Annotated in this window: 73 protein-coding genes and 1 riboswitch; of the genes, 43 read left to right on the top strand and 30 right to left on the bottom strand. The window is 56.1% G+C overall.

Going from position 1 to position 88558, the window contains the following annotated elements; genetic code table 11:
* Positions 1 to 944 precede the first annotated feature (944 nt).
* Complete coding sequence (locus tag GSQ86_RS02145; protein ID WP_158748320.1) at positions 945 to 3410, bottom strand: serine/threonine-protein kinase; 2466 nt, start codon at positions 3408 to 3410, stop codon at positions 945 to 947.
* An 80-nt stretch (positions 3411 to 3490) separates the two neighbouring features.
* Positions 3491 to 5149, bottom strand: coding sequence for a DHA2 family efflux MFS transporter permease subunit (locus GSQ86_RS02150; RefSeq protein ID WP_158748321.1), 1659 nt, complete (start codon positions 5147 to 5149; stop codon positions 3491 to 3493).
* Positions 5150 to 5213: 64 nt separating this feature from the next.
* Between GSQ86_RS02150 and GSQ86_RS02155 the strand changes: the two genes are divergently transcribed.
* On the top strand, positions 5214 to 5813 hold the full coding sequence (locus GSQ86_RS02155) for a TetR/AcrR family transcriptional regulator (RefSeq protein ID WP_158748322.1): 600 nt from the start codon (positions 5214 to 5216) through the stop codon (positions 5811 to 5813).
* A gap of 7 nt (positions 5814 to 5820) precedes the next feature.
* Here the strand turns inward: GSQ86_RS02155 and GSQ86_RS02160 are convergent, their stop codons facing one another.
* Both GSQ86_RS02160 and GSQ86_RS02165 read right to left on the bottom strand, forming a co-directional pair.
* Positions 5821 to 6084, bottom strand: coding sequence for a hypothetical protein (locus tag GSQ86_RS02160; protein WP_158748323.1), 264 nt, complete (start codon positions 6082 to 6084; stop codon positions 5821 to 5823).
* Positions 6085 to 6101: 17 nt separating this feature from the next.
* Positions 6102 to 7934 (bottom strand): sodium:solute symporter family protein, encoded by a 1833-nt coding sequence (locus GSQ86_RS02165; RefSeq protein WP_216840977.1) that lies wholly within the window; start codon positions 7932 to 7934, stop codon positions 6102 to 6104.
* Positions 7935 to 8158: 224 nt separating this feature from the next.
* Between GSQ86_RS02165 and GSQ86_RS02170 the strand changes: the two genes are divergently transcribed.
* The 13 genes from GSQ86_RS02170 to GSQ86_RS02230 all read left to right on the top strand — a co-directional run bounded on the left by GSQ86_RS02170 (position 8159) and on the right by GSQ86_RS02230 (position 28549).
* Positions 8159 to 9079: an S-adenosyl-l-methionine hydroxide adenosyltransferase family protein gene (locus GSQ86_RS02170; protein ID WP_254062081.1), complete on the top strand. Its 921-nt coding sequence runs from the start codon at positions 8159 to 8161 to the stop codon at positions 9077 to 9079.
* A gap of 66 nt (positions 9080 to 9145) precedes the next feature.
* On the top strand, positions 9146 to 10807 hold the full coding sequence (locus GSQ86_RS02175) for a multiheme c-type cytochrome (protein WP_158748325.1): 1662 nt from the start codon (positions 9146 to 9148) through the stop codon (positions 10805 to 10807).
* Positions 10808 to 11104: 297 nt separating this feature from the next.
* A complete protein-coding gene (locus tag GSQ86_RS02180) occupies positions 11105 to 14803 on the top strand; it encodes a TonB-dependent receptor (RefSeq protein ID WP_158748326.1) in 3699 nt (1232 codons plus the stop codon).
* 77 nt (positions 14804 to 14880) lie between these two features.
* The gene (locus GSQ86_RS02185; RefSeq protein WP_158748327.1) at positions 14881 to 15900 is read left to right on the top strand and encodes a lipopolysaccharide assembly protein LapB; all 1020 of its coding nucleotides are present in this window, start codon (positions 14881 to 14883) and stop codon (positions 15898 to 15900) included.
* Complete coding sequence (locus GSQ86_RS02190; RefSeq protein WP_158748328.1) at positions 15901 to 17655, top strand: tetratricopeptide repeat protein; 1755 nt, start codon at positions 15901 to 15903, stop codon at positions 17653 to 17655.
* A 22-nt stretch (positions 17656 to 17677) separates the two neighbouring features.
* Positions 17678 to 19540: a CRTAC1 family protein gene (locus GSQ86_RS02195; protein WP_158748381.1), complete on the top strand. Its 1863-nt coding sequence runs from the start codon at positions 17678 to 17680 to the stop codon at positions 19538 to 19540.
* Positions 19541 to 19759: 219 nt separating this feature from the next.
* Positions 19760 to 21457 (top strand): nitrite/sulfite reductase, encoded by a 1698-nt coding sequence (locus tag GSQ86_RS02200; protein ID WP_158748329.1) that lies wholly within the window; start codon positions 19760 to 19762, stop codon positions 21455 to 21457.
* Positions 21454 to 22080 (top strand): bifunctional precorrin-2 dehydrogenase/sirohydrochlorin ferrochelatase, encoded by a 627-nt coding sequence (locus GSQ86_RS02205; protein ID WP_158748330.1) that lies wholly within the window; start codon positions 21454 to 21456, stop codon positions 22078 to 22080. The genes GSQ86_RS02200 and GSQ86_RS02205 overlap by 4 nt, the downstream gene beginning before the upstream one ends.
* Before the next feature lie 589 nt (positions 22081 to 22669).
* Positions 22670 to 23863, top strand: coding sequence for a molecular chaperone DnaJ (gene dnaJ, locus GSQ86_RS02210; protein WP_158748331.1), 1194 nt, complete (start codon positions 22670 to 22672; stop codon positions 23861 to 23863).
* Complete coding sequence (locus GSQ86_RS02215; RefSeq protein WP_158748332.1) at positions 23863 to 24321, top strand: hypothetical protein; 459 nt, start codon at positions 23863 to 23865, stop codon at positions 24319 to 24321. The genes dnaJ and GSQ86_RS02215 overlap by 1 nt, the downstream gene beginning before the upstream one ends.
* Before the next feature lie 6 nt (positions 24322 to 24327).
* Positions 24328 to 24744 carry a helix-turn-helix transcriptional regulator gene (locus tag GSQ86_RS02220; RefSeq protein ID WP_158748333.1) on the top strand — a complete coding sequence of 139 codons (417 nt, stop codon included), beginning with the start codon at positions 24328 to 24330 and terminating at the stop codon, positions 24742 to 24744.
* 245 nt (positions 24745 to 24989) lie between these two features.
* Entirely contained in the window at positions 24990 to 27392 is a 2403-nt protein-coding gene (locus tag GSQ86_RS02225) for a phosphoketolase (protein WP_158748334.1), read from the top strand.
* Complete coding sequence (locus GSQ86_RS02230) at positions 27389 to 28549, top strand: acetate/propionate family kinase (RefSeq protein ID WP_158748335.1); 1161 nt, start codon at positions 27389 to 27391, stop codon at positions 28547 to 28549. The genes GSQ86_RS02225 and GSQ86_RS02230 overlap by 4 nt, the downstream gene beginning before the upstream one ends.
* Positions 28550 to 28552: 3 nt before the next feature.
* Here GSQ86_RS02230 and GSQ86_RS02235 read toward each other — a convergent pair whose 3' ends face one another.
* The 5 genes from GSQ86_RS02235 to GSQ86_RS02255 form a co-directional block, all read right to left on the bottom strand.
* Positions 28553 to 29707, bottom strand: coding sequence for an acyltransferase family protein (locus GSQ86_RS02235; protein ID WP_158748336.1), 1155 nt, complete (start codon positions 29705 to 29707; stop codon positions 28553 to 28555).
* A 266-nt stretch (positions 29708 to 29973) separates the two neighbouring features.
* Entirely contained in the window at positions 29974 to 31002 is a 1029-nt protein-coding gene (locus GSQ86_RS02240; RefSeq protein ID WP_158748337.1) for a ribonucleotide-diphosphate reductase subunit beta, read from the bottom strand.
* A gap of 12 nt (positions 31003 to 31014) precedes the next feature.
* Entirely contained in the window at positions 31015 to 33384 is a 2370-nt protein-coding gene (locus tag GSQ86_RS02245) for a ribonucleoside-diphosphate reductase subunit alpha (protein WP_254062082.1), read from the bottom strand.
* 84 nt (positions 33385 to 33468) lie between these two features.
* A riboswitch (cobalamin riboswitch) is annotated at positions 33469 to 33672 on the bottom strand.
* Positions 33673 to 33739: 67 nt separating this feature from the next.
* Positions 33740 to 35350 carry a Na+/H+ antiporter gene (locus GSQ86_RS02250; protein WP_158748338.1) on the bottom strand — a complete coding sequence of 537 codons (1611 nt, stop codon included), beginning with the start codon at positions 35348 to 35350 and terminating at the stop codon, positions 33740 to 33742.
* 24 nt (positions 35351 to 35374) lie between these two features.
* Positions 35375 to 35827, bottom strand: coding sequence for a MarR family winged helix-turn-helix transcriptional regulator (locus tag GSQ86_RS02255; RefSeq protein WP_158748339.1), 453 nt, complete (start codon positions 35825 to 35827; stop codon positions 35375 to 35377).
* A gap of 96 nt (positions 35828 to 35923) precedes the next feature.
* Here GSQ86_RS02255 and GSQ86_RS02260 point away from each other — a divergent pair, with 96 nt between their 5' ends.
* Positions 35924 to 37729 (top strand): TonB-dependent siderophore receptor, encoded by a 1806-nt coding sequence (locus GSQ86_RS02260; protein WP_158748340.1) that lies wholly within the window; start codon positions 35924 to 35926, stop codon positions 37727 to 37729.
* Between the two features lie 148 nt (positions 37730 to 37877).
* Here the strand turns inward: GSQ86_RS02260 and GSQ86_RS02265 are convergent, their stop codons facing one another.
* Both GSQ86_RS02265 and GSQ86_RS02270 read right to left on the bottom strand, forming a co-directional pair.
* Entirely contained in the window at positions 37878 to 39419 is a 1542-nt protein-coding gene (locus GSQ86_RS02265; RefSeq protein ID WP_158748383.1) for a multicopper oxidase family protein, read from the bottom strand.
* A 105-nt stretch (positions 39420 to 39524) separates the two neighbouring features.
* Positions 39525 to 41171, bottom strand: coding sequence for a phospholipase C (locus tag GSQ86_RS02270; protein ID WP_158748341.1), 1647 nt, complete (start codon positions 41169 to 41171; stop codon positions 39525 to 39527).
* 287 nt (positions 41172 to 41458) lie between these two features.
* On the opposite strand from GSQ86_RS02270, the gene rpsP reads away from it, so the two are divergent.
* The 7 genes from rpsP to GSQ86_RS02305 all read left to right on the top strand — a co-directional run bounded on the left by rpsP (position 41459) and on the right by GSQ86_RS02305 (position 45251).
* Positions 41459 to 41701 carry a 30S ribosomal protein S16 gene (gene rpsP, locus GSQ86_RS02275; protein WP_158748384.1) on the top strand — a complete coding sequence of 81 codons (243 nt, stop codon included), beginning with the start codon at positions 41459 to 41461 and terminating at the stop codon, positions 41699 to 41701.
* Positions 41702 to 41888: 187 nt separating this feature from the next.
* The gene (locus tag GSQ86_RS02280) at positions 41889 to 42176 is read left to right on the top strand and encodes a KH domain-containing protein (protein ID WP_158748342.1); all 288 of its coding nucleotides are present in this window, start codon (positions 41889 to 41891) and stop codon (positions 42174 to 42176) included.
* A 128-nt stretch (positions 42177 to 42304) separates the two neighbouring features.
* Positions 42305 to 42883: a ribosome maturation factor RimM gene (gene rimM / locus GSQ86_RS02285; RefSeq protein ID WP_158748343.1), complete on the top strand. Its 579-nt coding sequence runs from the start codon at positions 42305 to 42307 to the stop codon at positions 42881 to 42883.
* 169 nt (positions 42884 to 43052) lie between these two features.
* Complete coding sequence (gene trmD, locus GSQ86_RS02290; RefSeq protein ID WP_158748344.1) at positions 43053 to 43853, top strand: tRNA (guanosine(37)-N1)-methyltransferase TrmD; 801 nt, start codon at positions 43053 to 43055, stop codon at positions 43851 to 43853.
* A 115-nt stretch (positions 43854 to 43968) separates the two neighbouring features.
* The gene (rplS, locus tag GSQ86_RS02295; protein ID WP_158748345.1) at positions 43969 to 44322 is read left to right on the top strand and encodes a 50S ribosomal protein L19; all 354 of its coding nucleotides are present in this window, start codon (positions 43969 to 43971) and stop codon (positions 44320 to 44322) included.
* 273 nt (positions 44323 to 44595) lie between these two features.
* The gene (locus tag GSQ86_RS02300; RefSeq protein WP_158748346.1) at positions 44596 to 44841 is read left to right on the top strand and encodes a type II toxin-antitoxin system Phd/YefM family antitoxin; all 246 of its coding nucleotides are present in this window, start codon (positions 44596 to 44598) and stop codon (positions 44839 to 44841) included.
* Positions 44841 to 45251, top strand: coding sequence for a type II toxin-antitoxin system VapC family toxin (locus GSQ86_RS02305; protein ID WP_158748347.1), 411 nt, complete (start codon positions 44841 to 44843; stop codon positions 45249 to 45251). Before GSQ86_RS02300 ends, GSQ86_RS02305 begins: the two co-directional genes overlap by 1 nt.
* 603 nt (positions 45252 to 45854) lie before the next feature.
* On the opposite strand, the gene GSQ86_RS02310 is transcribed toward GSQ86_RS02305, so the two are convergent.
* Positions 45855 to 46718, bottom strand: a complete 864-nt coding sequence (locus tag GSQ86_RS02310; protein WP_158748348.1) for an SDR family NAD(P)-dependent oxidoreductase — start codon at positions 46716 to 46718, stop codon at positions 45855 to 45857.
* A gap of 68 nt (positions 46719 to 46786) precedes the next feature.
* Positions 46787 to 47356: a TetR/AcrR family transcriptional regulator gene (locus GSQ86_RS02315; protein ID WP_216840978.1), complete on the bottom strand. Its 570-nt coding sequence runs from the start codon at positions 47354 to 47356 to the stop codon at positions 46787 to 46789.
* Between the two features lie 93 nt (positions 47357 to 47449).
* On the opposite strand from GSQ86_RS02315, the gene GSQ86_RS02320 reads away from it, so the two are divergent.
* The 3 genes from GSQ86_RS02320 (at position 47450) to GSQ86_RS02330 (ending at position 50096) form a co-directional block, all read left to right on the top strand.
* Positions 47450 to 48208, top strand: a complete 759-nt coding sequence (locus GSQ86_RS02320) for a ribonuclease HII (protein ID WP_254062083.1) — start codon at positions 47450 to 47452, stop codon at positions 48206 to 48208.
* 117 nt (positions 48209 to 48325) lie between these two features.
* Complete coding sequence (locus tag GSQ86_RS02325) at positions 48326 to 49072, top strand: PIG-L family deacetylase (RefSeq protein WP_158748349.1); 747 nt, start codon at positions 48326 to 48328, stop codon at positions 49070 to 49072.
* A 109-nt stretch (positions 49073 to 49181) separates the two neighbouring features.
* The gene (locus tag GSQ86_RS02330) at positions 49182 to 50096 is read left to right on the top strand and encodes a S9 family peptidase (RefSeq protein WP_158748350.1); all 915 of its coding nucleotides are present in this window, start codon (positions 49182 to 49184) and stop codon (positions 50094 to 50096) included.
* An 80-nt stretch (positions 50097 to 50176) separates the two neighbouring features.
* Here the strand turns inward: GSQ86_RS02330 and efp are convergent, their stop codons facing one another.
* The gene (gene efp, locus GSQ86_RS02335; protein ID WP_158748351.1) at positions 50177 to 50737 is read right to left on the bottom strand and encodes an elongation factor P; all 561 of its coding nucleotides are present in this window, start codon (positions 50735 to 50737) and stop codon (positions 50177 to 50179) included.
* Positions 50738 to 50977: 240 nt separating this feature from the next.
* Here efp and ald point away from each other — a divergent pair, with 240 nt between their 5' ends.
* Positions 50978 to 52093, top strand: a complete 1116-nt coding sequence (ald, locus tag GSQ86_RS02340; protein WP_158748352.1) for an alanine dehydrogenase — start codon at positions 50978 to 50980, stop codon at positions 52091 to 52093.
* A gap of 42 nt (positions 52094 to 52135) precedes the next feature.
* On the opposite strand, the gene GSQ86_RS02345 is transcribed toward ald, so the two are convergent.
* Positions 52136 to 52294: a hypothetical protein gene (locus GSQ86_RS02345; protein WP_158748353.1), complete on the bottom strand. Its 159-nt coding sequence runs from the start codon at positions 52292 to 52294 to the stop codon at positions 52136 to 52138.
* Between the two features lie 53 nt (positions 52295 to 52347).
* Here GSQ86_RS02345 and GSQ86_RS02350 point away from each other — a divergent pair, with 53 nt between their 5' ends.
* Positions 52348 to 54621 carry an ATP-binding protein gene (locus GSQ86_RS02350; protein ID WP_254062084.1) on the top strand — a complete coding sequence of 758 codons (2274 nt, stop codon included), beginning with the start codon at positions 52348 to 52350 and terminating at the stop codon, positions 54619 to 54621.
* Complete coding sequence (locus tag GSQ86_RS02355) at positions 54618 to 55973, top strand: sigma-54 dependent transcriptional regulator (protein ID WP_158748354.1); 1356 nt, start codon at positions 54618 to 54620, stop codon at positions 55971 to 55973. Before GSQ86_RS02350 ends, GSQ86_RS02355 begins: the two co-directional genes overlap by 4 nt.
* Positions 55974 to 56236: 263 nt before the next feature.
* Here GSQ86_RS02355 and era read toward each other — a convergent pair whose 3' ends face one another.
* Both era and GSQ86_RS02365 read right to left on the bottom strand, forming a co-directional pair.
* Positions 56237 to 57220, bottom strand: a complete 984-nt coding sequence (era, locus tag GSQ86_RS02360) for a GTPase Era (protein ID WP_158748355.1) — start codon at positions 57218 to 57220, stop codon at positions 56237 to 56239.
* A 3-nt stretch (positions 57221 to 57223) separates the two neighbouring features.
* Positions 57224 to 57835, bottom strand: coding sequence for a thioredoxin domain-containing protein (locus tag GSQ86_RS02365; protein ID WP_254062085.1), 612 nt, complete (start codon positions 57833 to 57835; stop codon positions 57224 to 57226).
* Positions 57836 to 57911: 76 nt separating this feature from the next.
* Here GSQ86_RS02365 and GSQ86_RS02370 point away from each other — a divergent pair, with 76 nt between their 5' ends.
* Positions 57912 to 58313, top strand: a complete 402-nt coding sequence (locus GSQ86_RS02370) for a vitamin K epoxide reductase family protein (protein WP_158748357.1) — start codon at positions 57912 to 57914, stop codon at positions 58311 to 58313.
* Here the strand turns inward: GSQ86_RS02370 and GSQ86_RS02375 are convergent.
* The 4 genes from GSQ86_RS02375 to GSQ86_RS02390 all read right to left on the bottom strand — a co-directional run bounded on the left by GSQ86_RS02375 (position 58303) and on the right by GSQ86_RS02390 (position 62044).
* Entirely contained in the window at positions 58303 to 59592 is a 1290-nt protein-coding gene (locus GSQ86_RS02375) for a hemolysin family protein (protein WP_158748358.1), read from the bottom strand. The genes GSQ86_RS02370 and GSQ86_RS02375 overlap by 11 nt on opposite strands.
* Positions 59589 to 60116 (bottom strand): rRNA maturation RNase YbeY, encoded by a 528-nt coding sequence (gene ybeY, locus GSQ86_RS02380; protein WP_254062086.1) that lies wholly within the window; start codon positions 60114 to 60116, stop codon positions 59589 to 59591. The genes GSQ86_RS02375 and ybeY overlap by 4 nt, the downstream gene beginning before the upstream one ends.
* A 35-nt stretch (positions 60117 to 60151) precedes the next feature.
* A complete protein-coding gene (locus GSQ86_RS02385) occupies positions 60152 to 61165 on the bottom strand; it encodes a PhoH family protein (RefSeq protein WP_158748359.1) in 1014 nt (337 codons plus the stop codon).
* A gap of 270 nt (positions 61166 to 61435) precedes the next feature.
* On the bottom strand, positions 61436 to 62044 hold the full coding sequence (locus tag GSQ86_RS02390; RefSeq protein WP_158748360.1) for a DJ-1/PfpI family protein: 609 nt from the start codon (positions 62042 to 62044) through the stop codon (positions 61436 to 61438).
* A 173-nt stretch (positions 62045 to 62217) separates the two neighbouring features.
* Here GSQ86_RS02390 and GSQ86_RS02395 point away from each other — a divergent pair, with 173 nt between their 5' ends.
* Complete coding sequence (locus GSQ86_RS02395) at positions 62218 to 63105, top strand: aldo/keto reductase (protein WP_158748361.1); 888 nt, start codon at positions 62218 to 62220, stop codon at positions 63103 to 63105.
* 345 nt (positions 63106 to 63450) lie between these two features.
* On the top strand, positions 63451 to 63723 hold the full coding sequence (locus GSQ86_RS02400) for a hypothetical protein (RefSeq protein WP_158748362.1): 273 nt from the start codon (positions 63451 to 63453) through the stop codon (positions 63721 to 63723).
* Positions 63724 to 63742: 19 nt separating this feature from the next.
* On the opposite strand, the gene GSQ86_RS02405 is transcribed toward GSQ86_RS02400, so the two are convergent.
* On the bottom strand, positions 63743 to 64036 hold the full coding sequence (locus GSQ86_RS02405; RefSeq protein ID WP_158748363.1) for a hypothetical protein: 294 nt from the start codon (positions 64034 to 64036) through the stop codon (positions 63743 to 63745).
* Between GSQ86_RS02405 and GSQ86_RS02410 the strand changes: the two genes are divergently transcribed.
* The 5 genes from GSQ86_RS02410 to GSQ86_RS02430 all read left to right on the top strand — a co-directional run bounded on the left by GSQ86_RS02410 (position 64031) and on the right by GSQ86_RS02430 (position 67475).
* A complete protein-coding gene (locus GSQ86_RS02410; protein WP_158748364.1) occupies positions 64031 to 64189 on the top strand; it encodes a hypothetical protein in 159 nt (52 codons plus the stop codon). The genes GSQ86_RS02405 and GSQ86_RS02410 overlap by 6 nt on opposite strands.
* A gap of 213 nt (positions 64190 to 64402) precedes the next feature.
* Complete coding sequence (locus GSQ86_RS02415; protein WP_158748365.1) at positions 64403 to 65143, top strand: carbohydrate-binding family 9-like protein; 741 nt, start codon at positions 64403 to 64405, stop codon at positions 65141 to 65143.
* A gap of 44 nt (positions 65144 to 65187) precedes the next feature.
* Complete coding sequence (locus GSQ86_RS02420) at positions 65188 to 65532, top strand: PadR family transcriptional regulator (RefSeq protein WP_158748366.1); 345 nt, start codon at positions 65188 to 65190, stop codon at positions 65530 to 65532.
* Positions 65529 to 66296: a hypothetical protein gene (locus tag GSQ86_RS02425; RefSeq protein ID WP_158748367.1), complete on the top strand. Its 768-nt coding sequence runs from the start codon at positions 65529 to 65531 to the stop codon at positions 66294 to 66296. Before GSQ86_RS02420 ends, GSQ86_RS02425 begins: the two co-directional genes overlap by 4 nt.
* A gap of 549 nt (positions 66297 to 66845) precedes the next feature.
* Complete coding sequence (locus tag GSQ86_RS02430) at positions 66846 to 67475, top strand: pyridoxamine 5'-phosphate oxidase family protein (RefSeq protein WP_158748368.1); 630 nt, start codon at positions 66846 to 66848, stop codon at positions 67473 to 67475.
* Between the two features lie 26 nt (positions 67476 to 67501).
* Here GSQ86_RS02430 and GSQ86_RS02435 read toward each other — a convergent pair whose 3' ends face one another.
* Positions 67502 to 67960: a hypothetical protein gene (locus tag GSQ86_RS02435; RefSeq protein ID WP_254062087.1), complete on the bottom strand. Its 459-nt coding sequence runs from the start codon at positions 67958 to 67960 to the stop codon at positions 67502 to 67504.
* 203 nt (positions 67961 to 68163) lie between these two features.
* On the opposite strand from GSQ86_RS02435, the gene GSQ86_RS02440 reads away from it, so the two are divergent.
* Positions 68164 to 68358 carry a hypothetical protein gene (locus GSQ86_RS02440; RefSeq protein WP_158748369.1) on the top strand — a complete coding sequence of 65 codons (195 nt, stop codon included), beginning with the start codon at positions 68164 to 68166 and terminating at the stop codon, positions 68356 to 68358.
* A 122-nt stretch (positions 68359 to 68480) separates the two neighbouring features.
* Positions 68481 to 68759, top strand: coding sequence for a 30S ribosomal protein S20 (gene rpsT, locus GSQ86_RS02445; RefSeq protein WP_158748370.1), 279 nt, complete (start codon positions 68481 to 68483; stop codon positions 68757 to 68759).
* Between the two features lie 84 nt (positions 68760 to 68843).
* On the opposite strand, the gene GSQ86_RS02450 is transcribed toward rpsT, so the two are convergent.
* Together GSQ86_RS02450 and GSQ86_RS02455 are read right to left on the bottom strand one after the other, a co-directional pair.
* Positions 68844 to 69029, bottom strand: coding sequence for a DUF5522 domain-containing protein (locus GSQ86_RS02450; RefSeq protein ID WP_158748371.1), 186 nt, complete (start codon positions 69027 to 69029; stop codon positions 68844 to 68846).
* Complete coding sequence (locus GSQ86_RS02455) at positions 69004 to 73431, bottom strand: DEAD/DEAH box helicase (RefSeq protein ID WP_158748372.1); 4428 nt, start codon at positions 73429 to 73431, stop codon at positions 69004 to 69006. The genes GSQ86_RS02450 and GSQ86_RS02455 overlap by 26 nt, the downstream gene beginning before the upstream one ends.
* Before the next feature lie 62 nt (positions 73432 to 73493).
* Between GSQ86_RS02455 and GSQ86_RS02460 the strand changes: the two genes are divergently transcribed.
* The gene (locus tag GSQ86_RS02460; protein WP_158748373.1) at positions 73494 to 74126 is read left to right on the top strand and encodes an HAD family hydrolase; all 633 of its coding nucleotides are present in this window, start codon (positions 73494 to 73496) and stop codon (positions 74124 to 74126) included.
* 103 nt (positions 74127 to 74229) lie between these two features.
* Here the strand turns inward: GSQ86_RS02460 and aceE are convergent, their stop codons facing one another.
* The 3 genes from aceE to GSQ86_RS02475 all read right to left on the bottom strand — a co-directional run bounded on the left by aceE (position 74230) and on the right by GSQ86_RS02475 (position 79383).
* Entirely contained in the window at positions 74230 to 76899 is a 2670-nt protein-coding gene (aceE, locus tag GSQ86_RS02465; protein ID WP_158748374.1) for a pyruvate dehydrogenase (acetyl-transferring), homodimeric type, read from the bottom strand.
* A gap of 232 nt (positions 76900 to 77131) precedes the next feature.
* Positions 77132 to 78292, bottom strand: a complete 1161-nt coding sequence (gene neuC / locus GSQ86_RS02470; RefSeq protein WP_158748375.1) for a UDP-N-acetylglucosamine 2-epimerase — start codon at positions 78290 to 78292, stop codon at positions 77132 to 77134.
* The gene (locus GSQ86_RS02475; protein ID WP_158748376.1) at positions 78289 to 79383 is read right to left on the bottom strand and encodes a polysaccharide biosynthesis protein; all 1095 of its coding nucleotides are present in this window, start codon (positions 79381 to 79383) and stop codon (positions 78289 to 78291) included. Before GSQ86_RS02475 ends, neuC begins: the two co-directional genes overlap by 4 nt.
* A 47-nt stretch (positions 79384 to 79430) precedes the next feature.
* Between GSQ86_RS02475 and GSQ86_RS02480 the strand changes: the two genes are divergently transcribed.
* Positions 79431 to 80816: an amidase gene (locus tag GSQ86_RS02480; RefSeq protein ID WP_158748377.1), complete on the top strand. Its 1386-nt coding sequence runs from the start codon at positions 79431 to 79433 to the stop codon at positions 80814 to 80816.
* 140 nt (positions 80817 to 80956) lie between these two features.
* Here GSQ86_RS02480 and GSQ86_RS02485 read toward each other — a convergent pair whose 3' ends face one another.
* Positions 80957 to 84352, bottom strand: a complete 3396-nt coding sequence (locus tag GSQ86_RS02485) for an FG-GAP-like repeat-containing protein (protein WP_254062088.1) — start codon at positions 84350 to 84352, stop codon at positions 80957 to 80959.
* 137 nt (positions 84353 to 84489) lie between these two features.
* On the opposite strand from GSQ86_RS02485, the gene GSQ86_RS02490 reads away from it, so the two are divergent.
* Genes GSQ86_RS02490 through GSQ86_RS02500 form a run of 3 tightly spaced genes read left to right on the top strand, consistent with a single transcriptional unit; the run spans position 84490 to position 88351 of the window.
* Complete coding sequence (locus GSQ86_RS02490) at positions 84490 to 85836, top strand: asparagine synthase-related protein (RefSeq protein ID WP_216840979.1); 1347 nt, start codon at positions 84490 to 84492, stop codon at positions 85834 to 85836.
* A complete protein-coding gene (locus GSQ86_RS02495; protein WP_158748378.1) occupies positions 85836 to 86804 on the top strand; it encodes a radical SAM protein in 969 nt (322 codons plus the stop codon). Before GSQ86_RS02490 ends, GSQ86_RS02495 begins: the two co-directional genes overlap by 1 nt.
* 5 nt (positions 86805 to 86809) lie before the next feature.
* On the top strand, positions 86810 to 88351 hold the full coding sequence (locus GSQ86_RS02500; RefSeq protein WP_254062090.1) for an NAD(P)/FAD-dependent oxidoreductase: 1542 nt from the start codon (positions 86810 to 86812) through the stop codon (positions 88349 to 88351).
* Here the strand turns inward: GSQ86_RS02500 and GSQ86_RS02505 are convergent.
* Positions 88348 to 88558 (bottom strand): ASPIC/UnbV domain-containing protein (locus GSQ86_RS02505; protein WP_174239932.1); only part of this gene is annotated, 211 nt, incomplete at its 5' end. The genes GSQ86_RS02500 and GSQ86_RS02505 overlap by 4 nt on opposite strands.

Here is an 88558-nt window from a genome sequence, read left to right on the forward strand (position 1 = left end):
ATAAATGTGGATGAGCAGGTCTTCCGGAACGGAGAGAGACTATTCCCATGAAGAAACCAGCGCAGCACCCCATCGCTGAAGGCCCACGCAGACAGGCCAGGGTTGAGATCACCGCCTCTGGACTACGCAAGAGCCGTACATAGCGTTCTACGAACAAGCGGCCTAAAGATGGCCCTGTTTACCCGTTGCGACGACACCGTGTTCCGATGACTGCGTGCGCGTTTTGGTCTTCCAAGGCCGACCGATAAATAGCAGCATCGACTCTCCTCTCGAACCCCAACCGGCACCGAGCTTGCATCAAGACAGCTTATCCAGAGTGCGAATAGAAACCCGGTGGAGAGCAACGAAACCAGAGCAACAACAAAAGCAAAAGCCCTGTGAAGGAAAAACAAAGAACTAACCCTTGACACCAGTGACCTGCTCATAGAAAACGCCCTTAGCGTCAGCGATCAGTCGGTAAAGACATTGCGGCGAGTTTCGCCTCTATGTAACCTCGCCGGGGTGCCCATGTCTCGCTTTTGAGACATGGCATTCTCAGGTAGAAGCACCGGGCTTTAAGCCCGGTGAAAAACAGCGAGCCTGAGGGGGCTTCAGCCCCGGTTTCCTTCGCCCGTAAAATCGCATGCCGTGCAACCGAGCCTGCCTGAAATGGCTGTCAAGAAAAATTTCATTGCGCTGTGGCTAAGGCATTGATAACGATTACTAATCGTTACAACGACAATTGGCAGAGAATTACACCCGAAAAAGCTACACTGAATAAGAAGGGGAAAATCCCAGTCCTCTCCACAATGCAAGTGGACCCCCGGCTAAGTGATTGAAAACACTAGAATCAACCTAACCGGAACAAAATCAATGGTTTAGCAGGGGATGATCCCCCGCTAAACTATTGAAAACAAAAGAAACCGAAGCGAAAGGTAGGGGGGAGGGGGGTAGCCCCCCGGGCGTCACCCCTGCGGAGCCTTGGGAACCTGCTGCAACAGCCGTTTCCAGGTCTTCAGGTTTCGGCGATGACTCCGCTTCAGGTCTTCGAGAATACGTTCAAAGTCGGTGTGTCCATGCAGGTGATTCCATGCCGGATTCTTGGCAAACCAGGGATAATTTTCGTTCCCCAGGTAGATCGCACGCCGCAGCCAATGCAGCGCTTCGCTCTCGTCGCCCTCGACGGCGAAGTAGGTAGCCAGCCGATAGGCCATCTCGCTGTCGGCCTCGGCCGCCGAAATCGAGTCCTCCGTAATCAGTGAAGCAGCCCGTTTGCGCTCGCCGATCTGGACGTAGCACATCGCAATCGTCGGATAGGCGATGCGCATACTGTCGTCATCGCGGATCACCGATTCCAGCATCTCAATCGCCTGCCGCAAATCACCCAGCCGCATGCGCTGATAGGCAAGCGACGTGCGCAGCAGCGGATGCTTCGGCTCCAGCGTCAGCCCCTTTTCCAGCTCGTCGGCAGCAAGCTCCAGCTGGTTCTGGTACTGGTACACGCGCGCGCGATGGTTGTAGATCACAGGCGCATTCGACGGATTCAGCTTGAGCGACTCGTTGAATTGATCGAGCGCCTCTTCATACACGCCGTCGAGCCGCAGCGTGATGCCTGCAACCATGTGTACATTCCAGTCGTTCGAAGAGGTGCGCAGCAGGTGTTCAATGCCGTGACGCGCGCTCTCCTTTTCGCCGCGCGAGAGCAGCATGTACACGCGGTAAAGATTCGCTTCCACCGAACCGGGATCGAGCTCGAGTGCCTGGTCGAAGGCGCGCCGCGCCGCCATCACGTGCATGTGGCCGCCAAATCCATGCCGCACATACTGCAGATGCGTGATACCAAGTCCGCTCCATGCCGCAGCGTAAGCCGGCGTCAGCTGCGTGACCCTGTCGAACAATTCGCGCGCCCGATCAAGATCGACTTTGCTGCCCGTGCGCTGCATGAACGACGAGAGCATCGCTCGAGCCTGCAGGTACTCTTCCGATATCTCTTCGGTAAGCGTAGTGCGCGGCGCTCCATTGCGAACATTGGTCTGCGCAATCTGGCCGCTTCCCTGCAGCGACGCAAAGACCTCGTTGCAGATCTCCGTCTGCACCGCAACCAGGTCGAACGAAGGAACGCTGATCGCGCCGCCACCGCTCACGCTCTGTCGCGAAACGTCGAGCAGCTGCCAGTTCAGATCGAAGCCCTTTTCCGAACGCATGAAGTTTCCCGCCAGCACCCAGCGCACCAGAAGCTTCTGGCCAATCTCCAGCGGATCGAGCTGCGCCAATGGAAGGTGCATCAGCGCGCTCGACGGCCTGACGACGAGCGACGACATGCGCGAGATGCGTGCGGCAATGGCATCGGCCAGAGCAAAGCCATAGAGCGGCGTCACTTCCGAAGGCCCGAAGTTCTGGAACGGCAGCACGACAATGGTGTTCTGCTTCTCCTGCGTATCCGCCGACTCGCGGAAGCGCTCCGCCAGCATCGAAAGTAGTCCCGTGGTCCGCTTCTCGTCGTTCGGACCGGAAACTGGCAGCTGCGCCGCAGCCTCACCCGGAATAATGCCGGTCTCGATCTGCAGTGCCTTCATGATCGTCTTCAGCGCTTCCCGTACCTCGGCAGCGCTGGCATAACGCTCCGCCGGATTCTTCTGCAGGCAGCACAGAATTACCGAGCTAAGCTCCGGCGGTACCTCCGGGCAGCACTGCTCGAGCGAAGGCGGATCGATAAACTGGATAGCGCGAATACTCTGGAACTCATCCGCATCGGGCCGTGCAAACGGATGACGTCCGCTGACCAGCTCATAAAGGATCACACCCAGCGCCCAGATGTCGCTCTGCACGCTGCTCTGCCCGGTCACAAACTGCTCCGGAGCCATGTAGCCGATGGTGCCGCCACGCGCCGTATAGGTTGCAGCCACCGGTCCCGTCTTTCGCCGCGAACCCTTCGAGGGATCGAACTCCGCTTCCTCAGGATTCAACCGTCGCGCCAGACCGAAGTCCAGAATCTTCACCAGGCCGCCGTCGGTCAGAATGGCATTCGCCGGCTTCAGGTCGCGGTGAAAGATGCCCAGCACGTGGGCCGCGCTTAAACCATCCGCAATCTGGATGCCGACCGAAAGTGTAAGCTGCATGCTGGCCGGGCCCTTGGCAATGATCTTGTCCAGCGACTGCCCCGGCACGTACTGCATCACGATGAAGGCCTCTTCGCCTTCTTCACCGACTTCATAAATGGCGCAGACATTGGGATGTTCGATCGCCGAGGCCATGCGAGCCTCCCGCAGAACCGTCGTCCTCATCTGTTCGAGCGTCAGCGCGCCGCGCTTCAGGATCTTGAGGACCACCGGCCGCATCAGCAGCGTGTCATTGGCAAGATAAACGACACCACTGCCACCCGCCCCAAGCCGCCGTACCAGCTCATAATGATGAATCGTGCGATGCTTCATCTATTGCTAGTGTAGTCGCTGAGGTATTGAGAAGGCGTTAAGATCCGGATCGTGTCGGCACTTATGTTCCACAACGGGATTTAGTGTGCATCCAGCTCGATCTTGCCCTTTGCGGCTGGCGGACGCTTCAAAAAGAAGACCATCGGAATCAGCAGCAGGATAACGCCGGACAGCATGCGAAACTGATCCATATATGCGAGCAGGCTCGATTGCTGCAAGAGTTGCCGATATACGAGTGCCATCCCCGCATAATGAGCGTTGGCAACATTTCCTCCCAGAGATTGCCCTGCTGCCGACGCTGCCTGCACCGCCGGCAGATCGGCCGGTGTCAGATGCGAGACCAGCATCGTCTGATGCAGCTGTGCCGTCCTTTGCAGCATGGTGCTGGAAAGCGCAATGCCAATGCTACCGCCTTCATTCCTTACCAGCGCATAAATGCCGGCGGCATTGCCGCTCTGTTCACGTGGCAGGAAGCGAAACATAATAGTGCTGAGCGGGACAGTCGTGAACCCGACGCCGAGCACCTGCAGCGTGCGCGGCCATATCAGGTCCGCCTCGCCGATCTGCAGGTTCATATGTGACATCCACCAGGAGCCGGTCATGATGGTCACAAGGCCGATGACAATCATCCGTCGCGCATCCAGGCCACGGCTCAGCATCCATCCCACAAACGGAACCTCGATGATGGTGGCGATTCCGGAAGGCGACATGGCAATGCCCGCAGTGGTGGCATCATAGCCCATCATCTCCTGCATAAACTGCGGCAGCAGAAACGTCGTGGCATAAAGCACCGTGTAAAGACCAAGCACGATCATGCAGCAGAAAAGGAAATTGCGCTCGCCGAGCAGGCGCAGATTGACGATGGGATTCTTCTGGCGCAGTTCCCAGAAGACAGCGAAGAGCAGCGCGCCTATCCCTAAAATGGTTAATGTCGCGATGAAGTGCGAGCCAAACCAATCCAGTTCCTGGCCGCGATCCAGAACAACCTCAACTGATGCGAGGCCGATACTCACCAGACTCAGGCCTACCAAGTCCACCGAGAGCGGCTTTCCCTTTCGTTCCTTGCGCTGCTTGAGCATGTAGGGGGGATCCTGCAGCACCATACGCGTCGCCAGCACGCACGCCACTCCAACAGGAATGTTGATATAGAAGATCCATCGCCACGAATAGTTATCGGTAATCCAGCCGCCAAGCGTAGGGCCGAGCACCGGTGCACAGAGAATCGCCACGGTGTACACCGCCATGGCCATGCCGCGGTTCTCGATAGAAAATGTATCCGCCAGAATGGCTTGTACCGAGGGCTGCAAACCGCCTCCGGCCAGTCCCTGCAGAACGCGAAAGACCACGAGAATACCCAGCGTAGGCGCCAGTCCGCAAACAGCGGAGAACAACGTGAACAGCATGACGCAGCCGAGGTAATAGCGCTTGCGACCGATAACGCTTGATATCCATCCGCTGATCGGCAGCACGATCGCATTCGCCACCAGGTAGCTGGTCAAAACCCATGTGCTCTCATCCTGAGAAGCCGACAAGCTGCCTGCGATATGCGGCAAAGCCACATTGGCAATCGATGTATCCAGCACTTCCATAAAAGTGCCGATCGTGACGACGAGCGCAACCGCCCACGGATTGAAAATCCGCACCGGCTTCGCAACCGGCGACGGCTCGTCCGGTTCGAAGAGCGGTACGGATTCGCTCAGCGGTTCTTCGGCTTCTTCAATCAATGACTCTACAGGCATAATTATGACTAATGGGTCATTTCATGAGATGTTTAAGATAGTCGCAGGGATTCAAGCAAAGCGAATGGCAAAAGCGACGACAAACCGGAAAAAGGTGCTGACGGATTTCAGGCGCGCAGAGATTCTCGCTGCGGCCATGACCGTATTCGGCAAAAAAGGCTTCGAGGCCGCGCGCATGGACGATGTGGCGCAGCAGGCTGGCATCGCCAAGGGAACACTGTATCTTTACTTTCAGTCGAAACGGGACATTTACACCTCCGCCGTGCAACATGCGGGCGCGCATCTTCAGACACTTTCAGCGCAATGCGTGCGAAAAGGCAGCAATCTTCAAGAAAAGCTGGAAGGATTTATCGCGGCCAGGCTGGAATTCTGGGGAGAAAACCGCGACCTGCACCGCATGCTTCTGACTGTCGGCCGCGAAGCCGCCCATCATAAACAGACTTTGGCGCTGCAGCGGGCTTCGATGGACGCGTTGTCGCAGATATTCAGCGAGGCAGCAGTGGCTGGCGAAATTCCAGAGCAGCCTTTCGAGCAGGTCGCCTGGGCAGCCCTCGATATCATCCGCGGCGCGAATGAGCGGCGATTTTTCGGCGTCACAAAAGCCGAGCCGCATGTAGAAATCGGAACGCTTGTGCAGTTGGTTCTGAAAACAGTCCGGGCGTGAGACTGCCTCAGTGACCGCCGTGCCCGCGGCCTCCGAGCGGCCGATTCGTACCCTCAATCGGTTTTGCGGCGATCCGCTTATCGTTGGCGCGACCCAGCAGAAACATCGCCACACCAAAGACAAACATCACCACACCCCAGATAAGGTTGATATTCATGCCAGCGGAGCGCTCATAGATGACGCTTCCACGCGTAAAGAGTCCGAACAGGCTCATGATTACGCCTACGATCAGAAACATCAGGCCCATTGGGACTCGCAGATCCAGATTCATATTTCATCGCTCCTTTCCTAGCGGAAGATCAGATTCAACGCAATCAGCAGTGCAATCAAGCCGACTGCGATAACTTTCGGTCGCGCATACCATGCCATGTGGTGTTCGACCGGCTTAGGTGTAAGCGAATAAACGAGTCCCACCAACTCCGGCTCAGGCCGCGGTTTGGTCAACAGGCTGATGATGACGGTGAGAATAAAGTTGATGGAAAACGCCCAGATCGCCGTCCAGAAATTCTGCGCCATCTCGCTCGGATACGAATGCACCACGGCAATCCATCCGCCGTGAATGCCGCGATTCGCGTCCGCAGGCAGCGTCAGGCCGTGATGAATAATCGCCGCGACCGTGCCACTCACCAGGCCGGTAAAGGCCGCATGACCCGTCGTCCGCTTCCAGAACATGCCTAACAGAAACGTAGCAAACAGCGGCGCATTCACAAAGGAGAAGACAAGCTGCAGCGTATCCATAATATTGTTGAAGGACGTCGCCGCATAAGCCGTCGCCATCGATAGCAATATCCCACCGACAGTGGCCCATCGCCCCATCTTCAGGTAATGCGAATCGCTTGCATTTTTGTGGATGTAGGACTGGTACAGATCGTAGGTCCAGACAGTATTGAAGGCCGTTACATTGCCCGCCATGCCGGACATAAAACTAGCCAGGAGGGCCGTCAAACCCAGGCCGAGAATGCCGGTCGGAAAATAGTAAAGCAGCATATTTGGAATGGCGAGATCGTAATCGAGCAGCGGATTGCCGTGCTCATCGGTCATCACCTTTCCTGTAACCGGATTCACCTTGGCGGGAATCAGTCCCTTGTTATATTTCGTCGGATCGGAAAGATCGTTTGCCGCCGGCTGCTTCGCGGTCGTATTCAGTGTCGGCGCGGCCTGCATCATCGCATGCTGTGTAACAGCGGGAGTGGCGATGGCAATCAATCCAGGCAGGATCACCAGGAACGGAAAGAACATCTTCGGAATAGCCGCAATGAGCGGAACGCGTCGCGCCGACTCTTCTGAATCGGAGGCCATTGCAGTCTGAATCACGAGAAAGTCGGTGCACCAGTAGCCAAAGGAAAGAACAAACGCCAGCCCCATCGAAAGGCCGAACCACTCCACACCTAACGGATTATTATGGGCATTCGTCATCCCCCGCCAGGAGTGCGTATAAGCAACCGGCAGTGCGGCCTTCAATCCATTCCATCCGCCAACATTCTTCAGGCCCACCCACACCAGCGGCAGAAATCCCGCAACGATCAGAAAGAACTGCAGAACCTCGTTGTAGATCGCGCTGGTGAGTCCGCCCAGAAAGATGTATCCAAGTACGATGATCGCCGAAAGAATAATCGCGAAATGGAAGATCCATCCCAGCGGCAAATTGAACTTCAAAAAGAGCGAATCGAAGACATGCAATGTCTGGATCAACCGCGCCATCGCATACATCGAGATTCCGGAAGAAAACACGGTCATCACGGCAAAAGAGCACGCGTTGTAGGCTCGCGTCTTTTCATCAAAACGCAGTCGCAGAAACTCCGGCACGGAACGGGCCTTCGAGCCGTAATAGAAAGGCATCATGAAGACGCCGACGAAAATCATCGCCGGGATAGCGCCAATCCAGTAAAAGTGACTGGTGGCGATGCCATACTTGGCTCCCGATGCGCCCATGCCGATTACTTCCTGCGCGCCCAGGTTCGCGGAGATGAACGCTAATCCGCAGATCCATGCGGGCAACGAACGCCCAGCCTGGAAAAAGTCTTTACTGGTGCGCATGTAACGCTTGAGTGCGAAGCCGATGCCAAGCACAAAAGCGAAATACAGCAGCATGATGAGCCAATCGATGAGTGTCAGGTTCACGTTGCTCTTTTAATTCCCTTCCCTGAAAAAAATACACCTTGCCAGCACACGTACATCTCACGATATCTTCTCAACAATGAAAATGGAGATGTGCAATCCAATTTGTCTTAGCGGAGAAGCCGCGCAGTCAAGCCTCTACCGCAATGTACGCGTTTTCATTAGGAACGTCCAGCACAACAAATAGAATCGCTCCATGCTGTAATTTTCGTTTCAGGAGATGCGGCTTGCTTTCATTTTTTCCTGGGTTTCGCTCAAACTTCTTTGCGGCCGTGGTCCTTATCGTCGCGACCACTGGCTGCAATACCGTTCAGACAACTATTCCTCCGGCTCCGTCGCACACTATCGGATTCATGACGGATTTCGATGTACGCGACGACGCCATCGGCATATGCAAGGCAGTCATGGATGGCATCGCACCCGGCGTGCGTGTCATCGATATCACGCATCAGGTCACGCCATACGACATTGCTGAAGGAGCGCGGTTTCTCGCCGGCTCTGCTCCTTATTTCCAGAAGGACGCAATTTTCGTTGTCGTAATCGACCCAACTGTGGGCAGTAGCCGCAAGGCAATCATCGCGAAATCCAAAGTCGGCCAGTATTTTGTGCTTCCGGACAACGGTTTACTGACGCTGGTTCAGGACCGGGACGGAATCGAAGCCGCGCGAGAAATCATAAATCCGCAATGGATGATTGGCGCAAAGCTCTCGTCTACCTTTCATGGCCGAGATATTTTTTCGCCTGCAGGCGCGCATCTGGCGCGTGGTGATGACTGGACGGAAGCTGGTCCAGCGCTCGACGTCTCGAAGCTCGTGCGGCTGGATATTCACTACGCAACCACCGATGATAAGGGACTGCACGGACAGGTCATCGGGACCGACGGGCCGTTCGGGAACCTGGTATTAAACGTGCCCGCTCCAACTTTCGACAAACTTGGCTATCAAATTGGCGACCTCGTGCCCGTCACTCTCGACGGCCATAAATATCAATTCCCATTCGTGAAAACATTTAGCGATGTTCCTGTAGGCAAGCCGCTCTTCTACATCGATTCGCGCGGCCGGCTGAGCCTGGGAATCAATCAACGAAATTTTTCCGAGACCTACAAGGTAAAACCGTCGGCTGATCTATCTATTCCAGCAAAGCATTGACGTTACTTGCGAGAGCGATGCCGGCCGCGCTCTCACAGTGATATATAAGGTTGAGTCATCACTCTCATGCGGCGAAGCATTTCCAGCTGGCGGCCATTGTTACTTACAGTTGCAATCCTGATTACCCTCATGGCTGTGATAGCCCGCGCCGAGCAGAACCCTGATGCCCCATGCGCCAAATGCCACCAACAAATTTATGACAGCTACGAGCGCACCCCGATGGCGCGCGCCAGTGGCCTTGCTGTTGATGGAGTAATCCCCGCCGACTTTGTTCACGCCCCATCCGGCATCCATTACCGGCTCTTTCTTAAAGACGATCGAGCGTGGCTCACCTATCAACGCATCAGCGATTCCTCCCTACGCTCTCTCGATGGAAAACAGGAATTGCTTTATTACCTGGGCTCAGGAAGGCGCGGGCGCACCTATCTCTTCCAGCAGGAAAGCTACTGGTTCGAAATTCCGGTGAACTGGTACGCGAAGAAAAAGACATGGGACATGGCTCCCAACTACCTTCAGGCAAAGGAAATGCCGTTCACGCTGCCGGTTGATCCCGGATGCCTGCGCTGTCACGCCAGTGGCGTACAGCCGTCTCTTCCCGGCGCGAGGAATCATTTCAGCGCAGCGCCGTTCGCGCATGGAGGCATTCAATGCGAATCCTGCCACGGAGATGCCTCTGCGCATTTGGCACAAAACGGAAGGGCGCCGATCCTCAATCCAGACAAGCTGGATGCCGTGCGCCGCGACTCCATTTGCCTGCAATGTCATCTTGAAGGCGAAGTCTCCATTCCCCGGGCTGGTCACACGCTCACAACATATCAGCCCGGCGATAATCTCTTCGATCACGTGGCATACTTTGTTCACAAGCAGCAAGGCGGCATGCCTGGCCGAGCCACAAGTCAATGGGAAGCACTTCTGCAAAGCCAGTGCAAACGGAAGAGCGGCGATCGGCTCACCTGTACCACCTGTCACGATCCGCACAACTCATCTGCACCCGCGGAGCGCGTCAGCTACTATCGCAGCAAGTGCCTCACTTGCCACAGCGGATCGGCCTTCGCCACACAGCATCATCCTGAAAATCCTGATTGCACTTCCTGTCACATGCCGCAGCAATCAACTGCAGACATCGCGCACGAGCAGGCCACAGATCATCGCATTCCACGAGTTCCTGATCTTACGGTGAAGGATGCCGCCGCAATCTCGAAAGAGTTGACCACGATCAACAATCAACCCGCCACTCCGCGCGAATTTGGGCTGGCCTATGCGCAAATTGCACAGCACGGTGACCAGTTTGCTCACTCTGAAGCACTCCGTTTCCTGAAAGCTGCGGAAACATCCATCGACAACGGATCGCCTGACCCCGAACTGCACACCCAGCTTGGATTTCTAGAGCAAACCTCGGGCGACAAAATACAGGCAGTGCGCGAGTATGAGGCAGCTCTCCGAGACGATCCGCCGAACAGCACGGCGGCAGGCGACCTCGCCGTTCTCAAAATCCAGTCAGGCGATACGGTCGGCGCCGTGCGTCTCTGGCAATCGGTCTTCAGCCACGATCCCTCACAGCTTGCGGCCGGATATGATCTCGCCGTAACCCAATGCTCGTTGGGCGATGCGGTTGCATCGCATCAGACACTTACCCGACTCCTGCAGTTTTCTCCTGACAATCTCCGCGTCCGCCAATTCTTGTCTGCTATTACCGATGGCTCAGCACGCTGCGGGAGCAACCGCTGATAATGCTCTTGATAATGAGCTAATTGATACTGTCCCTCCTACCGCTTTCTTGACAACAGCCGATACCGCTGACTATATTCTTGGGTCCAAGGCAACGCACCTCTGACCTGATCGGTAATTCAGCAGCGGCAAAAGACCGCTCCTGCTTGTTGTACTTAGCTGTTTACCGGCTTCATACGAAATAAAGAGACCTGCTCTCTTTCTATCGCCTTCCCTAAGTCCCTCGGTGAAGGGACCGAGACGATATGAGGAGCGCCGAGTAAGAAACAGTTGTACGGCTTTTCGGGAGACCACAAAATGATGAAACGCATATGCAAGGCCCTTGCCTGCGGCTTGGGTGCTGTGCTGTTCGCATCCATTCCTCACACATCTTTTGCACAGGCCATCTACGGTTCCATTTATGGAACCGTGACTGACAACACCGGTGCCGTCGTTCCAAATGCGACCATAACCGTGACCGATGAAGCCAAAGGCACTTCCGTCACAGTAACAGCGAACGAATCGGGTTTATACAGAGCCGAACACCTCATCCCCGACCTCTACGAAGTGAAGGTGGAAGCGTCAGGATTCGCAACTTTCGACGCCCAGCATATTCAGATCTATGCGGATACCTCTCCGAAAGTCGACGCGCAGTTGACAGTCGGTGGCTCGAGCCAGACCGTAACCGTCAACGCCGACTCTATTCCTGTGCTGAAGACAGACCGTGCCGACGTATCGACAGTTTTCAGCACACAGACTGTCTCAGACCTGCCGTTGGCAAATCGCAACTTCACCAGCCTTCAGCTGTTGCTGCCGGGCGCACAGGCACTCAGCTGGTCGCACGCCGCAGATGAAAACCCTCAGGGCAGCCAGCAGATCCAGATCGATGGACAAGCCTTTGGCGGCGTTGCATATGAGCTGGACGGCACAGACAATCAGGATCCGATCCTTGGCATCATCGTCGTCAATCCTGCACTCGATGCTGTAACAGAAGCGAAAATCGCCACGCAGAACTTCGACGCCGAGTTCGGCAAGGCTGTTTCGGCCGTAGTCACGGCGCAAACCAAATCAGGATCGAACAGCTTTCACGGAAGCGCCTTCGATTATCGCCAGAGCAACGCGAACCTGGCCCGCGATCCTTTTACGCAGTTCGCGCCAAATCCGGTCACAGGCGATTTTATCCCCGGCGGACTTTACAACCAGTTTGGCGGCTCCATTGGCGGACCTATCATCAAGGACCGTGTTTTCTTCTTCGGTGATTATCAAGGCGTTCGGCAGAAGCTCGGCAGTTCGGCAATCATGACCGTTCCGTCCGCACACCTGATCTCGACATGTCTCGGAGAAGCAGCTCCTTACGCCGGCGGTGTCCAAGGCTGCGATTTCAGCGAATATCAGGCGGCGCTCGCACCGGGATCTAATTCCACGCAACCGCTTATCTATGACGCAAGTGGCACGCCTTATCCCAATAGCGTGATTCCCGCCGGTCAGCTTTCACAGCCGGCCCTTAACTTGTTGAAGTTGCTGCAGCCATATACCCCAAATTCCTCCGGTAACTTCAATGGGCTGCAAGCTAACTATGCCGGCAGCGGCACCGGAATCTTTAACAACGATCAGTGGGACGAGCGTGCGGATTGGCAGGCAAGCGGCAAAGTTCACGTCTTTGAACGCTTCAGCCGTTTCACCGACACCCTAAGTGGTGGAACGCTGTTCGGCCCCGCTGGGGGCGCAGGTTTCGGACTCAATGGTTTCGGCGGCACATCCACGGGCGCAAATGACAGTCTGGCAACAGGCGCCGATGTTGCTATCAGCCCAAGCCTGCTCACTGATTTCCGTCTCGGCTACTACCGCTATAACATCGTTACCGGCAAGTACGACCAGGGCGAGCCATTCGCACAGAATCTCGGCATCCCGGGTTTGAACTTCGGCGACCGGTTCACCTCCGGAGCGTCCGGCTTCAATATCACCGACGTGGGATCGACAGCGGGCAACTTCAACCAGAATCCCAGCAACCCGCAGAGTCAGGGCGCGCAATATGGATCTGGTCTAAACATCACACGCTGCAACTGCCCCACGACCGAAAAAGAAGATCAGTTCCAGGGCGTGAATAACTGGACGAAACTCTTCGGCAACCACTCACTCAAAATGGGTGCAGACTTCCGTTATGCCCGCAATCTCCGTGTTCCGAGCGACACCGATCGCGCCGGACTTCTCGGCTTCGGCAACGGTCCTACTTCCAATAACGGCAGCGGCGGCCTGGGCTTTGCCACCTTCGTTCTTGGCGATGTAACAGCCTTCGGACGGTACATTCAAAACGGCGATATTCCGGGATCATTGAACGCTAAAGAATTCCAGAAACGTCTCTTCTTCTACGGTCAGGACACCTGGCGCGCGTCGAGCAAACTCACAATCAACTATGGATTGCGCTGGGAGCTATATTTCCCGGAAACGGTGAACGGTCCAGCTCACGGCGGTCTGATGCAGCTGAACGATGGCTTTCTTCGTGTCGGGGATGTGGGTGGCGTCGCGAGCAATATGAATTGGGACCCTTCCTGGAAGGCATTATCTCCGCGCATTGGACTCGCTTACCAGCTTGATCCTAAGACAGTCCTTCGCGCTGGATATGGCCGCAGCTTCGACCTTGGCGTCTTCGGCTCCATCTTTGGACATACCGTCACACAGAACCTCCCAGTTCTGGCAAACCAAAGCGTAAATGCGACTGGCGGACTAAAATCGGCAGCATTCACTCTTTCGCAGGGACCGCCAGCCTACGCCTTCCCGGCTATCCCCTCTTCTGGCCTGCTGCCGGCGCCAGGTTACCTGGTAAGCCCCAAGGCTCGGCCCAATCCGTTACGACTGCCGACCATCGACGCGTGGAATTTCAGTATCCAGCGCTCCATTACGCCCACTCTATCCGCCACGGTCGCCTACGTAGCGAATAAAGGCACGCACACTCTCAGTGCCGGAGACGGAAACAGCACCAACCCAAACGAAGCTGGTATTTTCCTGCCCGCTCAATACAGTCTGAATGGAAGCCCGCTGCACTATGATGGCAGCGCCTCCTCCGGCGTTTCGGCAGATGGCGCAACCAGCAACAGCACCTTATTAACCCGCTATTACGCGGGATCACTGGCAGCCTGCCAGGATGCCACTTATATAGCTCAACTGCAGGCTTATCAGGCTGCCAACCCTGGAGCATTTCCAACCGCCGTTCAACCTGGACAATGCGGATGGACAAACGGAATCCAATACAACGGAGACGACCAGGACACTCACTTCAATGCTCTGCAGGTGACGATCGATAAACAATTCGGCCGCGGCCTGCAGTTCAACGCCAATTACGCATGGCAGCGCGCTTACAACTGGAACTCCAGCTTCGTGACGTGGGATCGTTCGGCTGTGAAAGGCCGCGACGATACGCTCCGCGAGCAGCAGCTGGTCTTCTACGGTCTTTACCAGCTACCCTTTGGACGCAATCAACTCTTCGCTTCGCACGTAAGCGGATGGGCGGATGCGATCATCGGCGGCTGGCAACTCAGTCCTATCCTGACCCTGTCTACAGGTCTTCCGTATACGCTCACCTACTCTGAATGCGGAAGTAACGTCCCAGGCGACGCGCCATGCTATCCGAATGGTAAAGGTGAATACTTTCAGACTCACCTGCAGAGTTACGATCCTGTGGCTCACAATCGCAAGTTCTTTGACCCCATCGTTCTCGGCCAAAATGGAATTACCAATCCAGGCCTGGATACGATCGGCAACATGGGCCGGAACAGCAAATTCGGACCCGGCTACTTCGGCACAGATATGGCTCTTCAGAAGAACTTCCCGATTCATGAGAGCCTCTTCGCGCAATTCCGCATTGACGCTTATAACGTCTTCAACCACATCAACGCAGGCTACAACGCAGGTCAAACGGTTCCCGTGGACTCTGGAACGCAATACATCACCCAGGGCCAGGGCGTAGGCGGTTCTTCTACTCCGCGTAAGCTGCAACTCTCGGCTCGCATTCAGTTCTAGCGGGTTTGCAAGTACCGAAAGAAGGGGAGCAGATTGCTCCCCTTCTTTCTTGCGGTACACTTTCCGCATATCAGTCTATGGATAAGTTTTCTCTTCTGTGTTTTCTCATCCTCTGTGCTTCGCAGATGGGAGCACAGACTACGGTCACACCAGACAGCCTGAACCATGCGCAGGAGCTGCTTTCGCAGGGCAAATTGGATCAATCTCTGGCCGTATTGAATTCCCTTGCGAGCCATGACCCGGAACCGGCAGGAACGGAGCGCATGCGCGGTTTCATCTATTATCAGCAGAACAATTTTGCCGAGGCAGATACAGCTTTTGCCAAAGCCCTCACGCAAAATCCAAACGACACAGAAGCTATGCAGCTTCGCGGGGTAACCCTTTTCCGCATGGGCCGCGCCGCGCAGGCCATACCACTGCTTGAGCAGGCACACGCATCTGTAGCGACGGTCAACATTGATCCAAATTATGTGCTCGCAGTCTCCTACCTTCAGGTAAAGCGTTACGACGACGCCCGCCGCTCTTTCGCAGCGCAATATGATTTCAACCCTGATTCAGCGCCTGCCTATCTGCTCGCGGCGCGCATGTGTTTTCACCAGGAATATCTGCCGCCCGCTGAAGAATTCGCCAACAAAGCTCTGGCTTTGAACCACTCGCTTCCACTAGCCCATCTGCTCCTGGGAGAGATCATGCTGGCAAAAGGAGACTCAGCAAATTCCATCGCCGAATTCAAAAAAGAGCAGGAGATCGACCCTCTGAATGGTGAAATATACGATCGCCTCGGCGATGCGTATATCCGCAACGGGCAATATGATGAGGCACAGCACGCTCTCAATCGCGCCGTATTGCTGGAGCCCAATGCAACCGGCCCCTATATTCTGCTCGGCAAGGTTCTTCTTAATCAGCAGAATCCAGTCATGGCCGGCATGTACCTTGAACGCGCATTGCATATGGACCCTGCCAACTACATTCCGCATGCTCTTCTCGCTCAGGTCTATCGACTAGAGGGCCGCAAAGAAGATGCCGCGCATGAATTTCAGATCGCAGAAAAACTGCAGTCTGCCAGCCCTGCTACACCTGCCGCGCCAGATAAATAAATGCTGCGACGTGACCTCTCCATCCTCTACGCTCTTGTTTCTGTCTTCACCGGCAGCGTATTGGCGCAGCAGAATCCCAGTCGCATGCAGCAGGCCGATGCAGCCTTTCGCGCCGGATATGCCGCCGCAACCAGCGGCAATCTTGAGAAAGCGAGAGAGCAGTTTCAGCTTGTCGTACAGCTCGCACCGCAAATCGAAGAAGGACACAGCGCATTGGGTAGCGTGCTTTATCAACAACGTGATTACTCCGCATCCATACGTGAGCTCGAAAAAGCGTTAAGCATCAAGCCTTCAGATATACCCGCACAGGAAAATCTGGCCTTTGCCTACTGCCAGACGGGCGCGTATCAAAAAGCGCTGCTGCTCTTTGACAGTCTTGAAAAAAATAGCGCCAACCCGGCGTCTGCTGACGTACTGGCGGCTCACGCACGCGCTCTTGCCGCAACTGGCCAGCTGCCCCTCGCCATTACCAAAATGCAGGCCGCCATCGCTGCTTCACCGCAAAACGCCCCGCTCTACGATCAGCTTGGCTCACTCTATGCCCAGGCGCAGAACTCAACCTCTGCTCAAGATGCCTTTAGCCGCGCGCTTCAATTGGATCCTAGTCTTGCCTCAGCCCATCTTCACTTGGGAATCATTTTTTCCAGCGAGCAGCAAACATCCGAAGCACTGCGAGAGCTGACGACGGCCGCGCAACTGGCTCCCAAAGATGCCACTACGCAGCTTGAGCTAGGAAAAGCTCTGGCAGCAGCGAATCAGGACAATGAGGCAATGCCACATTTCAAAGAGGCGCTTGCCTTTGATCCGACTCTCATCGAAGCCACCGAGCAGCTGGCCATGGCTCTGCAACGCGAAGGCCAGGAACAAGAATCGATTCCGCTCTTCGAGAAAGTCGTCACCACGCAGCCACAAAATGCCTCTGCCCTTACCAATCTCGGATTGGCCCTCGTGCAGACTGGAAAATCGAAAGAAGCACTTCCCTACTACCAGCGCGCCCTCGCAGTGACCCCGAAAGATCCCACTGCACATCAGGATTTAGGTGTCGCTTACTTACAGGCAAGCGATATCGATGATGCCATCCGCGAATTTCAAACCGGTCTCACGCTGGCTCCCGACAGCCCGCAGCTTCATTACAATCTCGGCCTCGCCTACAAGCTTAAAGACGATCTGCCACATGCCATCAGCGAACTGGAAACAGCAGCGAAACTCGATCCCACATCACCCGATCCGCCCTATACCCTCGGCATCCTCTATATGCAGCAGGGAAGCTTTGATCAGTCTGCTGCTCAACTCCGTAAAGCTTTGGAACTGCGCCCTCAGAACGGCGATGGCTGGGCCACACTGGGCAGTGTCTACAAGCAACAGGCAAAGTACGATGACGCAGCCATAGCACTGCGCAAAGCCGTCGAACTATTACCAAATCAGCCCGGACCGCACATCACACTGGCCAGCGTATTGCAGGAACAAGGCAAGAAAGATGAAGCAGCAGCGGAGCGCAGGGCGGCAGCTGATCTGACCCGAGTCGCTGTCAATCGCCAGCGCGCAACCTTCGCCACCAATACCGGCAACTCTTTACTCCAAAAAGGTGATATCACTGGAGCCATCGCGCGCTACCAGGAAGCCATCAGCAGCGATGCAGCCTACGCCGACGCCCACCGTCAACTGGCCGCAGCCTACGAACGCCAGGGCCGCGCGGAAGACGCAAAAGCAGAAAACTCCAAGGCCGCAGCATTGGCTTCGCCTGCTCATCCCTAGCGGTGTATTCTCAATCTTTCCGATGAATCGTCGCCGCTTTCTTCAATCTCTCAGCCGCACCGCGCTCGTTTTGCCGTTCTCTGACGTGCTGCAGTTGGCGACGCCACCATGGAAGCGCACCCCTCTGATGCAGCAAGCCCAGAGCGGCATGGAGCGCTCCTACGAAGCCAAACAAGTTCCGCCACCACCCGGACCGCACTCCCCCATCGAAGCCACACCTCTCGGCGTGCAGTTCATCGATGTCGCAACCCAGTCCGGCCTCAACTCTAAAACCATCTACGGAGGAGAAGGCAAAAATAAATACCTCCTCGAAACCACTGGCTGCGGCGTCGCCTTTTACGACTACGACAACGACGGCTGGCTCGACATTTTCCTCGTCAATGGCTGGCGGCTGGAAGGCTTCGCCAAAGGACAGGAGCCAACCTGTCATCTCTTCAGAAACAATCGCGACGGAACCTTTACCGACGTTACCGCAAAAGCTGGCCTCGCCCGCAGCGGCTGGGGACAAGGCTGCTGCATCGGCGACTACAACAACGATGGCCACGACGATCTTTTCGTCACTTACTATGGCCAAAATGCCCTCTTTCATAACAACGGTGACGGTACCTTCACCGATGTCTCCGCAAAAGCCGGGCTGATGCAAAGTAAGCAACGCTGGAATTCAGGCTGTGCCTTCCTCGATTACGACCGCGACGGACATCTCGACCTCTTCGTCGCTAACTACATCGATCTCGATTTGAAGACTGCGCCCACGCCGGAATCCGGTCCATGCACTTACAAAGGCATTCTCGTCGCATGCGGCCCTCCCGGCCTTGCACCGGGAAAGAACATTCTCTATCACAACAACGGCAACGGAACCTTCACCGACGTCTCAGAGAAATCCGGCATTTGGACGACGACTGGCAATTACGCTCTCGGCGTCGCTGTCGCCGATCTCGACAACGACGGCTGGCCGGATATCTACGTCGCTAACGATTCCACCTCGGCGACTCTCTACCAGAACCAGAAGGACGGCACCTTCAGAGACATCGGCATCGAGGCGGGTGCCGCCCTCTCGCCCGACGGCAAGCCGCAGGCCGGCATGGGCGTCACTATCGGTGACTACAATCGCGACGGCAACCTTGACGTCGCCAAGACCAACTTTGCCGGTGATACCGATTCCCTCTACAAAAACCTCGGAGACGGCAACTTTGAAGACGAAACCTATCTTTCCGGACTCGGCCTTAACACCCGCTATCTCGGATGGGGCATCGGCTTCTTCGATATGGATAACGACGGCTGGCTCGACCTGCTCGTCGCCAATGGTCACGTCTATCCCGAAGTCAGCACTTCCAAAACCGAAGCTCCTTACGCCGAACATAAATATCTCTACCGTAATCTGCGCAACGGACGCTATGAAGACGTCACCAGCAAAGGCGGATCGGGTATCACGGCCACTGTTCCCGCCCGTGGCTGCGCCTTCGGAGATTACGACAATGACGGCGACGTGGATGTGGTCGTCAATTGCGTCAATGTCCTCCCGCAACTTCTACGCTGCGATTCAGAGTGGAAGCGCAACTGGATCAAGGTAAAGGTCATCGGCACCAAATCCAATCGCACCGGCATTGGCGCACGCGTAAAGGTAGTAGCAAAAACCGTCCCAGAGGCCCAGCAACCGCTGCTTCAGGTCGACGAAGTACGCAGCGGAGGCAGCTACTACTCGCAGAATGACTTGCGTCTCCACTTCGGCCTCGATCAGGCAAAGATTGTCGATCTTCTCGAGATCCGCTGGCCTTCCGGCCAGGTAGATACCTTCAAGAATTTAGAGGTAAATAGGCTCTATACGGTAGAAGAAGGCAGCAAAATGCCCAAATCTGAGGTGCTGCAGGGCATCATAAAGGCCTGAATCGATCAATTTCGAGGCCTTTCTTGACTCACTCAGACCGAACCGATACCCTTAAAGTGATGATTCATTCCTCAATTCCGGTAATCTGTTGCGGGTGTTGTCCCGCTTTCGCCGGACTCTGAGTGAATGATCCTTTAACGACCAGATTCACAAAGAGCCCGCGTATCAGCCCAGCCTGATGACGCGGGTTTTTTATTTCTCCCTATACAGGTAAACCGAATGGCCGAGATAACCGCCCCCAAAGAGACCAAAGCGCAGAAGATGGAGCGCCTCAAAATCGAGAAAAATCCCTGGGAAGCCTTCAACGAAGTGCGCGAATTCGCGCGCCAGGGACGCGCCAGCGTTGTTCCCGAGTGGGCTTCTGCCTACTTCAAGTGGTGGGGCGTCTACACTCAGGGCGACGGCATCGGCGCAGTCGGCGGCAAGGGCGGCGAAGGTCTCGCCACCGAATACTTCATGATGCGCATCGGCATTCCCAACGGCATCATCACTTCCAGCCAGTTGCGCGTCATCGCCGACATCACCCGCAAGCACGCTCGCAACCTGGCTGACATCACCGTTCGCCAGAACATCCAGCTTCACTGGCTCACGATCGAATCTCTGCCGGAAGTTGTCGATGCGCTCGACGCCATCGGCCTTTCTCCCAAGGGAGCTTGCGGCGATGTGGTCCGCAATGTGACGGGCTGCCCGCTCGCCGGTGTCGCACACGACGAAATCCTCGATTCCTCCGCGCTGGCAGTAGAGGTGGCGCATGATCTCACCGCCAATCCCGACTTCTACAACCTGCCACGTAAGTTCAAGATCTCCATCTCCGGCTGCTCCGTCTGGTGCAACTATCCGGAGATCAATGATGTGGCGCTCACCGGCGTCCGTCGCGGCGACGAGGTCGGCTACTCGCTGCGCGTCGGCGGCGGCCTCTCGAACGAGCCGCATCTCGCCGTTAAACTCGATGCATTCATCAAGCCGGAGCAGGCTTTTGACGTCGTCCGCCGCGTGGCTGAGATCTTCCGCGATCAGCAAGGTCTGCGGGAAAGCCGCGACCGCGCCCGGCTGAAGTACCTTTTCATGCGCGAAGGCTGGACTCCGGAAAGCTTCCTCAAAGAACTCGAGTCGCGCCTCGGTTACAAGCTCGATCCCGGCGTCGAAGAGAACGCTCCCGAAGATATTCTCCGCGATCACGCCGGCATTCACCGCCAGCGGCAGGATGGCCTGAGCTACGTCGGAGCCTCTGTCCTACGCGGACGCCTCAGCGGCGATCAGCTCGCGGCGGCAGCTGACCTTGCCGAGCGCTACGGAGCCGGTCAGTTGCGCGCCACCATCATGCAGAACCTGATCTTCATCGACGTTCCGACAGAAAAAGCGGGCGACCTTGCCAGCGAGATCGAGAAGATCGGTCTGCGCGTCGAAGGCTCGACTTTCTGGCGCGGCGCCATTGCCTGCACCGGCACCGAGTTCTGCAAACTTGCCATCACCGAGACCAAGGGCTTTGCCCGCTGGCTGGTCGAAGAGCTTGAAGAGCGCGTCCCGCAATTCAACGAGCAGCTGAAGCTGCACGTCACCGGGTGCCCCAATGGCTGCGGCCAGCACTGGATCGCGGACATCGGCCTCGAAGGCAAGAAGGTGAAGCAGGACGGCAAGATGGTCGACGCCTACTACTTCTGCGTCGGCGGTGCCGTCGGCAAATATGCCGCCGTTGCCCGTCCTGTCGGCTATCGCGTTCCGGCAACCGAAGTTCCGATTGCGCTCGAACGTCTTCTCCGTACGTATCTCGTAGAACGCAAGCCCGAAGACAACCTTCGCACCTACTTCGGACGCCATTCGGAAGCGGAAATTCGCGACCGCCTCTCCGGAGCGCATCTGGAAGCCGTCGAGCGTGACGTGCCTTCCGGCCGGGTGCCTCACGGAGTCGCCGGATGAGCCTTTTCCCCATCTTCTTCAAGCTCGACGGCCGGCCCTGCCTGGTCGTCGGAGCCGGAGAAATTGCGGAATCGAAAATCCACAGCCTGCTGACGGCAGACGCCCAAGTTACCGTGGTCGCACCCGAAGCCAAGCCGGATCTGGTCGAGCTGGCGCAGGCGGGCCGCTTCGCCTGGCACCAACGCGAATTCGCTCCCGACGATCTGGAGGGCATCTTCCTAGTAGTTGCTGCCACCAATGTCCCCGAAGTGAATGCGGGTATTTTCCGCGAAGCCCGGAAGCGCAATATCATCTGCAATTCGGTCGATGACCCGCCGAATTGCGACTTTTATTTCCCATCCATCGTCAGGCGCGGCGATCTGCAAATCGCCATCTCCACGGCTGGTGAAAGCCCGGCGTTGGCGCAGCAATTACGCAAGGAAATCGACGAGCAGCTTCCCCAAGATCTCGGCCCATGGCTCAAGGCTCTGGGCGAACTGCGCCGGGAAATCCTGGCTTCCATGCCTGCGGGCGAACCGCGCAAACAGCTTCTTCATGAACTCGCGCAACGGCAAGTATGCGAGCTGGAAGAATGTCCTTCCCGGCAGTTAGCGAAGAGAGCATTTCCTTCGACCGCTGGGTGAGGGGCATACCCTCCCCCTCGCTAAACTACTGAAAAATATAGTGTTGTTTTGGAATCAAGATAAGTGTTTGATTTCAATCAACTTGCAGCTACGTGTTTGATTCCACTCAGTTTCATTCCGATTACCTGGGGAAGACTTCAACCTCCGAGAATAGTTTGAGATTCTTCGCCTTCGGCTCAGAATGACGGCTCTATTTGGGGTCGCATTGAATCAGGCGGGATGCCCGTTTTGTGCCCCAGTTCGTTTTCTGCCCCTATTTTTAGTATAGGTTTTTTGAGGGTAATTCCCTGCCAATATTTGTTGTAACGATTTTATTTTGAGCGGATTTGCCGGGTACTAAAGTGCTGCATTCAGTGAAAAATAGGGGAAGTAGACCTTTCGCTGCCTGCGGATGGCAAACTTTTCCCATCTGTATACACAGTTCCTAAGACTGCTCGCGACGATTTGCTTCTTACGGCAGGATTACGCATCTATAGTTGAGTGGGGTTGGCTTATGTTTCCTTACTCTTGTACGATAAAGATGAGGGTGATGAGGGGCCTTTTATCATAGCCATCCCAAATCATCCGAGAGGGCAAAGACTAGAAAACAATGCCTCCAACACACAAAGACTACTATGCCACGCTCGGCATAAAGAAAACGGCCACACCCGACGAAATCCGCAAGGCCTTCCGCAAAGCTGCGCGCAAGTACCATCCCGATGTCAATCCGAACGACAAAAAGGCTGAGGAGAAGTTCAAAGAGATCTCCGAGGCCAACGACATACTGAGCGACGAAAAAAAGCGCAAAATCTACGATCAATTCGGCTTCTACTCCGACCAGATTGACCCTGCGACGGCAGCCGCGGCTCGCGCCGGGCAGGGCAGTGGCGCTCGCGGACAGGGACAGGAAGTTCCCTTTGATTTCGGCGGCTTTGACTTCTCCGACTTCGCTCCCTCCGGCGGGCGGCAGCCGGGAAATGCACAATCCGGCGGATGGGGCGGTTTCCGCGACATTTTTTCCGGCATGTTTTCGCCGGAAGGTCGCCGTCAGCAGGGGCCTGAACCTGGGACTGACCTCGAATACCAGGCCTCGATCGATTTCTGGACGGCGATTCGGGGGGGCACGACTCGCCTCGACATTCAACACCAGGAGATCTGCCCAACCTGCAAAGGGAAAGCCACCGTGGGCGGTCCACATACCTGCCCCGAGTGTCACGGCTCCGGCCAGGTGCAGCAGATGGGCGGCCGCATGAAGTTCAACATCCAGTGCCCGCGTTGCGGCGGTTCGGGCAAAGTACAGGATCCCTGCCCGACCTGTCACGGACAGGGCACGGTTGCGCGCACCGAGCACATCGATTTCCGGATCAAGCCGGGCACTCGCGACGGCCAGCGTATTCGCCTGGCGGGGAAAGGCAATGCCGGCATCAACGGCGGCTCACCGGGCGATCTCTACCTCATCATCAAGACGGGCACACATCCGGTCTTCACCCGGCAAGGGGACGACATTCACATCACCGTACCTGTGACGGTTACTGAGGCGGCGCTGGGCGCTAAGATCGAGGTCCCAACCATCGACGGTCGTGCGCAACTGAAGATTCCACCGGCAACGCAGTCCGGCCAGAAGCTTCGCATGCGCGAGCGCGGAGTTCCATCAGCAACACGCGAGGGCGTGCGCGGCGATGAAATCGTAACCGTTGAGATCACGGTTCCCCAGGTACAGGACGAGCGTTCAAAAGAAATTTTGCGGGAGTTTGCCAAGCTCAATCCTGATGATCCGCGAACGACGATCTGGAGCAAGCTGTAGTGTCAGAAGATACCCAAATTCGCGACGACGCAAACGAGCTGCTGAACATCTCCGTCAACTACGCACGCCGCATGCTGCGGAGATACGGCGAGTTCGGGCCGTTCGCTTTTTCGCTCGACGAGAAGCGTGAGTTGGTGAACGAAACCACGCCGCGTAAAGACTTGCCGCCCGATCCTGCATTGCTGCTCGAACTTTTGCAGCAGCAGATCACCGAGCGCAGCCACAAGAAAGAGATTATCGCCGCGGCAACGGCAGCCAACGTCTCCTTGAGCAAGCCTTCTGCGGAAGGTTTTACCGATGCCCTGCTGGTTGAGATCGAGCACCAAAATGGGTACTGTGTAAAAGCTTTTGTACCCTACAGAATAGGTGGAGGACAGCTCTTCCGGCTTTTGCCGCGGCATATCCGCTTTGGAGCAGCCCAGATACAGGACGGAGTGGCGCGATTCTTCGCGCAATAAGAATCCATGCCCACGAAACGCAAGTCAAAAGGCGCTTATATGATCTCGGCAGTAGCCGAGATGTACGGTATTCATCCGCAAACCCTTCGTCTCTATGAGCGCGAAGGATTGCTGAAGCCCTCGCGCACCGAAGGAAACACGCGCCTCTACACCGATGAAGACCTTGAGCGCCTGGAATTTATTCTGAATCTCGCGCGCGACCTCGGCGTGAATATTGCCGGTATCGCCATCATTCTGCAGATGCGCGAGCGCATGGAAGAGATGAACCGCCAGATGACGGGCTTCGTCGAATACGTCCGCAGCGAAATGCTGAGCCGCATGCAGCATGGCTTTCAGCAGGGATCGGCCATGGTGCCATTGCGGCGGCCGGTAGTTGTCGTTCCTCAAGGGAAGACTAAGCGCCAGTACCAACCTCCTTCCTAAAGATCAGGCCGCATCGCGGGATGCGCCTGTATATGTTGCGGCTCATCCCCGATCTTCATCAAGAATTCACATGCCATACGTTTCCTTGCGTGAATATGGATGATCCAGGCTCTCTGTAGCGTAGCCTGCTGATTGCGATTTTCATCGAGTCATCGTATGTTGGCAGGTACGGCTCGAAAGTCTTTCCCTGGTCGAATGCTGACCGTCCGTTGTCCCCTACACTCGACGCACGAGGAGGATGTACCGTGACCGAAGCCCTTTCCCCCGAACTCCTGAACAAGATGAATGCCTATTGGCGCGCAGCCAATTATTTGTCAGTCGGGCAAATTTTTCTCAAAGACAATCCGCTGCTTGAACGTCCCCTGACGATGGACGACATCAAGCCTCGTCTGCTGGGACACTGGGGAACAACACCCGGGCTGAATTTTATTTACGTCCACCTGAACCGCATCATTGTGAAGAACGACATCAACATGATCTACATCATCGGCCCCGGTCACGGCGGACCCGGTATTGTAGCCAACACCTATCTTGAAGGTTCGTATACAGAAATTTACCCGCACATTGAGCAGAACGAGGACGGCATCAAGCGCCTCTTCCGCCAATTCTCCTGGCCTTATGGCATTCCCAGCCACGTCGCACCGGAGACGCCTGGCTCCATCCACGAGGGCGGCGAACTCGGCTACTCACTGCTGCATGCTTATGGCGCGGCACTCGACAATCCCGATCTGTTTGTCGCCTGCATCGTCGGCGATGGCGAATCGGAAACCGGCCCCTGCGCGACAAGCTGGCATTCGAACAAATTTCTCAATCCCATCACTGACGGCGCAGTGCTGCCAATTCTGCACCTTAACGGTTACAAAATCGCGAATCCCACGGTGCTGGCGCGCATTCCGGAGAGTGAGCTGGAATCGCTGATGCGGGGGTATGGCTACAATCCCTACTTCATCGAGGGCAGCGATCCCGACACTATGCACCAGCAGATGGCCGCGTTGCTCGACAAGGTGTATGCGGAGATCAAAGCCATCCAGAAGAACGCGCGTGACAAAAATGACGCAACACGCCCAGCGTGGCCGATGATTGTGATGAAGACGCTCAAAGGCTGGACCGGACCCAAAGAAGTAGACGGCAAGCCGGTAGAAGGAACGTGGCGCGCGCACCAGGTACCCTTCGCGACTGTTCGCGGCAATCCGGAACACCTGAAGCTGCTACAAGAGTGGATGTCCAGTTACAAGCCGCAGGAACTCTTCGACGAAAAGGGCGCCTTTCGCGACGAGTTCGCCGAGATTGCGCCGAAGGGGCGCTTGCGTATGGGGATGAATCCGCACGCGAATGGCGGACTTCTTATGCAGCCGCTGGAACTGCCGGACTTCTGCGACTACGAAGTAAAGATCAAGGAGCACGGCGGCACGGACGCCGAAGCGACGCGCGTACTCGGATACTTTCTACGCGACGTGATGAAGGCGAACCTGAAAAGCAAAAATTTTCGTGTCTTTGGTCCCGACGAAACTGCCTCCAATCGTCTGGAAGCTATTTATGAAGCGTCGCAAAAGCGCTGGATCGCAGAGACGCTGCCGGTCGATGAAAACCTGCAGCCCGATGGCCGCGTGATGGAAGTCTTAAGCGAGCATATGTGCCAGGGATGGCTCGAAGGCTACCTGCTGACAGGTCGCCACGGCTTCTTTTCTTCGTATGAAGCATTCATCCATATTGTCGATTCCATGTTTAACCAGCACGCAAAATGGCTGAAGGTCACGAATGGATTGCCGTGGAGGAAGCCGATTGCATCCCTCAATTACCTGCTATCCTCACACGTCTGGCGGCAGGATCACAATGGTTTCACGCACCAGGATCCAGGCTTCATCGACCATGTTGCGAATAAGAAATCGGATGTCGTGCGAATCTATCTGCCTCCCGATGCAAACACGCTGCTCTCCGTTGGAAGCCACTGCCTGCGCAGCCGCCAGTATGTGAACCTCATCATCGCGGGCAAGCAGCCTGCTCCGGTGTGGCTCACGATGGACGAGGCTATTCGGCACTGTACCGCCGGGCTTGGCATCTGGGAATGGGCGAGCAATGACGGCGGCGATCCTGATGTGGTGATGGCGTGTGCCGGCGATGTGCCGACCCTCGAAACAATGGCCGCGGTTTCACTGCTGCGCGAGCACATTCCTGACCTGAAGATTCGAGTCATCAACGTCGTTGATCTGATGACGCTGCAGCCAATCTCAGAGCATCCGCATGGGCTTCCTGATGAAGATTTCGATCGCATGTTCACGGAAGACAAGCCGGTGATCTTCGCCTTTCATGGCTATCCGACGCTGGTTCACCGCCTCACATATCGCAGAGCAAATCACGGCAACATTCACGTGCGCGGCTATAAGGAAGAGGGCACGACCACTACGCCCTTCGATATGTGCGTATTGAATGATATGGACCGCTTCACCCTCGCGCTCGATGCTGTGCGCCGCGTGCCGCGCCTGCGCCAGTTGACCGACGCAGCGGAGCAGAAATTTTCCGAGATGCGACAGAAGCATAAGCTTTACGTTTCAGAATATGGTGAAGACCTGCCCGAGGTTCGCAACTGGACGTGGACGGGAAGCGGTAAAGGAGCGACAAGCGAAGACACGGGCGGCGACAACGCATGAAGCCGGTATTTGTCGTCAACAGCGGCTCATCTTCGTTGAAGTTTGGCATCTTTGTCGAACGAGATGGAGATGAGCATGCCATCATTCGCGGCAATGCCGATGCGATTGGCAGCGACAATGGCAAGCTCGAAGTCGAGGACGCGGCGGGGAAGGTTCTTCTCCGCGAGACACAGCGCTTCGAATCGCAGCAAGACGCACTCAGCCGCATCACTAAAAAACTTGCGGAACTCAAGTACGATGCGCCGGCAGGCATCGGTCATCGCATCGTGCATGGCGGGCCGCGCCTGATCGCCCATCAGCAGATCACAGACGAAGTGCTCTCCGCTCTCGAAGAAGCCGTGCATTTTGCGCCGCTGCATATTCCTGCTGCGATCGCTCTCGTCCGCCATATGGAAACGCTCTTCCCCGGCGTGCCGCAGTTTGCCTGCTTCGACACCGCCTTTCACCAGACAATGCCGGAAGCTGCGTATCACTTCGCTATTCCGGAAAAGTATTCCGCCCAGGGCTTGCGGCGCTATGGATTTCACGGCTTGTCGTATGCGTCGATCGTGCGCGCGCTGGGTAAGGACATTCCGCAAAAAACAGTAGCTGCACATCTCGGCAGCGGAGCCAGCCTCGCTGCCATTGCGGATGGCAAGTCCGTCGACACCAGCATGGGCCTGACGCCAACTGGCGGTATCCCTATGGGTACGCGCCCAGGCGATCTCGATCCCGGCGTGCCGCTCTTTCTCATGCGCTATCAGAAGCTCGATGCAGACAAGCTCGAATCGCTGTTGAACAATGATTGCGGACTGAAGGCACTCGGCGGCACCAACGATATGCGCAAATTGCAGACTGCTGCGAATACTGGCGATCGGAGCGCGCAGCTTGCCATCGAAGTCTTCTGCCGCTCAATTGCAAAGACGATTGCATCGTTTGCTGCCGTGCTCGGCGGCCTCGAACTGCTCGTCTTCGCCGGCGGCATAGGGGAACACAGCGCCGAGGTACGAGCCAATGTTTGTCAGCGGCTGCGTTTCCTCGGCGTGACGCTGGATGCAGAGCGGAATCGTACATCCGCCCCTGTGATTTCTGAGGACACAAGCGCGGTCGCTATTCGCATTGTGCCCAGTGAGGAAGAAAAACAGATTGCCCGCGAGTGTAGGGCGCTGCTTTCGTAATTCTCAGATCCTGATAAAGATTTTCTTCTTGTAAAGAATCAGCGCAGGGATAAAACAGATCGCGACGATAGCCAACGACCAGCACAGCGACGCCAGCGACGGATCAGGAATGTGTGCGAAGACATTCGCATAGATGATCTGCCCGAGGGATTTGCCGCCGATGTGAACATCTCCAAAGAGCGAAGGTAATAGCTCGGAGAAGACGTAGATCGCAATTGCATTCGAACCGAAGACGATCCAGGGGAAGGTCCATCCGCGCTTCCATTGCTTGATTTCAATCAGCCAGTAAGAGATGGAAAGCCCGAGCAGGGAGCAGCCCGCAGCAAAAAGGACGTACGAACTGGTCCAAAGTTTCTTGTTGATGGGGAACCAGTGTCCCCAGATCTTGCCGAGCAGCAGCCCTGCAATGGCAGCTGCAAAGAGACCGATAAATTTTGTTTGCTCGCTTTTCTTCGCGCGCAGCCATATTGCCGTCAGCATGCCGAGCAGCGCTGTTCCCAGCGCAGGAAGATTGCTCAGCAGGCCCTCAGGGTCACGCGTGCCTTCATACAGTCTGCCTGGGAAAATGTGCCGGTCAAGATAAGCGACCCAGTTCGCGTCTTTATCCAATAGCGGAATATCGCGTGTCGGCAGACCATATCCCGGCACTGGAATCCAGCGCATGATGATCCAGTAGCTCACCAGCGCTGCCACGATGACCGTAACAATGGTGGCGACCTCGCGGCCACGGCTCCACAGGTAAATCACACTGGCAATGAAGAGGCAGACAGCGAAGCGCTGCAACACGCCGTAGATGCGCAGATGAGCCAGATGGAAAAACGGAAAACCGTTGACCACCAATCCCAGGGCGAACAGAATCGCCGATCGGCGCAGAGCGTGAAGCAGGAGTGATGTTCGCGACGTGCCTTTGGCCAGCCGTGACTCGAACGAGAAGACCAGCGAAATGCCGGCTACAAATAAAAACGTGGGGAAAACAAGATCGGTTGGCGTCCAGCCATTCCAGAGCGAATGCTTAAGTGGCCAGTAGGCGAAACGCTCATCGCCATTGTTGTTTACCAGGATCATGAAGGCAATGGTGATGCCGCGAAGCACGTCAAGCGAGGCAAGGCGTGTCTTAACGCCGGAAACGGAAGGGTTAGTAACTGTAGTAGCCGTCATAGTGGATATGACGGCTACTGTAACGCGTTAAGCCGATTTGCGAAAGAGGCTATTTACCTAATCCAGGCCGGTCGTCCGCGGTCTCGGCTCGTGAGGCGCTGACTTATTTCTGCCCTGAAGGTTAAATTTTCTCGTCGTCATTGAGCCGGAAGCCCAAATGCACGCGATGATGCAGAGAAGAATGACGCCGCCGATCACACCCACAATTGCCATAATCTTCCCTCCTGATCATTGGAGGGGATGAGCAATAGCAATGGTTGCCGCAGTTAAAAATCGTCGTGGAAGGCAACCTCTCCTTCCACTGCCACCTGGTAAGCGGAAACGCGGCGCTCGAAGAAGTTGGTGAGCTCCTGCACATCCTGCAATTCCATGAACGGAAAGGGATTTTTCGAGCCGAAGATCGGTTTGATGCCCAATCGCTGCAGACGCGAATCTGCCACATACTGCAGGTATTCGCGCATATCACGCGGGGACAATCCGGCAACGCCGCGGGAAAGCAGATCTTCCGCGAACTGTGTCTCGCAATCCACTGCTTCCGAAATCATGGCGATGACCTGCCGCTCCATCTCGGCGTCGAACAGTTCCGGATGCTGCCCGCGTACTGTGTTCACAACCTCAAAGGCAAATTCGAGATGGCAGCTCTCATCGCGAAAAACCCAATTCGTGCCTGCGGCCAGTCCGTGCAGCAGACCGCGTGAACGCAAAAAATAGACATAGGCAAACGCGGCAAAGAAAAACAGCCCTTCGATGCAGCCAGCGAAGCAGATCAGGTTCAGCAGAAACTGTTTCCGGTGCTCGACCGTCTCGAGCGCATCCAGCTGCTGAATCGAATCCATCCACTTCATGCAGAACTGTGCTTTTTTCGAAATGGAAGGAATAGTTTCTACTGCCGCGAAGGCCTCAGCGCGTGCCGCGGGATCGGGAATATAGTTATCGAGCAGCGTGAGATAAAACTGCACGTGCACTGCCTCTTCATAAAGCTGGCGTGAGAGATAAAGCCGCGCCTCGGGCGAGTTGATGTGCTTATAGAGATTCAGCACAAGGTTGTTCGACACAATCGAGTCGCCGGTGGCAAAGAAAGCTACGAGACGCTGAATGAGGTGCGTTTCCGCAGGCGTAAGCCGCGAGCGCAGATCGGATAAGTCGGTCTGGAAATCAACCTCTTCCACGGTCCATGTATTGCGAATGCCGTCCTTGAACATCTCAAAGAAAATGGGATAGCGCATCGGCCGCAGCGTGAGGCACAGGCCTGGGTCAAGAATCGAGTCAGGCACTTTTACGGATGATTCAGACATTAGAATTCTCCTCTACTGGCAGGCTTCGCAGCTTTCAGGGTTATCGAGTGAGCAGGCGACTGCCGACATGCTCTGTACTACCGTCGTCTTGGCAATACGCGTCGCCGGACGTGAACGCAGATAATATGTTGTCTTCACGCCGCTCTTCCAGGCATGCATGTACATGGAGCTGAGCCTTCCGATATTTGGCGACTCAGCAAAAAGGTTCAGCGACTGGCTCTGGTCGATCCATGCGCCGCGCTCAGCTGCCATATCGATGATGGCGCGCATGGGCAGCTCCCACACGGTGCGATAGATTCTACGTACTGCCTCAGGCAGCTCCCCAATTCCCTGCACCGAGCCTTCCGCCAACTTAATGCGCGTCCGCATCTCTTCGACCCACAGCCCAAGCCGCTTCAACTCATCAACAAGGTACCGGTTTAACTGTAGAAATTCTCCGGAGAGCGTCTCGCGCTTGAAAAGGTTCGAGATCTGCGGCTCGATGCATTCATAGCAGCCGACGATGGAAGCGATGGTCGCCGTCGGCGCGATGGCAATCAGCAGTGAATTCCGCAGACCGTGTCTTGCGATGCGTTCTTTCAACGCGTTCCAGCGAGAGGTGTCGGCAGGAACAATCTTCCACAGATCAAACTGCAACTCGCCCTTCGCTATGCGCGTGTCCGCGAATGCCGGATGCGCTCCATCCTTCTCCGCCAGATCACAGGAGGCACAGAGCGCGTGGTAGTAAATCTCTTCCTGAATCCGGGTCGAAAGCGCGCGCGCTTCCGGTGAATCGAACGCAAGCCCAAGCTGGAAGAAAACATCCTGCAGGCCCATAACACCAAGGCCCACAGGCCGCCAGCGATTGTTTGCCGATGCTGCCTGATCGACCGGGTAATAGTTGATGTCGATCACGCGATCGAGCATCGGCACAGCCGTGCGCACTGTGCGCGCGAGCTTGGCAAAATCAAACTTGCCATTGGCTACGTGCCGGGCCAGATTCACCGAGCCGAGATTGCAGACCGCTGTCTCAGCGGAGGACGTCACCTCGGTGATTTCCGTGCACAAATTCGAGAGATGCACGACGTTGCCATCTACGCCCGTCTGGTTGCACTTCAGATTCGTCGTGTCTTTGAAGGTCATCCAGCCGTTGCCGGTCTCCGCCAGCGTGCGCATCATGCGCGCGTACAGATCGCGCGCTTTCACCTGTTTCAAATAGAGTTTTTCCGCCTCGGCAGCCTCATAGGCCTTCGCAAATGCATCGCCGTAAAGATCGGTAAGGTGTGGCACTTCCTTGGGATCGAAGAGCGACCAGATGCCGTCTTCGTCCACGCGCCGCATGAACAGGTCCGGAATCCAGTTGGCCAGATTGAGATTGTAGGTACGCCGCGCCTGGTCGCCGGTGTTGTCGCGCAGCTCAAGGAACTGTTCTATGTCGGCGTGCCACGGCTCCAGATAGACGCAGCATGCGCCCTTGCGCTTGCCGCCCTGGTTCACCGCGGCAACCGACGCATCGAGCGTATGAAGCCACGGCACAATGCCATTCGACAATCCATTCGTCGCGCGAATCAGCGAGCCTTCCGACCGCACGCGATGAAAGGCCAGCCCGATGCCGCCGGAAAACTTCGAAAGCAACGCCACCTGTTTGTAGGTGTCATAGATCGACTCCAGCGAGTCCTTCGGCGAATCGATCAGGTAGCAGGAAGACATCTGCGTATGCCGCGTGCCGGAATTGAACAACGTCGGCGAGCTCGGCATGTAATCGTGCGCCGCGAGCAGCCGGTAAAAATCAATGGCCTCATTCACCGTCAGCGCCAGCCCGCAGGAAACACGCAGGAAAAAATATTGCGGGGTCTCAATCACTTTGCGCGTAATCGGATGCCGCAAAAGATAGCGGTCATACACCGTGCGCAACCCAAAATATTCAAAGCGGTCAGAGAAGCCCTCATCGATAGCATTGTTCAGCTTGCGTGCATTGTCGCTCACGAACTGAGCCGTAGCTCTGCCGATCAGCGACTCCTGCTGTCCCAGCTCAATCGACTGCGAGAACGAATAGATATTCTGGCCAGCTACTTCCTTCACGATGGTCGCCAGCAGCAGGCGCGCGGCGAGCTTCGAATACTCCGGCTCTTCCGCGATCAACGACGCTGACGTCTGAATCGAGATCGAATCCAGCTCGCGCGTGGTGGCGCCGTTATACAGGCCGCCGATGGTGCGACTGGCCACGCGCATCGGGTCCACATGCGACAGACCCGAGCAGCATCGCTGCACCGCGCGCACAATTTTGTTTACATCCACAACCTCGACCGAGCCGTTGCGCTTTCGCACTTGCATCTGCGGAACCGGTTCGGGGAGGGGAAAATCGGGAGCAAGATCAGCGAGTGTGGTCTGCAAATCGGACACGGAAACGACCTTTCCGCCCCGCAGGAAAAAGTGAAAGGAAATGACGAAGAAAGACCATCATCACCCGGCACTCCCCTCGGAGGCGCATGAGCGTATCTCTGTGGCAGGTCTTCGGACTTGCAGGCCGTACCTCCTACTTGCCTCCGCTTCCCAGTCCGTGGCCGAACCAGTGCGTATTGAATGAGGCTTTCGTTCCTGCTTACCGCTGCGGGGCAGCTCCGGATTTGCACCGGATTCCCTTTTCAGCCCGGCGAGTTACCGTCGGGCACCACAAAGTAAAACGACTATATCCTGTGTTTTTCTTTTAAGTCAACCCAAGATGATGGGCTACCTGTGCAAAAAGGGGCCTGGCTCCCTAACTGGAACGACGTATCCCTCGCGCATCCTGCAGGTCGATATCGAGGATCAATTGCTGATATACGAGATCGTTGATCTGGTTTGAATCCAGTAATTGCGCCGCGGTGTGCCGCTCCACATTTCGCGCCGCTCTCGCAATCTCCAGGTAACGGGATGCCTGGCTAGAAATTTCTTCCCTGCCTCCCGCATCCTGTGGATTTCTCAGAAGTGCGAGCCGCCGCTTATAGGCACGTTCCAATGCATTGAAAACCTCCTTCGACCCGGGTGATTTTTCCTTTTCTGTCTGCACATAGTGGAGGGCATCGCTCAGCATCTTCTTCAGAGCTGCCTGTCCTTCAACATTTTCTACGTCGCCCTGTGCGAGCCCCAGTTTGCGAATAATGAATGGAAATGTCAGTCCCTGAAACACCAGCGTGACAAGGATCACGCAGAACGTAAAGAAGATGATGATGTTGCGAGCCGGAAATGGATCGCCATTCCTTAACTCCTCCGGCAATGAGACGGCCGCCGCCAGCGCGATTACGCCGCGCATGCCGCCCCATGCCACAGCAAACAGGTGACGCCTGTCGATATTTGGCTGCCTGCTTCGAGAGATCCATCCGCGAAGCCTCTGTCCTACCCACGCTCCGGGAAAGACCCAGACAAAACGCAGCGCAATTACGATGAGGCTCACCATCAGCCCGCCTGCAATCAGTTGCCGAAGCCCCAATCCCTTGATACCAGCCAGCACATTCGATATCTGCATCCCCAACAGCAAAAAAACCACGCCATTCAGAATGAAATCGACCGTATTCCAAACCGCCGGCGATTCCAGCCGCGCTCCAAGCGAGAGCAACCGCGTTTGACGATGCCCGAGATAGAGCCCGCACGCAACCGTCGCCATTACACCGGAAGCATGCAGCCGTTCGGCCAGCAAATAGACTACGTACGGAGTCATCAGCGTCATCGTCAGTTCAATCTGCGACGCTTCGATACGCAAAATCAGCTTCGAGAGCAGCCACGCAACCCCCAGCCCGATCGCCAGGCCGCCAATCGAGAGATACAGCAGCTTTTCAACTGCTCCAAGTACAGAAGGCGCTCGCCCATCGAGAATGATGTTGACGGCAAAGCTCAGCGCCAGCAGTCCGCTTGCATCGTTGATGAGGCTCTCGCCCTCCAGAATGTCCACGATGCGGCCAGGAATGCCGAGCCTGCGCGCAATATTGCCTGCCGCCAGCGCATCGGTGGTAGAAACGACAGCGCCCAGCACTAATCCCGTCTGCAGGGTGAGCTGCGAGAAAAAGAAATGCGCAGCAAACCCAACGCCGATCACCGTGAAAGCCACAAGCCCGAAGGCCAGCGAAAGAATACTGAACATGTTCTCGCGCATGTCTCGCCACGACGAGTTATGCGCAGAAGCAAATACCAGCGGCGGAAGCACCACCAGAAAAACGAAATCGGGACGCAGGACAATATCGGGCACGGGCGGCAGAAAACTCAGTACCAGCCCACCCAGCACAAAGACAATCGGATACGGCTGCCCGATGCGCCGCGCCAGCGCTGCCAGCACGACCACAAAGACCAGCAACAGCAGCATCAAGAGCTCAAGATGATGGATATCGTCTGTCATCTGCCCCTCAAACTATCAGAATTTTTAAGAAGTCGTTGCCCCAGCACAAAGTTGCTCCACCTGACGGACAACGTGAAGCGCTGACTTGAGTTGCGCCATTCCGATCTTCTTTTCAAATTGCTTCTGCATCTGGTCGAAGGTGCGGACTGCCTGCATGGCGCACCTTCGACCCTGCGGCTTCAATACAAGCTGAATACTCCGTCCGTCTTCCGGATCGATACGCCGCTTCAGCAATCCGCGCGCCTCCAGCGAGGAGATGCAATTGCTGATATTGCCACGCCCGGTCGAGAATGTTTCCGCCAGCCGCGACGGCTTCACCGCCCGCGGCTCCTCGAACAAGATCGAGACCAGCACCAGCGCTTCAAAAAATGTAATCTCGCTCGGCCCGAGTATCCGAAGCAACTCAGTATCGAGCTTGCGAGACGCGCGGTAGATCTCAAAGAGCGGGGATTCCTCCAGAAAAGCTTCGATGCGCATGCTTTGAGTCTATCCGATTAGTTCAATCAATGAACTATTCGATTCATGGCTAAACTAGCGTTGTGATCTACTGAGAACGCCTTGATGATGGCTCTCATGAAATTCTTTTGGCCTCTATTGTGCGGCCTTGCATGTTTTGGTCCGGTCATGGCGCAGGAGCCTTCCGAAACAATTGCTCCTGCGAAAACTACCGTTGTTGTCCTCGGCAGTCCCGCTCCCGTCACGCTCGGCGAATCCAATCGCTCTGTCGTGCTCATGAATACACAGGAGCACCCGCTTGCTTTCCAGACGGTCGAAGACCGGCTCCGCACCGATGCCTCCACATACATCGAGCAGCGCGGAGCCGGAGGTGCGCAGGCCGATATCTCGATTCGCGGCTCGTCCTTCGCGCAGACGCTTGTCCTCATCAATGGTCTCCGCGTCAACGATGCGCAAACCGCGCATCATAACCTCGACCTTCCCGTTCCCATGGACGCGATGAGCAATATCGAAATCCTGCACGGCTCCGGTTCTACGCTTTACGGTTCAGACGCGATGGGCGGCGTCATCGACTTCATCACCGCCGCGCCGCAAGCAACTTCGCTTCGCCTGCGCAGTGGCGTCGGCAGCTTCGGAGAAAACGATCAGGCCGCTACGGCCTCCATCGCACGCAAGACGTGGTCAGAGCTGCTCTCCGGCGAGCGCAACTTTTCCACTGGCTTCATGCCCGACCGCGACTATCGCAACGAAAACGGCAGCTCCGAAACACGCTGGAAAACGGCTCTCGGTGAGAGCGACATTCTTCTCGCGGGCAGCGATCGCGCCTTCGGAGCCGACCAGTTTTACGGCAACTACAATTCATGGGAGCGCACCAAAGGATGGTTCGCCTCCATGCGCCAGGAGCTGGACGATAAAACCAGTGCCGCTTTCGGCTACCGCCGCCACACAGACAACTTCATACTGCTGCGCGATAATCCATCTTTGTACGCGAATCAACACATCGACCAGAGCTGGCAGGGAGCGCTCCGCCGCAGAGAACACTTCGGCGCAAGAAGCTCGCTCTTCTACGGGCTCGAAGGTGACGGCGACTCCATCGACAGCAACAACCTCGGCAAGCATGCGCGCAACTGGGGCGCAGGTTACCTCGACGCTGATCTGCAATGGAAAAACATCTCACTCACCGCCGGCCTGCGCCAGGAGATCATCAGCGGCGGCTATCATGCTACCAGTCCCACACTCGCAGCCAGCTACTGGCTCGGCAGCAATGTGAAATTACGTGCTGCGCTCGGATACGGCTTCCGCCTGCCGACTTATACCGATCTCTATTACAGCGATCCTTCCACCATCGGCAATCCCAACTTGAAGCCGGAATCCGCATGGAACTATGAAGCAGGCATGGACTGGTTCGCGGGATCGAAGTCGTATCTGTCGCTCACAGGTTTCTATTCGCGTCAGCACGATACCATCGACTACGTGCGGCCCAACGCGAACAGCCCGTGGCAGGCTAGCAATCTCACCAACCTTCGCTATGCAGGCGTCGAAAGCGCGTGGACATGGCAGCCTTCCAACCGCCAGCAGATCAAGCTCGCGTGGACATTCCTTTCCGGTGCGCAGCAGGCTTTGCACGGCCTGCAGTCCGAATACGTCTTCAACTATCCCGTCAACAACGCCGTCTTTGAATGGACTGTCGAGCCCATCCATGGCTACATGCTGCACAACCGCGTCGGCGTTACGCAGCGCTATGAACAGACTGCTTACCCGGTATGGAATGCCGCCATCGCCCGAGAGCGCGGGTATGTCCGCCCTTATCTGCAAATGTCGAACCTCAGCAACACAGGCTACGAGGAAATCGTAGACGTGCCAATGCCGGGACGCAGCTTCACCGGAGGCATCGAGATCATGCTCAGCCGCGCCGCAAAGTAGCCTTGGGTTATTTCCCTGATCGTGTATCCTCGAAAAAGAGAAACGTCATTCTGAGCGTAGCGAAGAATCTCCAACCAAATTGATTTAAGATTCTTCCTCCCTTCAGTCGTCAGAATGACGGACAACCTATCGCTATAGGGAGAGATGATCAAGCGTCAGCGGGCAGCACTTCAAACGGACGCATCATCTCGTTGTCTTCATGCTCGAGCACGTGACAATGCCACACATAGCGCCCGGCGTATCCCTCGAATGGAACAATGATGCGCGTCACCATGCCCGGATCGGCGCGCACCGTATCCTTCCATCCCATCTCATTCGCATCCGACATCACCACCGGACCGGTGAAACGCAGCTCGCCTTTTTCCTGAAAATGAAACGTGTCGAAGCGCCTACGATCGAGCACCTGGAAGCGAACCAGATGCAGATGAATCGGATGCGAGTCGTCGGTCAGATTCACCAGCTCCCAGATCTCTGTCGTATGCAGCACCGGCTTTTCCGTAATCGGAGCATGCCACGGAGTATTGTTCAGCAGCATGCCCATGGAGCGCTGAACGTCATCCATCCGCTCATCGAGTGTCAGCCTTCGCGTCTTCACCGCGCTCGATTCGGCCAGCCGTTCAAACTGGTGCAGCTTCTCAGGAACTGCGCCGCGTTCACCCGCCGCATTCTTCCCTACACGAAATTGCAATATAGAGAAGCTGTCGCTCACCCACTCCACCTGTTCGCCCGCCATCGCGCTGAAGTCGATCAGAATGTCGGCGCGCTCGGCAGGCGCCATCGCCAGCCGCTTCATCTTCACCGGAGCAGTCAACAGACCCTGATCGGAACCAATCTGATAAAACTCCGCGCCATTCGCCAGTGAAAAGCGGAAGAAGCGGCCATTCGATCCATTCATCACGCGGAAGCGATATAGCCGCGGCTCCACATCGCAATACGGCAGCAGCTTTCCATTTGCCAGAATCGCGTTGCCGAAAACCTCCGGCACCCAAACCTCACCCTTCTTTTCCGATACCGGATACTCGAGCTGCCCATCCGTCTTCAGCATGCGGTCACAGATCAGCAGCGGAATCTCATACTTTCCGCCCGGCAGTGCGTACACATCCTCGCGCGCGTCGCGCAGAATGACCAGTCCCATCATCCCCGCATACGTATTGAGCCGATTAATCCCCATCGTATGGTCGTGATAGAAGAGCAGCGCCGCATGTTGCAGCGAAGGATAGAAGCATGTCTGCGATTTTCCCGGCACGATCCAATCTTCCGGATAGCCATCGCTCTCCGCCGGGGTCCGTCCGCCATGCAGATGAATCACCGCCCGCGCCTCGGGCACATCCTTGCCTGCTCCATGCAGTGAATGATCGATCGGCAGAAAATGCTGCGCAGGCAACTGGTTCTGCCATTCCACGATCATGCTCTTCGCACACTGCGTCTCCAACGTTAGTCCCGGGAAATTGCCGCCGACCGTCCACATCCGTGTAGACGGCAAGTCGCGATGTATTTTCACCATCGCTTCTTTTATCGCCATGCGGTAATACGGCAGTTGCTCCCTCGCATCTTCCGGATTCGCGCGCATTCCCACAGGCCGCGCAATCGCAGGAATCGGCAACGGATCGACAAACGCCTGCAGCGTCGAAGGATCAAGAGAACCAGCTTTCGCTGAAGAACCAGTCAGGCCCATCGCAGCGTCTGCCATCACCAAACTGCCAGCCGCCAGAAACTTTCGTCGTGTAATCAAATCGCCCTCAAAGAGAAAAGGGTAGCAGCGTCAGCCGCTACCCTACGTAAAGAAAACAGCTATTTACCAACGACCATCGTGGCCGTAACCACCATCATGATCATGGCCGCCGCCCTGATCAAAATTCACCAGGCCGCTATTTGGATCCAGCAGATACAAACCGCGGTTCTGAGCATTCCGGAAATCGAACATGCCGTTCAGCGTGCCAGCAATCGCATCGAAGGAGCCTTCAATGCGCTGTCCGCCAAGCCAGTTGTCTTCGATAAAGCGGGTGATCGAACTCTGGTCGGTCGTCGTGTGATCGACATAGTTCTTTCTTGCGTAAGGCGAGATCACCATCAGCGGAAGACGCGGACCATAACCGCAGCGTCCCTGCACGTGCTGCCCATTCGGGCCGTCCAACGCAGAGGTCGTGCCGTTGCCGCATAGCCCCGTGCCATTCAGCGCATCCGCAGCCGTTGTCGACTGGTTTACGATCGGGCTCATCTGATGGTCATACCAACCGTCCGAATCGTCATACGCAATCACTACTGCCGTCGAGGTCCATTCCGGCCGCTGCTGCAGGAAGTTGATCACCTGCACCACAAAGGTCTGCTCATCGATCGGATCAGAGTAGCCGGCATGCGCATCCTGGTAGCCGGGAGCCTTCAGGAAGCTGACCGAAGGCATATTGCCCGCACGCACTGCGTCGTAGAAATCGTCGGTGTCGTACTGGTGATTTGCCTGGTCGGTCTGGCCGATCCGCCGCACCGAGGTAGGACGAAGATGCTTCGGGTTCCAGGTCGACTTGTAATACTGGAATGGCTGGTGGTGCGGAATGTAGTCAGCCTTTGGGCTGTTGGTGATCGTCGAGGTGTGCGAGCGCTTGCAACCCGTCGTACCGTTCGAGTTCGTCTTCGTCAGATCAAATCCGCCCTCGAAAAATCCCCACGTAATACCCTTCGCATTCAGCAGGTCGCCTACATTCTGTCCGCCAAATTGAATGAGCGCACCGGTCGTTGTCGAACAGACATCGCCAATCGGATCGGCATCGCTGATCAGTGTATAGCCGCCAGCGCCGTCTTCAATGACATCTCCGCCTGCATTGCTCTGGTCGCTGATGCCGTTCGTCTGACCGGAGATCAGATTGATCGCGCCCGGAGTCGAAGGCCCGAAGTTTGTGTCATACGAGTTGTCGCTCAAAGCGTAACGCTGCGCATAATTCCAGAGAGCTGTGACCGTATTGCCATCGTAGTAGCCCATCACCAGGCCATTTGTCGCCTGTCCGCTTGGCGGAGGTCCCGGCGTACCCGTGTACTGCGGGAAGGAATCCATCAGGCCACCGTGGAAAGCCTGCTGTTCCGGCATGTAGTCGTGATCCTGGTCGGCAGTCGCAGCCTGTGAGCGATCAAGCCGGAAGGGATTGCTGGCTCCGCTGCCATTGCCCGTGGTGTTCAAAAGATTTGGATTATTAAAAAGCAGCGCGTCCGTATAGCCGTTCACTCGCGGCGTCTCGGGAGCAGCCACAAAGCGGGGCTCGTGTGCGGGATTCAGAGCATTTGGATAGGTCCCGAAGTAGTGGTCAAATGAGATGTTTTCGCCAAAGATTACAACAAGATGCTTGATCGGGGTGGCCGTTTCGCCCTCCCGCTGCGCGGTCGCCGCAACGGGGAAAGCTATCTGGCTCGAGACCAGCAACGCTGCCAATGAGGTGGCAACAAGCTTTTGCATGCGTCATTCCTCCAATGCCAGAAAGGGGATTTTTTCTGGGCATCTCTCTGGCTAAATGACGTGCATGTAAGCCGCTTTACGATACGGTTACAACCCGATAAATTAATGTTCTACCGTCGCGGGGAAAACATTCGAGGAGCAGGCCCTCGCGTCTCGCTCTCACCATCCCACACCTAATCCTGCTATACTTAGTCGTTGGGAACCGCATGCCGCCGCGCTCTGCCGCTGCGCCTGAAAACGCATCCCTCGCTTACAATCAGGATTGAAAGGAAGATTTATCTGTGCTGATGATTCGTTTGGCGCGTTTTGGCGCCCGCAAGCAGCCGTATTACCGTGTTGTGGTTATTGAAAAGGACCGCGCCCGCAATGGCCGTTCCATCGAAGTAGTCGGAACCTACAACCCACGTACTAACCCCGCCACTGTCGATCTCAAGCGTGAGCGCATCGACTACTGGACCAGCAAGGGCGCCCAGTTGTCCGATACCGTCGGAAAGCTGCTCAAGAATGCTTCCGCTGCCCCAGCTGCCTAAGCGCGTCACATCCGGAAGTCACCAGTTCTCACTAAAAAGTAACCTCTTATTCTTTGAGCGAGTTACCTCTTTGGAGTTCCGGAAGTAATACCAAAACAGGGCACCAGAAAATACTGTCATCCCTCTTCGGGTTGCTGTTAGTATTGGCCAACCCGCGAGACAGTACGCACGACTCAGGGGGGGTTGAATGACGCAAGAGCAGATGCCGGACAACATGCAGGAACTTGTCACCGAGATCGCCAAAGCGCTGGTGGATGAACCGAGCGCAGTCGAGGTCGAAGCCGTGGAACGCGAAGAAAGTACCGTTCTCCGCCTTCGGGTGGCACCCGGTGATGTGGGCAAAGTAATTGGAAAACAGGGACGAACGGCGCGCTCGATGCGCACGATTCTTGGCGCTGTCAGCATGAAGCACCACCACCGTTACACGCTCGATATTCTAGAAGAACACGGGGAAAAACAGGCATCCGGCGAGTAATCCTACCGCCGGGCCTCCCTTCCATTTTCTGAATCCCAGGCTGTCTGAACGCGGCGACCACGGTTTTCTGCCTGTTCTCTCCTGTCCCGATTCATTTCTCCTTCGTAAAATCAAACGAGAGAAATCGAATGACCAGCACACAACCTGACTCCGACTGGATACTCGTCGCGCGCCTCATTCGTCCCCAGGGACGTAACGGCGAGTTGCTCGCCGACATTCTTACCGACTTCCCCGAGCGATTTGCCGAGCGCTCCAGCCTCACCCTGCTGCACTCCAACGGAAAAACCCCGCCGCGCACGGTCACCCTTGAAAATCATTGGCTGCACAAAGGCCGCATCGTCCTCAAATTCGCCGGTATTGACTCCATTTCCGACGCGGAAACTCTGCGCGGGCTTGACGTCGCCATTGCCCGCAGTCAGCGTGCCCCACTTGAAGAAGACGCCGTCTACATTGACGACCTGATAGGCTGCCACGTCATCGATCTCAGCCAGGGAAACCGTGACATCGGAGCTGTCACCGACGTAGACCGTGACACTACCAGCACCCCGCTGCTCGTCATCGGCAAAACCGGCAGTAAAGACGAGGTGCTGATCCCTTTCGCCAAAGCGTGGCTGCACAAGATTGATCTTGATCAGAAGCGCCTCGAAATGTCTCTCCCCAATGGCCTGCTCACTATCAACGCGCCGCTGACCAGTGAAGAACGGTAGTGGGCCAGACATCTGGCCCACTACCTGAAGAACAGCAGGGTTGACCTGACAGAAATTGTCATCCTGTAGGCTGCATTGGTCGGCATGACATGGGTGTCCCATTTTTTCGCGTTCTTTGCGAAGGGTCGGAAGCAGAAATCCACTTTATCTATAAACTTGAAGATGGCGCATGCAGTTCGACATCATCACCATATTTCCGGACTTCTTTTCGAGCATCCTCTCTCACGGGGTGCTCAAGCGGGCCCTTGCTTCGAACCTGCTCAGCGTCCAAACTCACAATCTTCGCGATTTCACGCAGGACCGCCATCGCACCGTAGACGACCGCCCCTTCGGCGGCGGCGAAGGCATGGTCCTCAAACCGGAGCCGCTGGCCGCAGCTATCGAATCACTAAATATTGCGCCCAAGGCCGAGCGCGACCCACAAAAAGAAACCATCATCCTGCTCTCGGCCCAAGGCGCGCGGTTTACCCAGTCCACGGCCCGCGAACTCGCTAAACTCGACCGCATCGCCCTCATTTGCGGACGCTACGAAGGTGTGGACGAGCGCGTCAACCAGCTTTTCTGCGATCGCGAACTCTCGATCGGTGACTATGTACTCTCCGGCGGCGAGCTTGGAGCCGCCATCATTCTCGACGCCACCATGCGCCTCATCCCCGGGGCTCTCGGCAATGAGGCTTCGAGCGCCTACGAGAGCTTTGGCCAGCCCGATACCGCCTTCCCTGAAAACGAAGACGGGCCGCCCCGCTCCACTCACGGATCGGGTGGGTTGCTGGACTATCCCCATTTCACCCGGCCGCCGGAATTTCGTGGCCTCGCCGTGCCCGAAGTCCTCAGTAGCGGCAACCACGACCTGATCCGGCGCTGGCGTCGCGAACAGGCCCTTGAAAAAACCTGGCGCAACCGCCCCGATCTCCTTGAAGGTGCAGACTTAACGAGTGAAGACCGTAAATTTCTGAGAACTCTTAAATGAGGCGCATTTTATGCGCATTAACGACTTTAAAGTGCACCTAAACGACACCAAAATGAGCAAAATCACCCGCTTTCATGTAAACTAAAAGTTCTGAATTCATAAGCAGGAAAGAACAATGTCTATTCATCCAGTCATGCAGCGCCTTGCCGAGAAATTGAACCGCACGGACCTGCCTCCCTTCGTCGCCGGCGACACAGTGCGCGTGCAAGTCAAGATTAAAGAAGGCGATAAAGAGCGCCTCCAGGCTTTTGAAGGCATCGTAATTGCCCGCAAAAATGGAGCACAGGGCAGCTTCACCGTCCGCAAAATGAGCTTCGGCCAGGGTGTCGAGCGCATCTTCCCCTTCAATTCCAAGGTTATCGACAAGGTCGAAAAGATCCGCTCGGCCCGCGTTCGCCGCGCCAAGCTCTTCTACCTCCGCGGCCTCCGCGGCAAAGCCGCCCGCCTTAAAGAAGTCGAGCGCACCTAAGTCCTCCCAACTATTCAAAAGCAAACGCCCCGGCCTTGGCCGGGGCGTTTGTGCGTCTACGCGATAAATTTCCCGCTCCTCAAACGCCGTCAATCCTGAGCGAAGCGACCGAAGGAAGCGCAGTCGAAGGACCGCAAGAACGGTGTCGTGCGCCGTTTGTCCTTGCGCTGCAAGGACCTCGTCTTAAAGCTTCATAACGCCTAAAAAATTATTCATGGAAAATCTAACTCGATGATGATAAAATCGACTAGTTTAATCAACCAGTCTAATTCTATGCGCCAGATTCAGGCTTCCGAAGCGAAAACGCACCTCCCTGAGCTACTTGATGAAGTAGAACGCGGAGCTACGCTCATCATCACCCGCCATGGCAAACCCATCGCCCGACTGGTTCCGGAAACCGACCATCGCCAGTCAGAAATCGATGGAGCCGTGACAAGAATGCAGGCGCGCAGACATCGCGCTCCCCGTATCAAGCTGCAGGAGCTGCTTGCCGCTCGTGAAACAGGGCGGAAACACTAGTGCCGTTTGTATTGGACGCATCCGTAACTGCCAGTTGGGCATTCCGTGACGAGCAACATCCGCACGCCGATCTGGCATTGGAACGCATACGAACCGATCAGGCCTTTGCTCCAACTCTCTGGTGGTTTGAAGTGCGTAACATTCTCATCGTGAGTGAGCGGCGCAAGCGCCTCAGCGAGGCTGAAACCGCAGCATTTCTGCGAGATCTCGCAACCTTCGGTATCAATTTGGATATCGTTCCTGAAACAAACGAAGTTCTCCGCGTGGCCCGCGCGCATCAACTCTCTGTCTACGATGCGGCTTATCTGGAACTTGCGTTAAGGATGGACACTCCTCTCGCCACGCTCGACATAGACCTTGTTCGGGCCGCCCGCGTCGAGTCCGTTCGCATCGTCGGAGAAAATGCTTAGCTGATAAATAAAAGAGATGCGAAAGCGCCCTCCCGGTAGAAGCCGGGGACTTTAGTCTCCAGACAAAACCGGGTCAAAGACGGCGTGCCTTGCCGTCGCAGGCCGTTCGTGGAGGCGCAGCCGAAAACGATTTATCCGCCGGGAGTCTTCTAAGTAGGAGGACCCTGAAATTAACCCAGCAATGCTTCAATATCCTTCTTCTCCCGCACAATCGACAACCGGTTCGGAATTTTGGTCGGATTGCACACCGTTACTCCGCCTTTCGGACACAGATCCATGCAGGGCACGTTTATGACGTGAAGTATTTGGAAAGGATGTTCTTTATTGTGCCTCTTAACCGTCTTCTTCAGCTTTGATAGAGTCCGCATGCCTTTTTCACCCTTCAGCTTCTTCTGGCATTTGCGGCAGGCAAGGACAAGCCGTCCTTCCCACGGCACCTGATAGGTTTGTGGTTGGTTGTCATCCCTCCTGAATTGGATGCTGATTTTTTAGAACTGTCATTGCCAACCCCCATTCCTACCAATGGGTTCACACCAGCGCGAACCACACCTAGCCAACAAAAATGCCCCGGCCATGACCGGAGCATTCTAATGAAGCACGAAACTAGTGATTCAATAGCTCAGGAATTACTTCTGCATTCTCAAAGACAGTGGACACGGTAAGATCCCGCCATTTCGCAGCCTCTTCCGCGCGTGCAGTCTCTGCCTGCTGCACCCGCTTCTCCGCATCGACGCCCAGGATGAGCCGGACAGGCACCGTGTCGCTGTTAGCAAGCTGGACAATCAGCTCAGCGATTTTGCGCGGGTCGCCTTCCTGCCGCCCTTCAATGCTTTGCAGCAGCTTCAGGATCGGCCCCACCGTCGGCTGGTAATCCGGCAGTAGTTCTGGAGCGTTCCCACGTGCGCGCCGCGCCCAGTTCGTGCGGATACCGCCTGGTTCCAGCGTGCAGACCTTCACTCCTAGCGGCGCCACTTCCATCGCCACGGCATCACTGAAGCCGCCCACCGCCCACTTGGCAGCGTGGTACGGAGAGTTGCCCGCAATCGCCAGCCGCCCTCCGATCGAGGAGATCTGAAAGATGTGCCCGCTCTTCTGCTTACGCATCACCGGAATGGCCGCGCGCGTCGTGTACACCACTCCGTAGAAGCACGTATCCACGACCGCCTTGAAGTCCTCCGCGCTCATCTGCTCGAACGGTGCAAATTCGCCGTAACCCGCATTATTGACCAGCACATCCAGTCTCCCGAATGTGTCTACCGACATCTGTACAGCAGCCTTTGCCGCCGCTTCATCGCGCACTTCGAGCGTTACCGGCTTCACCCGGTCCTTGTATTGCTCGACCAGCGGAGCCAGCTCCTCCGTCCTGCGCGCACCCGCGACGACGCTGTCGCCCGCCGCCAGGGCTGCCTCAGCAATATCGCGTCCCAACCCATTTCCGCTTCCCGTAATCAACCAGACTTTCGCCATCGAAAAATCCTCCTGCAAATTCGATTCTAAAATGAGCGAGCAGATGCTCATTTATTTGGGAGAAATATTCACCCCAGCGCTTTCCACAGCACCTTGAACGTCCGCTTGATCAGTTCTTCCCGCTGCTTCGGCGCTTTTGCAATAAAATCCATGGCAGCTTCCTGCATGGCCGCCATGGTCGCCGCTGCAAATCCTGCCGGAAGTCCGCGCAGCGCTGCGCCTTTTTCCAGCTCTTGCAACGTAGCATCCACTGCGCCGCGTTTGGTGGCCGTGCGCGAACGGGTTTCCGAGGTAATCACGTCAGAAATATGCAGCTGCATCGAAGCCTTGCGCTTCGCCGGAAAGGCGATCGCCCAATCTAGATAGCCTGCCCAGATATGCCACGCCCGGCGCTGCAAACTTCCCTTATGCGGAAAGTCGGCATTAATTCTGTCGTAGACCTCATTTTTCAGCTCGAGATACAACTCATTCAGAAGCTCGTCTTTATTTACGAAATAGGTGAAGAGCGTCCCCTCGGCGAGACCCGCGCGTTGAGCGATCTTCGCAATCGGCGCGCCAAGGCCGCCTTCGGCAATCTCCTGCGCGGTAGCCTGAAGAATCGCACTGCGTTTTTCGGGGCTTCTAAGTCGTGCCATCATCTAGCAAAGAATACAGCCATTTTCGGATTACCCTCGTGCAGGTACAAGATTTCCACCGCCATCCACGCCTCATCCAGCGATAAACTCAACGTAATGCCCCGTGCACCGAAATTTATTCTGGAAGCGGAGAGCCAGGAGGAAGAGACCCTCTCCGCCGCCACCAGAAAAATGCGCATGCTGCGCTCGCTCGTCTGCGGCAACAGGCATGAGAAGGCTGCGCGCGCCCAGGGCTTCACTCTCATCGCAGGCGTCGATGAAGTAGGCCGAGGCTCTCTCTTCGGTTGCGTTGTTGCCGCCGCCGTTATTCTGCCGGAGAATACCCGCATTCGCGGCCTGCGCGATTCCAAACAGCTCTTGCGCGAGGATCGCGAGCGCCTCGCGAAAATCGTCGAGCAAAAAGCCATTGCCATCGCCATCGAAGAGATCGATGCCGCCACGATCGACCGCATCAACATCTACCAGGCGTCGAAGCTGGCCATGACACAGGCCGTGCTCAAGCTGACGCCCGCACCCGACCACCTGCTCATCGACGCGCTCCGTCTCAACCATCCCTGCGCGCAGACCAGCATCATCTATGGCGACTCGCTCTCCATCTCCATCGCCGCCGCATCCGTCGTCGCCAAGGTCTACCGTGACCAGAAGATGCGCGAGTTTCATGACCAATATCCTGAATACGGCCTGGCCTCGCACAAGGGTTACAGCACACCGGTGCATCTCGCAGCTCTTGAAAAATACGGTCCCACTCCGCTCCATCGCAAGAGCTTTCGCCCGGTCGCGCAAACCTCGCTACCCTGGGACACTCCGCCGCAAGTTGAGATCATCGACGTGCCGGTCGATGCACTCCCCGCCTGATTCGCAACGTTATCTTCGTCCCCTCGCGAAGCAAAACCGTCCTTCGCAACGAAAATTCGTTGAAACAACCATCCACGATCTCCGTTAAACTGAAAGCCAGTAACCAAGGAGCACTATTTGTCATACCGCATGATGTGCCTCACCGCGCATCCCGACGACGAGAGCGGAGCCTTTGGCGGCGCGCTGCTCATGGCGCACGAAAAGAGTATTGAAACAAGCGTCGTCTGCCTCACTGACGGAGCCGCAGGCAGCTTTCGCGGCAGCGCCAAAAGCGCAGAAGAATTGGCTGCATTACGCCGCGATGAGTTCTGCGCGGCTGGCAAACTCCTCGGACTTACCCACGCGGAAGTGCTTGATTACCCTGACGGTAAGCTCGATCAGCAGAACTTCTCCGAGCTTGCCAGTCTTCTGGTGGGAAAAATTCGTCACTACCGCCCTCAGGTTGTGCTCACCTTTGGCGGAGACGGCGGCGTCAATCTTCACCGCGACCACACCATCATCTCGCTTGCCGCCACTGCCGCTTTCCACTGGGCGGGGCGCGCGCAACTCTTTCCCGAAGCTGGCGCAGCTTACGCTCCGCAGAAGCTGTATTATGCCAACACGCCCTTCGTCTCCGTCTACAACTCCGATGAAGGCGCAACCGCCGCTATCGTTCCTTATTCGCTCAGCCTTGAACTGGGCAAATGGAAAGAGCGCAAGATCGACGCTTTCAAACTGCATACCACGCAACACGGCGTGCTCGAACGCGTCCGCGACTTCATCGACAAGCACATGGACAATGAGCGCTACCTCCTGGCTGCTGCTCGCAATCCGCGCCCGTTAGCGGAAGACGACGCTCTCTTTGCCGGAGTCGTAGAAGACTAACTTCTGAACGAATCAGAGAATCGTGACCTTTTTAAATTTGCTATGGGAAGGTTGTTGGCCTTCACAATTTCTGTCGGCATTAAAGCCGACTTGAGAGACAATCGCGAACATGAAGACTGTTCGCTTTGCCTTCCTGCTGATTCTTGGCTGTTCGTGTGCAACGGGGCTTGCACAGCAAGTTCCTTCTGCCGTTACCACCGATCCTCCTGTTGACAAGCAAAATCCAGCTGCAATGGAGAGCTTCCAGTTGCCCAGCCATGGATCGCAGCTGAATGCGCTCATGTATATTGCCGCTGGTGCGGAGCCGCATCCGACCGTCATTTTGCTGCATGGCTTTCCGGGAAATGAAAGAAATCTCGACCTGGCGCAGGCTATCCGACGCGCAGGCTGGAACGTGCTGTACTTCAACTATCGCGGGGCATGGGGATCGCCGGGAGATTTTTCCTTCAGTCATTGCATGGAGGACGTAGCCGCAGCGGTTGCCTATCTGCGCGAGCCTGCCAATGCGACCCTGTTGCGCGTCGATGCGAAACGGATTGTGCTCATCGGGCACAGCATGGGCGGATTTATGACCGTGGCTGGCGGGGCGCATGATGCAGGCGTCGAGGCCATCGGCGTCATCTCGCCGGGAAACATGGGCGAGATCGCCACAGCCATGGTGAAGGGCTACGGAGAGAGCGCAGCGCCATCGAAGATGGCCGCCATGCTGGCCAAAGAAGGAATCGCTCCGCTGCATGGCTGCACTTCGGAAAGCCTGGCGCAGGAGGCGATCGCGCATCGGGCAGAGTGGAGCTATGAGGGGTATGCCCGGACACTGGCGACACGGCCCGTGCTCGTCATCAGCTCCGATGATGGATTGGCGGCGCAGGCGACCTTATTTGCCGAGACACTTCGCAAGGATGGCAACACGAAGGTAACGGATCTCCGCCTGGCGACAGACCACGCCTATTCTGACAAGCGCATTGCCCTGGAGTCGGCTGTGTTGTCGTGGCTTGCGGCATTGCCGACTACCGCCGCCCACTGATGGTGAAAAGTCTGGGCCGTACTGACAGAAATAAAAACGGCACAGCCTTGGCTGTGCCGTCTGTTGACACGGGATGAAATTTACGCGCGAGAGAGGTATGCGCCTTCGGCGGTATCGACGCGGATTTTTTCGCCCTCATTGATGAAGGGAGGCACCTGCACAATCAAGCCTGTCTCGGTCTTTGCTGGCTTGGTGACGGAGGAAGCGGTGGCCGATTTGAGACCTGGCTCCGTCTCTACGATGGTGAGCTCGACCGTCTGCGGCAGTTCAATGCCAACGGGCACGCCGTCAAAGAAGGACACAGTGATCTGAAGATTCGGCGTGAGGTATTCGACGGCATCACCCAGCGTGTCGTGCTTGAGGTGAGTCTGCTCGTAGTTCTCGGTGTTCATGAAGTAGTAGTCATCGCCGTCGTTGTAGAGGAATTCCATGGCGATTTCATCGACGACCACACGATCGATCGCGTCGGCGGAGCGGAAGCGGTGCTCAAACATGGCGCCAGAGCGCAGGTTGCGCAGCTTTGCCTGAATGAAGGCGCGCAGGTTGCCGGGCGTGCGGTGCTCGACCGAGAAAACGGCATGCAGCTCGTTGTTGTGCTTAATGATCATGCCCGGACGCATTTGTGTGGCGGGAATCGCCATAAAACAACTCCTTACTCTTGTGGTTCTGGGATTTTACAGATGCTGGCGCTCGCGGCCAGGCGGGAAACTCTCTCCAATAGAAGATTGTAGCGTTTTCTCTGCATCGGAGCCAGTTGCGACGGCGCAAGGCTGGAATTCAGAATTCTGCGGCCCGCTGCACCATGCGATATCCTTGAATGTTTGCAACAATGAAACGTTAGGCTCAGCGGAAGTCGATCGACGAGCCACTAAGGACGATGCATGATTATCGGAGTACCGAAGGAAGTCAAAGATCACGAAAGTCGCGTAGGCATTACACCGGCAGGCGTAAAGGCGCTTACTGAGACAGGACACAAGGTTCTCGTCGAAACTCACGCGGGCGAGCTTTCCGCATTCACCGACGATGAGTATCAGTCGGCAGGCGCGGAGATTGTCGGCTCGGCACACAATGTGTGGGGCAACGCGGACATGGTGGTGAAAGTCAAAGAACCAGTTGAGAAAGAGTATGGTTTCTTCCGCGAAGGGCTGGTGCTCTTTACATACCTGCATCTTGCGCCTGTTCCTGATCTCACCGAGCAGCTGCTTACGAAGAAAGTGATCGGCATTGCTTATGAGACGATTCGCGACCAGGCCGGAACACTGCCGCTGTTGACGCCAATGTCTGAAGTTGCCGGACGCATGTCGGTGCAGGTCGGCGCTTCTTATCTCGAAAAGGAAAAAGGCGGCCGCGGTGTTCTGCTTGGCGGCGTCCCCGGCGTGCCTCCTGCCAATGTCTGCATCATCGGCGGCGGCATCGTCGGCACTAACGCTGCGAAGATCGCAGTGGGCATGGGCGCGAAGGTCACGATTGTTGATCTGAACCTGAACCGCCTGCGCGAACTCGACGATATCTTCAATGGCAAGCTTTTCACCCTGGCGTCGAACTCGTATAACGTGACGCGCGCGGTACAGGAAGCCGACCTGGTGATTGGAGGCGTGTTGATTCCGGGTGCAGCGGCTCCGAAGATCGTGACCAAAGAGATGGTCGCAAAGATGAAGAAAGGCGCGGTAATCGTAGATGTGGCCATCGACCAGGGCGGATGCATTGAAACGGCGCGGCCTACGACGCACAGCAATCCTGCTTACGAAGTGAATGGCGTGGTGCATTACTGCGTCACCAACATGCCGGCTGCGGTGCCGAATACTTCGACGCTGGCGCTGACGAACGCAACGTTCCCTTATGTTCTGCGGCTTGCGCAGCGCGGTGCCAAGGCTGCGATTCTTGAAAATGACGGCATCCGCGATGGCGTGAACACCTACGAGGGGACTCTTACATGCGAGCCTGTTGCGGTATCGCAGAAGAAACCCTGGAAGCCCGTACGAGAGCTGCTGGCATAAAACGAGGCGTGGCTTGGGGCCACGCCTTTTACTTTTCTGTCACTATTTACCGCCACCGGCTAAGCCGCCAATGAGCGCACCGAAACCCGCAGCCACACCGATGAACCCGGCAGTACGCTTCTCTTTTTCTTTTTTCCGCGAGCTCCGCCGCGCCTCTGAATCGTCCGGGCGATAGAAGTTACGAGTTGTGCTGGCGCTCACTTCTGCATAGCATGCGCTACAAAACGCCTATAATCTTTGAGATCGGAGTTCGCATGCCCATCATGAAGAACAAGCGCGTTACCATCGCCGTACTTGGAGCCATCTCGCTTGTCCTTCTCCTGGTGTTGGCATCACTTAATGCATTCAAGCTGAATTTTCTCTATCCCCATAGCGTCGCGGCTATTTTTCTATTTACTACGCTCTCAGTTGTTGTCTTCCTGCTTTTCCTGCTCCTGCTTGTGCTGCTTTCGCGCAACATCCTCAAAATCTATGCCGACCGCCGCAGCCGCGTGCTGGGATCGAGGCTCCGCTCCCGTCTTTTGGTCGGCGCACTGGTGCTCTCATTCGCCCCTGCGGCATTCATGTTTTTCTTCAGCTTTGGGCTGATGAACCGTTCGATCGACCGGTGGTTCTCGCAGCCAGTCTCCGAACTGCGCGAAGATTCCACCCGCATCGCCCTTGAGCTCTCTCACTATGTCACTCAGAACGCTCGCGCAGAGGCTGAGTCCCTCGCGCGCTCTGAAGCAATTGCTTTGAATTACCAGGCTGAAAATACAAATGCGCTGTTGGATGAGATTCGCACCCACCGCATTACCCTGCAGGGCGGCTTTGCTGTGCTCTATCGCGACAATGCAGCGATCGTACAGTATCAGATGCCCCATCCAGAGGGCGCAGTAAAGATACGTACATGGTTGGATGACAATGCAAGGGTGACAGTGCACGAGGAACCATTGATCGAGATTGTGCATAAGGCGGCCCAGCGCACGGATGAGCCAGTGCTTACGATCGGCGATACGGATTACGCCCTGGGCACCGCCACCACCTCGGGCGGCGGAGTCGTCGTTGTTGGCCTGCCACTTCCATCGGGTCTCAGTGCGACCGTGGCCGACGTTCGCGCGGGTACGCAGCAATACTGGGCCGTCTACCGCGAACGGCGCAGCATCCGCAGCACATACCTGCTGTTACTTCTGCTGCTCACAACGCTCACGTTTTTTGCCAGCAGCTGGCTGGCCTGGTTCTTTTCCAAGCAGATTACGCGGCCACTTGAAAATCTGGCAGAAGCAATGGACGGAATTGCTGCCGGGCGTTACGAGCAGCGCGTTACGATATCCGCAACGGAGGAGCTGGGCGAGCTGCTACAGGCATTCAACCATATGGCTGCCGATCTTGAGCAGAGTCGTATGATCGCAGAGCAATCCACGGCGCAGCTGTTTGAAGCAAATGCAACGCTGGAGGAGCGCCGCCGCGAACTCGAGACGATTCTCGAAACCATTCCCGGCGGCGTAGTCACCCTTGATGCGGCGTTGCATATTTCACAGGCAAACCAGGCTTTCGCCGACCTGCTGCCTCCGGGCACATTGCAGCCTCTGCAGGGTGTTCCACTCACCGCTGTTGTGCCTGAGGATGTGGGCAGCGAGTTGATGCTGCTGGCACGCCGCGCAAGGCGAATGGGCGTGGCTGCAACAGAATTTGATATCCGCCACCCGAAAGGCAAATTAAATCTTTCCGCCACCATGGCCATGCTGCCCCTGGGCGAAAAACGCCGCGGCTTCATACTTGTGCTGGAAGATGTAAGCGAATTTTTGCAGGCGCAGCGTCAGCTCGCATGGAAAGAGGTGGCGCAGCGCGTCGCGCATGAAATTAAAAATCCGCTCACGCCGATTGCTCTTTCTGCCGCACGCATCAAGCGGCACGTCGATCGCAATGCGCCAGAGTCGCCGGATGTCATCCGCTCCTGCAGTGACGTAATCCTTGGCTCAGTGGAAACATTGCGAACGCTGGTCGATCAGTTTGCGGCACTCGCACAATTTCCAACGGCGCATCCTAAACCTGCGGACCTCAATTTGATTGTCGAGAACGCCTTGCGTCTGTTTGAGGATCGACTTGAAAACATCCGGGTAGACAAGCATCTTGCGTCGAAGATCCCGCTTGTAATGGCAGATGCTGAAGCGATGAAACGCGCCGTCGCGAATCTCATCGACAACGCAGCCGAAGCCATGCAGGATAGTGGCCTGCGTGTGCTCTCGATCGAAACCGCGCTCACCGATCACCACGAGATGGCCGAGGTTATCATCAGCGACACCGGCCACGGACTCACCGACGATGCTCGCGAGCGTCTCTTTCTTCCCTACTTCTCAACCAAACAACGCGGTACTGGACTGGGTCTTGCGATCGCGGCAAAGATCGTTCAAGATCACCAGGGTGCCATTCGGGCTGAGCAGAACTCCCCGTCGGGCGCTCGATTTATTATCGAACTGCCGCTCGCGGCGAACGGCAATGGCACTGGCGATGCATGGCCCTCTGTGGTGAATAAGGCGGCCCGATGAACCACATATTGGTGGTAGATGACGAAGCCGATATCCGCAAACTGCTGGAAGAGATTTTTCGCGAAGAAGAATATGCGGTCGCCAGCACTGGGACCGGGAACGAAGCGCTGGTGCTGCTCCGCGACGTAAGCTACGATGTGATGCTGCTCGACATTTGGCTGCCCGACCGTGATGGTCTGGACGTGCTGAATGAAATTCGTTCGCTCGATACCGAAAACAAGCCCGAGGTCATCATCATTTCCGGACATGGCACGATTGAAACGGCGGTGCGTGCCACCAAGTTAGGCGCTTTCGATTTTCTGGAAAAGCCACTTTCGCTCGAACGCACGCTCATCGTCGTTAAGAACGCAATTGAGGCCCGACGGCTTCGCGTCGAAAATCTCGAATACAAACGCCAACTTGCGCTGCAAACGCCGATCACAGGCGAGAGTGTTCCCGCTAAAGCCCTGCGCCAGCAGATCAGGCTCATGGCGCCCACCAATGGTCGCGTGCTTATCTTCGGCGAATCGGGCAGCGGCAAGGAACTGATTGCGCGTGCCATTCACGCAGAAAGCCAGCGCCGCGAACGCGTCTTTGTTGAGCTGAATTGCGCCGCGATTCCCGAGGACTACATCGAGAGCGAGCTATTCGGCTATCGCAACAGCGCTATACCTGGCGGCCCGACCGAGAAGCGCGGCACCTTCGAACGCGCGGATGGCGGTACGCTATTCCTCGATGAAGTAGGCGACATGAGCCTTAAAACTCAGGCCAAAGTATTGCGCGCTCTCGATGAACAACGGTTTACGCCGGTTGGAGCGGTACACGCCATGAGTGTGGACGTTCGCGTGATCGCCGCCACAAATAAGAATCTCGAAGAAGAAATTGCCAAGGGAAACTTTCGCGAGGACCTTTTCTATCGCTTGAATGTCATTCCGTTTTACGTGCCGCCTCTGCGCGACCGCAAGGAAGACATTTCACTCCTGGCGCGTGATTTCCTCCGCGGCTTTGGCCGCGAATACGGTCGGCCTCGCGTCGAGCTCGCTGAAGACGCGATCGAACTACTCAAGCAGTACCATTGGCCGGGAAATGTTCGGGAGCTGAAGAACCTGATCGAACGTATCCTGATCCTCAATCCGCAGGCGCCGCGAATTGAGCGTAAACATCTCCCTATGCTCGTGCATCGCGGCGCAAGCAAGCATAGCGAAGATTTCAGCACGCTGCACCAGGCGCGCGAAGCATACGAGCGCGACTACATTTTGAAGAAGATCGATGAGTGTCACGGCAACATAAGCCGCGCTGCAGAATCACTTGGCCTCGAACGCAGCCATCTCTACAGAAAAATGCGAACACTCGGCATCAGCGTCCGGGAATAGTCTTCTGACTGAATAGTTGTCATCCTGACATCAAGAAGAAAGTCTTCATTCTGAGCGCGTACCTCGAGAAGAGTGCATGAGATCGTTTCGTCTCGATACACTCTTGCCGGCGTTTCACACTAAACGGTTGCGCGAACAGCATTTCACCGAAAGGATCTTTACATGGGAGGAAATAGACGATAGTTATCCTCCCCGCCCGCATCCCATGGATTCTTCGCTTCGCTCAGAATGACGACTCTATGGGGATCGATAACAAATTGACTCTATTTTTCTTCTTTTCGTTCGCCCAGCTCTTCCAGCTGTTTGCGCCAATCAAGCGATTCCACAAAGCCGCGCCGTTCACGCCAATTTTCTTCGACAATCACATGCAACTCAAGAAAAACCTGCGTTCCCAGAAGCGATTCGATTTCCTTACGGGCGTTCGTACCAATGCTCTTTAACTTGCTTCCGCCCTTGCCGATCAGAATCGCCTTCTGCCCGGCACGCTCGCAGTAAATTGCCGCAGCGATGCGCGTCACCGGCTTCTTATCATGCGGCTGGGGCTCTTCAAATCGCTCAATGACCACCGCCGAGGCATAAGGAACTTCTTCGCCCGTCTCCTGCAGAATGCGTTCGCGGATCAATTCAGCCACCAGAAATCTTTCAGGCTGATCCGTATATTGATCTTTGGGAAAATAGCGCTCACGTTCGGGCAGATACTCGACCAGCTTTTCAACCAGCCGCTCCAATCCATCACCTTTGCGCGCTGAAATTGGAAACACTTCGGCAAATGGATGCAGCGCGCTCAGCTGCGCAATCAGCGGCGCAAGCGTTTCCCTCGTGACAAGATCTATCTTGTTAATCACCAGAAACACAGGACAGTCGAGCTTCTTGAGCAGTTCGAAAACGAAAGCATCTTCACTGGCTCCGCGCTTTTTTTCGTCATTCTCTGACAACTCCAAACGCCGCGTCGCATCCACCATGACCAGAACCACGTCGCGACTTTCGAGCGCATCGTGAACCTCCTGCATCATGCGCCGGTCCAGCCACGATCCCGGCTTATGCACGCCTGGTGTATCTACAAAGACAATTTGCGCCGCCGAGTGCTTCCCCTTGCGCGCTGCAACCTCTACAACACCGTGAATACGGGTACGCGTCGTTTGCGGCTTGCTGGTGACGATCGCCACCTTTTCGCCCACGAGCGCGTTCAACAGCGTGGATTTTCCGGCATTCGGCCGTCCGAGAATAGATACGAATCCAGATCGCAAAAGTTACTTCCTCGCCTGTTTCGTATTGCCGCCTGTTTCTTCCACGGCTTCGTCAAGCATCGAATACAGCTTATTGAAGTCAGAGACCTGCGTAGCATTCGTGACTCCGTGTTTGTCAGTCACTACCCACACGGTGGGCGTCTGGTGCACGCCAAGCCTGATACCCAAGTCATAATCCGCCTTCACCTCGGCCGCCAGCTTGCCTTGCGGGTCGACGGCAAACGGCATCGCCATGCCATGATCCTTGGCAAATTTATCGGTAAAGTTGCGCAGATCGTCCGGTGTTTCAATGCTCGCCTGGTTAGCGAAGACGGCATCGCGGTAATCGCCGCCCAGCTTCTCGGATTTCGTATCGAACCAGCGGGCATTCACTGCCGCCTGCGTGCTCCAGCGATGATACTGAATGGGAAAGTCATGCCGTTCCCACGGAATGTGGTATTTCGCCGCGGCGTCTTTCAGCACCGGGTTCTCGTGCGCGCAGCTCGGACATTCAAGATCGGAAAACTCAATCATCGCCACCTTCGCTCCCGGCGGAGGCTTCAAACCGCTCTGCCCATGGGCCGCTGAAACAATCAGGGCTGCTGCGCCCATCCATGCAAAAAACGCTCGTGACATAAAAACTCTCATTCTCTTAAATTCTATCGCGTCGCCCAGCAGGGCGCGTCCAGATATTAGACTGGAACTAACTTCTATGCGTTATCTCATCGCGCTGCTCGCTATCGCTGGAATCGTAGCTTCTACCCTTGCGCTTCGTATCCACTACTCCATGGACGCGCCACCATGCGACATCAACGCGCACTGGGATTGCGGCATCGTCAATCACAGCCGCTATTCGGTCATCCACGGAATTCCTGTGGCCGCAATCGGCATCGTGGGCTACGCAGCCATCGCACTCTTTGCACTTACCCGCCGTTATTGGCTGACGCTGGCTGCTTCTATCGTTGGTCTGGCCTTCGCACTTTATCTCACAAATATTGAAGCACGCATCCTGCAGATCTGGTGCCTTTATTGCGTCATCTCGCAGACCATCATCGCGGTCATTACATTGCTCTCGATCGCAGCGGTCATCGGCCTACGCAAGGCTAAATCGTAGGGATGTGCTCCTCTCTGCGTGAAACGCGCAGACTCTCAATGCGCCTGTCTGTTGACGCGAGCACCTCAAAGCGCAGGCCATCTTCTTCAATGACTTCGCCCTGCATGGGAATTCTGCCGGCAACCTCGCTTACCAGGCCGGCAACTGTTGTTGCTTCATAGTCCTCGGGCCGTTCCCAGTGGTCACCGAATAGGTCTTCCAGCCGCTCAAGTTCGAGATTTCCCGGTACCAGCCATGCCCCATCTGCATCGCGCTTAGGAGTTTCGAGCTCATCCTCTTCGTGCTCATCCGCAATGGAACCGACGATCTCTTCAAGCAAGTCTTCAATCGTCACCAGTCCTGCAACGCCGCCGTATTCGTCGATGACGATGCGCATGTGCTGTTTCTCGCGCTGCATCTCGCGAAGCAATTCATTTACCTTCTTCGTTTCGGGCACAAAGGCGGCAACCCGCTGGATACTCGCAACTGTGCGTGTGCGCGCAGCTTCGTCAGACACTCGCAGCAAATCATGCGCAAATGCGATACCGGAAATGTGATCCAGCGTACCCTCGTAGACGGGCACGCGCGATACCGGGTGCTTTTCGATCAGAAGCAGCAATTCTTCGAGCGTCGCTGAACCCGGAATGGCAATTACCTCCGGACGCGGCGTCATCACCTCGCGCACCACCTTGTCGCCGAATTCGACCGCCGAACGCACGAGTTCCCGGTCGCCCTCTTCGATGATTCCTTCTTCTTCGCCAGCTTCGATCAGCGCGTCGACTGCCTCTGCTGTCGAGTCTTCTTCTTCCGGTTTTGGCGACTCCGCCAGGGCTGCAATCGAAAGCAAGAATCCGAGGAACAGTGTTACCGGCAACACCAGGTAAAACAGAGACCGCAGCAGCCAGCGCGTACGCGCCACCCACAATCCGCGGGTGCGCGTGAAGAAAACAAAGGGCAGCAGGCGGTTAAAGATGACGATGACCAGCACTACGCCCAGAACGGCCTGCCCGATCTCGCCGAGTGTGGGGCGATCCGTAATGGACGGGCGGTCAAAAAGCAGCATGCCGAAAATCAGCGTCAGGCATGCCAACGCCAATTGCGACAGCACTGCAGCCGATAGCATCACGTGCTCGCGGTTCAGACCCAGCCTTGGTTCTACAAGCTGTTCCCATGCGTCGATATTTTCCTGGAACTCGCGGGAAAGAAATTTCCCCATCTCGGAGTAGAGCCGGTCGACATAGGACGCCAGCGTTAATACCACCAGCAGGAGAAAGATGAATATGGCAGCTTCCACGTTCATTGCGCGCGGCTCCGGGCTTTTTTCACCGCACTATTCTTCGCTATTTTGGCACTGCTGCGTTGAATCAGACCCACCGGCAATCCAAGCTGCTTTCGCAATTCGTTTTCCTTGTCGGCCATCTCGCCGTCGTCCGTTTCGTGGTCGTAACCCGAAAGATGCAGCAATCCATGCAGCATCAATATCTTCACTTCTACCTGCAAGGGATGACCGTGCTCTTCTGCCTGCTTATGCGCAGTGTCAAGCGAGATCGCCAGATCCCCCGCCTGCTTCTTCGCCGCGCTGGGATGTTCCGCATCCACCGGGAAAGACAGCACGTCAGTCGCCTTATTCTTGCCTCGATAATCCCTGTTTAGCTCGCGGACGGTTTTGTCTGTTCCCAGCAGTACCGACACCTCTCCGCGCAGTTTGGCCGCCGATATAGCTTTCGACAGAAAGCCGCGCAGTTCGCGCATGTTCAAAGCGGAGTGATGAGACGAAGTCGCGGAGTCTGGGTCAGTCACGATCATGCAAAACGAGGAGGACACTTGAGTCCTCCTCTCTTTGATGGTATCAAGTTCTACTATTGAGGTTTGGCGACAGGTCTCGCTTCGTCCGTTTCCGGCATCGAGAGCGGAAGCTCCTGCTGCGCCCGGCCGAAGCCGTCATAGGCACGAATGATGCGCTGCACCAAGTGGTGTCGCACTACATCGCCGTCTTCAAATCGAATAAAGCGAATTCCATCCACGCCATCGAGGATATTCATCGCTTCCACCAGTCCGGACTTTCGCGGATTCGGCAGATCGATCTGAGTTACGTCGCCTGTAATGACCGCTTTGGCGTTGTTTCCAAGACGCGTGAGCAACATCTTCATCTGCTCGCTGGTCGTGTTCTGAGCCTCGTCCATGATGATGAAGGCGTCGTTGAGCGTGCGCCCGCGCATAAAGGCCAGCGGTGCCACTTCAATCACGTTCCGCTCCAGCATCTTGTCCACACGCTCCGGCTCCAGCAAGTCATATAGCGCGTCATAGAGGGGACGCAGATATGGATCGACCTTCTCCTGCAAGCTACCAGGAAGAAAACCGAGCCGCTCGCCTGCTTCCACCGCCGGACGCACCAGCACGATTCTGCTGACTTTCTTTGCCAGAAGCGCAGCCGCTGCCATCGCCACGGCAAGATACGTCTTCCCGGTACCGGCCGGCCCGATCCCGAAAACCATGTCCGTCTGTTCAATCGCCTCGACATAATGTCGCTGGTTGAGCGAGCGCGGCTGCACCATGCGCTTGATGCCCGCTGAGCGCTGCTTGCCGCTTTCAGCAAGACTGCGCAGCGTCACCGCCGGATCTGCCACCACAAGCTTCAGCATCCCATGGAGTTCCCCGTTGTGCAGGTTCGCTCCATTACGGCGCAGGTACTCATAGTCGCTGAAGACGCGTTCCACGCGAGCAAGGCTCTCCTGCGAGCCTTCCACATGCAAAGCATCTGATTTGAGGTCGATACGCACATGGAGAGCATCCTCCATGAGTCTCAGGTTTTCATCGCGGGTCCCGAACAGGGGCTCAAGATTCGGCGTGATTTCCAGCGCTTTTTTCATCAAGCGGAGAAATGACCTCCCAGGCAGGCTGCAGACACAGCCACCATGTGTAATTGGGTTGACGGAGATGGGGGGACGACAGGAAACAGCGTAGTTGCCACCACACCTATTGGATGCGGTGAGGAAAGCAACGGATTGGCCATTTGCACCAAATCTATGCCGTTTATGGGGTCAGAGTAGCGCCGCTCCGGCCCCGCGTCAATGCCCATTCCATAAAATTATGGCAAAGCCGTATCGAAGTGGTTCCCTGCAAGGTTCTATTGCGCCTGAAATTTACTTTGCCGCTCCCACAGGCTGCAACTTTGCCGCCAGATAGGTCTGTAGTACCGCTTGAAACTTTGCCAGCCATGCCGGATGCGCAGGCCACGCCGGCCCACTCACGAGGTTGCCGTCCACGATGGCATCGGTCATCGCCACCTCGACGTATTCCCCGCCCGCCAACTGTACCTCAGGAGCACAGGCCGGATAGGCACTCACCCGCCGCCCCTTGACGACACCTGCCGCAGCCAGCAACTGTGCCGCGTGGCATATTGCCGCTATCGGCTTCTTCTCATCGGCAAAATACCGCACAATTTCCAACACTTTCTCGTTCAGCCGAAGATATTCCGGCGCCCGGCCGCCCGGAATCACCAGCCCGTCATAATCCTCGACATTGATATCTGCAAACGTCGCATTCAACGCAAAATTATGCCCGCGCTTCTCCGAATAGGTCTGGTCGCCTTCAAAATCGTGGATCGCCGTACGCACAATCTGACCAGCCTTCTTGTCCGGACAGACTGCATGCACGGTGTGTCCGACCATCTGCAGCGCCTGAAACGGCACCATGATCTCGTAATCCTCAACGTAATCGCCCGCCAGCAGCAACAATTTTCCGGTAGCCATCGTCCACTCCTCCATGTCTGAGACTTCATTTTAGAATGGAGAACCGACGACAACGATTCCCTCTGTTCCCGGAAAACCTTGCAACTTGTCGTCCTGAGCGAAGGCAGTGAGAGTCGCAAGGCTCGCATTTCTCATCTACACAAGTGAAGCGTCTCAAGGAAAAGGAGCAACAAATGCCGCAGACCCAAGCCATCTCCGCCGCAGCCGCCGGAACTTTCACCATTGGTGGCGACCTCACCGTTAACCGCCTGGGCTATGGGGCGATGCGCATCACCGGCCCCGGCATCTGGGGACCGCCGAAAGATAAAGCTGCGGCGCTCGCCACACTCCGCCGCGCCGTCGAACTCGGTGTGAACTTCATGGACACGGCTGATTCCTATGGCCCCGCAACCTCCGAGGAACTCATCGCCGAAGCCCTTTATCCCTACCCGGCCGGCTTCGTCATCGCCACCAAGGGTGGATGGGAGCGCCCCGGTCCCGGCCAGTGGACCCACAATGCCAGTCCTAAACACCTTACGGAGGCACTCGAAGGAAGCCTCAAACGCCTCCGCGTGGACCGCATTGATGTTCACCAGTTGCACGCTCCCGACAATGCTGTTTCGTTCGAGGCCTCCGTCGAGACACTCGCCAAGCTGCGCGAACAGGGCAAGATTCGCCATGTCGGCCTCTCAAACGTCACTCGCGAGCATATCGAGCGCGCCCGCAAGATCGTCCCCATCGTCTCTATCCAGAACCGCTACAGCTTCGCTGACCGCGAATCGGACTACATCGTCGAATATTGCGAGCAGAACAACCTTGCCTTCCTGCCATGGGCCCCTCTTGGTCAGGCAAAGAAAGCCCACGAAGTTGTCGAGAAAGTGGCCACGGAACTGAAGGCAACACCGCTTCAGGTGGCTCTGGCATGGCTGCTCAAGCGATCGAAGGTCATCATCCCCATCCCCGGAACATCGTCTGCAGAGCATCTTGAAGAAAATATTGCAGCTGCGGGTCTCGAGCTTCCGGAAGCCTCGTACAAGGAGCTAGCGGCCGTCGAGCCTCCGCCAGCCAGCCTGCGCGGATAGGCGAAAATCCAGGAGAGTTATGTCGCTTTATTTGAGCGACTTACTCAAATTATTCGATGTCTTCGGATATGGACGAGAGATTCTATGGGTCGATAGCCTGACATGCTGGGTCCGCGATCGTTCTTGCAATCCTCAGCCATCGAGCTTACTTTTAAAGCATGCAGTTCAGCACCTTCAGCCCGATGTGTTCGATGTGTATGTGTTGCCATCCACGTGGGCGCGGAGGACTATGCTGCTGATCATCGCAATCAACTAGCGTAAAAGTTCTCAAAAGAGCGGCCCACGAGCATATCGTGGGCCGCTTTGTTTTTGCACATCCTACACACGAAACGGAAGGACCTGAACATGAAGTCACAACGCTACGCAGTTATTACCAGCCGCACACGCTCCGTCACTCGCCTGGGGTGGAAGTCTCCCTCGACGGCCGAGACATTTTGCGGCATCTGCATGCGTGGCGTAATTTCGCCTGAATTGGGGGCTGTCTGCTCATCCTGTGGGGGTGAAGTGTTGCGGACATTCGAAGTCTTCGACGGCGGCCAGCCTCTTCGGCCTGCACAGCGCAGCGCTTCGCCTACTGCTTTTTCTGTGGAACAGCCTGGCTGGGCTGTCTCGTCTTAGGCGATACATCCGCCAGCTGTCAGCCTGGGTAGGCCGGCACCTGCCCAGGCTTGAATTTACCTACGCCAGTAGACTGAAAGCTCAGGCGGCCATCATTTCCTTGCTCATCATCTTGCAGGATTCGGCGCATCTCCTGCACATTTCTGCGCAACGCATCATCATCTCGTCTTTGCCTGCCATCTGCTCGCACATGGCTGCACAACTCATGCACATCTCTGCGCACATCGAACACACTTTGCCGCACATCGGCGACATGCGCATCATGCAACGCATAGCCATCTGACACATATCCATGCAGTCTTCCATCATGCACATCATCTCCATCGTCATGGAGCCCTTCTTAACACTCATCATCATGGTTTCCATGCACATCGACATGCACATGGAGCAGTCATCCATACATCGCTGCATCGAAGGCGTACGTTCCATCATTCCCTGCATTTTCGTTTCTCCCGAATTGGTGTGATCTGGAGATCCGGCAATCTCACGGCTACCAGCTTACTCCAGAGAGACGATGAGGTGCTCCCGGAACAATCTCGACGGCGTGGGAAGGATGTTAACTTCTTTGATGATCAGAAAAGTCGGGCTTTTAATCTTTCGCCATCCTGAGCGGAGTGCGTAATCAATCGCAAGACTGCATGAACTTCGAAGTTGGAAAGCTGCATACAATAGCCACAAGATGCTCCGACCATTTCCTCTCCTCGCGCTCGCAATAATCTTCACTCTTACAGCTCCCGCACAAGAGCCGAAGCCACTCTCCTATGACTGCCATCGCACAACAACGCCGATCGTGATCGACGGAGATCTGGACGATCCTGCATGGAACAGCGCGCCATGGAGCTCCGACTTCGTCGACATTGAAGGATCAGCCAAGCCCACGCCGCGCTTCCATACACGAATGAAGATGCTCTACGACGACAAGTATCTCTATATCGCAGCCGAGCTTGAAGAGCCGAATGTCACCGGCACTCTCACCCAGCACGACTCCGTCATATTCCACGACAATGACTTCGAGGTTTTCATCAAGCCGCTCCCCGAGACGGAAAGCTACTATGAGTTCGAAATGAACGCACTCAACACCGGCTGGGACCTCTTCCTTAATAAGCCTTACAACCAGAATGGCAAAGCCGATAACAGCTGGGACATCCTCGGCCTCAAAACCGCCGTCGCCGTACAGGGAACGCTCAACAATTCAGGCGACACCGACAAAGGATGGACGCTCGAAATCGCTTATCCACTTACGGCCTTCAACTCTCGCCAGACGGTGCCGCAGCCGCAGCCAGGAACAACATGGCGTATCAACTTCAGCCGCGTCGAATGGAAGTCAGGTAACCCGAAGGAAGACAACTGGGTCTGGTCGCCGCAGGGTGTCATCAACATGCATGTACCTGATCGCTGGGGCTATTTACATTTTCGTTAAAATATCCGTTGACGATATATCCGCTACAGATATATATTTCCGACATGTCGTCGACTGCTTCGGCATCGCCGGAAAAGCATCTGCCGCTCACCCCAGCCGTCTTCGCTATTCTGCTTGCGCTTGTTGACGGCGAAAAGCACGGTTACGCCATCATGCAGGAGGCGCGCCAGCACACGACCATGGGCCCGGGCACCCTCTACGGCTCTATTGACCGTCTACTGGCCAGCGGCCTGGTGCGCGAAACCGGCATATCCGAAGATGAGCGACGCCGCTACTATGCGCTTACTGCTCTGGGAAAACGCGTCATCATGGCAGAAACGCAGAGGCTTGAGCGCGCTATCCAACTGGCGCGTCGCAAAGGGATCAAGGCGTCGGAGGCAAAAGCATGAAGCTCTCGGAACGCATCGTACTCTCGCTCTATCGCATCGAACTCCATCTTTATCCGGGTAAATTTCGCCGGCGCTACGCCCCGGAAATGCTGGAAGCAGCGCAACTCTCCTACAGCGAATCCAGATCGCCGCTGCTGTTCTCTCTCTCTCTTGCCATCGATGGCATCGTTGGTGCCACGCGGGAACATCTGCGGACTGCCACGACCTCGGTGCCGTCGATGGCAGTCATCACTATGCTGCTCACTTTCTCTCTCGTCGCGGTATCTGTCTTCCATCAACAGATTTTGCGTCGTGGCGCAGATCGAGCGCCTCAGCAAATCGTCTCCAGTCTTAAAGCGCACGCTTCTTCCATCGAAGAAGCGACCATCCTGCAGGCTGCCGCTCCAGCCGAGATCGCCAGCCCCGCGTGGCTGGAATCACAGTCGCCTTTTACCGCTATTTACAACGCTCAAGGAGACGTCGTCTCCGCCAATGCCACATTGCATGGAGCGCTGCCACAGCCTCCGCGCGGTATCTTCAAGCGTATGCGCGACAGCGGCCTCTATAAAGTCACATGGCAGCCTGAGTCGGGAATTCGCGTTGCGCTCGTTGGCGAACCCGCTGCTTCAGGACAATTTTTAGTTGCCGGACAAAGCCTCATCAAAGCCGAGACGAGGATAAGCCGTTTCGATCACATCCTGCTTTGGATCTGGGCAATGGAACTCTTTGGCATGCTACTGCTCTATCAAGTCAGAAGAGCAAAGGGTACTTCTTTGCCATCCTGAATGAAGCGAATGAAACCAACTTCAACACGCAACAAAATGTTGCATGTTGAACAAAACAGAGTAGCTTTATTTCCACAATAAATACGCCATTTCCACAGCACAAAATTTCTCAGACCCTCTTGCATTCTTTTTGAGCGGGAGTATGCTTCATTTCAACGGAAGAGAGATCTTCCAGAAGGAGAGAGAAGACAAGGAGCTATCGCGAGATCCGGCAACGGAACTCACAGGGCAATCAGGCAACTGAAGGCTCTCGGATGGATCTAAGAAAGCTCTCACAGCAGACGGAGCAACGGCAAGTACGGGGAGCGCGGGCCGCAAGGTTCGCAGGCCTCGAACAGGTCCGAAGTGAGAATCGGTTGTGATCTGGAAGCCGAACCAGAGCTTCTAAAAATCGGAAAATGAAGGGGCGAGATCCCGCAAGGGAAATCGCCCCTTCGCTTTTGTAGCTGTCACCATCCTGAGCGAAGCACCGGCCCCAATGATTGGTGAATCCGATGCGCATATCCTGGAATCCTTAATAACCCGGAGAATATAAGTCAGGGGGAATCCATGGGCCGACGCTTCGCCGAAATCGCCTTTACTCCGCTCGTCAAAGAACAGCAGAAGAAGCATGGCAGCCGGCGACAGTACGAGCGTGTCGAGCAGTCCATCATTGCAGGCAGCGAACTCGGCCCCGATGAGCAGGAGTTCATTCGCACACGCGACGGCTTCTATATGGCGTCAGTCAGCGAATCCGGCTGGCCCTATATCCAATACCGCGGTGGCTCCAAGGGCTTTTTGCGCATGCTCGATGAGCAGACTCTTGGCTTCGCCGACCTGCGCGGCAACAAGCAGTACATCAGCCTCGGAAACCTACAGCACGACGACCGCATCGCCCTCTTCCTGATGGATTACCCGTCGCAAAGCAGACTCAAAATCCTTGGCCACGCAGAATTTCACGAGGACGACGCATCGGCGAAAGAACTGATCGAGACGCTGCGCGTGCCGGAAGAAAAAACGCCCGCCGAACGCGCCATATTGATCCACGTCGAAGCCTTCGACTGGAACTGTCCGCAGCACATCACGCCGCGCTACACACAGGAAGAGTTGGCCACGATCCTCGAACCCATGCGCCTCCGCCTTGAAGCGCTGGAAAAGGAAAATGCCCTTCTGCGCGATAAAGCGAACGATATAGCCTGAGTTCAAGGAGCATCCGCGAAGATTACTCACTGCAAATATTGCTGCCATTCTTCACCTTCTGCGATTCGCTTCAGTAATACAAAGCGCCTCCGCAAAAGGCCGCGAATGTGCGGTACGAGAAAACCCCGGCCAACCATGCGTCCGGCAAACCCGAACGGCATGCTGAAACGCACTTCGTCCTGAAGTAGTACTGTGCCATCGCCCCGATCCTCAAAATGATGATCGTGCTCAAAGCTGGCGAAGCGTCCAGCAATCATGCTGTCGCGGAAAAACACAGGAGGCTCAAACGGTTCGATCAGGCTTTCATGGAATTGCGGTATGCCCAGTTGCCAGCCCTCCCACCGCACCGTATCCCCCCGAAGCACAAGCCCTGACGTACGCCCTTTTACCGGATGCATACCCAGTTCCATCTCGACGATTGCCAGACTTGTCGAAAGCAGGAAGCAGCGATCGATGGGAGCTCGCACCACAATTTCGTCGCACAAGGTAAAGACATGCTCCATGACCCAAATCATACGGATACAGAACATGAAACCGGAGCTAAGGCGACGTTGGCTTTGGAAGGATGAAATTCCGGTTTGTTGGAACTATTCCTTTGCGTTACGATGTTGCCGGTCCTGAATCAGAGCAAAAGGCGCATGCCGGTGGCTTAAAGATCAGGCGTTCGAATTAAATTCTAGGAGACCACATGGCCGACGACGAGATTTTGAAGAACCAAACCACCATTCTCGAAAATCAGAAAACCATCCTCGATAATCAGGAAACCATCAAGCAGAATCAGAAAACGCTGGACGAGATCCTGTCGAATCAAAAAAACATTCTCACAAATCAGACGGAAATCCTGGCGAATCAGAAAGAAATTCTGGCCGCGATCAAGCACTGATTCCCCCATGCGAAAGCTTGCCTAAATCCTCAAAAACCCATACACTTATACTTTGTGGGGGATGTGGCTAGTGTGTCTCTTCTGCCTGCATCCCATTCCCAAAGGAAAGTTAAGGATTCACCATGGCAAACCATGTTTCATCGTTGAAGCGCGCCCGTCAGACCGAGAGAAAGACTGCGGTGAACCGCGCCAACAAGAGCCGCATCCGCGGTAGCCTGCGCCTCCTGCGCGACGCCATCGCCAAGGGCGACGTTACTGCCGTCAATGAGCAGTTCAAGCAGACCGTCTCCGCCCTCGACAAGAGCGTACAGAAGGGCGTACTCCACGACAACACCGCTTCGCGCTACAAGAGCCGTCTTGCTGCTCGCGTGAAGGCTGTTTCCGTGAAGAAAACCGCTTGATTTCTTAGACTTACGACAAAAGGCCGGAGAATCTCCGGCCTTTTTCTTTTGCCGCGTCTTCGCCCTCTCACTTCCCTTGAACAACTACTTTTTCTCGCAATCCTCGACCGGATGCTCGCGCCACGGGCAATGGCGGCAGCCCGACTGGCAGCAGTAACCGCGCCTGCGGTGGTAGGCCTCGGTGAAGACCAGGTACGGCCCGTCCATGTAGAAATCTTCGCCTTCGACAAGCGGCTCGCAGGAATCAGGCGGTGGGAGGCTGTTGCCCATAACCTGATTCTGCCAGAGACAGCGGCAACAACGATACCAGCCGATCCCGCTCGGCCTCCGGATCAACCGACGAGCCCTTGAGCGGCGTAAGCACTGTCTCATCCAGCGTCACCCGGTTTCCGGCGACAGCAGCAGTTCGATCACCGGGAATTACTGTCCCAACCAGGTTCAGCGGATCGGCAGCCGCTACCGTAACGGACTCCATTCTTAAGCCGCCCCTGCGAGCTTCGCGCAACGAATCGAGCGCCTGCGGCAGCGCGAACTGTTCGCCGCCAAAGCCGGAGACGAAGCGCCCGCCGCGAACCTCGCCACGAGCTTCCATGCGCCGGAAAATGCCCAGCAATTCCCGCCAACGCGAAACAGTCGTCTCGTGCTCAAGAAGATCGCGGAAGACCACGCCATACCGGGCAAGCAGCATCCTGCACGCCGATTCGATTTCAGCCTCACGACGGAGAATGGCTTCAGCGCCCGATTGTTCCTGAAGAGCGCGGAAGAGGCTCCAGCGGCCCGCCGCCTGCTTAGCCCGTCCGCGTGTACCGGAGGTCTGCTTGCGGCGTGGATCGATCAGCATGCGCAGGCTGTCGAAGCCATCCGCCGTAACAAGCCCTGCCGCCACCAATTCCCAAAGCGCCAGGTCAAGCTCGGCGGCCGGAACACCCAGCATTCGCACCATATCGCCCGCAAACATCGCGCCTCCCGAAGACAGCAGGCTACGGACACGCCCGGCCAGTTCGCTAAGACAGACGGTAAGACACGTCTCCGGAATCTTCCGTTCAGAGAGGCACAGGTCCATCCACAACGCTTCTTCGCGCACAAAAAAAGAAACAGGAGCCATGCTGGTAGGTACTACGCGCCGCGGCCCTCCCGACTCAATAGAATGGAAAGCGGGATGCGGCGAAATGCGCCCCCATCCGACCACGCCGGAAAGACAAAGCGCATCGAGCCATCGCGGATCGTATCCCGCAACGCGCTGCGGCAGTATCGACCGCTCCCACTCGATCGCCGGCGCTTCGAAACCTTCGAGGCCACGCAGAGCTTCAAGCAATCCAGCCTCACCCGAAAGCTGCGTGTTGGGGGCAACGTGCTGCCATCGCAGCAGCCACTGCATAAAGACTGAAGGCGTAACCGGTTCGACCTGCTTGCGCAGCGCGACCAGTGTTCTCTTATGAATACGCTGCAGAAGCCGGCGTTCGCACCACTCAACATCTTCATCAGCAGGTGCACTGCCATAGCCTTCAAACACGCCGCGCAGAATCGTCCCTGTCATTTCCAGGCGAAGCATTTGCTTCCAGACTTCTCGTGGAGCGACACCGAGTTTATCGCCAAGTGAGCGCGAAGACACGGGGCCAAGAATTGCCATCCAGCCTTGAATAGTCTTGCGCACAATCTCATCTGTATCTGTAATCGCTACAGATACAAATGGCAAAGCATCGGCGATATGTGTTTCCGGCCAGAGGCGACGCAGCCACTCCGCCCGCTCCGCCGCGCAGAGATAAGCGCGCTCGCCCACCATCGCGAGAGCAGCTCGACCCTGCGATTCAAGCCGCGAAAAGAAGATATCCCAGTCGCGCGCAAAGGGATGAGCCAAAAGATCTGCGGGCACCAGCACGAGCGCGCACAGCAGATCATGCAGCTCGTGTTCGTCGCGGATATCGGGCCATATCTCTTCGCGGATGGCCGCAATGGCTTCGGGCGACAGTCTTCCCGCATCGCCAAGCAGACTATCCGGCAGCACGCCGCGCAGGCTCACAGCACGGGCACGGCGCTCTTCCAGCGGAGCGTCGTCAAGAAACGCATACGGATTCGCATTCAGCATCTCGTGCGCGAAATGCGAAGGCGTTGCCGTATCGACCGCCACGCATCGAATTTTTCCCGAGTGCATGCCGACGAGCACCTGCTTCAATCCTTCAAGATCCATCGCCTCGCCCAGCACATCTTTCATCACTTCGCGTACGAGCGGATGATTGGGAATCTCAATATCGCCTTCGATATTCTCCTGGCAGGCAGCGACCTGCGGAAAAACGCTTGCCAGCAGATCGTCGGCGCGTGTGCGCTGAATTTGGGGCGGAATTTTCTTTCCATTCCTGAAGCGCAATAGCTGCAGGCTGCGGCCCGCATCCCACTTCCAGCGAGCTTTGAAAATCGGCGAGGTCAGCGAAGCCTGCTGCAGCAATTCGGTCACGGTCTGTTGCGTGAGGAATTGAAAGACATCGCTCAGTGGAAAGCTGTGCTGTTCTGCCAGCGAGATGTTCAAGCCATTATCAGTTGCTGCAGCCTGTAACTCAAAATTGAAGCCACGGCAGAAGCGCTTGCGCAGCGCCAATCCCCATGCCTTATTGATGCGTCCGCCAAACGGCGCGTGAAGGACCAGTTGCATGCCTCCGCCTTCATCAAAAAAGCGCTCGGCAACAATCGTCGTCAGCGTCGGCACCGTACCCAGAATGGCGCGGCCCGCAGCTATGTAGCCAATCAGTTGCTCTGCGCCGGAATCGCATAGCCCGCACTCTTCTTTGAGCCACGCAGCCGTTTCTGCGATCTCAGGATTCGACTGACTGATGTAACCGGGCAGAACATTCTGCGTGCGACTGTCCAGCTCTTGGCGCAACTCGGAAATAAATTGTGACAACTCGATCGTGCGTTGCGGCGCTTCGCCGCGCCAGAACGGCACCGTCGGCGGCTGCCCGTGCGCATCTTCCACCAGCACGCGTCCGGCGCTTTCCACCCGCTGAATGCGCCAGCTTGTGTTGCCGAGAAGGATGATGTCGCCGGCAGAGGACTCGACAGCGAAATCTTCATCCAGCGTCGCGATTTGTACGCCTTCCGGCTCTGCGATGACGGCAAACAGCGCAGTGTCCGGGATGGCGCCGCCATTCGATATGGCAGTCGTTCGTGCTCCGCGGCGCGCCTGAATGCGGCCATGCACACGATCGCGCAGCAGATAGGAACCGTACCGTCCGCGGCTTGCCTCGATGCCATCCGTGAGCAGACACAGCGATTCCTCAAATTCCTCTTGCGTCAGATCGCGATATGGCTGGGCGCGACGGAATACTTTGAAAAGCGCGGCCTCTTCCCACGGCTCGGCGGCACAGGCAGCAACAATCTGCTGCATCAGAACGTCCGTGGGCTTCGATGGAATTTCGAGCTTATCAAGCACGCCAGACCGCATGGCGCGAATGAGCGCGGCCTGCTCCATCAGGTCATCGCGCGTGGTGGCGAAGAAGCGACCTTTCGGAATTGCGCCGCGCCAGTGACCGGCGCGCCCCACCCGCTGCATGGCAACAGCAATCGCGCGCGGCGAATTGATCTGGCAGACCAGGTCGACATTGCCGATATCGATTCCGAGTTCAAGGGAGGCGGTCGCCACCAGTATGCGAATCTCACCCTGCTTTAACTTTCTCTCTGACTCCAGGCGTAGCTTGCGCGAGAGGCTGCCGTGATGCGCAGCGACGTTTTCCTCGCCCAGCAATTCGCTGAGACGAAACGCCAGACGCTCGACCAGCTTGCGCGTGTTTACAAAGACCAGCGTGGAGCGATGTTCCAGCGCAAGCTGCGCCAGACGCTGGTAGATGCTGTCCCATATCGCATTGCTTGCGACCGCGCCCAGCTCCTCAGCCGGAATTTCGATGGCTACATCAAGCTTGCGGCGCTGCCCGACCTGCACAATCTCAACCGGATGCTCAAGACCGCCACGCAGAAAATCGCCGACCAGCTCGATAGGATTCTGTGTAGCCGACAATCCAATGCGCTGCGGCGGCGTGCCGTGTGCCGTGACCCAATCACCGACGCAGAGCCGATTCTCGCCGCATACCAGCGCATCCAATCGTTCCAATGTCAGAGCCAGGTGCGCACCCCGCTTGTCGTCTGCCATGGCGTGAATTTCATCGACAATCACAGTCCGCACATGGCGCAGATTGTTACGGCTCTTTTCTGCCGTCAGCAGAATGTAAAGCGACTCAGGCGTAGTGACGAGGATATGCGGCGGCTGCTTGAGCATGCGCTGGCGTTCGGCAGGCAGCGTATCGCCGGTACGGACGGCGGTGCGAATCTGTGGAGAAAGATAGCCTCGTTCCAGCGCAAGTTGCTGAATCTCCTTGAGCGGCATTTCCAGATTCTTCTGCACGTCATTTGAAAGCGCCTTGAGCGGCGAGACGTAAACCACTTCTGTTTCAGAACCGAGCCCGCCCTCGAGCGCCTTGCGAATAATCTGATCGATGCAGATGAGAAAAGCGGCGAGCGTCTTGCCGGATCCGGTTGGCGCGGAAATAAGAACCGGCTTTCCATCGAGAATATGCGGCCAGCCCTGTTCCTGCGGTTCGGTGGGAGTGCCGAAACGGCGTACAAACCACTCCTGCACCACCGGGTGCGCCCAGGCAAGACTCGCGGGAACAGACAACGATTCCATTTGCATATTCTAACGCCGCTTTCGTCTCTTCTTCGCCCGAAGGTGATCGCTACAATGCGAATATGACCACGCATAATTTGTCGGCGGAAGAACGCGCGCGACGTATCAGGCTGATTCTTTTCGATGTTGACGGTGTTTTGACCGATGGCGGCATCTGGCTCTTTCCAGCGCCGGCGGCAAATCTTTCCACCGCGGCCCATGCTCAGGAGATGGAAGCAAAAGGCGGTTTCGCCATCCACTCGGCCACCATGATCGAAGCGAAGGGCTTTAACGCGCAAGATGGCTCCGGGGTTTCCCTCGCGCGGCTCGGTGGAATGAAGTGCGGCATCATCACCAAGCGCATTTCTGAAGCGGTGGCTCTGCGCGCTCGTGACCTGCGGCTCGAATACGTCTACCTTGGCCAGGAATTCAAGCTGAAAGCAGTGCGCGAAATCATGGAAAAGGAATCCATCACGCTCGACGAAATTGCCTACGTTGGCGATGACGTGATCGACCTGCCAGTGATGCGCGTCTGCGGATTAGCCGTCGCCGTTGCCAACGCGCGCAAGCAGGTCAAACAAGCAGCGCATTACATTACACAGAGCACCGGCGGCCATGGCGCAGCGCGTGATGCCGTTGAGTTCATCCTTGAAGCAAAAGGAATTCTCGATGAAGTGATCGAGAAATATATCGAAGAGCGTAGTCCCTCGATATAAAAGTAAAACGTCACTCTGAGTCACAGGCGAAGAATCTCAAACCATCTTGATTTGAGATTCCCCTCCCTTCGGTCGTCAGAATGACGTCATCACGGGATAAATCTTACGCCTTCGCCGCGTCTACTTTTTCTGTGTCAAGCGCAAGCTCTTCAAATGCCTTCTGCGCACGCTTGGCGTCGAATTTGCCGTCGCGTGCCAGCTTTGAGAGCGTTGCCGCGACAATGGACTCGGCGTTGACCTCAAAGTGGCTGCGAAGATGCTCGCGGTTATCGCTGCGCCCAAAGCCATCCGTACCCAGCGTCACCAGGCGGTTTGTAAGCCACGGTGAAAGCTGATCGGCAATGACTTTCATGTAGTCCGACGCGGCGATGATGGGACCCTTCGTGCCCTTGAGAGCCTGCATGATATACGGCGTCTTCTCCGCTTCTGCCGGATGCAGCCGGTTCCAGCGTTCGATCGAAAGTGCTTCGCGGCGCAACTCGTTGTAGCTGGTCACGCTCCACACATCGGTCTGCACGCCATACTTCTCAGCAAGAATCTGCTGCGCGCGCACCGTCTCGTTCAGGATTGGACCGCTGCCAAAGAGCTGCGCATCGGCTTTGCCCTTGATCGCGCCCTTGAACTTATAAATGCCGCGCAGGATGCCTTCGCGCACGCCCTCGGACATCTCCGGCATGGGGTAGTCTTCGTTGTACATGGTGATGTAGTAGAAGACCGATTCATTCTCCTGATACATGCGGCGAATGCCGTCCTGAAGAATGACCGCCAGCTCGTAAACGAATGCAGGATCGTAACTCACGCAGGTAGGCACGGTGCTCGCCAGCACATGGCTGTGACCATCCTGGTGCTGCAGACCCTCGCCGAGCATGGTGGTGCGTCCGGCGGTGCCGCCCATCAGGAAGCCTTTGCCACGCGAATCCGCGAAGGCCCAGACCATGTCACCGATCCGCTGGAAGCCGAACATCGAGTAGTACATGTAGAACGGAATCGCAGGCACACGATAATTTGAATACGCAGTTCCAGCCGCAGTGAATGAAGCCATCGAACCGGCTTCCGTAATTCCCTCTTCCAGAATCTGCCCATCCTGCTCTTCGCGGTAGTAAAGCAGCATGTCCAGATCGTGCGGCTTATACTTCTGTCCTTCCGCCGCGTAGATGCCAACCTGCCGAATCGCCGACTCAAGACCGAATGTGCGGCCTTCATCAGGAACGATCGGCACTACCAGCTTACCGAATTCCGGGTCCTTGAGCAGATGCCGCAGAATGCTGACAAAGCCCATCGTCGTCGATACGGCGCGGCCTTTCGATCCAGCGGTCCATTCGCTGTAATAATCTAGCTCTGGCGCCTTGAACTTCAGCTCCGGCGTCTCGCGCTTGGGCATGTATCCGCCAAGGGCCTTGCGGCGCTCATGCAGATACTGGATCTCCGGCGCATCATCGGCAGGCTTGTACGGCGTGCCGTGCTTGGCCGCCTCTTCCGGCACAGGAATATCGAAGCGCTTCACAAATGTCGTCAGCGCCTCGTCGGTCATCTTCTTTTCCTGATGCGCTGCGTTGCGGGCTTCCGTCGTGCCCATGCCGTAACCCTTGACCGTCTTTGCCAGAATCACCGTCGGGCCACCGCGGTGCTCAGTCGCCCGTTTGTAAGCGTTGTAAATCTTCACCGGGTCGTGGCCGCCGCGATGCAACCGCGCCAGCTGTTCATCGGTCATGTCAGCGACCAGCTCCAACAGCTCTGGATATTTGCCGAAGAACTCCCGTCGCAGATAGGCACCCCCCTTGGCCTTGAATGCCTGGTACTCGCCATCGACGCACTCTTCCATGCGCTTCAGCAGCAGGCCTTTATGGTCGCGCTCAAACAGCGCATCCCAATCCGAACCCCAGACCACCTTAATAACATTCCAGCCCGCGCCGCGGAAAACTCCTTCGAGCTCATCGATGATGCGCTTATTACCGCGCACCGGCCCGTCAAGACGCTGCAGGTTGCAGTTAATGACGAACACCAGATTGTCGAGCTTCTCGCGCGATGCCACAGTGATCGCGCCGAGTGTATCGACCTCATCCGTCTCGCCATCGCCAACAAACGCCCAAACCTTGCGCGGCGTCTTCTCAATCAGGCTCCGGTTTTCGAGATAGCGCATGAACCGCGCCTGATAAATCGCATTCAACGGTCCAATTCCCATCGAAACCGTCGGGAAACGCCAGAAATGCGGCATCAGCCAGGGGTGCGGATACGACGAAAGTCCCGGCTTGTCCCGCAGCTCATGGCGGAAATTCTTGAGATGATCGTCGGTCAGGCGGCCTTCAAGATAAGCGCGCGCATACACGCCCGGCGAAGCATGGCCCTGAAAATAAATAAAGTCGCCCGGCTGATCGCCATAGCTCGCATGGAAGAAATGGTTAAAGCCCACTTCGAGCAGCGTAGCCAGCGACGAATACGTCGAAATATGGCCGCCAATGCCGGCATCTTTCTTGTTCTGGCCATGCACCATCGCCATCGCATTCCAGCGAAGCAGACTCTCGAGGCGGCGCTCCATCTGGCGATCGCCAGGGTACGGCACTTCATCATGTTTGGGGATGGTATTGAGGTAGGGAGTTCTGATTTCGCCGGGGGTATTCACGCCTGCTTCGCGTGCTCGCTGCCGGAGGACCTCCATCAGCTCTGCCGCCTGCTCCGGGCCTTCTTCGACAACAATCTGATCGAAGGCCTCAATCCATTCCGCAACTTCTTCCGTAAAGTCCGCCTGGGCGGGAATTGCCAGTTTCATAGCCATAGGATTCATTTCTCTGGAGTATGCGAGGCTCAGATTCATCTTGGAAATTCAGGGTCCGCAGTAAAGGAAAACGGTTTACTGCAGGATTCCGGCGACAGCCCCGAAGCCACACACTTCACCACTAATTTTCGCAGAATATCTGCCGCTGCGCCACGCGCTCACCGTGCCGCAACGGTAAAGTGTAGCGCAGATACCCGAATTCCGGGCAACCAGCTATACCGGCCGAATGGATTCATGCGCCTCCCGAAGCCACACCGCGCTTCAGAAGCAAGGTCTCCGCCGCCGGAAGATTCGCTAGGACGTTTACGATGCGCTCTGCGCCATGCCCGTCGCCATATGGATTCGCCATACCCTCAAGCGATCGCCGGAAACTCTCTCTTCTGGCCTCGATAATCTTCTTCAGGATGCACTCCGCTTCAGCTTCGGTGTCGAGCACGTTCGCCGCACGTTCTCTTCCCTGCTGCCGTATGCCCACATTCACCGTCGGCAATGCAAACGATCCTGTCTCCATAATGCCGCTGCTCGAATTGCCCACCATCACCCTCACATGCTTGAGCAGGCTCCAATACGTCACCGCAGGCAGATTCACAAAAAGCCGTCCGTGGCCCCGCATTTTTAGAAAAGCCTGCGTACGCTCAATCAGTTCGCGGCTGCCTGCATCCGCATTGGGATAGCAAAATAGAAGCTGTTCGTCGATCTGCCCGAGCGCCGTAAACAGTGCCTCCGCTTCGCGTGTCGTATCGCGCAGAATCGTCACCGGATGATACGCAATCAGAACCGTAGACGTATCGAGATCGAGGCCCAGCTTCTGTTCCAATTCCTCCTTCGATAACAACTGGCTGCGTCGCATGTGATCGAGTGAAGGCGCACCAGCATGATGCACGCGCCACGGCTCTTCTCCCATGCTGATCACGCGCTCACGAGCGGTTTCCGTCGACGTGAAATGAATGTGGCTCATCTTCGTGAGCGCGTTGCGCACAGCATCGTCAATCGCTCCCTCGCTGATCTCGCCGCCTTCGATATGCGCTATGGGGATACGCAACGCAAGCGCCACCGACGCAGGCGCCAGCATCTCGTATCTGTCAGCAATCAGCAGCAGCAGATCGGGCCGCATTTGGCCGAGCGCATCAGCAAGAGAAAGCACGCCCATACCGATGCTCTTGGCCATGCCCACATCCGTGTCCGAACTGAGCAGGCATTCCAGCTTTGCCGCAATCGGAAAGCCATCCGCTTCAATCTCACGCACCGTGCTTCCAAACTCAGGCGAGAGGTGTGAGGCCATTACGATCACTTTCAAATCCACATTCGGATGCGCCTGCAGCTCCTTCAAAGGCCAGTAGAGGTGGCTGTAGTCGGCGCGTGACGTGGTAACCACCGCGATCGTCCGCTTCATCGGCACTCCCCAGCCGCAATCTTCAATTGCGATAAAAGCTTTGGACCAGGTTGGTATTCCGGAACCGCTGCTGAAACTGCCCGCAGCAGGCCTTTAAGATCACGCTTTACTATGGACGCGGACGTCTGCTCGATGATGGCGTTTATCTTCTCCCCAGAAAGAGCCGGGCTGCTCACTTTCCGCAGTGGGCCTTCAAAGGTTTCCACAACTAATTCTCTGGCGGAGATCATCTCTTCCCGCAGTTTGTCGCCGGAACGAAGTTCAGTAAACTCGATCCCGCTTGCCGAGCCTTCCCGTTCGATCAGAAATCGCGCCAGTTCTGCAATGTGCCGCGCCGTTCCTGCTTCTGAAATAAGCACCGCTGCCCTTTCCTCATGAAGCAACGCAGAAAGTAGCAGTGAAACAGCTTCGTCCAGCGCCAGAAAATACCGCGCAGCCTCTGGATGCGTAACAGTCAGAGCGCATCCACCTTCCATCTGCTTCAGAAATTGAGGAACCACGCTGCCCGATGTGCCCAGCACATTGCCAAGGCGCACCGCCTTCGTCCGCGTGTCACTACCATTGGCGAGAACGATAAGTTCGGCCATTCTCTTGGTCGCGCCCATGATGCTCGCTGCATCCACAGCCTTATCCGTCGACAGCAGAATCAACTGCTCAGAGCCATGACGTGATGCGGTTTTGGCCACACTGCACGTCCCGATGGCGTTCGTACGCGCCGCCGTAAATGGATTCTGCTCCATAAGCGGAACATGCTTGCAGGCTGCCGCGTGGAAGACGATTTGAGGCCGATGATCTGAAAATATTTCGTTCAACAGTGGCTCGTCGCAAATGTCGCCAACAACACACGTGCGCGAAACTCCCCGCAGGCCATCATCCAGATCGAAGATTCCTTTCTCTGAAGAATCGAGCACGATCAGATGCTCGATCGGAAGCTGCCCACACTGCATCGCTAACGCCGAGCCAATCGATCCGCCCGCGCCGGTAATGAGAACGCGCCGGCCTTTCGTCGCTGTCTCAATTGCTTTGGTATCTATGGATATCGCGGGTCGATCAAGAAATTGCGCCCACTCTCGAAAAGTATTCTGCATCATTGTTAAAACGAAATAGTGCCGCTTTTGGCCTTTCTATAATTGATTCTATGAGCGTGGCCCTCCTTCCGGCTGTCGAACAGCTGGTTCTCTTGCGTCAAAAGAAAATTTCTCCTCTCGAATTAGTGAATGAGCACATTGCTCGCATCGAGCGGCTGAATCCAACCCTCAAGGCCTTGGTCGATTTCGATGCGGAGCGCGCGAGAGAGCAGGCCAGCCACGTGGGCAGCGGGCAACTCGCCGGATTACCCCTGACAGTCAAGGCCTCGATCGCAGTGAAAGGCTACAAATGCGAAATCGGCAGCCTGCTTCAGCGCGGAGATATTCCGAACCAAGACGCCGAAGCTGTTGCGCGATTGCGTCGCGCCGGTGCCGTCATTCTAGGGACTACGAATTGTCCCGAGTTTCTAATGGCCTATGAGACAGACAATCTGCTCTATGGAAAGACTAACAATCCCTGGGATCTGACGCGCACCGCTGGCGGCTCCAGCGGCGGCGAGGCAGCCGCCATTGCAGCCGGACTATCGGCGGGCGGACTCGGCAGTGACAGTGGCGGCTCTGTGCGCGAGCCAGCACACTTCAGCGGCATCTGCGCTCTCAAACCTACCTCCGCGCGCGTCCCCTCTCTGGGACATCTGCCGCCGTGTGTTGGGCCGTTTTCGTTTCTCGGCGCAATCGGACCTATGGCCCGCACCATCGCCGATGTGAAACTGCTCTTTCAGGCGGTCTCCGGTCAGTCTTCTATCGATCCAGCGGGCGCTCCAGTCGGCTTGCGAGAGATATCTCCGGCCGAGGCGAAGCAGGCCCGTATTGGCTGGTTTGAAGACGATGGGCTTGTGCCGGTCACACCGGAAACTCGACGCGCCGTCCGCGACGCCGCTGCTGCGCTCGAGCGTCAGGGTTTCAAGGTGGCTCACTTTCGTCCCTCGGCGCTGGAGGCAGCACGCAGGCTATGGCATATCTTCTTCGTTCAATGCGGAGCCATGTTTTACGCGTCCACCATCGCCGGGCGCGAGAGCGAGCTTAGCCCTACATTCCAAGGCTTTCTTGATATCGCCGCGGCAGAATCGCCTTTGACCGCGGAATCTCTCCTGAAAGCATGGGCGGAAAGCGACCTCGTACGAAGCCAGCTTCTGGAGGAGATGCAGGAGTTTCCACTGCTTTTGTTGCCGGTCTGCTCCATTCCGGCCTTTCGGCACGGCGAACGCTCTTGGCTGGTCGAAAACCGCGAGGTGCCATACCTCGACACCATGCGCTACACGCAGTGGTTCAATCTGCTCGGCGGTCCGGCTGCCGTTGTGCCCGTCGGCCGCTCAGACAACGGACTTCCTATCGGCGTACAGATCGCCGGGCGCCCCTTCCACGACGAACTGGTCCTCACCGTAGCTGCCGCAATCGAGAGCGGATTCGGCTATCAGCCTCCCCCACTTTCCTGACCGGTTTTCCTAGTTGTAGATATAGACCGCTGTCATTCTAACGACCGAGGGAGGAAGAATCTCGAGCAGTTTCACCTAAAACATAGCCTCTGAAATTTCAGTAATTTAGCAAAAGATCGTAGGGCGGCCAGTTGCCTTCCCTACTTCGTAATCGGTTGTGATTGGGTCGGTTCATACTCAAACTGGAACCGCTGCTTGCGATCCCCGGATTCAAAGCGATTATTCCAGTTCAACTGGTACCGTACGGAGCCGGAGTCTTCCGGGTAGCGCTCACTTGCCGGGTACGGATATTTGCTCATCTGGTGGAATGGCATCTCTGCCACGGTGAAAGGCATTGCTTCATAAAAGTCCATGTCTTTCACAAATCCGTTGGCATAGAAGAAATAGTCGCGCTTCCAGCCCGCTGGCAACGGCGGTAGTTTTGCGTCGCTGAATTCGGCGTCAATCTCTTCCCCGCTTCCGAAAATGACGTAGTGATTGTCCGCTCCTCCGAGCAACGGGGTAACGTCGCCATATTTCGTATAGCTTCCTCGCTGCCACTGGAACGGCCCCGTGGCGCTGATGTGGTCATAGTGGTACGTCAGGTCACCGGGCGTTTCGCGGTCGACCTGTTGTGGATACCCGCGAAACGCAAGATGCGCTGTCGCCAGGTGCAGCTCGGTCTGCCGCGCAGCTGTCGCTTCATCGGGGCCGTTATCGAGCAGAACCTGATCCCAGTAGATCTGCAGGTTTGTCTTGATGCGGATACGCCGCGTGCCTACGGGCAGCTTGTGGCTCAGATCGACGACGATGGTGCGCGGAAGCCCCGCGGGGAAGCCCATATCGTCGATGATGCGCTTCCAGCTGCCATCCGGCATCTGTGCTTCAATATAGGGCGAAATAGGCTGCAAACCCGCCTGCCATGCGGCATACATTGAGCTGGCGCTGAAGTATTCAATAAAGCCGTGCATGAAAAGGCGCAGCGGATTCTGTGAAGACCACTCGCCAAGATCGAGCGTGAGCGTGTGCATGTTGGCATAGCCCGCATATTTAAGGTTGGTGAAATCGCGGACGTACTTGTGGTCCCGTTTAGAAAGCAGATCAAGCACATCGCGCCCTTGGTTGTCCCACGCTCCGGCGACTTCACGCGTCTGAGGAGAAGCAACCACGGCACTGCCTGAAGCAAAAGGAGGCTCATCAAGAAAGCGCTCGTCGGGATAGACTTCCGTTCCCGCCGGATGATCGACGGCAATAAGGCGAAGTTGATCGATGTAATTGATCTCTTCCATCGGCTCGCCAAAGCGCAGACTGAAATAGCCGTTGCGCGCCTTCAGCTGTGAACCATCCACCTTCACCCACTCGTCGGGATCGGCTCTGTTCGTCGATGTCGGCGAAACCCAGTGCCCGACAACAGCAGCACCAATCACATCGGAGACAAACTGATATTTGATCCCATCCCAGGCAAAGAGCACCGGGCATGAACTACCACGCCGGTCGAGTTCAAGGAGGGAAACCGGCTTACTCGCAGCCACATCAAGCTCATCCTGCGGCACCCCGGTCGGCCACAGCAGCCGCACGACGTCGGCAGTATCCGATTGCCCGAGGCCGGCAATGATCTCCGTTGAGCCTTGGCTCAGGTATCCGCTGCCGCCAGCTACTTCAAACTTCTGCACGTGGCCGTCGGAAAAGACTTCGACCTTGGTGCCAATTGCGGACTTGTTATCTGCCAGCCCGGCAAGCGTAATCCGCAGAGAATGATTGCGATTACCCCCTTGGTTGTGCAGGACAATCGGCGGTGCGTTAAGTTGCGTTACGATGAGGTCGGCTGCGCCATCGCCATCCACGTCGGCGGCAATCACGGAACGGGGATTGTCGAGGTTCACCTTGTCGAGACCGACGGCACTGCTCACGTCTTCTAACCCTTTATCGCCGAGGTTGCGCCAGACATGGAGGCTCGGACCGTTTGCTGTATCAACGATGGCGGCGAGGTCGATCCAGCCATCATTGTCGATATCGATGGCTGTCACGCCCCATGCCCTGGTAGCACCGCTAATAGGTAGTGAAACTCGCTCGAAGCGCTTGCCCTCTACATTGCGCCAAAGACTGACGCCGGGAGCGCCAGAGTGGGTGACAGCAACATCCATCCACCCGTCCTTGTTGAAGTCGAAGATCGATATGCCGCGAGTCGGAGACAAATCGGCATCCACGGAAAGCGGAACAGCTTTGAAAGCACCTTCCCGCTGGTTCTCGTAAACCGTCGGAGCGCTTCCATCGCCCGTCACCACCAGATCGATGGCCCGGTCGTTATTGATATCGGAGAGAGTAGCACCAGTCGTCCGTGTAGTACCGCCGAGCCCAGTCGGTCCTGTCCACTCGGTAAATGTGGAATCGCCGTTATTCCTCCAGAGTATGTTCGCGCCTTTTCCGGACTCAAGCGGAGAGCCAGTCACGAATAGATCGAGATCGCCATCATGATCGAAGTCGACAAAAGTCAGCCCGGCAGGATGATTGAGTGAATCAATGCCGACAGTCTTCGTCACGTCGGCAAATTTTCCCTGGCCGAGATTGTGATAAAGAATGACGCGGTCGCTCAACGAGACAGCGAGGTCAGACTTTCCATCGTTGTCGTAATCGCCGACAGCGCATGCGATGCCGTGTCCACTGGCTGTAAGCCCGGTCTGCTGGCCGGGAATTTCCTCCAGCGAGCCATTTTGCTGAACTTTATAGGTGCGAATCGCGTTTTCGCCATTCGCCATAACGACTATATATTTCTCGCCAGCAGTTTCGCCGGGAAGAACGCAGGCGCCTCCTCCAGGTGCGTTGTCTTTTGCGGGCTGAGCCGTCGGGGAGGCGGCTGCCTTACCCTCCGGCACAAAGCTGACTGGTATCATCGGTCCCACCGGCTCAAGCGGTGCAAGCATGTCCTGAACGGTGGCGTATCGGCCTTGTTCGCCGTAGGTAACAGTGAGAGGGGTACCGATTTTTGTCTGCGTGATTTTTTGAAAACGCCGAAGGTGCTCGCGCGCCTCTGGGACTTTGCCCGATCTCTGCAACGCACTTGCCAGCCCGAATTGTGCAGAAGCATGCAGCGGCTTGAGTTTTAAGGCAGTTTCGAAGCTCTCAATCGCATGATCATAATCTTTCAGATTGAGATACAGCGTGCCCAAATAGTAGTAGCTGTCTGCATCGTCGGGATCGAGCTTGATAGCGTGCTTAAATTCCTCAATGGCTAGTGTGGGATTGTCGCCGGTAAAGTGCGTGAGGCCGAGCGTGTACCAGATCCGAATGTTGTTCGAATCAACAGCAGCCGCCTGCTTGAGCGCCGCTTCCGCCTCAGGCAGTTTGCGCAGGTAAAGTTGCGCAATGCCTTCGTTCAGCATGGGAATGGCGGAAGACGGATCTGCCTTATGTGCGGCTTCAAACTTCGCCAATGCTTTTTCCATCAATTGTTGGTTCATGAGCGCGACACCGGTATTGTTGAGCTTCGCGGCTATGACCGAATTATGCTGCGAATCGGGCGTCAACGCGTGCAACCCAATCGCTGAGATCAGGCTCAATGAAAGAAATGCTGAGACGCGAAAAAATTTCGGTAATCTGCGTGGCGCTTTGACTTCAGAATTGCGCGAGAGGTTCAGTAACATTGGCGCCTTTGATTATAGAAGACGCGCCAGACGAAGATCGATGAGCGTAAACTGTGGCTAATATCAACGTTTCCGAGGTTGCAGTGCAGCAATACGTCGAAAGAGTTGTCGATCTCATCGAGCCCGAAGCAAACCAGATATATAACCTTTCCATCGAAGAAGCGCAGCGGTTGCTGCTTGAAAAGCCGGATGCGATGCTCGGGGTGGAGGGTTCATTCGCGCTGATTGCGCGCGCGGGTAAGACAGTTAAAATGGCTCGTTCGCTCGACCGACCATTGCGGTATTTTCTTGCGAAACGATCCGAAGGACCGGTGCTAATTGTCGCTTCGCGCATTGACACCATCTACGATTGGCTGAAAACGGAAGGTTTGGAAGGTCAGTTTCATCCCAGCTACACACGTATGGTGCCCGCGCATCATGTAGTAGAAATTCAGCTTGTCGGCTGCCCAGATCCCGATCCGGTTTATACGCGCTTTTTCACGCCGGAACTGGCCACGCTACCTCCGGATCTGGATCGCATTGGCGAACTTTATATTGCTGCACTCGCCGAAGAAATTTCGCAATGGCTCGAACGCATTCCGTCCAATGAGCCAATCGGTGTTTGCTTTTCCGGTGGCATTGACAGCGGAAGCGTTTTTCTTACGGCTTATCACGTGATGAAAAAACGCGCCCTGCATTTGGGCCGCCTGAAAGCCTTCGTTCTCGATCTCGGCAATGGGCCGGACGTTGCTCAGGCTCGGTCGTTTTTAGAGGCGCTCGATCTTGGACTTTTTCTTGAAACGATCGAGACCAATTCCGACTCACTCGATGCCCAGCAAACGATCCGCATCGTTGAAGATTACAAGCCGCTCGATATCGAATCGGCGACCATGGCGCTCGCGCTCTGCAAGGGCATCCGCGGACGATATCCCGACTGGCGCTACCTGCTGGATGGCGACGGTGGGGATGAGAATCTGAAAGACTACCCGATCGAAGAGAATCCCGAGCTTACGATTCGGAGCGTTGTTCACAACCGCATGCTCTACCAGGAAGGCTGGGGCGTGGGGAAAATTAAGCATTCCCTGACATATAGCGGCGGGTTGAGCCGCTCGTATACACGCACATATGCACCATCGCATTATTATGGGTTTTCGGGATTCAGTCCATACACCAGGCCAAATGTCCTCGCTGTTGCAGAAGCAATTCCGTTCATCAAACTGACAAATTACAGCGTGGAACGCCTTTACGAATTAAAGGGAGAGATTGTTTCGCGCGGAGTTGCCAAACTGACCGGAATGAAGATGCCTGTCTTTCCAAAGCGTCGCTTCCAGCATGGAGCTTTGTCCGTCGATACACTACGTAAGAAACTGCCGTTCCGCGAGGCCGAGTACAGGAAGCAGTTTCTCTCTCTCTACCAGTGATGACACAGATATCTCAATATCCAGCGCGCGCTATTGAGCGCGACCGCTGGGTCATGGCGCAGCGGTCAGAGCGCAATGCTCTCGATCCTCATCGGCCATATGCTTTTTTTGTAGAAGAAGAACGATCCGCTACGGGAACAGTTCTACCTGTCGCGACTGTACTTCTAACAAATCGCGAATGCCCATGGCGCTGCGTAATGTGCGATCTGTGGCGCAATACGCTGACCGAAACAGTTCCGCAAGGAGCGATCCCGGCGCAGATTCGTTATGCGTTGGCACAACTGCCGCCTTCGCGTCAGATCAAGCTCTACAACAACGGCAGTTTTTTTGACAGGAATGCGATTCCGGCTGAAGACCACGCAGCAATTGCCGAGTGCGTTCGATCATTTGAACGTGTGATCGTAGAAAGCCACCCGGCGCTTGTTGGAGATTCTTGTCTGCGCTTTCGAGATCTATTGCCGAACAAACTTGAAGTAGCAATGGGCTTAGAGACCGCGCATCCAGAGCTTCTGGAGCGATTGAACAAACGGCTGACACTCGATCAATTTTCCCGCGCTGCCGAGTTTCTGCGTAGCAATAACATCGATCTCCGAGTCTTCATCCTTGTGCAGCCCCCATTCATGCCGGCAGAGGAAGCGCTTATCTGGGCACAACGCTCACTTGATTTTGCCTTTCACTGCGGAGCTACCGCTGCAACGCTGATTCCTACGCGCGGTGGCAACGGAGCCATGGAAACACTCACCAGACAAGGTGACTTTTCTACACCGCCGCTGGAAACGCTCGAATCGGCTATTGAGTATGGCATTGAGCTCGCTCGAGGCCGCGTCTTTTCCGACCTTTGGGACATTGAGCGAAAACAGGATGGGTGCATCTGCTTTGCCGCTCGTACAGTGCGCCTGCACCAGATGAATCTGGCACAGAACATCACGCCCCGAGTAATCTGCGAGCAGTGCAAGGGGCGTAGTTGAACCGCGTGTACGACATTGCTGTTGTTGGCTCGGGCTTTGCTGGTTCCATCACCGCCATGATCGCAAAACGGCTCGGTCTGTCGGTTGTGCTTTTGGAACGCGGCAGGCATCCCCGCTTTATGATCGGGGAGTCATCCACGCCGCTTTCCAATTTGCTTCTCGAAGAATTGGCCATCCGTTACGATTTGCCTGCGATTCGACCACTGACAAAGTGGGGGAGTTGGCAGCAGCACTACCCACAGGTCGCATGTGGATTAAAACGCGGTTTTACTTTTTACAATCATGCGCTCGGATGCCCTGATATTCCTGATCCGACGCGACGTAATCAGCTTCTCGTCGCCGCCAGTCCGCATGACGGCATTGCCGACACACACTGGTATCGCGCGGATTTGGATGCTTTCCTTGTCGATGAAGCGCAAAACATTGGCGTGGAGTACGTCGATGGTATCAAGCTGGATAGCTATACTGCTCTCGACGGATGGGCTGAGTTGGCAGGCGCAAAAGATGGCCGCAGTACTGCTATTCGCGCCAGATTTGTAGTGGATGCCACGGGACCGCGAGGATTTCTCCATCGAGTGCTGAATCTATCGGAAGCAACCCTGACCGATTATCCATTGACGGAGGCACTGTATAGCCATTTTTCCAGCGTCGACCGCCTACGACCGCATGCAACAAGTTCCGAGGTCCCGCCTTATCCTGTCGAAGATGCAGCAGTGCATCATGTGTTCGACGGCGGTTGGATATGGATGCTGAGGTTCAATAATGGTGTCACCAGCGCCGGCGTCGCGGCCACACACCAGCTTGCTGCCAAACTGAGCCTGAAAGATGGAGCGACTGCATGGCACCGATTGCTGCAGCTCATTCCATCACTCGAGAAGCAGTTCATTGGAGCAAAAGCAGAGCAGCAATTTACCCATGTAAAGCGACTCTCGTTTATGAGCAGCGATATTCAAAGGGAGCGCTGGGCCATGCTTCCGTCTGCTGCGGGTTTTGTTGATCCACTTCTTTCGACCGGCTTTCCGCTTACGCTTCTCGGGATCAGTCGGCTCGCCGATATGTTGCAGCACGACTGGCAATCACCGCGCTTCGATGAGCGCATGAAAACATATGCGAGACAGACATCGCAGGAAATCGAGGCTACAGCGCGCCTGGTCTCGGCCCTCTACGCGAACATGAATAACTTTCCTGTTTTTACTGCGCTCTCGCTCTTGTATTTCGCTGCGGCAAGTTTTTCTGAAACGGCAAGACGCTTAGAAAAACCAGAACTGGCATCGTCGTTCCTTCTGTGCGATCATCCGACGTTTGGTCCCAGATGTAAAGAATTGCTGGCACGGGCAAGACAAGTGGAAACTCGGATGGATGCCGACGCATTGATCATTGATGTAATGCACGCTATCGAACCGCTGGATGTGGCTGGTCTTTGCAGGCAAGACCGCGACAACTGGTACCCCGTCGATGCGGAAGATCTCTTCCGCGGAGCTTCCAAAGTGAATGCAACTCGCGACGACATTGAGCGACTGTTGCAGCGTTACCGTTTTTACATTTAAGGATGTGACGGCGGCCCAGAGAACAAAATAGGTTCCGAAGTAGTCACGCCCTTTCCTTCCTGAACCGTGATGAACCGGTTGGGCTTGATGTTCGTAACCGTCTCTTTCTTTCCACTGGGCCAGATAATTTCAAGGCTCACGGCCCTGTTTTCATCTGGTTTGCCAAGGCCGAAGGTCAGCGGCAGTTCGCTTTGCGAGAGGTAGCTG

The sequence above is a fragment of the Acidobacterium sp. S8 genome (genome assembly GCF_009765985.1).
In the GTDB taxonomy this organism is placed as follows: Bacteria; Acidobacteriota; Terriglobia; order Terriglobales; family Acidobacteriaceae; genus Alloacidobacterium.

Bases quoted from the DNA above. Each gene is read 5' to 3' on its own strand.
- GSQ86_RS02145 (WP_158748320.1), bottom strand. From the start codon at position 3,410: ATGAAGCATCGCACGATTCATCATTATGAGCTGGTACGGCGGCTTGGG.
- GSQ86_RS02150 (WP_158748321.1), bottom strand. From the start codon at position 5,149: ATGCCTGTAGAGTCATTGATTGAAGAAGCCGAAGAACCGCTGAGCGAA.
- GSQ86_RS02155 (WP_158748322.1), top strand. From the start codon at position 5,214: ATGGCAAAAGCGACGACAAACCGGAAAAAGGTGCTGACGGATTTCAGG.
- GSQ86_RS02160 (WP_158748323.1), bottom strand. From the start codon at position 6,084: ATGAATCTGGATCTGCGAGTCCCAATGGGCCTGATGTTTCTGATCGTA.
- GSQ86_RS02175 (WP_158748325.1), top strand. From the start codon at position 9,146: ATGCGGCGAAGCATTTCCAGCTGGCGGCCATTGTTACTTACAGTTGCA.
- GSQ86_RS02180 (WP_158748326.1), top strand. From the start codon at position 11,105: ATGATGAAACGCATATGCAAGGCCCTTGCCTGCGGCTTGGGTGCTGTG.
- GSQ86_RS02185 (WP_158748327.1), top strand. From the start codon at position 14,881: ATGGATAAGTTTTCTCTTCTGTGTTTTCTCATCCTCTGTGCTTCGCAG.
- GSQ86_RS02190 (WP_158748328.1), top strand. From the start codon at position 15,901: ATGCTGCGACGTGACCTCTCCATCCTCTACGCTCTTGTTTCTGTCTTC.
- GSQ86_RS02195 (WP_158748381.1), top strand. From the start codon at position 17,678: ATGAATCGTCGCCGCTTTCTTCAATCTCTCAGCCGCACCGCGCTCGTT.
- GSQ86_RS02200 (WP_158748329.1), top strand. From the start codon at position 19,760: ATGGCCGAGATAACCGCCCCCAAAGAGACCAAAGCGCAGAAGATGGAG.
- GSQ86_RS02205 (WP_158748330.1), top strand. From the start codon at position 21,454: ATGAGCCTTTTCCCCATCTTCTTCAAGCTCGACGGCCGGCCCTGCCTG.
- dnaJ (WP_158748331.1), top strand. From the start codon at position 22,670: ATGCCTCCAACACACAAAGACTACTATGCCACGCTCGGCATAAAGAAA.
- GSQ86_RS02220 (WP_158748333.1), top strand. From the start codon at position 24,328: ATGCCCACGAAACGCAAGTCAAAAGGCGCTTATATGATCTCGGCAGTA.
- GSQ86_RS02230 (WP_158748335.1), top strand. From the start codon at position 27,389: ATGAAGCCGGTATTTGTCGTCAACAGCGGCTCATCTTCGTTGAAGTTT.
- GSQ86_RS02235 (WP_158748336.1), bottom strand. From the start codon at position 29,707: ATGACGGCTACTACAGTTACTAACCCTTCCGTTTCCGGCGTTAAGACA.
- GSQ86_RS02240 (WP_158748337.1), bottom strand. From the start codon at position 31,002: ATGTCTGAATCATCCGTAAAAGTGCCTGACTCGATTCTTGACCCAGGC.
- GSQ86_RS02250 (WP_158748338.1), bottom strand. From the start codon at position 35,350: ATGACAGACGATATCCATCATCTTGAGCTCTTGATGCTGCTGTTGCTG.
- GSQ86_RS02255 (WP_158748339.1), bottom strand. From the start codon at position 35,827: ATGCGCATCGAAGCTTTTCTGGAGGAATCCCCGCTCTTTGAGATCTAC.
- GSQ86_RS02260 (WP_158748340.1), top strand. From the start codon at position 35,924: ATGAAATTCTTTTGGCCTCTATTGTGCGGCCTTGCATGTTTTGGTCCG.
- GSQ86_RS02265 (WP_158748383.1), bottom strand. From the start codon at position 39,419: ATGGCAGACGCTGCGATGGGCCTGACTGGTTCTTCAGCGAAAGCTGGT.
- GSQ86_RS02270 (WP_158748341.1), bottom strand. From the start codon at position 41,171: ATGCAAAAGCTTGTTGCCACCTCATTGGCAGCGTTGCTGGTCTCGAGC.
- rpsP (WP_158748384.1), top strand. From the start codon at position 41,459: ATGATTCGTTTGGCGCGTTTTGGCGCCCGCAAGCAGCCGTATTACCGT.
- GSQ86_RS02280 (WP_158748342.1), top strand. From the start codon at position 41,889: ATGACGCAAGAGCAGATGCCGGACAACATGCAGGAACTTGTCACCGAG.
- rimM (WP_158748343.1), top strand. From the start codon at position 42,305: ATGACCAGCACACAACCTGACTCCGACTGGATACTCGTCGCGCGCCTC.
- trmD (WP_158748344.1), top strand. From the start codon at position 43,053: ATGCAGTTCGACATCATCACCATATTTCCGGACTTCTTTTCGAGCATC.
- rplS (WP_158748345.1), top strand. From the start codon at position 43,969: ATGTCTATTCATCCAGTCATGCAGCGCCTTGCCGAGAAATTGAACCGC.
- GSQ86_RS02300 (WP_158748346.1), top strand. From the start codon at position 44,596: ATGCGCCAGATTCAGGCTTCCGAAGCGAAAACGCACCTCCCTGAGCTA.
- GSQ86_RS02310 (WP_158748348.1), bottom strand. From the start codon at position 46,718: ATGGCGAAAGTCTGGTTGATTACGGGAAGCGGAAATGGGTTGGGACGC.
- GSQ86_RS02315 (WP_216840978.1), bottom strand. From the start codon at position 47,356: ATGATGGCACGACTTAGAAGCCCCGAAAAACGCAGTGCGATTCTTCAG.
- GSQ86_RS02320 (WP_254062083.1), top strand. From the start codon at position 47,450: ATGCCCCGTGCACCGAAATTTATTCTGGAAGCGGAGAGCCAGGAGGAA.
- GSQ86_RS02330 (WP_158748350.1), top strand. From the start codon at position 49,182: ATGAAGACTGTTCGCTTTGCCTTCCTGCTGATTCTTGGCTGTTCGTGT.
- efp (WP_158748351.1), bottom strand. From the start codon at position 50,737: ATGGCGATTCCCGCCACACAAATGCGTCCGGGCATGATCATTAAGCAC.
- ald (WP_158748352.1), top strand. From the start codon at position 50,978: ATGATTATCGGAGTACCGAAGGAAGTCAAAGATCACGAAAGTCGCGTA.
- GSQ86_RS02350 (WP_254062084.1), top strand. From the start codon at position 52,348: ATGCCCATCATGAAGAACAAGCGCGTTACCATCGCCGTACTTGGAGCC.
- GSQ86_RS02355 (WP_158748354.1), top strand. From the start codon at position 54,618: ATGAACCACATATTGGTGGTAGATGACGAAGCCGATATCCGCAAACTG.
- GSQ86_RS02365 (WP_254062085.1), bottom strand. From the start codon at position 57,835: ATGTCACGAGCGTTTTTTGCATGGATGGGCGCAGCAGCCCTGATTGTT.
- GSQ86_RS02370 (WP_158748357.1), top strand. From the start codon at position 57,912: ATGCGTTATCTCATCGCGCTGCTCGCTATCGCTGGAATCGTAGCTTCT.
- GSQ86_RS02375 (WP_158748358.1), bottom strand. From the start codon at position 59,592: ATGAACGTGGAAGCTGCCATATTCATCTTTCTCCTGCTGGTGGTATTA.
- GSQ86_RS02390 (WP_158748360.1), bottom strand. From the start codon at position 62,044: ATGGCTACCGGAAAATTGTTGCTGCTGGCGGGCGATTACGTTGAGGAT.
- GSQ86_RS02395 (WP_158748361.1), top strand. From the start codon at position 62,218: ATGCCGCAGACCCAAGCCATCTCCGCCGCAGCCGCCGGAACTTTCACC.
- GSQ86_RS02400 (WP_158748362.1), top strand. From the start codon at position 63,451: ATGAAGTCACAACGCTACGCAGTTATTACCAGCCGCACACGCTCCGTC.
- GSQ86_RS02410 (WP_158748364.1), top strand. From the start codon at position 64,031: ATGCACATCATCTCCATCGTCATGGAGCCCTTCTTAACACTCATCATC.
- GSQ86_RS02415 (WP_158748365.1), top strand. From the start codon at position 64,403: ATGCTCCGACCATTTCCTCTCCTCGCGCTCGCAATAATCTTCACTCTT.
- GSQ86_RS02420 (WP_158748366.1), top strand. From the start codon at position 65,188: ATGTCGTCGACTGCTTCGGCATCGCCGGAAAAGCATCTGCCGCTCACC.
- GSQ86_RS02425 (WP_158748367.1), top strand. From the start codon at position 65,529: ATGAAGCTCTCGGAACGCATCGTACTCTCGCTCTATCGCATCGAACTC.
- GSQ86_RS02430 (WP_158748368.1), top strand. From the start codon at position 66,846: ATGGGCCGACGCTTCGCCGAAATCGCCTTTACTCCGCTCGTCAAAGAA.
- GSQ86_RS02440 (WP_158748369.1), top strand. From the start codon at position 68,164: ATGGCCGACGACGAGATTTTGAAGAACCAAACCACCATTCTCGAAAAT.
- rpsT (WP_158748370.1), top strand. From the start codon at position 68,481: ATGGCAAACCATGTTTCATCGTTGAAGCGCGCCCGTCAGACCGAGAGA.
- GSQ86_RS02450 (WP_158748371.1), bottom strand. From the start codon at position 69,029: ATGGGCAACAGCCTCCCACCGCCTGATTCCTGCGAGCCGCTTGTCGAA.
- GSQ86_RS02455 (WP_158748372.1), bottom strand. From the start codon at position 73,431: ATGGAATCGTTGTCTGTTCCCGCGAGTCTTGCCTGGGCGCACCCGGTG.
- GSQ86_RS02460 (WP_158748373.1), top strand. From the start codon at position 73,494: ATGACCACGCATAATTTGTCGGCGGAAGAACGCGCGCGACGTATCAGG.
- aceE (WP_158748374.1), bottom strand. From the start codon at position 76,899: ATGGCTATGAAACTGGCAATTCCCGCCCAGGCGGACTTTACGGAAGAA.
- neuC (WP_158748375.1), bottom strand. From the start codon at position 78,292: ATGAAGCGGACGATCGCGGTGGTTACCACGTCACGCGCCGACTACAGC.
- GSQ86_RS02475 (WP_158748376.1), bottom strand. From the start codon at position 79,383: ATGATGCAGAATACTTTTCGAGAGTGGGCGCAATTTCTTGATCGACCC.
- GSQ86_RS02480 (WP_158748377.1), top strand. From the start codon at position 79,431: ATGAGCGTGGCCCTCCTTCCGGCTGTCGAACAGCTGGTTCTCTTGCGT.
- GSQ86_RS02495 (WP_158748378.1), top strand. From the start codon at position 85,836: ATGACACAGATATCTCAATATCCAGCGCGCGCTATTGAGCGCGACCGC.